The 114878-nt window shown below is 56.5% G+C and carries 105 protein-coding genes, 2 tRNA genes, 1 other RNA gene and 2 pseudogenes (1 of these 110 running past the window's edge); 56 read left to right on the top strand and 54 right to left on the bottom strand.

The features are described 5' to 3' along the window. The 6 genes from AUC60_RS10845 to AUC60_RS10820 all read left to right on the top strand — a co-directional run. A protein-coding gene (locus AUC60_RS10845) for an ABC transporter ATP-binding protein/permease (protein ID WP_087266586.1) crosses the window boundary here: on the top strand, positions 1 to 1091 show its 3' portion. The gene continues 646 nt to the left of window position 1, outside the view; 1091 of the gene's 1737 nt are visible here — the last part of the coding sequence; its start codon lies beyond the left edge, outside the window; it ends in the stop codon at positions 1089 to 1091. Between the two features lie 93 nt (positions 1092 to 1184). Next, complete coding sequence (locus tag AUC60_RS10840) at positions 1185 to 1934, top strand: FadR/GntR family transcriptional regulator (protein ID WP_087266583.1); 750 nt, start codon at positions 1185 to 1187, stop codon at positions 1932 to 1934. Positions 1935 to 2382: 448 nt separating this feature from the next. After that, positions 2383 to 3294: a 5-dehydro-4-deoxyglucarate dehydratase gene (gene kdgD, locus AUC60_RS10835; protein ID WP_087266581.1), complete on the top strand. Its 912-nt coding sequence runs from the start codon at positions 2383 to 2385 to the stop codon at positions 3292 to 3294. Positions 3295 to 3520: 226 nt separating this feature from the next. Next, complete coding sequence (locus tag AUC60_RS10830) at positions 3521 to 4897, top strand: MFS transporter (protein WP_087266578.1); 1377 nt, start codon at positions 3521 to 3523, stop codon at positions 4895 to 4897. Positions 4898 to 4907: 10 nt separating this feature from the next. Beyond that, entirely contained in the window at positions 4908 to 6461 is a 1554-nt protein-coding gene (gene garD / locus AUC60_RS10825; protein ID WP_087266576.1) for a galactarate dehydratase, read from the top strand. A 308-nt stretch (positions 6462 to 6769) separates the two neighbouring features. Next, a complete protein-coding gene (locus tag AUC60_RS10820; protein ID WP_087266574.1) occupies positions 6770 to 7960 on the top strand; it encodes a zinc-dependent alcohol dehydrogenase in 1191 nt (396 codons plus the stop codon). A 97-nt stretch (positions 7961 to 8057) separates the two neighbouring features. Here the strand turns inward: AUC60_RS10820 and AUC60_RS10815 are convergent, their stop codons facing one another. The 3 genes from AUC60_RS10815 to AUC60_RS10805 form a co-directional block, all read right to left on the bottom strand. After that, positions 8058 to 8828, bottom strand: coding sequence for an alpha/beta hydrolase family protein (locus AUC60_RS10815; RefSeq protein ID WP_087266572.1), 771 nt, complete (start codon positions 8826 to 8828; stop codon positions 8058 to 8060). Continuing rightward, positions 8812 to 9936 carry a DUF3182 family protein gene (locus AUC60_RS10810; RefSeq protein ID WP_087266570.1) on the bottom strand — a complete coding sequence of 375 codons (1125 nt, stop codon included), beginning with the start codon at positions 9934 to 9936 and terminating at the stop codon, positions 8812 to 8814. The genes AUC60_RS10815 and AUC60_RS10810 overlap by 17 nt, the downstream gene beginning before the upstream one ends. A 116-nt stretch (positions 9937 to 10052) precedes the next feature. After that, positions 10053 to 10433, bottom strand: coding sequence for a low affinity iron permease family protein (locus tag AUC60_RS10805; RefSeq protein ID WP_087266569.1), 381 nt, complete (start codon positions 10431 to 10433; stop codon positions 10053 to 10055). Between the two features lie 158 nt (positions 10434 to 10591). On the opposite strand from AUC60_RS10805, the gene AUC60_RS10800 reads away from it, so the two are divergent. Next, positions 10592 to 10786, top strand: coding sequence for a hypothetical protein (locus tag AUC60_RS10800; protein ID WP_087266567.1), 195 nt, complete (start codon positions 10592 to 10594; stop codon positions 10784 to 10786). 295 nt (positions 10787 to 11081) lie between these two features. Here AUC60_RS10800 and AUC60_RS28330 read toward each other — a convergent pair whose 3' ends face one another. From AUC60_RS28330 to AUC60_RS10785, 3 genes are all read right to left on the bottom strand, one after another. Beyond that, positions 11082 to 11279: a hypothetical protein gene (locus AUC60_RS28330; RefSeq protein ID WP_087266565.1), complete on the bottom strand. Its 198-nt coding sequence runs from the start codon at positions 11277 to 11279 to the stop codon at positions 11082 to 11084. A gap of 225 nt (positions 11280 to 11504) precedes the next feature. Then, positions 11505 to 12524, bottom strand: coding sequence for an alpha/beta hydrolase (locus tag AUC60_RS10790; RefSeq protein ID WP_087266563.1), 1020 nt, complete (start codon positions 12522 to 12524; stop codon positions 11505 to 11507). A 48-nt stretch (positions 12525 to 12572) separates the two neighbouring features. Further along, complete coding sequence (locus AUC60_RS10785; protein WP_087266560.1) at positions 12573 to 12986, bottom strand: DoxX family protein; 414 nt, start codon at positions 12984 to 12986, stop codon at positions 12573 to 12575. 380 nt (positions 12987 to 13366) lie between these two features. On the opposite strand from AUC60_RS10785, the gene amaA reads away from it, so the two are divergent. Together amaA and AUC60_RS10775 are read left to right on the top strand one after the other, a co-directional pair. Next, entirely contained in the window at positions 13367 to 14653 is a 1287-nt protein-coding gene (gene amaA, locus AUC60_RS10780) for an L-pipecolate oxidase (protein ID WP_087266783.1), read from the top strand. A gap of 124 nt (positions 14654 to 14777) precedes the next feature. Next, positions 14778 to 14984: a DUF6434 domain-containing protein gene (locus AUC60_RS10775; RefSeq protein WP_087266558.1), complete on the top strand. Its 207-nt coding sequence runs from the start codon at positions 14778 to 14780 to the stop codon at positions 14982 to 14984. Here AUC60_RS10775 and AUC60_RS10770 read toward each other — a convergent pair whose 3' ends face one another. The 7 genes from AUC60_RS10770 to AUC60_RS10745 all read right to left on the bottom strand — a co-directional run bounded on the left by AUC60_RS10770 (position 14985) and on the right by AUC60_RS10745 (position 20792). Then, positions 14985 to 15329 (bottom strand): hypothetical protein, encoded by a 345-nt coding sequence (locus AUC60_RS10770; protein WP_087266556.1) that lies wholly within the window; start codon positions 15327 to 15329, stop codon positions 14985 to 14987. A 265-nt stretch (positions 15330 to 15594) separates the two neighbouring features. Next, positions 15595 to 16995 (bottom strand): 2-oxoadipate dioxygenase/decarboxylase HglS, encoded by a 1401-nt coding sequence (gene hglS / locus AUC60_RS10765; RefSeq protein ID WP_087266554.1) that lies wholly within the window; start codon positions 16993 to 16995, stop codon positions 15595 to 15597. A 207-nt stretch (positions 16996 to 17202) separates the two neighbouring features. Next, positions 17203 to 18453 carry a 2-aminoadipate transaminase gene (locus tag AUC60_RS10760; protein WP_087266552.1) on the bottom strand — a complete coding sequence of 417 codons (1251 nt, stop codon included), beginning with the start codon at positions 18451 to 18453 and terminating at the stop codon, positions 17203 to 17205. Positions 18454 to 18752: 299 nt separating this feature from the next. Next, entirely contained in the window at positions 18753 to 19139 is a 387-nt protein-coding gene (locus tag AUC60_RS10755; protein WP_087266550.1) for a cupin domain-containing protein, read from the bottom strand. 90 nt (positions 19140 to 19229) lie between these two features. Next, positions 19230 to 20039, bottom strand: a complete 810-nt coding sequence (locus tag AUC60_RS10750; protein ID WP_087266548.1) for an AraC family transcriptional regulator — start codon at positions 20037 to 20039, stop codon at positions 19230 to 19232. 367 nt (positions 20040 to 20406) lie between these two features. Further along, positions 20407 to 20553: a hypothetical protein gene (locus AUC60_RS27845; RefSeq protein WP_158099109.1), complete on the bottom strand. Its 147-nt coding sequence runs from the start codon at positions 20551 to 20553 to the stop codon at positions 20407 to 20409. Then, on the bottom strand, positions 20541 to 20792 hold the full coding sequence (locus AUC60_RS10745; protein WP_087266546.1) for a DUF6124 family protein: 252 nt from the start codon (positions 20790 to 20792) through the stop codon (positions 20541 to 20543). The genes AUC60_RS27845 and AUC60_RS10745 overlap by 13 nt, the downstream gene beginning before the upstream one ends. A gap of 373 nt (positions 20793 to 21165) precedes the next feature. Here AUC60_RS10745 and AUC60_RS10740 point away from each other — a divergent pair, with 373 nt between their 5' ends. From AUC60_RS10740 to AUC60_RS10730, 3 genes are all read left to right on the top strand, one after another. Next, positions 21166 to 21525 (top strand): hypothetical protein, encoded by a 360-nt coding sequence (locus AUC60_RS10740; protein ID WP_087266544.1) that lies wholly within the window; start codon positions 21166 to 21168, stop codon positions 21523 to 21525. Between the two features lie 3 nt (positions 21526 to 21528). Then, positions 21529 to 21711 (top strand): DUF1289 domain-containing protein, encoded by a 183-nt coding sequence (locus tag AUC60_RS10735; protein WP_027901417.1) that lies wholly within the window; start codon positions 21529 to 21531, stop codon positions 21709 to 21711. 83 nt (positions 21712 to 21794) lie between these two features. After that, positions 21795 to 22343, top strand: coding sequence for a hypothetical protein (locus AUC60_RS10730; protein WP_087266542.1), 549 nt, complete (start codon positions 21795 to 21797; stop codon positions 22341 to 22343). A 190-nt stretch (positions 22344 to 22533) separates the two neighbouring features. Here the strand turns inward: AUC60_RS10730 and AUC60_RS10725 are convergent, their stop codons facing one another. The 3 genes from AUC60_RS10725 to AUC60_RS10715 form a co-directional block, all read right to left on the bottom strand. Further along, entirely contained in the window at positions 22534 to 22782 is a 249-nt protein-coding gene (locus tag AUC60_RS10725; RefSeq protein WP_087266540.1) for a hypothetical protein, read from the bottom strand. Between the two features lie 166 nt (positions 22783 to 22948). After that, the gene (locus AUC60_RS10720; RefSeq protein ID WP_087266781.1) at positions 22949 to 23437 is read right to left on the bottom strand and encodes a nuclear transport factor 2 family protein; all 489 of its coding nucleotides are present in this window, start codon (positions 23435 to 23437) and stop codon (positions 22949 to 22951) included. 137 nt (positions 23438 to 23574) lie between these two features. Then, positions 23575 to 24921, bottom strand: a complete 1347-nt coding sequence (locus AUC60_RS10715) for an LLM class flavin-dependent oxidoreductase (protein ID WP_202973070.1) — start codon at positions 24919 to 24921, stop codon at positions 23575 to 23577. 581 nt (positions 24922 to 25502) lie between these two features. Between AUC60_RS10715 and AUC60_RS10710 the strand changes: the two genes are divergently transcribed. After that, positions 25503 to 26702, top strand: coding sequence for an MFS transporter (locus tag AUC60_RS10710; RefSeq protein ID WP_087266539.1), 1200 nt, complete (start codon positions 25503 to 25505; stop codon positions 26700 to 26702). A gap of 196 nt (positions 26703 to 26898) precedes the next feature. On the opposite strand, the gene AUC60_RS10700 is transcribed toward AUC60_RS10710, so the two are convergent. Next, a complete protein-coding gene (locus tag AUC60_RS10700) occupies positions 26899 to 27189 on the bottom strand; it encodes a hypothetical protein (RefSeq protein ID WP_087266535.1) in 291 nt (96 codons plus the stop codon). A 321-nt stretch (positions 27190 to 27510) separates the two neighbouring features. Here AUC60_RS10700 and AUC60_RS10695 point away from each other — a divergent pair, with 321 nt between their 5' ends. Beyond that, positions 27511 to 27813 carry a hypothetical protein gene (locus AUC60_RS10695; RefSeq protein ID WP_087266774.1) on the top strand — a complete coding sequence of 101 codons (303 nt, stop codon included), beginning with the start codon at positions 27511 to 27513 and terminating at the stop codon, positions 27811 to 27813. A 105-nt stretch (positions 27814 to 27918) separates the two neighbouring features. Beyond that, positions 27919 to 28231, top strand: a pseudogene (locus AUC60_RS10690) (helix-turn-helix transcriptional regulator); the annotation flags it as partial. A 96-nt stretch (positions 28232 to 28327) separates the two neighbouring features. On the opposite strand, the gene AUC60_RS10685 reads toward AUC60_RS10690, so the two are convergent. The 12 genes and pseudogenes from AUC60_RS10685 to AUC60_RS10630 form a co-directional block, all read right to left on the bottom strand. After that, positions 28328 to 28714, bottom strand: a complete 387-nt coding sequence (locus tag AUC60_RS10685; protein WP_087266534.1) for a hypothetical protein — start codon at positions 28712 to 28714, stop codon at positions 28328 to 28330. Positions 28715 to 29205: 491 nt separating this feature from the next. Then, on the bottom strand, positions 29206 to 29532 hold the full coding sequence (locus AUC60_RS10680; RefSeq protein ID WP_087266532.1) for a hypothetical protein: 327 nt from the start codon (positions 29530 to 29532) through the stop codon (positions 29206 to 29208). A 590-nt stretch (positions 29533 to 30122) separates the two neighbouring features. Beyond that, positions 30123 to 31298: a M48 family metalloprotease gene (locus AUC60_RS10675; protein ID WP_087266530.1), complete on the bottom strand. Its 1176-nt coding sequence runs from the start codon at positions 31296 to 31298 to the stop codon at positions 30123 to 30125. Between the two features lie 28 nt (positions 31299 to 31326). Beyond that, positions 31327 to 31881: pseudogene (locus AUC60_RS10670) on the bottom strand (site-specific integrase); the annotation flags it as partial. A 253-nt stretch (positions 31882 to 32134) separates the two neighbouring features. Beyond that, positions 32135 to 32890, bottom strand: a complete 756-nt coding sequence (locus AUC60_RS10665; RefSeq protein ID WP_087266528.1) for a hypothetical protein — start codon at positions 32888 to 32890, stop codon at positions 32135 to 32137. Between the two features lie 401 nt (positions 32891 to 33291). After that, positions 33292 to 33699, bottom strand: a complete 408-nt coding sequence (locus tag AUC60_RS10660) for a hypothetical protein (RefSeq protein WP_087266526.1) — start codon at positions 33697 to 33699, stop codon at positions 33292 to 33294. Next, positions 33683 to 34489: a hypothetical protein gene (locus AUC60_RS10655; protein ID WP_087266524.1), complete on the bottom strand. Its 807-nt coding sequence runs from the start codon at positions 34487 to 34489 to the stop codon at positions 33683 to 33685. The genes AUC60_RS10660 and AUC60_RS10655 overlap by 17 nt, the downstream gene beginning before the upstream one ends. A 257-nt stretch (positions 34490 to 34746) precedes the next feature. After that, positions 34747 to 35135, bottom strand: a transfer-messenger RNA (tmRNA) gene (gene ssrA, locus AUC60_RS10650). A 110-nt stretch (positions 35136 to 35245) separates the two neighbouring features. Further along, complete coding sequence (locus AUC60_RS10645) at positions 35246 to 35530, bottom strand: hypothetical protein (RefSeq protein WP_087266522.1); 285 nt, start codon at positions 35528 to 35530, stop codon at positions 35246 to 35248. Between the two features lie 214 nt (positions 35531 to 35744). Continuing rightward, positions 35745 to 38555 carry an FAD-binding and (Fe-S)-binding domain-containing protein gene (locus AUC60_RS10640; RefSeq protein WP_087266520.1) on the bottom strand — a complete coding sequence of 937 codons (2811 nt, stop codon included), beginning with the start codon at positions 38553 to 38555 and terminating at the stop codon, positions 35745 to 35747. Positions 38556 to 38645: 90 nt separating this feature from the next. Then, positions 38646 to 39791, bottom strand: a complete 1146-nt coding sequence (gene lldD / locus AUC60_RS10635; RefSeq protein WP_087266518.1) for an FMN-dependent L-lactate dehydrogenase LldD — start codon at positions 39789 to 39791, stop codon at positions 38646 to 38648. 63 nt (positions 39792 to 39854) lie between these two features. Next, entirely contained in the window at positions 39855 to 41546 is a 1692-nt protein-coding gene (locus AUC60_RS10630) for a lactate permease LctP family transporter (RefSeq protein WP_087266516.1), read from the bottom strand. A gap of 408 nt (positions 41547 to 41954) precedes the next feature. On the opposite strand from AUC60_RS10630, the gene AUC60_RS10625 reads away from it, so the two are divergent. Continuing rightward, positions 41955 to 42722 carry a GntR family transcriptional regulator gene (locus AUC60_RS10625; protein WP_087266515.1) on the top strand — a complete coding sequence of 256 codons (768 nt, stop codon included), beginning with the start codon at positions 41955 to 41957 and terminating at the stop codon, positions 42720 to 42722. Between the two features lie 215 nt (positions 42723 to 42937). Here the strand turns inward: AUC60_RS10625 and smpB are convergent, their stop codons facing one another. Next, the gene (smpB, locus tag AUC60_RS10620; RefSeq protein WP_027901440.1) at positions 42938 to 43420 is read right to left on the bottom strand and encodes an SsrA-binding protein SmpB; all 483 of its coding nucleotides are present in this window, start codon (positions 43418 to 43420) and stop codon (positions 42938 to 42940) included. A 329-nt stretch (positions 43421 to 43749) separates the two neighbouring features. Here smpB and AUC60_RS10615 point away from each other — a divergent pair, with 329 nt between their 5' ends. Further along, positions 43750 to 44184: a type II toxin-antitoxin system RatA family toxin gene (locus AUC60_RS10615; protein ID WP_087266770.1), complete on the top strand. Its 435-nt coding sequence runs from the start codon at positions 43750 to 43752 to the stop codon at positions 44182 to 44184. Beyond that, entirely contained in the window at positions 44177 to 44488 is a 312-nt protein-coding gene (locus AUC60_RS10610; RefSeq protein ID WP_087266513.1) for an RnfH family protein, read from the top strand. Before AUC60_RS10615 ends, AUC60_RS10610 begins: the two co-directional genes overlap by 8 nt. A 69-nt stretch (positions 44489 to 44557) precedes the next feature. Here AUC60_RS10610 and AUC60_RS10605 read toward each other — a convergent pair whose 3' ends face one another. Beyond that, complete coding sequence (locus AUC60_RS10605; protein WP_087266511.1) at positions 44558 to 45067, bottom strand: outer membrane protein assembly factor BamE; 510 nt, start codon at positions 45065 to 45067, stop codon at positions 44558 to 44560. A 98-nt stretch (positions 45068 to 45165) separates the two neighbouring features. Between AUC60_RS10605 and fur the strand changes: the two genes are divergently transcribed. Continuing rightward, positions 45166 to 45573 (top strand): ferric iron uptake transcriptional regulator, encoded by a 408-nt coding sequence (fur, locus tag AUC60_RS10600; RefSeq protein WP_087266767.1) that lies wholly within the window; start codon positions 45166 to 45168, stop codon positions 45571 to 45573. 176 nt (positions 45574 to 45749) lie between these two features. On the opposite strand, the gene recN is transcribed toward fur, so the two are convergent. Next, positions 45750 to 47423, bottom strand: coding sequence for a DNA repair protein RecN (recN, locus tag AUC60_RS10595; RefSeq protein ID WP_087266509.1), 1674 nt, complete (start codon positions 47421 to 47423; stop codon positions 45750 to 45752). Positions 47424 to 47695: 272 nt separating this feature from the next. Here recN and grpE point away from each other — a divergent pair, with 272 nt between their 5' ends. From grpE to AUC60_RS10555, 8 genes are all read left to right on the top strand, one after another. Continuing rightward, positions 47696 to 48259, top strand: coding sequence for a nucleotide exchange factor GrpE (gene grpE, locus AUC60_RS10590; RefSeq protein ID WP_087266507.1), 564 nt, complete (start codon positions 47696 to 47698; stop codon positions 48257 to 48259). 103 nt (positions 48260 to 48362) lie between these two features. After that, positions 48363 to 50282: a molecular chaperone DnaK gene (gene dnaK / locus AUC60_RS10585; RefSeq protein WP_087266505.1), complete on the top strand. Its 1920-nt coding sequence runs from the start codon at positions 48363 to 48365 to the stop codon at positions 50280 to 50282. 324 nt (positions 50283 to 50606) lie between these two features. Beyond that, positions 50607 to 51743 carry a molecular chaperone DnaJ gene (gene dnaJ, locus AUC60_RS10580; protein ID WP_087266764.1) on the top strand — a complete coding sequence of 379 codons (1137 nt, stop codon included), beginning with the start codon at positions 50607 to 50609 and terminating at the stop codon, positions 51741 to 51743. Between the two features lie 12 nt (positions 51744 to 51755). After that, positions 51756 to 52559, top strand: a complete 804-nt coding sequence (dapB, locus tag AUC60_RS10575; protein ID WP_027900312.1) for a 4-hydroxy-tetrahydrodipicolinate reductase — start codon at positions 51756 to 51758, stop codon at positions 52557 to 52559. A gap of 266 nt (positions 52560 to 52825) precedes the next feature. Continuing rightward, entirely contained in the window at positions 52826 to 53962 is a 1137-nt protein-coding gene (gene carA / locus AUC60_RS10570; protein WP_087266503.1) for a glutamine-hydrolyzing carbamoyl-phosphate synthase small subunit, read from the top strand. Between the two features lie 130 nt (positions 53963 to 54092). After that, complete coding sequence (carB, locus tag AUC60_RS10565) at positions 54093 to 57314, top strand: carbamoyl-phosphate synthase large subunit (RefSeq protein WP_087266501.1); 3222 nt, start codon at positions 54093 to 54095, stop codon at positions 57312 to 57314. Then, positions 57311 to 57787: a transcription elongation factor GreA gene (gene greA, locus AUC60_RS10560; RefSeq protein ID WP_087266499.1), complete on the top strand. Its 477-nt coding sequence runs from the start codon at positions 57311 to 57313 to the stop codon at positions 57785 to 57787. Before carB ends, greA begins: the two co-directional genes overlap by 4 nt. After that, complete coding sequence (locus tag AUC60_RS10555) at positions 57765 to 58208, top strand: MFS transporter (RefSeq protein WP_238599554.1); 444 nt, start codon at positions 57765 to 57767, stop codon at positions 58206 to 58208. Before greA ends, AUC60_RS10555 begins: the two co-directional genes overlap by 23 nt. Before the next feature lie 21 nt (positions 58209 to 58229). Here the strand turns inward: AUC60_RS10555 and AUC60_RS10550 are convergent, their stop codons facing one another. Then, entirely contained in the window at positions 58230 to 58538 is a 309-nt protein-coding gene (locus AUC60_RS10550) for a YhbY family RNA-binding protein (RefSeq protein ID WP_027900317.1), read from the bottom strand. Between the two features lie 104 nt (positions 58539 to 58642). Between AUC60_RS10550 and rlmE the strand changes: the two genes are divergently transcribed. From rlmE to AUC60_RS10470, 16 genes are all read left to right on the top strand, one after another. After that, the gene (gene rlmE, locus AUC60_RS10545; protein ID WP_037015133.1) at positions 58643 to 59293 is read left to right on the top strand and encodes a 23S rRNA (uridine(2552)-2'-O)-methyltransferase RlmE; all 651 of its coding nucleotides are present in this window, start codon (positions 58643 to 58645) and stop codon (positions 59291 to 59293) included. A 199-nt stretch (positions 59294 to 59492) separates the two neighbouring features. Continuing rightward, a complete protein-coding gene (gene ftsH, locus AUC60_RS10540; protein ID WP_087266497.1) occupies positions 59493 to 61403 on the top strand; it encodes an ATP-dependent zinc metalloprotease FtsH in 1911 nt (636 codons plus the stop codon). Between the two features lie 8 nt (positions 61404 to 61411). Beyond that, on the top strand, positions 61412 to 62263 hold the full coding sequence (folP, locus tag AUC60_RS10535; RefSeq protein WP_087266495.1) for a dihydropteroate synthase: 852 nt from the start codon (positions 61412 to 61414) through the stop codon (positions 62261 to 62263). Between the two features lie 19 nt (positions 62264 to 62282). Beyond that, positions 62283 to 63620, top strand: coding sequence for a phosphoglucosamine mutase (gene glmM / locus AUC60_RS10530; protein ID WP_167384332.1), 1338 nt, complete (start codon positions 62283 to 62285; stop codon positions 63618 to 63620). Between the two features lie 66 nt (positions 63621 to 63686). Then, a complete protein-coding gene (gene tpiA, locus AUC60_RS10525; RefSeq protein ID WP_087266491.1) occupies positions 63687 to 64442 on the top strand; it encodes a triose-phosphate isomerase in 756 nt (251 codons plus the stop codon). A 4-nt stretch (positions 64443 to 64446) separates the two neighbouring features. Beyond that, entirely contained in the window at positions 64447 to 64827 is a 381-nt protein-coding gene (gene secG / locus AUC60_RS10520; RefSeq protein WP_087266489.1) for a preprotein translocase subunit SecG, read from the top strand. A gap of 43 nt (positions 64828 to 64870) precedes the next feature. Beyond that, positions 64871 to 64956: transfer RNA gene (locus AUC60_RS10515), tRNA-Leu, on the top strand. A gap of 96 nt (positions 64957 to 65052) precedes the next feature. Beyond that, positions 65053 to 65129 (top strand) — tRNA-Met (locus tag AUC60_RS10510). 138 nt (positions 65130 to 65267) lie between these two features. Next, on the top strand, positions 65268 to 65726 hold the full coding sequence (gene rimP, locus AUC60_RS10505) for a ribosome maturation factor RimP (protein ID WP_158099111.1): 459 nt from the start codon (positions 65268 to 65270) through the stop codon (positions 65724 to 65726). 59 nt (positions 65727 to 65785) lie between these two features. Then, the gene (gene nusA, locus AUC60_RS10500; RefSeq protein WP_087266486.1) at positions 65786 to 67267 is read left to right on the top strand and encodes a transcription termination factor NusA; all 1482 of its coding nucleotides are present in this window, start codon (positions 65786 to 65788) and stop codon (positions 67265 to 67267) included. A 27-nt stretch (positions 67268 to 67294) separates the two neighbouring features. Then, positions 67295 to 69811 carry a translation initiation factor IF-2 gene (infB, locus tag AUC60_RS10495; RefSeq protein WP_087266485.1) on the top strand — a complete coding sequence of 839 codons (2517 nt, stop codon included), beginning with the start codon at positions 67295 to 67297 and terminating at the stop codon, positions 69809 to 69811. A 161-nt stretch (positions 69812 to 69972) separates the two neighbouring features. Then, on the top strand, positions 69973 to 70386 hold the full coding sequence (rbfA, locus tag AUC60_RS10490) for a 30S ribosome-binding factor RbfA (RefSeq protein ID WP_087266483.1): 414 nt from the start codon (positions 69973 to 69975) through the stop codon (positions 70384 to 70386). 3 nt (positions 70387 to 70389) lie between these two features. Further along, the gene (truB, locus tag AUC60_RS10485; RefSeq protein ID WP_087266481.1) at positions 70390 to 71307 is read left to right on the top strand and encodes a tRNA pseudouridine(55) synthase TruB; all 918 of its coding nucleotides are present in this window, start codon (positions 70390 to 70392) and stop codon (positions 71305 to 71307) included. A gap of 142 nt (positions 71308 to 71449) precedes the next feature. Next, positions 71450 to 71719 carry a 30S ribosomal protein S15 gene (gene rpsO / locus AUC60_RS10480; protein ID WP_002555121.1) on the top strand — a complete coding sequence of 90 codons (270 nt, stop codon included), beginning with the start codon at positions 71450 to 71452 and terminating at the stop codon, positions 71717 to 71719. Between the two features lie 173 nt (positions 71720 to 71892). Further along, positions 71893 to 73998: a polyribonucleotide nucleotidyltransferase gene (pnp, locus tag AUC60_RS10475; protein ID WP_087266479.1), complete on the top strand. Its 2106-nt coding sequence runs from the start codon at positions 71893 to 71895 to the stop codon at positions 73996 to 73998. 289 nt (positions 73999 to 74287) lie between these two features. Next, positions 74288 to 74638: a BON domain-containing protein gene (locus AUC60_RS10470; protein ID WP_087266477.1), complete on the top strand. Its 351-nt coding sequence runs from the start codon at positions 74288 to 74290 to the stop codon at positions 74636 to 74638. A gap of 267 nt (positions 74639 to 74905) precedes the next feature. On the opposite strand, the gene AUC60_RS10465 is transcribed toward AUC60_RS10470, so the two are convergent. From AUC60_RS10465 to acs, 6 genes are all read right to left on the bottom strand, one after another. After that, positions 74906 to 75211: a DUF2845 domain-containing protein gene (locus AUC60_RS10465; protein ID WP_087266474.1), complete on the bottom strand. Its 306-nt coding sequence runs from the start codon at positions 75209 to 75211 to the stop codon at positions 74906 to 74908. Positions 75212 to 75213: 2 nt separating this feature from the next. Continuing rightward, a complete protein-coding gene (locus tag AUC60_RS10460) occupies positions 75214 to 78192 on the bottom strand; it encodes a DUF748 domain-containing protein (RefSeq protein WP_087266472.1) in 2979 nt (992 codons plus the stop codon). 122 nt (positions 78193 to 78314) lie between these two features. Beyond that, the gene (locus AUC60_RS10455; protein WP_087266470.1) at positions 78315 to 79331 is read right to left on the bottom strand and encodes a class I SAM-dependent rRNA methyltransferase; all 1017 of its coding nucleotides are present in this window, start codon (positions 79329 to 79331) and stop codon (positions 78315 to 78317) included. 201 nt (positions 79332 to 79532) lie between these two features. Then, entirely contained in the window at positions 79533 to 80711 is a 1179-nt protein-coding gene (locus AUC60_RS10450; RefSeq protein ID WP_087266468.1) for an acetyl-CoA C-acetyltransferase, read from the bottom strand. Between the two features lie 135 nt (positions 80712 to 80846). Next, positions 80847 to 81713, bottom strand: coding sequence for an oxygenase MpaB family protein (locus tag AUC60_RS10445; RefSeq protein WP_087266466.1), 867 nt, complete (start codon positions 81711 to 81713; stop codon positions 80847 to 80849). Positions 81714 to 81932: 219 nt separating this feature from the next. Further along, positions 81933 to 83870 carry an acetate--CoA ligase gene (acs, locus tag AUC60_RS10435; protein WP_087266462.1) on the bottom strand — a complete coding sequence of 646 codons (1938 nt, stop codon included), beginning with the start codon at positions 83868 to 83870 and terminating at the stop codon, positions 81933 to 81935. A 509-nt stretch (positions 83871 to 84379) separates the two neighbouring features. On the opposite strand from acs, the gene AUC60_RS10430 reads away from it, so the two are divergent. Then, positions 84380 to 84592 carry a DUF6124 family protein gene (locus AUC60_RS10430; protein ID WP_087266460.1) on the top strand — a complete coding sequence of 71 codons (213 nt, stop codon included), beginning with the start codon at positions 84380 to 84382 and terminating at the stop codon, positions 84590 to 84592. Between the two features lie 200 nt (positions 84593 to 84792). Here the strand turns inward: AUC60_RS10430 and pgi are convergent, their stop codons facing one another. The 10 genes from pgi to dksA form a co-directional block, all read right to left on the bottom strand. Further along, positions 84793 to 86457 (bottom strand): glucose-6-phosphate isomerase, encoded by a 1665-nt coding sequence (pgi, locus tag AUC60_RS10425; RefSeq protein ID WP_087266458.1) that lies wholly within the window; start codon positions 86455 to 86457, stop codon positions 84793 to 84795. Positions 86458 to 86983: 526 nt separating this feature from the next. Continuing rightward, positions 86984 to 87838: a pantoate--beta-alanine ligase gene (panC, locus tag AUC60_RS10420; RefSeq protein WP_087266456.1), complete on the bottom strand. Its 855-nt coding sequence runs from the start codon at positions 87836 to 87838 to the stop codon at positions 86984 to 86986. Beyond that, positions 87835 to 88635: a 3-methyl-2-oxobutanoate hydroxymethyltransferase gene (panB, locus tag AUC60_RS10415; protein WP_087266455.1), complete on the bottom strand. Its 801-nt coding sequence runs from the start codon at positions 88633 to 88635 to the stop codon at positions 87835 to 87837. Before panB ends, panC begins: the two co-directional genes overlap by 4 nt. A gap of 232 nt (positions 88636 to 88867) precedes the next feature. After that, positions 88868 to 89332 (bottom strand): 2-amino-4-hydroxy-6-hydroxymethyldihydropteridine diphosphokinase, encoded by a 465-nt coding sequence (gene folK, locus AUC60_RS10410; RefSeq protein ID WP_087266452.1) that lies wholly within the window; start codon positions 89330 to 89332, stop codon positions 88868 to 88870. A 27-nt stretch (positions 89333 to 89359) separates the two neighbouring features. Next, on the bottom strand, positions 89360 to 90760 hold the full coding sequence (locus AUC60_RS10405) for a polynucleotide adenylyltransferase PcnB (protein ID WP_087266451.1): 1401 nt from the start codon (positions 90758 to 90760) through the stop codon (positions 89360 to 89362). Positions 90761 to 91605: 845 nt separating this feature from the next. After that, positions 91606 to 93036 (bottom strand): sigma-54-dependent transcriptional regulator, encoded by a 1431-nt coding sequence (locus AUC60_RS10400; protein WP_087266449.1) that lies wholly within the window; start codon positions 93034 to 93036, stop codon positions 91606 to 91608. A 22-nt stretch (positions 93037 to 93058) separates the two neighbouring features. After that, positions 93059 to 96013, bottom strand: a complete 2955-nt coding sequence (locus AUC60_RS10395; RefSeq protein WP_087266447.1) for a sensor histidine kinase — start codon at positions 96011 to 96013, stop codon at positions 93059 to 93061. Next, positions 95997 to 96173, bottom strand: coding sequence for a hypothetical protein (locus AUC60_RS10390; RefSeq protein WP_003176118.1), 177 nt, complete (start codon positions 96171 to 96173; stop codon positions 95997 to 95999). The genes AUC60_RS10395 and AUC60_RS10390 overlap by 17 nt, the downstream gene beginning before the upstream one ends. 123 nt (positions 96174 to 96296) lie before the next feature. Continuing rightward, the gene (gene gluQRS / locus AUC60_RS10385) at positions 96297 to 97184 is read right to left on the bottom strand and encodes a tRNA glutamyl-Q(34) synthetase GluQRS (RefSeq protein WP_087266445.1); all 888 of its coding nucleotides are present in this window, start codon (positions 97182 to 97184) and stop codon (positions 96297 to 96299) included. 214 nt (positions 97185 to 97398) lie between these two features. After that, positions 97399 to 97842: an RNA polymerase-binding protein DksA gene (gene dksA / locus AUC60_RS10380; RefSeq protein ID WP_087266443.1), complete on the bottom strand. Its 444-nt coding sequence runs from the start codon at positions 97840 to 97842 to the stop codon at positions 97399 to 97401. A gap of 352 nt (positions 97843 to 98194) precedes the next feature. On the opposite strand from dksA, the gene AUC60_RS10375 reads away from it, so the two are divergent. Both AUC60_RS10375 and sfsA read left to right on the top strand, forming a co-directional pair. Further along, positions 98195 to 99367, top strand: coding sequence for a pyridoxal phosphate-dependent aminotransferase (locus AUC60_RS10375; RefSeq protein WP_087266441.1), 1173 nt, complete (start codon positions 98195 to 98197; stop codon positions 99365 to 99367). Continuing rightward, the gene (gene sfsA, locus AUC60_RS10370) at positions 99367 to 100122 is read left to right on the top strand and encodes a DNA/RNA nuclease SfsA (RefSeq protein WP_087266439.1); all 756 of its coding nucleotides are present in this window, start codon (positions 99367 to 99369) and stop codon (positions 100120 to 100122) included. The genes AUC60_RS10375 and sfsA overlap by 1 nt, the downstream gene beginning before the upstream one ends. Here sfsA and AUC60_RS10365 read toward each other — a convergent pair. Then, complete coding sequence (locus tag AUC60_RS10365; RefSeq protein ID WP_087266437.1) at positions 100086 to 100415, bottom strand: Rieske (2Fe-2S) protein; 330 nt, start codon at positions 100413 to 100415, stop codon at positions 100086 to 100088. The two genes, sfsA and AUC60_RS10365, sit on opposite strands and share 37 nt — an antisense overlap. 448 nt (positions 100416 to 100863) lie before the next feature. Here AUC60_RS10365 and deoC point away from each other — a divergent pair, with 448 nt between their 5' ends. Continuing rightward, positions 100864 to 101646, top strand: coding sequence for a deoxyribose-phosphate aldolase (deoC, locus tag AUC60_RS10360; RefSeq protein ID WP_087266435.1), 783 nt, complete (start codon positions 100864 to 100866; stop codon positions 101644 to 101646). Positions 101647 to 101892: 246 nt separating this feature from the next. Here deoC and AUC60_RS10355 read toward each other — a convergent pair whose 3' ends face one another. The 3 genes from AUC60_RS10355 to AUC60_RS10345 form a co-directional block, all read right to left on the bottom strand. Further along, positions 101893 to 102165 (bottom strand): TfoX/Sxy family protein, encoded by a 273-nt coding sequence (locus tag AUC60_RS10355; RefSeq protein WP_087266433.1) that lies wholly within the window; start codon positions 102163 to 102165, stop codon positions 101893 to 101895. A gap of 200 nt (positions 102166 to 102365) precedes the next feature. Beyond that, positions 102366 to 102710 (bottom strand): pentapeptide repeat-containing protein, encoded by a 345-nt coding sequence (locus tag AUC60_RS10350; RefSeq protein WP_087266431.1) that lies wholly within the window; start codon positions 102708 to 102710, stop codon positions 102366 to 102368. A 101-nt stretch (positions 102711 to 102811) separates the two neighbouring features. Further along, positions 102812 to 104350, bottom strand: a complete 1539-nt coding sequence (locus AUC60_RS10345) for a bifunctional aminoglycoside phosphotransferase/ATP-binding protein (RefSeq protein ID WP_087266430.1) — start codon at positions 104348 to 104350, stop codon at positions 102812 to 102814. Between the two features lie 129 nt (positions 104351 to 104479). On the opposite strand from AUC60_RS10345, the gene mrcB reads away from it, so the two are divergent. Genes mrcB through AUC60_RS10330 form a run of 3 tightly spaced genes read left to right on the top strand, consistent with a single transcriptional unit; the run spans position 104480 to position 107895 of the window. Further along, a complete protein-coding gene (gene mrcB, locus AUC60_RS10340; RefSeq protein WP_087266428.1) occupies positions 104480 to 106801 on the top strand; it encodes a penicillin-binding protein 1B in 2322 nt (773 codons plus the stop codon). A 30-nt stretch (positions 106802 to 106831) separates the two neighbouring features. After that, positions 106832 to 107566 carry a tetratricopeptide repeat protein gene (locus AUC60_RS10335; protein WP_087266426.1) on the top strand — a complete coding sequence of 245 codons (735 nt, stop codon included), beginning with the start codon at positions 106832 to 106834 and terminating at the stop codon, positions 107564 to 107566. Next, on the top strand, positions 107566 to 107895 hold the full coding sequence (locus AUC60_RS10330) for a YqcC family protein (RefSeq protein ID WP_087266424.1): 330 nt from the start codon (positions 107566 to 107568) through the stop codon (positions 107893 to 107895). Before AUC60_RS10335 ends, AUC60_RS10330 begins: the two co-directional genes overlap by 1 nt. A 139-nt stretch (positions 107896 to 108034) precedes the next feature. On the opposite strand, the gene AUC60_RS10325 is transcribed toward AUC60_RS10330, so the two are convergent. Then, positions 108035 to 108466 (bottom strand): DUF4124 domain-containing protein, encoded by a 432-nt coding sequence (locus tag AUC60_RS10325; RefSeq protein WP_087266422.1) that lies wholly within the window; start codon positions 108464 to 108466, stop codon positions 108035 to 108037. Between the two features lie 403 nt (positions 108467 to 108869). Here AUC60_RS10325 and AUC60_RS10320 point away from each other — a divergent pair, with 403 nt between their 5' ends. The 6 genes from AUC60_RS10320 to msrQ all read left to right on the top strand — a co-directional run bounded on the left by AUC60_RS10320 (position 108870) and on the right by msrQ (position 114864). Next, the gene (locus AUC60_RS10320) at positions 108870 to 110594 is read left to right on the top strand and encodes an acetolactate synthase 3 large subunit (protein ID WP_087266755.1); all 1725 of its coding nucleotides are present in this window, start codon (positions 108870 to 108872) and stop codon (positions 110592 to 110594) included. A gap of 2 nt (positions 110595 to 110596) precedes the next feature. Next, a complete protein-coding gene (gene ilvN, locus AUC60_RS10315) occupies positions 110597 to 111088 on the top strand; it encodes an acetolactate synthase small subunit (protein ID WP_020293234.1) in 492 nt (163 codons plus the stop codon). A gap of 47 nt (positions 111089 to 111135) precedes the next feature. Beyond that, on the top strand, positions 111136 to 112152 hold the full coding sequence (gene ilvC, locus AUC60_RS10310) for a ketol-acid reductoisomerase (RefSeq protein WP_087266420.1): 1017 nt from the start codon (positions 111136 to 111138) through the stop codon (positions 112150 to 112152). A gap of 157 nt (positions 112153 to 112309) precedes the next feature. Beyond that, a complete protein-coding gene (gene pssA / locus AUC60_RS10305) occupies positions 112310 to 113167 on the top strand; it encodes a CDP-diacylglycerol--serine O-phosphatidyltransferase (protein ID WP_087266418.1) in 858 nt (285 codons plus the stop codon). 63 nt (positions 113168 to 113230) lie between these two features. Beyond that, entirely contained in the window at positions 113231 to 114244 is a 1014-nt protein-coding gene (gene msrP / locus AUC60_RS10300) for a protein-methionine-sulfoxide reductase catalytic subunit MsrP (RefSeq protein WP_087266416.1), read from the top strand. Beyond that, entirely contained in the window at positions 114244 to 114864 is a 621-nt protein-coding gene (msrQ, locus tag AUC60_RS10295; protein ID WP_087266414.1) for a protein-methionine-sulfoxide reductase heme-binding subunit MsrQ, read from the top strand. Before msrP ends, msrQ begins: the two co-directional genes overlap by 1 nt. Positions 114865 to 114878: the final 14 nt, after the last annotated feature.

Below are 114878 nucleotides of genomic sequence, written 5' to 3'. Positions count from 1 at the left end.
TGATCCCATTGAGCAACCAGCAGGAACGTTATGAGGCTGACCTGCGTTTCTCGTTGGTTCGCGTGCGGGAAAACGCCGAAAGCATTGCGCTGTCCGACGGCGAACCTAATGAGAATGAGCGTCTGAGTGCGCGATTCGGCATGGTCTGGAGCAACTTCTGGTCAATGATGCGGGTGCAAAAGCGCCTGACGTTTTTTACCGCCGGTTACTCGCAGATTGCGATCATCTTCGCCTTTGTGGTGGCTGCGCCGCGCTACTTCGCGGGGAAGATCGAGCTAGGCGAGCTCATGCAGATCAACTCCGCCTTTGGCAGCGTGCAGGAAAACTTCAGTTGGTTCATCGACGCATACGCTACGTTGGCGTCTTGGCGAGCGACCTGTGATCGTCTGCTGAGCTTTCGTCAGGCGCTGGATCAGAACGAAGCCCATGTTTCAGCTATCGAAATCAGCCATGCCGGCAACGCGCTGAGCCTTGCCGGGCTGGCGTTGCAACTCGGCACCAGCCGCCAGTTGTTGAACAACACCAGCCTGAAGATCGCAGCGGGCGAGCGGGTCATGGTCGGAGGTCGTTCCGGCAGTGGCAAAAGTACCTTGCTGCGGGCTTTGGGTGGTTTGTGGCAGGACGGCAAAGGCCGTATTCAGTTGCCGGACGAGCGCTATTTGTTCCTGCCGCAGCGGCCTTATCTGCCCATCGGCACGTTGCGTGAGGCCATGAGTTATCCACAGGCCGTAGAAGCCTACCCGGCCGAGCGCTTCGCCGAAGTGCTGGAAACCTGTCGGCTGGAGCATCTGATACCGCGCCTTGATGAGAGCAACCACTGGCAGCGGATGCTATCTCCGGGTGAGCAGCAACGTGTGGCATTTGCCCGAGCGCTGCTGTTCCAGCCACGCTGGCTGTATATGGATGAAGCGACGTCTGCTATGGATGAAGAAGACGAGGCTTTGCTGTATCAGGCGCTGATTGATGAGTTACCGGATGTAACTTTAGTCAGCATTGGCCACCGCAGCAGTCTAAAGCGGTTTCACAGACGGCTACTGCGGATTGAGGCCGGAGATTTGCGCGAACAGCCGCATTCTCAGGCTGTCGTATGATCGGCTCGTACAATTCAGTCGATTTTACGAATGTGATCGTATAACCCGGTGAGCTATCATCACTTCTTTCATTGCTCGAGATTGACGTTGGATATGGAAAATCAAAGCGCACTGCCTCGCGCCCGCCGCAAGCACCGCAGCCTTGCGCAAGAGCTGGTTACTGAACTGTCCGAGCGTATTCGCAGCGGGCTGCTCAAGCGTGGCGACAAGTTGCCTACCGAATCAGCCATCATGGAAGAGCAGGGCGTCAGCCGCACGGTTGTGCGCGAAGCCATCTCACGGCTTCAGGCCTCCGGTCTGGTAGAAACCCGTCACGGTATTGGCACCTTCGTGCTGGATACACCCAGCCCTAGCGGTTTCCGTATCGACCCGGCGACCATCGTCACCTTGCGCGATGTGCTGGCGATCCTTGAGTTGCGTATCAGCCTGGAAGTCGAGTCGGCCGGGCTGGCGGCGCAACGCCGTACCGATGAGCAATTGCTGGCCATGCGTCAGGCGCTGGACGCACTCAACGAAAGTGCCTCTCACGCAACCGATGCGGTCGGTTCGGATTTCCAGTTCCACCTGCAGATTGCGTTGTCCACGGGCAACCGCTATTTCACCGACATCATGACGCACCTGGGCACGAGCATCATTCCGCGTACCCGGTTGAACTCGGCGCGCCTGGCCCATGACGATCAGCAGCACTACATGACCCGTCTGAGCCGTGAGCACGAAGAAATCTACGACGCCATCGCCCGCCAGGACTCCGATGCCGCCCGCGCCGCCATGCGTCTGCACCTGACCAACAGCCGCGAGCGATTGCGTCATGCGCACGAAGAGGCCGAGTCGCAGCGGGCTTGATCGGATGGGATAGGCCTCGCACACAGAATGGCATTCATCCTGGCAGGCATGCTGGCCGGGTGAAGGAATCTCAGGGTGGTCCGGCCCTGTGGGAGCCGAGCTTGCTCGCGATAAACGATAACGCGGTATACCTGCTTACAGCGCTAGCCTTATCGCGGGCAAGCCCAGCTCCCACAGAACCTGAGTAGTCCCATAGGACCGCGTCCAGAGAGACACCGCGCCGACAGCTACATCTGAGGGCGCTCGTTCCAGTGATCATACGACCTTAGTCTATTCAATTCCCCGTCAACCCCCGTTCCTGCGGGGGCTGCGCTACTATCGGCTACCGCTCACCGAAAAAACCAAAAATCCCTGTTGAGTGATTTTATTATCAGTTGTACGATGACTTACGACATCGGCAGACGACCGGTGATCCATTCACAATAAATGCTCCCAGGGTGTTCGAATAATGAATCCACAAGAACTGAAGTCCATCCTCTCCCACGGTCTGCTGTCCTTTCCGGTAACCGATTTCAATGCACAGGGCGACTTCAATCGCGCTGGCTACGTTAAACGTCTCGAGTGGCTGGCCCCGTACGGCGCAAGCGCTCTGTTCGCTGCCGGCGGTACAGGTGAGTTCTTCTCCCTGGCAGCCAGCGAATACTCCGAAGTCATCAAAACCGCGGTCGATACCTGCGCTACCAGCGTGCCGATCCTGGCTGGCGTTGGCGGTTCGACCCGTCAAGCCATCGAATATGCTCAAGAAGCAGAGCGTCTGGGCGCCAAAGGCCTGTTGCTGCTGCCGCACTACCTGACTGAAGCCAGCCAGGACGGCGTTGCTGCCCACGTTGAAGCCGTCTGTAAGTCCGTGAAAATCGGCGTGGTTGTTTACAACCGTAACGTTTGCCGCCTGACCGCTCCGCTGCTGGAGCAACTGGCTGAGCGCTGCCCTAACCTGATCGGCTACAAAGACGGTCTGGGCGACATTGAACTGATGGTTTCGATCCGCCGCCGTCTGGGCGACCGCTTCTCGTACCTGGGTGGTTTGCCAACCGCTGAAGTCTACGCTGCTGCCTATAAAGCGCTGGGCGTTCCGGTTTACTCCTCGGCAGTTTTCAACTTCGTACCCAAGCTGGCGATGGACTTCTACCACGCTATCGCCAAGGACGATCACGTTGCCGTTGGTAAATACATCGACGACTTCTTCCTGCCATACCTGGACATCCGTAACCGTAAATCCGGTTATGCCGTCAGCATCGTCAAGGCGGGCGCGAAAATCGCCGGTTACGACGCGGGTCCAGTGCGTACACCACTGACCGACCTGACTGCCGAAGAGTACGAAATGCTCGCCGCGCTGATGGACAAGCAAGGTAAGCAGTAACAAAAGCCTGACCCAAAGCCGCTGAGTGATCAGCGGCTTTGTGCCATAGGATGTTTGCCAGCGACACAAGGGCTGAGTGATGCCGTACAGCTCGTAGGGAAGCGCATTAACTGTGGGTGGGAAGCGTCGTTAACCACGACTATTACCAAGGGGCCGGCAGGCGCAAGCAACACCAAAAAAATAGATTTACCCGCGTAAAAAAAATAATTAGTGGGAGTTCACACACATGCAACAGTCCAAGCCGACTCACGTCCGCTATTTGATCCTGCTCATGCTTTTTCTGGTGACCACGATCAACTACGCCGACCGCGCCACCATCGCTATCGCGGGCTCCAGCCTGCAAAAAGACCTTGGTATCGACGCTGTCACTCTCGGGTACATCTTCTCTGCTTTCGGCTGGGCCTACGTGGCCGGTCAGATTCCGGGTGGCTGGCTGCTCGACCGTTTCGGTTCCAAGAAAATCTACGCATTAAGCATCTTCACCTGGTCGCTGTTCACCTTGCTGCAAGGCTATGTAGGTGAATTCGGCGTCGGCTCTGCCGTCGTTGTGCTGTTCATGCTGCGTTTCATGGTCGGTCTGGCCGAAGCGCCTTCCTTCCCGGGCAACGCGCGTATCGTGGCAGCCTGGTTCCCGACTGCTGAGCGCGGTACTGCCTCTGCGATCTTCAACTCCGCGCAATACTTCGCCACTGTACTGTTCGCTCCGCTGATGGGCTGGATCGTCTACAAGTTCGGCTGGCAGCACGTGTTCGTCGTGATGGGTGCCATCGGTATCGTGTTCTCGGCGATCTGGATGAAAGTCATCTACAGCCCACGCCAGCACCCGCGCATCAACAAGGAAGAGTTTGATCACATCGCCAACAACGGCGGCATGGTCGACATGGATCAGGACCAGGGCAAAGGTAAAGGCAAAAGCGGCGGTCCGAAATGGGACTACATCCGCCAACTGCTGACCAACCGCATGATGCTTGGTATCTATCTGAGCCAGTACTGCATCAACGGCATCACCTACTTCTTCCTGACCTGGTTCCCGGTGTACCTGGTTCAAGAACGTGGCATGACTATCCTCAAGGCGGGCATCATTGCCTCCCTGCCGGCGATCTGCGGTTTTATCGGGGGTGTACTGGGTGGTGTGATTTCCGACTACCTGCTGCGCAAAGGCCACTCGCTGACCTTCGCCCGTAAAGCGCCGATCATTGGTGGTTTGCTGCTTTCGACCACCATCGTCGCCTGTAACTACGTTGATATTGAATGGATGGTCGTTGGCTTCATGGCCCTGGCATTCTTCGGTAAAGGTGTCGGCGCACTGGGCTGGGCTGTTATGTCCGACGCTTCGCCGAAGCAGATCGCCGGTTTGAGCGGTGGCCTGTTCAACACCTTCGGTAACATTGCTTCAATCACCACGCCTATCGTGATTGGTTACATCATCAGCTCCACTGGCTCGTTCAAATGGGCGCTGGTGTTTGTAGGTGCCAACGCAGTGGTTGCGGTGTTCAGCTATATCTTCATCGTTGGCGAGATCAAACGCGTTGAACTGAAAGAGCCTCCAACCAAGGGGCCACTGACTGGCGAAGCCAGCGACCTTTCTCAAGCTAAATCCTGAGGAAACCGTGATGAACCTGATTCAACATGCCGACTCCCCACGCTACATCCGGCTCCATGAGCTGGATAACGTGGTGGTAGTAGTCAACGACCAGGGTGTGCCTGCCGGTACCGAATTCGATAATGGTCTGGTGACCGTCGATAACGTTCCACAGAGCCACAAGGTCAACACCGTCGATATCGCTGAAGGCGAGCCGATCATCCGTTACGGGCACACCATCGGTTATGCCCTTCAGCCGATTCCACGGGGTAGTTGGGTCAGGGAAGATCAGCTGCGTATGCCATCGGCACCGGCGCTGGATAGCCTGCCGATGTCAGACGCGGTGCCACAAAGAGGCGAACCGCTGGAAGGTTTTACCTTTGAAGGTTATCGCAACGCCGACGGTACCGTTGGCACGCGTAACATTCTGGGCATCACCACCACAGTGCAATGTGTGACCGGGGTGCTTGACCATGCGGTCAAGCGCATCCGTGAAGAGCTGTTGCCCAAGTACCCCCACGTCGATGACGTGGTGGCACTTACTCATACTTACGGTTGTGGTGTGGCTATTACCGCGACCGACGCTTACATCCCGATCCGCACGGTGCGTAACCTGGCGCGCAACCCGAATCTGGGTGGCGAAGCATTGGTGATCGGTCTGGGCTGCGAAAAGCTGCAGGCCGGACAGGTCATGCACGAAGACGACCTTTCGGTTGATCTCAGCGATCAGTGGATGTATCGCTTGCAGGACTCCAGTCACGGCTTCAACGAAATGATCGAGCAGATCATGGAGTTGGCTGAAGTGCGCTTGAAGAAGCTTGATCTGCGCCGTCGTGAAACCGTGCCGGCCTCGGAGTTGATTCTGGGCATGCAGTGCGGCGGCAGCGATGCGTTTTCGGGCATCACCGCCAACCCGGCATTGGGTTACGCTTCGGACTTGCTGCTGCGCGCAGGCGCCACCGTGATGTTCTCGGAAGTGACTGAAGTGCGCGACGCTATCTACTTGCTCACTTCTCGCGCCGAGACTCAGGAAGTGGCCGAGGAACTGGTTCGGGAAATGGACTGGTACGACCGTTATCTGGCAAAAGGCGAGGCTGATCGTAGCGCCAACACCACACCGGGTAACAAGAAGGGCGGGCTGTCGAACATTGTCGAGAAATCCCTGGGATCGATCGTCAAGTCCGGCAACAGCGCCATCAACGGCGTGCTTGGCCCTGGCGAGCGCTTCAAGCGCAAAGGTCTGATTTTCTGTGCAACACCGGCAAGCGATTTTGTCTGTGGCACCTTGCAACTGGCCGCCGGGATGAACCTGCATGTGTTCACCACCGGACGCGGCACGCCGTATGGCCTGGCGATGTCCCCGGTGGTCAAGGTATCGACCCGTACCGAGCTGGCGACGCGTTGGCCTGATCTCATCGACATTGATGCCGGTCGTATTGCCACGGGGCGTGCAACGATCGAGGACTTGGGCTGGGAGCTGTTCCACTTCTATCTGGACGTGGCCAGTGGCAAGAAAAAAACCTGGACCGAGCACTATCGTTTGCACAACGACATTACCTTGTTCAACCCGGCGCCGATTACCTGATATCAGCGCTTTGAGCTGCACGACCTGTGGGAGCTCACGAGCAACGCGAGGCAGCGATGGCGGTCTGCCTGATACACCGCGATCGCGGCCTCGCGGTGCTCGTGCGCTCCTACAGGGACTTTCAACTCAGTCTGCGCATTAGATAAAACCTTCCCTCTTGGTTCAGGCCATCGGCCCAACGGTGCCTGGATTCACCACTGGTCTTCTTTGCTTTCAAGTCCTCTGAACTTACGCTTTCTTCATGCTCTCCCTTGTTAGTTCCGGGCGCTTTTGCCCGCCTGGCTTTATCGCCTGCAAGGAGAGAAAAAATGCGCGCACTGACTTATCACGGGGCTAATGACGTTCGGGTCGATACCGTTCCTGATCCGGTTATTCAAGAAGTCGATGACATCCTTCTGAAGGTTACCGCCACAGCGATTTGCGGCTCTGACCTGCATCTGTATCGCGGCAAGATTCCAGCCACGGAGTCGGGCGATATCTTTGGCCATGAGTTCATGGGCATTGTTGAAGAGGTGGGTTCACAGGTCACTACGGTCAAGCCTGGCGACCGGGTTGTTATCCCTTTCGTTATCGCCTGCGGCAGTTGCTTCTTCTGCCAGCTGGACCAGTTCGCTGCATGCGAAACCACAAACACCGGACGTGGCGCGATTCTGAACAAGAAGTCCATTCCGCCTGGAGCTGCGCTGTTTGGTTTCAGCCATTTGTACGGCGGCATCCCGGGTGGTCAGGCTGAGTACGTGCGCGTGCCCAAAGGTAACACTGGCCCGTTCAAAGTGCCGGGCACACTGTCCGACGACAAAGTGCTGTTCCTTTCCGACATCCTGCCGACCGCGTGGCAAGCGGTGCTCAACAGTGGCGTAGGTCAGGGTTCGAGTCTGGCGATCTACGGTGCCGGGCCAGTGGGGTTGCTCAGCGCTGCCTGCGCAAGAATGCTGGGCGTCGAGAAAATCTTCATGGTCGACCACCACGCGTATCGTCTGGCCTACGCGCAAAGCACCTACGGCGTGATCCCGATCAACTTCGATGAAGACGATGATCCAGCTGACACCATCATCAAGCAGACCCGTGGCATGCGCGGCGTGGACGGCGTGATCGATGCGGTCGGGTTCGAAGCCAAGGGCAGCACGACTGAAACCATTCTCGCGACCCTGAAGCTTGAAGGCAGCAGCGGCAAGGCTCTACGCCAATGCATCGCCGCTGTACGACGCGGCGGTGTGGTAAGTGTGCCGGGTGTCTACGCCGGTTTCATCCATGGCTTCCTGTTCGGCGATGCGTTCGACAAAGGCCTGACCTTCAAAATGGGCCAGACCCATGTGCAGCGTTATCTGCCTGAGTTGCTCGAACACATCGAAAGCGGGGCGCTGGCGCCTGAGGCGATCATTACCCATCGCCTGTCGCTGGAAGATGCTGCCGAGGGTTACAAACTCTTCGACAAGAAACAGGAGGATTGCCGCAAGGTCATTCTGGTGCCGGGGATGGGTAGCGCTACATCGATCTAAAAACCAACTGTAGGAACTGTCGAAGGTTGCGAAAGCGGTGTGTGTGAATAATCGCTATCGCAGCCTTTGGCAGCGCCTACATAGGTTCGCAGATCTGTCAGGAGTACTTCGCCGAATGGTGTGGGAAATCGACCAGGCGAGCGCCGATGACCATTTCGCTGATCCAGTTGCTCAGCATTGAGCTGTAAATACTCTGACTCAGGTCGCTGCTCAATGCGTGGTCGGCGCCGTCCACCAGACGATACGTCAGCGAGTGAGCCAGCTCGAACGCCCCGCGATAACTCATCAACGTGGCATGGGGTACGTAATCATCCTGCTCTGATTCGATCAGCAGCACGTCTCCGTGGAATTCCTTGCATGCTGCCAGCGCACGATTGTCTGCAGCGGTTACGGCTGAGCGGCGATAGTGCGCGAGCTTGTCGCGATCCAGCTCTTGCTTGGGCATGTCCCAATCGGCATCCCAGTACAGTGCCGGTACTCGCAATGCCAGCCATTTGACCGGGCGCATAGAACTGAGAATGGTCGCCAGATAACCACCATAACTGCTGCCGATCACGGCAATGGCGTCGCGGTCTACGGCCGGATGGCTGACCAGTCGATCGTAGGCAGCGAGTAAATCCGCCAGGCTTTGCTCCCGGGAGACCTTGCTACGCATTTCATGAGTACGTTCATGCCCGCGCAAGTCGAACGTCAGACACACACAACCCAAACCGGTAATGTTCTTGGCGCGTGCCAGGTCCCGTTGTTGGCTACCGCCCCAGCCATGGACGAACAGAATGCCGGGGATTTTCGCGCCAGGGGTCAGGATGGTCCCTGAAATGGATTGGCCATCGACTGCAATCTCAATGCTTTCACTGCTCACACTCATAAGGATTGACCTTTGTAAATTTGCTGATGAAACCCACCTCCGGGTCGTCGCCTTCATAAAGGACGCTAGCGTCGGTCGGGAGTGTGGTTTCGCCGTAGATTTCGTGAGTGGACACGCGGATACGCTGCAGGGCCGGATCGGCAGCAAAGGCCAGCAATGCTTCGACCTCGGCCGGGCTGGCGCCGCCGATACGCCACGACTGTTCAAGTACCCCCGAACAGCGCTCGCCTTTGGCGTTGGTGCCCTGTGCAATGTCGTAGTTGCGCCGTGAGGCGATGAAGTCCGGAAAGTGCTTGAGGGCGGCGTTTTCGTAATGCATGGCCTGAGTCACGGCGCGCCTGACCGGCTCATCCAGCTCAAGCGCTAACAGCGCGTCATAACCGCCACGCACTATCCACAGCGTTGAGCCGCCATAGACCGTTTCACCGATGTTGTCCTCCGTCAGGCATTGGGTGCCGTGGTAACTGGCGGTGATCCCGGCCACCTGAACCAACCCGACACTCAGCGTGACGACGTCAGTGAGGTCTTCTTCAATCACCAGTCCCCACGTCGCGACCTCTTGCATGTCTTGCTCGGCGATCGCTGCTTGCAGTTGGGCTTTATCGGAAACGACGATTTGCCCGCGTCCCGCTGTTGCCAGCACGGGTTTGATGCGCGCCGCACCGTTGGCCAGAACCAACTCACCTGCGCGCAATGCGTCGGCTTCATTGAATACCGTAAAGCCCGCGAGCACAGAGTCCGCGGCTTCTTCATGAATCTGCCGTGACCAGCCTGGAGGCTGCGCCGTGGCGTCATCCAGCAGCGGATGGGAAATGGCCTTGGTGGCCATGAATGGCTGCGCAATCAACCCGCCAAACAGGTCGTCGGCGGACTGGATGTTCAAGGCGCTGTTTTCTTGTTTGCCAATCAACGTGTCAGACGGGATGAAGTAAAGGTTCATGCCCTTGTGAAGCGTGCTGTCGTACAAACCGAGAAACTCGCAACCCAGTAAGGTGGCGATTTTCTCCGCCAGTTTTTGATGAACAACCACTTCATGTGTGGCGAGTTTTTTGTGGGTGGGCAGAAGAACTACGGCAGCCTTTTGAGTGCTCGTTCCGGATCCGCTCATGGACGACTCCCTGTTTGGGCCAATGGCTCACTACGAGGTTTTTATACGTCGACTTCATGATTTATGAAGGGTGAGCCGGTCGAGAGTTCCCTGCCACTGACCACCGGGGCGCTGGATCAAGGGTCGCTTCTGGTTGGCGCCCCCAGTGTTTCGCTGGCACCAATCGCGCTGTATTCCTTACGCAGGGCGCGCAGCTCCTTATGGTCCAGCTTGTCCAGACTCAGCAACGCATTCTGCGCATCCTTGGTGACGCGCAGCAGTTCGTCGATCTTGATGTGCAGCACATCGTTGTCGCGGTTCTGGGTGTTTTGAATCAGAAACACCATCAGAAAGGTGATGATGGTGGTGGAGGTATTGATGATCAGCTGCCAGGTGTCGTTGTAATGAAACCATGGGCCGGTGATGGCCCACAGGCAGATCAAGCCGATAGCGGCGATGAACGTTCGTGCACTGCCAGCCCATTTCGACAGGCCTTGTGCAAACCGGGAAAACTTCATGCGGTATAGCCTTTTCGTAGAATCCGTTAATGACAGACCACACATAATTCCTGAAATTTCTTCTTACAAATAGTTTCATCTTCGATCCCGGTGAAACCCTTTTGCAATGCTTAGCTGTTTACATCAGCGCATCGAATTCTGGAAAAGGGAGAAGTGCTATGCCGATGATCGCAAGATGGGCCCTGCAAGGTGTGGCGCTGTTTTTGTTTGCCTGGATGGCAGCGATGACAGGGCATTGGAGCAGCGAAGTGATGGATGGCAGTCGATCAGACCGGCTGGCGCTGGTGGGTGATGCGGCGTTGGTCAACAGCAAGACCGTTGCCAGCAATGAGGCTGCGAGCACCGCGCAATAGGCAAATACATTTCTTGTAGGCGCTGCCGAAGGCATTCATCCAGACACACCGCCATCGTAACCTTCGGCAGCTCCTGCAAGTCCAGTGTTCGCCATGTATACCGGAATGACCGCAGCAGATGTTCCGTGCCAAATCGCAGGCAAAAAAAGACCCGCTACGAGGCGGGTCAGGAGATTCAACAGGAGTGACGCTAGGTTAAAAGCGATCCCGTGAAAATCATGTGAAAAGGATGTCGTAGAAACGGAAAGCCCGGCAAGTTAGCCGGGCTTTTTAGTTTCTGTTCAACGCATCATCTTTAACGAGCATGCGCTGCTGGCTGACTAACTGTTGTAGAACTAAACCTTCCTGGCAACGTATGAGGGGCATTAATTCGTGATGTCATTTTGTCAGCGAATTCGCGAGCCTCGTCCAGGCTGCGACATTTAACCGGGTAGTTGTCCAGCTTCACGACCCAATTGGCGCCGTGAGTCCCTTCTTCTATTTGGATTAGCATCGGTAAGCATCTCCATCAATGAGGTGAACGAAACGCCGGGTTAACGGCGGCTGAAAACGTCGGGAAAATCCTGCGCCGAAAATGTCCGGCGGGCTACACAAAAATGACCAATCCGATGAACGTAACTTTCCCGTATTCATTGGCCGAAACGGCCTCTATTCCTAACGGCAAAAACGCCGCTCTGCGTGTGCAGTAGCGGCGTTTTAGTATCGCGCTGACGGTCAGTTAGTTCAGATGGGCTTTCAACTCTGTACCTGCCTGACGCATTGCCGCCTGTACTTGTGGAATCTGGTTCAGTGGGTTGAGCAGACCGTAGTCGTGGATCATCCCGTTGTAACGGACGGTGGTGACAGCAACACCGGCCGCATCCAGTTTGCGGGCATACGCTTCGCCTTCGTCACGCAGTACATCGGCGCCTGCTGTTTGTACCAGTGCTGGCGGCAGGCCGCGCAATTGTTCAACCGTGGCTTTGAGCGGCGATGCGTGAATCTGGGCTCGCTCGGTAGCGCTGGTGGTGTAGTTGTCCCAGAACCACTTCATCATCCCTTTAGTGAGGAAGTGACCTTCGGCGAATTCGTTGTACGAACCGGTTTCGAAGTTCGAGTCGGTCACTGGCCACAGCAACAGCTGGAAGCGCAGTTTCGGGGTGTTCTGTTCCTTGGCCATCAAGCTGACCACGGCTGCCATGTTACCGCCGACGCTGTTACCGGCCACTGCCAGACGCGAGCCATCAACGCCTATCTCCTTGCCGTGCTCTGCTACCCATTTGGTTGCGGCGTAAGCCTGGTTGATCGCAGTCGGGTAGTGCGCCTCAGGAGACGGCGTGTAGTTGACGTACACCGCTACTGCACCTGAGTTGACCACCAGATCGTGGATCAGACGTTCGTGAGTCGCGAAGTCGCCCAGCACCCAGCCACCACCGTGGAAGAACATGAACACGGGCAGATCACCTTTGACGTTGGCCGGACGAACGATCTTCAGATCAATCGACTCACCTGCCACTTTGATGCTGCGATCGCTGACTTGCACGCCGGACAGATCAACCTTTACCGACTGCTGCGCTCCAGTGAGTACCGCGCGGGCATCTTTGGGGCTCAACTGCTCAAGGGGCTTGCCGCCGCCCGCTGCCAGAGCGTTAAGGAAGGCTTGAGTGTTGTGTTCGATGTACGGCGTCTCTGCAGCGAAAGCAGTGTTGATCGACAGGGCAAGTACAGTCAGTGCGGTCGCTTTTTTGAGCATGTTCATGAGGCTAATCCTTGAGTTCTTAATGGTCAGTAGTGAGTGAGGGAATGATCAAGCGACAGCGAGTGTTTTGCGGCTGCGGGCATCCAGGCTGAAAGCGCCTGCACCGTTGGCAGCGATTTGCAGCAGACCGCCTGCGATGGCGATGTTTTTCAGGAAGTTGATCAGTTGACCCTGGTCGGCGAAGTTGTTGTGGAAGACAACGGCGGTCACCACGGTGAAGCCAGCCATCAACAGTGCAATCGGGCGCGCCTTGTAGCCCAGTACCAGAGCAGTGGCGAAGCCGATTTCAACGATCAGCGCAGCGATGAAAGCCAGTTCCGGGAAAGGCATGCCGCTGGCAGCGATGTAGCCCTTGGTTGCTGCCGGTGCAGCCAGCTTGCCGAAGCCGCTGAACAGAAACAGAGAGGCGAGCAGTGCGCGGCCGGCCAGGGAAGTGAAAGCTGCTTGAGTGTTGGTGTTCATGGTTATTGCTCCAAAGTCGAATCAGTCATATTTGTGTGTTGTGGGTCTGTGTCAGCACCATGGAGCGAATATTAGAGATGCAGCGGAATGTGATAAACGGGCTGTAAACGGTTTTACTGTCAACTAAAAAGGGACAGTCATGGCGGCTCATTTCCATTGTGGGAGCCGAGCTTGCTCGCGATGCGGCTATATGCGATCTGAAGTGAACCGCATCCAGCCTCATCGCGAGCAAGCTCGGCTCCCACGGTTGCAAAACCTTCGAGATCATGCCGAAACCGACTGATATCCGGAGTAAAGGTCGTTTGGTATTGCCCTTGCATCGGATCAAGAATGAAGCAGGTTATTTTCGTGTGCAGTTCTGGCGTGGGGATCAGATCGAGATGGATCAGTTGCGTGAAAGGTGTCTGTGGGAACAAGTCACGACTCGTCAGATTCAACCTGTTGCCCTGAGCGAATCGCTCAAGGTCGATGTTTGCGTGATCGGCGGCGGTATCACCGGCCTGTCAGCGGCATTGCATCTGCTGGAAAGCGGCAAATCTGTCGCACTGCTGGAAGCTTCGCGCATCGGTACCGGTGGCTCCGGACGCAACGTCGGTCTGGTCAATGCGGGGAGCTGGATTGCTCCCGATGACGCTGCCGCGATTCTGGGCCCCGGCGTGGGCGAAAAATTCAACACGGTCATGGGCCTTGCGCCCGCACTGGTCTTCGACCTGATCAAAAAATACGGTATCGATTGCCAGGCACGTCACGACGGCACTTTGCACATGGCCCACAACGCCAATGGTGCCAAAGACATTGAGGCGCGCCACGATCAATGGAAGCGCCGCGGTGCCGACGTCGAACTGCTGACCGGTGCCAAGTGCCGTGAATACTGTGGCACCGATAAAATCCCCACTGCGTTGCTCGACCGGCGTGCGGGCACGATTAATCCGATGGCCTATACCGTTGGCCTGGCAGAGACCGTGCTCAAGCTCGGCGGGCAGATCTTCCAGAACTCGCCCGTGCAAGCCGTTACTCGCGAAGGCTCCGGCTGGCGGGTCAGCACGGCGGGCGGTTCGGTATCGGCTGACAAGGTCGTGGTCTCCACCGGCGCTTACACCGAGGGCGAGTGGGCGGGCATCAAGCAGAACTTCTTCAAGGGCTACTACTACAACGTTGCTTCCGAGCCTCTGACCTCCAGCGCTGCGGACGAAGTGCTCAAGCACGGCCAGGGCTCATGGGATACGCGCATGGTGCTGAGCAGCATTCGTCGTGACAACGAAGGACGGCTGATCCTGGGCAGCATGGGCAAAATGAACAACAAGCCCGACTGGTTTATCAGCAGTTGGGCCGATCGCATTCAGAGCCATTACTTCCCGCAACTGGGCAAAGTCCGCTGGGAGATGCACTGGACGGGCTGCATCGACTTCACTCCGGATCACATGGTCAAACTGTTCGAACCTGCACCGGGGCTGGTCGCTGCCAATGGCTATAACGGTCGAGGCAACACGACGGGCACGGTCATGGGCAAAGCCTTCGCGGACTTTCTGGTCAAGGACGACCCGAGCGTGCTGCCCATTCCGTTCGCGCCCGCACTTGAGCTGAAAAGCGCAGGCGTGCGGGCGTTGGCGTATGAAACCGGCCTTAACCTGTATCATGCGGGGCAGTGTTTGCGGGTGATTCTTTAAAGCCCGGCATGAGCACATTTTGTAGGAGCTGCCGAAGGCTGCGAAGGCAGTGTGCCTGACACCCCATAACTCGGAGCCTTAGGCAGCTCCTGCGAGTCAGCATTTCAATACAAGGATTTTTCCCATGCCCACCGACTGGCACAGCAACTCCATCACCCGCGCCACCCCTGTAGACGAGACCTACAAGAACACGCAGAACGTTCGACGCTTCATGCTTGAACAGTGCGGGGCGGGCTTCAAATTCGACCGTGATTTCATGGCCTGGATACGCAACGAAATCCCCAAGACCATGGGCGATGTCGCTGATGAGTGGCGACGTCGACAGGCTTGATCAGTCAGCCCGAAAGCTCCAAACGATTTCCACCACCCGTACTGCCACGATCAAATACAGCAGGCAAAAGAACACTTGCAACAGGGCGTGATAGCGCAGCTTGGCCAGCCGGTGCAGGCCGTCGCTGATGTTCATTAGCATGAGCACGGCGGAGACCACAATGAGCCCCAGCCCCGTCATCTGCGAACCCCACAACCCCATGAAAATCTGGTGATTGCCGTTCAAGGCGTTGCTGCCAGCGGCAAACAGCAGCGCACAGACCAGCAGGTTTTTGACATTGTCGAAAACCTTGGTATTCAGATCGTGGTCCAGCAGATCCAGATACCGCTTCCATAACTTGCTCATGTTTCGTCACCTTTGCTGACACAGCAGACGGGGGAACGCTTGAGCAAGGATAGGTCGTCAGACACCACATCACTCTCTGATCGGTAACGTTTCCCTCATCAAACAAACGGCATCTTCCAGATTGGCCCCCTATTTCTGTAGGAGCTGACGAGCAGCGCGAGGCTGCGATGGCGGAGTATCAGACAGATCGCTATCGCAGCCTCGCGCTGCTCGTCAGCTCCTACAGGGCAACGGGGAAACGGGGAAACAGGGTGACGTGTACGGATCAAGCCAGCGGCGCGATACCCAGCGCTTGCGAACATTCCAGCAGCGAGCGGCGTTGGGTGTCGGCGTAGAGCTTGAGTTCGTTGATGGTGCTGCGGCCCAGTGCGCGCTCGAAATCCTGTTGATTGGAGTTGGTGCCGTAATGGGACTGCGCGTCATCGCCCAGGTTGGACTGGAAAATCCCCGCCGCACTCACGGGCAAAAAGTCTTCATAGACCAGCGGTTCGAAGTGCACATAGCCCGCCTTGATCAACTGCTCAAGGTCCGCGCTCTGCTGAATGCCTGCGCCCGCCGCAATACCTTGCTCAGTGGCAAAGTAACGGAAGTAAGCCAGATCCTGATTGCGCATCTGCTCGTAGCTGTCCGGGAATGCGTTGAAGGTTTGCCCGAGCAATTCGGCGTAACGCACGGCATTGCCCTCGTTGGGGAATTCACCCAACGCGTCGCGTGCCTCGTTCAGCAACTGGTCGTACAGCTCGCGGCCTTTGGGCGTCAGTGCCGCGCCACGCTGTTCGATTTCACCGAAGCGCGCCGAGTGGCTGCCTGCTTCGTTGGCTGACTGGCCGATGAAAGTGATGGGTTCTTCCAGCGCTTTGAAACTGGTCTGACGCAACAGAATAGGGCAGTTGCGGCGCGGCGGCCCCTCGACCACAGCTTTGGGCGTGATGCCTTTTTTCGGCATGCCTTCCTGTACGGTATCGATGTCCAGCGTGCGCGGGGTCAGGTGATTGATGTGCGGGCCATGAAACGCCACCACGTCGGCGATCAGGCGATGCTGAGCGTTGAGTTGTTTGTATTGGTCCAGGCTCACCGTGGCGGTGCTGTGCCAGCGAAAGGTTTCCAGCGCTTGCGCGACGAAGTCCTGCGCGTCGGCTTCGGTCAGGCCGCCGTCCAGTTCGGATTTTTCAATCAGCTCAAGGGCTCGTGGGGTGAAGATTTTGCGTTTGCTTAACACCTGGCTGGCGAAGGCGCGCAGCTCGGGATTGTCGATGAGTTCCAGCCGCAGCAATGATGTGAACACCCGAAACGGGCTGACTTGCAGGGCGTGTTCATGCACGGCGCGAAAAGCCGTGGAATGCACCGGTACCCCCGCAGGCGTCAGGTCGTAATAACCCACTGGCTCCATGCCCATGACGGCAAATAACCGACTCAATGTTGCCAGCTCAGCGGCAGTACCGACCCGGATTGCGCCATGGCGCTCCATGTCCAGGCGCTGTATCTCACCGGTCTGTTTCAAGCTTTGCGCGACCTGCGAATTGTTCGCCAGCACGCCGTCGTTGGTTTCCGCGACCAGCTCCATCAGCGTGCCGTACAGCGGCACCTCGGTCTTGTACATGTCCGACATTGCCCGGGAAAAACGCGCGCGGATCTGGTCACGGTTTGCGAAGCTTGAAGCTGTCATTGCGGTGATTCTCCTGTTATTCGCATTAGGCGTCGTTCGCCTTCATCGACGACGTAATCCACGGCTGCCGGGGCTGTAATGCCATCTATGTGGGAGCTGAGCTTGCTCGCGATTCAGGCACCTCGGTTTACCTGACGCACCGGGTTGCCTGAATCGCGGGCAAGTTTCGCTCCCACAGCTGCTCATGCAGTCTGTAGAAATGGATGATTATTCCAACTCCGCCAGACACCGCTCAAAAATATCCAGCCCCTCGCGCAACACTTCTGGCTCAATCGTCAGCGGCGCCAGCAGGCGGATGATGTGCCGCGACTTGCCACTCGGCATCAGCAACAGTCCGGCATTGCGAGCAGCCTCCAGCAACTGCGCTAATTGCTGCGTACCGGGCGCGCCGTCAGCGGTGACCAGCTCGATCCCGCGCATGGCGCCGACACCTGTCAGCCGGCCCAGATAAGGCGACAGTTTGTTGGCCTGCCACGTGTCGTAACGGCTGACGATCATGCTTTCCTGCATCTCACCCCAAGCCGACAGGTTCGCATCATTCAACTGGTCGAGGCTGGCGATACCCGCCGCGCAGGCAATCGGGTTGCCGGAATACGTGCCGCCAAGGCCGCCTTTGGGCAGCGTGTCCATCAATGCTCTGCGACCCACCACGGCACCCATCGGAATGCCGCCCGCGATGCTCTTGCCCAGCAGGATCAGATCCGGCTCGATGCCCAGTCGGCTGAACGCGAAGCGCTGACCGGTGCGGCCAAAGCCTGACTGGATTTCATCGGCAATCAGCACAATGCCTTTGTCATCGCAGAACCTGCGCAGCGCCTGCGCGAAGTCAGGCTCCATGGCCAGAAAACCGCCTTCACCCTGAACCGCTTCAAAGATAAAACAGGCAACGTCGTTCACATCAATTTCGACGCTGAACAGCCGGTCCATGGCCTTGAGCGCTTGCTCGGTGGTCAAGCCGTTATCTTTGCTCGGGTACGGAATATGAAACACCGGCCCCGGCAACACCCCGACTTTCTGCTTGTACGGTGCGACTTTGCCATTGAGGTTCAAGGTGGCCAGCGTGCGGCCATGAAATCCGCCATCAAAGGCGATCACCGCTGTTTTACCCGTGGCACCTCGGACGATTTTCAGCGCATTTTCCGCTGCTTCTGCACCGCTATTAGTGAGCATGCCGCTGAGTGGATACGACACCGGGACGAACTGCTCCAGTTTGTCCATGAACTTGACGTAAGGTTCGTGAGGCACTGCGTTGAAGCAGTAATGCGTGAGTTTCGTGGCCTGATCCTGAATCGCTGCCACCACCTGGGGGTTGGTATGCCCCAGATTGAGCACACCAATACCACCGACAAAATCGATATAGCGCTTGTTGTCGGTGTCCCACACTTCGGCGTTTCTGCCGTGGGACAACGTCAGCGGATGAACATGAGGGATGGATTGACTGATGTTTTCGCGACTCATGATCCGTTTTTTCTGTCGAGAGAGATGGCCCCTATATAAGCGAGTAAGGCCAACCGCCCACAAGCGAAATAAACTCGCGGCGTCATTCCAATAATTCGGGACGTGCTGATGATTGACGCCCGCGTCTGTAGGAGTGAGCTTGCTCGCGATGCGTTTTTCCATTCAGAAAACTACTCCCAGGCAGGACGCTATCGCGAGCAAGCTCACTCCTACAGATGATCACCTTACCTGTTGGAGAGAGGCGGGGGCTGGGCCGCATCCGGACGATGGACGATTACGCGCTTTGTCAGCGATCTAAATCAAATCCACACATCATTAACCGCCGTCCGCTCACTCTCCTCGTGCCCGGTATTCAACACCCCGCGCGGCTCGATCAGCAGCAGCTTCACCTCATGTTCTGCGTAGGGTTTGTGTTCGACGCCCTTGCCGACGACATACATTTCACCGGCTGCGACGGTAACGAAACCATCGCGAAAATCGATGCGCAGTTCGCCTTCGAGAATGATGAAAGTCTCGTCAGTATCGATATGGGAGTGCCAGATGAAGTCGCCCTGGATCTTCACCACTTTGAACTGATAGTCGTTCATTTCGGCCACGACTTTTGGCGTCCATTGCTCATTGAACAGCGCATATTTGGCGGCGAAATTAATCGAGGAGTAAGGCGGGGCAGAACAGGTACTGGTCATGGTCAGTGCTCACGGTTGATCGAGATGGGTCAACCTTAGCGAGCAATAATTAACCGGTATTGCATGATCGTGCAGCTTCGGGGCGCGGTGTCAGATTCGGCCTTGCATCTTTAGCCAGCGTGCGGGCGAGATGCCGAATGCCTGACTGTGTTGGCGCGTCATGTGGCTCTGATCGAAGAAACCACACGCTAAGGCGGCATCACTGAGCGGCTGGCCCGCCACCAACAAACGCCTCACTTCGGCCAACCGACGTTGTGTGATGTAGCGGTAAGGGCTGGTGCCATACAGCGCACGAAAATCCCGGGACAAACTCCAGCGATCACGCCCGCTGGCCAGCACCAGATCGTCCAGGGTGATGACCTCATTCAGCGTGTCATGGATGTAAATTCGCGCCCGTTCTGCCGCCGCATAATCCAGCGCCCGCCGTCCGCGCTTATTACCCGCGGCGACATCCAGCGCCTGGGCCAGGTCGTAAATGGCGTCCTCTTCCTCAAACGGGTCGAGCGCGTTATCCATGCTTTGCAGCAAAGCACTGGTTGCCGCAAACAAACGCGGATCGCTGGACAAGCCGCCCACAACGAAAGGCAAAGATTTACCGCCCAGCACCTCTTGAATCAGCGATGGCTCGATGTAGAACATTCGGTAATGAAAGCCTGCATCGGTACCGGCTTGTCCGTCATGCACTTCATCCGGATGCAAGACCATGGTGCCGCCCGCCAGACTGTGACAGTAGTCGTTGCGGTAATGAAAACTCTGCACCCCTGCCAGCGTGCGCCCGATGGCGTAAGTGTCATGACGGTGCGGCGTGTAACCGTGCCCGCCGAAGTAAGCCTCGATCCGTTCCATCTTCCGCGACTGCGGCGCACGTACCAGCCAGTCGCGTTTGTTTTGTGTGGTCATGGAGGGTTGCACCCGTTCGTCACGATGGGCACACGATAGCTAAAAAACAGGGGAGAAGGTGCAGGTAAATGCTGGTCGTCGGGAGTTTGTAGGCGTGAGCTTGCTCGCGATAGCGTCAGCTCGGGCGATGATTTGTCGACGAAAAAGTCAAATCGCGAGCAAGCTCACTCCTATAGAAACAACACGTATCTGGAACGTAAGGTCTGTAGGAACTGACGAAGGCTGCAATCGCGGTATGCCAGAAGGACCGCTATCGACGCCGTCGTAACCTCCGACAACCCTACAGAAATAGCGCCAGCCAAGAGCTTGACCGCGAATAGAGTGCCTTCAGGGCTCTGGTGTTTAGATCAAAACGCCAGATCTGCCTTCACGCCAAATTCATCGCGCTTTCATCGAGCTTGTATTGCGCGCGGTTGTAATACACACCGGCCGTGAATGGCAGCGAACCCCTGCCGTTTAAAAATGCCGCTGCCCCCACATCATCCGTGGGCGTTTGTTGATTCAGTTCAAGCATTCAGCCTGCTTGCGATCCAGCAACCCATCCACCATGGCCTGTGCCATTTCCACCAGATGCATCACCGACATGGCGTGATCGCGTTGCGAACCGCGCAGGTTGTCGGCGGCTTCGTAGGCGGTACTGGTGGCGCAGCGCAGCAGGTCGGAGGTTTGGGCGAGGACGTCTTCAGGGCTGATGTCCGTGCGGACGGAGAAGAAGCGGTTGAGGGTGCAAAATTCGGGTTTGTTGTTATTCACCGTGTTGCTCTCCTTATGCGTATCCGGTAGCTGCGACCTTCATGGTTCATGAAGGGGTGGCAGCTGTATGAGGGTTAGTCGACCGATCACAGAAAATCGGCGCACTCGAAAGTGCCCCGCATACAGCCGCCATTACAAAGGCTAGTAGATGCCTGTAGCGGGATGCTTGAGATTTTCTGTGAATCAGGCGACTAAACCCGGTCACTGATGTGCAGCGACGGGCGGGAGGTTAGAGAACCGCTTTCCCGCAAACAACCCAGCGCACGGCGTTGGCGGAAATTGAGACCGATCCTACAAGGGCTAGGGTTTATGGATGACGCGTCTAGGTAACGTATGATTGCCGTCTTATCGCCAATCACCCAAGGACCCCGCCATGCCGCCGTTAAGCAAACGCGATCAGGCCCGCATCGAACGTCGTCTGGCGTCTACCCTGACCGAGGCGTGCGAAACCGCAAAAGCAGAAATCGTCGGCTTCTCCTGGTTGACCCATGAAGTGGATTACGCGCAATTCCCTGCCAGCCTGCGCGTGGTGTGGATCTTCGATACGCAAGCGCAAAAGGATCAGGCCCTCGCCAGCGGCCAGCGTGAACGCATGGTTGAGCTGACTGCCCACGCATTGGAAGACGCAGATATCGTGGTTGCCGATGTGAGCAAACGGGTGCAATTCGACAGCGAAGAGCAATGTCAGCGCGCCAACGGCGGTAACTGGCAACAACGCCTGGCCCGGGGCTGAGACATGGCCAAGGACATCGAAAATCCCTGTACCTCTGTTTGCCAGTTGAGCGGCGACTTATGCGTCAGTTGTGGCCGCAACAAAGAGGACATCCGCAAATGGCGTCGCATGAACCGACCCGAAAAAATGGCCGCCGTGCAGCGTGCCAGTCAACGCTTGAAAAGCCTGAACAAGAAGAAAGGCTAAGCGCCCGCAGTCAGGCTGTGTGAAAGCTGCTGCCTCTGCAATACTTCGTAAAATCTACACCCGACTCGTCGCCAGGAAAAATCATGAAAACAAAAAGCCTGATGTTCTTGTGTCTGTTCAGTGTGCTCGGAGCCTTTCAGGCGAACGCCGCTGATAAATCCTGCGCTGAAGCCATCGGCGACAAACGCTCGGCCTTACTCGTGAAGCAATGCATCAGCGTATCGCCCGCCACCCGGCCGCCTTGCAACGCCGCTAATAGCTGCGAAATGATCAACAGCGAAGTCGAGCGCGGCTGCGGCATGTTGAGCGACGACGCCAGCGCGCCGGACTTCTGCACATTCACCCTCACAAAACCTGAAACCTTCCAGGGCGCTTTGATTTCCGGCAGCGGGATCGAGGACCACACCGTCACCGTGCTGCTCAACGACGGCCGTCGGTTCACGGCTTATTGCGATGGCAAATGCGGTTCGTGGTTTATCGCGGAAGACGAAGGGGAGGCGACCTTGCTGCCCAATATCGTGGGCAGAAACGTCAAAGTTACCGTGGCGAGCGAACCTAACAAAGACCGCATCGCCGGGCCTGCGGAAGATGAGAAGTTGGTGTTTGTGAAGAAGATTGAGTTGGTGAAGTAACAGGCCGACTTCTGACGTGCAGGAGCGCGCTTGCCCGCGATGGCGTCGGCACAGGCGATGTATTTATCGACTGCCATACCGAATCGCGGGCAAGCGCGCTCCTACAGGGGAAAGCACTTCAATTCAGGGATAGAGGGTGTTGATTGCACGCTGCAGTGGGGCGCAGAAGCGACCTCGTTGTGGCCATCACCTACTTCTGTGGCTCAAACGCCTCAAGCCGTGCCTGCACCGCATCATCAAAAATCATGTACAACGCTTCAACATCACTCGGCCTCAGCCGCTTGGCCGTTTCCAGCCCAAGGATAAAAGCAATCTGCAGCTCGCCCTCGCTTTCAATATCCTCACGAGTACTGGCGGCCTCCAGAGAGCGAAGCAGCTTGTCAATTGGCCCACGAATAGGCTTTGGCAGCCTTAACAGGTCCAGCCTTTCTTGTGGCATTACGCGCTCCGAACCATCGACCGGGTCGAGGGTGGTTAGTAAGCCGACCATAGTGGGCCAAAACAGGCGGGAAGGGGATAGAAAAAGCGACGTAATGTTTGGGACGCATGAAGAGCAAGATCTGTAGGAGTGAGCTTGCTCGCGATAGCGTTCGATCAGTTGGCCTTCAAGCCTTCGGCTTCACCCGCTCTATCAAATCATTCAACACATACGTATCCAGAAAAGCCTTCGCCTCTGTGATCTGCCCATCTTTGAACGTCAGGTGCCACAGGTAACTATTGCGGTACGGCTGCTGATCCAGTGCCGTCGCTTCACCGTTCCACAGCACAACCACCACATCGCCTTCGCCAACAATACTCAGCACGGTCGGTTTGATAGGCGTGGCAAGTCGGGCGCTGATGGGTTTGACGGCCCGTTCCAGCAAGTCCTGTTTGCCTTTATAAATGCCAGAGACCGGGCTGGAGCCCGCGACCGTCCATTCAGCGTCTGGCGCCAAGAGGTCGAAGGTCGTGCCCTTACCCTGCTGCCAGTTAACAAACGATTGGCGCACCAACTCGGCGTTTGAATGCGCAGCGGCTTTGTCCGTCGCCCATGCTGCACTCGCCAAAAGCACAGTAAGTAGAGCAGCAATCTGAAATCGAAAAACCGTTTTCATCAATGCAACCATGATCATTCACCTCGTTGCGGTTATCAGCATTCTTGTTGAGAAGAACCTAACCCGCGGGTGAGCGGGCGACGTAGCCCGATACTGTCCAGACATTGCCTGATGCTGCCGGGACTCATGAAACCGGATCAGGCTGGGCTTTTGCCTGTGTGTTTCGACTGCGGCGTACGCAACCCAAGATGATCACGCAAGGTCGTGCCTTCGTACTCACGGCGAAACAGCCCGCGGCGTTGCAACTCGGGCACCACTTTGTTGAGGAAGTCTTCAGCACCGCCCGGCATATATGGCGGCATCACCACGAAGCCGTCGGCTGCGTCTTCAAGCAGCCATTGCTCCATTTGGTCGGCCACGGTTTTCGGCGAACCCACCATCTTGGCGAAGCCCAGACTGGAGGCGTACCAGCGGCCGAGTTGTTCCAGGCTCCAACCCGCTTCGATGGCGTTGCCAATCACCGTATCAAAACGGCCCTTGCTGCCACGAATGTGCTCGCGAATGTCCGGCACGGGCGCCTTTGGATCATGCTGCGCCAGATCGTAATTCATGCTTGCAGACATAAAGGCCAGCCCGGCGATGGGCAGAATCAACTCATCCAGCTCGGCCGCCAGGTCCCTGGCTTGCTCATCGCTGTCAGCAATCACCGGGTACAAGCCCGGAAGAATCTTGACGTCACCCGGCTGTCTGCCCAGCTCGACCACTTGCTGTTTAAACGTCGCGTAAAAAGCTTTGCCTTTTTCCAGCGTCGACTGGACCGGAAAGATCACCTCGGCATTGCGCGCCGCCAACGATTGAAACGCTGACGAGACCCCGGCCTGAATCAACACCGGATGGCCTTGTGGCGGACGCGGCAGGTTCAACGGGCCGCGCACCTTGAACCAGTCGCCCTGATGATCCGCGTAATGCAGGCGGGTGGCGTCGGCATATTGCCCGCTGGCCTTGTCGGCCAGTATCGCGTCGTCTTCCCAGGTGTCCCAAAGGCCGCGCACCACATCCAGAAACTCACTCGCCTTGGTGTAGCGCTCGGCATGGCCCAGATGCTGGTCCAGACCAAAATTACGCGCCTCGCCGTCGTTAACCGACGTCACCGCATTCCACGCCGCCCGACCGCCGCTGAAGTGGTCGAGCGTGGCGAACTGTCGGGCGACGTGGAACGGTTGCTGATAGGTCGTCGAAACCGTCGCACCGAGACCGATGCGCTGAGTCAGCACACTGAGCGCCGATAACAGCGCCAGTGGCTCCGGCGAGCCGTTAGCCCGCCAAGTGACCGCAGCCTCGAAAGACCCGCCATGAATGTCATCCAGCGCCAGCTTGTCGGCCACAAACAACAGGTCCAGTCTGGCGGCTTCGGCCTGTTCAGCCAGACGCTGGTAGTAGCGGATGTCCAGCGCATTGCCTGTTGCCGCCTGAGGCAGACGCCACCCGGCCAGGTGTGATCCGGCATGACTGACGAACAACGCCAGATGCATTTGACGACTCATAGTGACCTCAAGGGCTAGGGATTACCGACAGTTGAGTGACTTGACCCGAGCTGCTCGCTGCCTGCGGGATGTCCTCCACCAGAAATGGGGGGCGGTTTGTGGGTGACGGTAGCGAGATGGGGAAGGGGAGTGAAAGGTTTTTTTGGAATAAGCTAATTATGAATTATTGTTATTTATCATTGTTGATAAAATCACTATATTTTATTAAGTGGCGCTGCCGGACTCAACGCCGCAGCCTGAACCGAAACAATTCTGTAGAAGCGCACTAGCATCGCGATGCCGCGATGGCGGTGCTTCAGGCAGCACGCTATCGAACTCACAAGGAGCCTGTTGATGGTGCGGCGCGACGACCTCTCTCGACGCTTGATCGACCAAACATCCAGGCCGCCGACTCGGCCGCTGGCAAGATCGCAGCAGGATGGATAACATCGGTAGCCGCTGTAACAGTTTATTGCTCCTCTCTATATTCTTGCGATGCGACTTCTGCCATGTGGCGTCTGTTGCACCTCAAAAGCCATATTCTTCTTTCGCTCTCAAGCATTGGTTTGCTTGGAACGTGAGCCAGTGAAAAGAAGTCGTTCATGTCGCGAAAAGAATTATTGCAGCTGATATTTGCTCAGGTATTTCTACTGACGGCCATGAGTGCGCTGCGACTGGCGGCTCCCCTGTTTACCCTTTCGCTGGGTTACAGCGCGGGTGCAGTGGGTGCTCTTGTCGCACTGTTTGCGCTGAGCCAAGTGTTCATGGCCATTCCGGTCGGCAAATACTCAGACCGGCAAGGCTTCAAGCGGCCAATGACCTACGCGATATTTGCAGCAGTGCTAGCGTTGGCAGCGTTAACACTGTTCCCGAGTATCGCATTGCTGTGTGTGGCTGCCATGGTGGTCGGTGCAGCCTCCGGCGTGACGCAGATCGTGCTGCAACGCCACATAGGCCGTGCAGCGAACTCGATCATTCAAAGGCGACAATTCTTCAGCTGGTTAGCCATATCACCCTCGATTTCAAGCTTCATTGGCCCGTACTCGGCGGGTTTGATCATTGATCATGCCACCCAGGCGTCTGGCGATCTGTTGTCCTTTCGCATCTGTTTTGCCGTGCTGGGCTGCCTGCCTCTGGTGACGTGGGGGCTGCTCTTTTTTGTACGTGAGCTTCCCGTTGAGCCCCGCGACTCCAGCGCCATCCCTACACGAGCATGGGCGCTGCTGCGCTCGACCAACTTTCGCTACATCCTGTTCATTAACTGGCTGTTGTCGTGTATCTGGGACATTCACTCGTTTCTCGTCCCTGTGCTTGGCTTTGAGCGGGGGATTGACGCTTCAACCATCGGCGTCGTCCTCGGCGCGTTTGCCCTGGCGACCGGGCTGATACGTTTGGTGCTGCCCCTGATCGCGAGCCGCTTTAGCGAAAAGCAAATCATCACCACGTCGTTCGTCATCACCGTCAGCGTTTTTATCGCCTACCCATTTGCCGAGCTACCGTCTCAAATGATCGCCTGCTCCGTCGTGCTCGGCGCAGCGCTGGGCGGCGTGCAACCGATGATCATCAGCCTGCTGATGCAAGTGACACCCCCAGCCCGACATGGAGAAGCCTTGGGTATCCGAATGACCGCCATCAATGCCTCGGGCTTCCTGATACCGATGGTCGCGGGATCATTCGGCGCGCTCATCGGTGTAAGCGCCGTGTTCTGGTTCATCGCCCTGATCGTCGCCGCGGGCGCACCGGTTGTCAGGCGGATTCAGTTGCATGAAGAGGGGGCAAGCAACGACGGTGGACCGTCATAGCGCCGGGCACGAAATCGGATTGTTCCTGCCGTTGGAGGATCGCTCGTATTGGGTGGGCACAGAGGAGAGCGGCAATCGGCAGTTTGTGGTGGCTGATCCGGATGGGCATTTGCTGCGGTTTTTGTGAGCGGCCTGGGAGTCAGGTGTGTGAGGCGCAGGTAAGCCCAAGGGGCAATTAATAACCTGTTCTCGTGACCTAGCGCCCGCTGATCTCCAGGTGACCATCACAGCTCATTAACGCCTGAAGCCTCTTTTGCCCGATGTCGAACGGGACGATCCACCAGTTCGTTCTGGAGTCATACGATGCCCCTGGCTGTAGCTCATACGGTGTTGTCTTCACCATCTCAGGATGCCGCATAAAATAAGCATCAAGTGATTGCAGCCAGAACTGCTCACCGTTATCGGGGCAGGACATTTCAGGTCGCTCATCGCATCCGGCAAGCACGACCGACAGCAAGACGGCCAAAGTTTTAAAGCGGGATTTCATTCGCCATTCCTTGTGAAGTCGGGCTAAGCCTAACAGAGGTTACTCAAGGGTTGGCCACCCACGGCAGGTAGCCCGCGTAAGGAGGGCATTGTTTCCCGCCTGACGTTAAGGGAGCACTGTTCGGCGACACCGCAGTTCATCGATATCTACTGCACGTGCAGCAAACGGGAATCTGTAGGAGCGCGCTTGCCCGCGATTCGGTCTGTGCGTCGATGAGAATTGCTCGCATACCGCATTTTTCTGTGAGGTTGTAAGCAGTTGATTGATAAGCCATGCCGAATGATGGCACTGTCTGGTTTCACTAACGAAAGGATTCCCATCGTGTATCGCAAAGCGTCCCTGATCTTGTGCCTTAGCTGCTTGCCTTTTCTCTCTCAAGCGGCCGATTACGACATTAAAAAATACTGTGCAAAGGTGTCGGAGTCAGTCGGCGGCAGTGCCCAGATTGAGCTCGGCTGTCGTGATCTGGAAGCAGATGCCAAGGCGGAGATCCCCGCGAAGAACGCTTCGCCAAAGATACTGAAGTACTGTGACCAGGTAGCGAAATCGGTGGGCGGCAGCTACCAGATATTGGGCGGATGCATTGATCAAGAGCTCGAGGCTCAAGCGCAACTGGATAAGTGATTCTGCTCGGCTAATAAAACCCGCTCATGCGGGTTTTTTGGTTCTGGAGGACCAATGCCTGTCAGCCCGCAGGCTTCTGGGGTCAACGAAATGCCCGGCGGGACCCGCGATAACTACAACGTCCAACTTCGCATCGACGCGTGGTGCGATGCCAGCGGCATGAGCCGCGCAAGTCTGCATCGCAGGCTTCCTGTCCATGACCTGCCTCAGCCCCTGCGATACCAGAAACAACTCAGATTGCAGGAAGCCCGCCAGCTTCTGCTGGCCGGTGGGCACCGCGCGTCTGACGTGGCGTTTGCTGTGGGTTATGAAAGCGCATCGCAGTTTAGCCGCGGAGTATTCACGGCAATTCGGCACGTCGCCTGCGCGGGACGTAAGGGAGATACGACAGGCGATCGGCACTCCGACGAGGGCGTAAAGGGAGGTTGGCTATCAACAGCAAGACCTGCTTTGAAAACAGATTAGCGATTGGTTTTTCTCGGCAGCGCATTGAGTTGGCGCGGAGCGAGCGCAATTAAAGTGTCGGCTTGGGCACTGGGGTGTCAGGGATCGACTTGGCATCTTTAGGCCTTACCGGACAGCCGTCTGACAAGCCCCATCGAGTAATGACGCCACCCTCTACAAGAAACCTTTGAACGCACCAGACATACCTTGGGTTATATCCACCGGCGCCTGCAAGCCACAGATATTCATAAGACAGCATGCTGGAACCATCTGCCATCTTATAGCTGTTTTTGGGCGTTCCCCATGACATGACCAGGTCATCTGCCGAGGACCCCACCCATGAGGCCAGTACATCCTCGGTCGTCTGAAACCGCTGGTTGTACAGCAGATTCCCCAGCGGAGAGTTTGTACACCCGGAGAGCATGACGCCCATCAACACGACACCCAATAGCTTCATGCCCTGACTCCATTAACCATATTTATTAAAACGGCAGGCGTGTCGTTAGCGCCTCGTTATTCCGATTTTTCAAGTGTTAACCTGAATGAAAAATCCCTGTTTGTTTGGCGATTTTTAGAATGTGTCATCGCATTCAGATTTTTGGATCAATCATTTGGTAAAGGCGTTATACGCCCCGTCCACAGCCCAAAAAAATAGTACACGTGTACTATTTTGTGACGTGCAAAAACACTCTAAGTTGAAGAGGAACACTGTTTGCCATCCGCCTTGGTGATTTGATGTTCGGGCGGTGCTGATGGTTATTCCGGCGACCTCAAAACGCTGGAATAGCTGAGAGCTGCCCATAGCGTCCGTCGACCTGGACAGCCCTCTCTAGCGGAAGCTGTTTAGCCGGAATTTACGCAGCGCTCTGGCTGGGCGCGCTGAGTCTCGAAGCCTCGTCAATCTTGCCTCGCGCCATTTCAATCAGGTGCATTACTGTAAACGCATGATCACGCTGACTGCCGTTCAGGCTCACAACCGCTGAATGCCGCCTCGCCGGATGCCCAAAGACGTTTCTCAATCACCCGATGCACATCGCACGCTTCCAGCATCAACAGGTGAGCGGTACTGGCGATGGCCACCAGATCGTTCTCGTCCGCGTCGGTGGGCTTCATATTGATCAGCGTATCGAGGAAGCGCGTCACAAGACTGACCCGCAGCTCCGCGCAGGCTTGCAGATCTTTCAATGGCGCTTCCGAGTCCAGTAGAAAAACGGATTTGTCCTGGCCTGGTTGGGAGAGAGGAATGTAGCGGGGGAGTGGGGGGCTGTGGCTCATTGTGGAAGCTCCTATGTTATGTTCGGCCGCCGCGACCGTCGTCAAACGATCAGGGCGGTAGCTGTGCGTGGATTGACGAACCGGAACATAGGAACAACCCGGCAGGCCGTGAGGCCTTCCACGCACAGCCACCATAACAGTGGCAGCTGCTTCACCTATGTTGAACGGATCGTCAAATCCAGTCGTTGATTTGGCAACGACGGCGCGCAGATTAGAGTTCCGGCAAAAGGCGAAGGCGGTATTTATATATATTTATTCGTGAGGTTGAAGGCTGGATGTGTTGCCGGGCATGAGCGCCTGACAGTCGACCTTTAGGAGCACCAGTTTTGGGTGTTGGGATCGTTGTTGATGGGAGCGTGATCCGCTTGGACCTCGTGGCGTGGCTCGATACGGCAGGGCAGTTATCTGGTGATTTATGGGAAAGAACGCCGAAGGTAATGGCGACTCAACCAATCAACGGCCATAAAAAAACACCTAGGTCACCGCGAGTTACTTTTTTGTACTGCTGGATTTGGTGGGGGCGGGGGATTTGAACCCGCATCCAAGCTACGTAGGCCGGGGCTTACAGGGCTGGAGCTGTAATTTTGCTGTCAATTCGGTAAGTGGGTGCATCGGGAGTTCTCGGCGAGAAACGGTCTTAGGCTTTGGTACGCTCTTGTTGCCTCGTCCAAATGCTCACCCGCAGCCTTAGACCTAAGTGACTCGGCAAATGTGACTATGTCCTTATCACGTCCAGTGGCTCGCGCAAGATCTTGCTCCGCCTCTAAAACTATCGCCCACATAAACGTAATTAGCCCTTCTGAACTCATAGGGCGCTCAACTAGCCTAGGGATTATTTCGGATAGCTTTAAAACCAGAAGGCGTGCCCTTAAAAGTGGGTGAGGGTGGGACGATTTTTTGAAGTCTCGTTCGGTCCAAGGCCCTGGGTATTCAGACCTCATTAATATGTATATGGAGTATAGAACTGTCCTAATGGCCCGCTCAGTCGTCCCTAAGCACATCTCTTGTCCTTGATAGTAAACTTCACTAACTTCATTTCTCATTTGGTGAAGGTTAGCGGACGCGGAGGTTATCATCTCAGACAGAATGATTAACGCTCCTTGATCTGCGTCTAGCTCCAAAGCTTGATACAGCATTCCATCCGTATCTGAAACGGCCCGATTCGCTCCGAGGCCGTCAACTATAGCTGTTGATCCCTTGATTTCACGATGCCATTCAAGATGGCCGTGCATCAGATGCGTTATTTCGTGAAGGAGAACAAACTGTGTGGCAGTCATCGCGAAAGTCATTGCAGCTTCCCGCCTTAGCGCACATTTAGGTCTGGTGTAAGGCTCGCTGTTATCTTCTCGGGGCATGAGCAAAAGAGGGGGTAAATCGTCTCGTTCGAGGTCAGTATTCCCGTATCCAAAGAACGAGTCCTTGGAACTAAGTATTGTTGTGAATATATCTATAGTCCTGCTAATTTTTCCTTCGGATATTCCAATAAAGTCAAAGTGCTCCCCAAGGTTTTTGTCGGAGCTGTAGGAGAAAGCGTCTAAGCTATTACTACGTAGTACTGCATAAGCAATATTTATACGTCTTTTGTCGTACAGATATTTTTCGGTGGTGCCTACAATTTGATCTAGCAAGCTTTTTAAAAAAGGCGCATAACTATGCAGCTCTTCCTGTTTGTTTGGTGCGAGCCCTTGCATTGTTCGCTTTTCTATTTCGCGCTTTAATTCTTCAGTATAGTAGAGTGGAAGTCCATCCTCGCCTAGTTGCAACATGATCTTCTTCCATAGTAATTATCGGGCTTCAAGTCATCTGTTTCCGAGATGGATCTGAAATCCAGAGACTCTCAGCTTTTTCGCCTGCCAATGTATCCGCCGAAGGCATCCATCGTCCATATACCCTGGTGATCATTGTCCAGTCGCTATGGCCCATCTGCTTAGCGACCCACATTGGGTGCTCACCAGCGGATAGCATCATTGAGGCGTAGGTGTGTCGAGTCTGATACGGCCTACGATACCGGACGCCCGCCTTCTTCATCGCGGGAACCCACATCGTCTTCCGGATCGGACCATCGCCCGCCCACCGCTCGAGCGTGCGAGGGTTCTGGAACACCTCGGCATCCGCCATAAACGTATGCGCCTTCTGTGCTCTAAGGGCTTCCATCGCGGGCCATAGCAACTTCACTGCTCGGCGGCCCGCTGCGGTCTTTGTCGCCTCGGCCTGACCCTTCGCTGCCTGGGTCATAGCGCGGCTCACCATCACCTGTTCGCGCAGCCAGTCGATGTCGCCCCAGTCCAAGGCTACGAGCTCGCTGGTGCGCAAGCCTGTCCACAGTGCGAACTGCATCATGTTGCGCGCCTAGCCGGAGAGGGCGCCCAGATGGGTGCGGTTCATATGGTTATCAGTGATCACAGCATGACCAGTGAGAATTGCGCACATACTTGGCAGCAGGCGTGGCCCAAAACTCCACGGTAAAGGCTGCTCAGTTCGGGATTCGCAAAGTGTTACCATTGAGGCAAGCAGACGCTGAAGCTGGGTAATCACGTCTTTTTCAACGATGTGCTGTAGTGTCGAACAGATAGAGGGATACAACTCAGCGCAGCAAGGGTTGCTATTCACCTGTGATCTGCAGCGTTGGGCGGACCACGTAGGATCTTGGACAGTTTTCGCAATGGATCTCTGCTTCAAACTCCAGATCTGAATAAAAGACGCTCATATCAAGATTGCAGCCTGAGCAGGGGACGAGAATTCTCGCTCCAAATTTTACCCTTCCTGCCTCATGCTCTATGAAGTGTAGCGTATTGCAGTTCGTATCTTGACAGTGTATGCGGTCATGATTTTCGACGAATTTTTGGGTGTAGAGGATCGTTGCTCCGCATTTCTCACATTCAAAGTTTTCATATGCTGTTTTAATTATAATTAAATTACCATCCAGTAGCCTGCTCAGTGCGGTATGAATTTTAAGGATCTTAGCTTTGGCGATCGTAAAGTCTTTAATTTTCGCGGGCTGCGGTAAGTGCAAAAAACTTCCTAGTGTGTTGTAGTATCTACTTAGTTCTCGGTTTTTGATGTTGTTGTATTTAATATTTATAGGGTTGCTGCCATCCTGCTCCGAGATCGTGACTTGCAAATCCATATCTGAAAGCTCATCAAACATGGAAAGCATTTTCATTGCTTTGTTCGGCTCCCACCTCTGAAAGATAGATTTAGGAATTTCATCTGCGCCACTGAGTAGACGCTCGTAAACGTGAGCTTCAAGAAAGTATCTCATTTCGAGGCATGCATACCGCAGCGATGAAAGATCGTCGTTGAGAAGAAGGCTGGAAGCCCTAGATAGGTGTTCGGTTTTATCGTACGCGCGCGTCATCTGACATCCTTGCCATGTGCATGGGCCTGATAATTTTTTAGATACCGGTCACGGTGCAACCGACCGGCTTAGCGTCGAGACTGTGATCTTCACACATGCTTTACGCATTGCATAATCATCACTGATTGCCATTTAAACCGATGTTTAAACTATCTCAGCCTTCGTCAGATTCATTGGTCGAACCGGGCGTAAATGCTTGCAGAGTTTTAGACAGTGTTTGGGCCAGCTCTTTGCAGCCGTGGTTTTCAGACCTCTCAATCTCATACTGCTACATTAACGTAGGGAGGCCATAGCTACGAAGGTCAAGCAGGCGCTGAAGCCGGGACGTCGCATCTTCTCATGTGCCATGACTGCCCTCGCGCATATCTTGCAGAGGATTGACGAGCTTACAGTGCTTTTCCTTAAGCCGCGCTAACCTGGCCGAGCGAGGAAATTGATTCGATCATCTGCCCGGTATTTCTTACGATGGATTGAGCATCAATCTCCGAAATAGTATCGTCCAGAAGGTAATCGGCTCTGACTCTAAGTGTATGTAGAGCGCCGATACGTGCGCCTAGTCGGCGTACCCCCTTCTGCTTATCTTTATCGTCGCAAATAAAAGCAATCAGCATGTCAGCAAGCTTTTTGTGGGTTGAACCTTTGGTGCTGCTGATGGGGATGTTCAGCTCATCTTCAGCAAAACACAGCGTGGCATGATATGCGCTGTAGTAGGATCGACTAACAATGTTGCGACAATCAATTTCCGTCAATTCTGAAGACAAAATGGCAGCCAAGGACCAATCTTGGAAGCAATTATTGGAAATAGGCATGTTGAGATTCCATATCTACTAAACTCTCCTGATTCGCCGGAATGTAAACAAACGACATCATGCTAAGCAGATCTCCTTGCTCATCGTCTATAAGCTGGTCCGCCAGAGCGAAGTTCATGTCAGCAATAATCTCTGCTGTGCCTACAATCCCTGCGTAAAACGCAACCCTTGCTCCCCCGTAAGAGGACAAGCTCATAAATCTGCCGGAGTTTATTTTCTTGTCAAACGCTAGGCATACCTTCTCAGCCGACCTGTAAACAGATTTAGCAGCAGATGGGGAAACCTCAAGTTCTTCAAATAAACCATGGAGCTTAATAGCCTCTGATACAAACTCACTATTAAGTATCTTAGCAGTGTCAGATTTCTCTGCGCTATTATTCAAAGCGTCCATGAACTCATCAGTGCCGAAAGTAACTAAGGTGGTTGCAGCTAACTCCATAAGAATAGAGGTTGGCTCATTGGAATACTTTAACGCGTTCAAGTATGCATCATGAGCGTCTGCAACTCTTCCAAGTCGCGCCAGAGAGTTTCCAAAATTCTCATGCATATCTGCTTCTTCCGGAAGCATTTCAAATATTGTTTCAAAAGTAGAAACAACATCTTCGTATTTCTTTTCCAGAGTTAAAAGTATTGCTTCGCAAAGCAGCGATGCAGGAACGTCGACATTCTCGAGCTTGGCAATCTCACGTCTCAGCCGAGCTGTGGTGAAAGGATCAGGAACCATGTGACGCGACGAAAAACTGTTGAGTTCCCCGAGAACGGAATCCGCAATCGTTTTGGCAACCGCCATGTATTTGCTCCTGACTTAATCGCAGAGCGTCATCGCTCCGCATGCCATGTCCGCCTACTGGAGCATGACCTCCGTTGTGGCGAAGTTACTCACAATGATCGTCCAATGCAATGCTGGATATGCACCCACTGCGCCCATGCTGCCTCTAGGTACGGCGAGGCTGTCATAAAGCTGGAATTCCTGAGCCAAAACAGCTCCGAAAGGCACAAAAAAAGCACTCGCGGTAAACGCTAAGTGCTTGATTTGTAATGCTTGTTTGGTGGAGCCGGGGGGATTTGAACCCCCGTCCGCCAGTACTCCGCTGTCGGTCCTACATGCTTAGCCGTGTCTATTAAGTTAACCCTCAGCGACCCGACGGGCAGGGTGCTTTGGGCGAGCTGTGTAAGTTTTAGCCGATTCGTCCACAGCGTACTGCACGGCGATTCTGTTCTATATGACAATCACTTCGGGTTTACAGACATCCCCTGATGATTGCTGGAGCCGAAGCTACCAGAAGTGCGGGCTAGGCTGCTTACGCAGCTAGTTGAGCACCGTAGTTATCGTCATTGGCAACTATAGAAAGTTGCAACAGTGGATTTACGACTTCTGTTACCAAGTCGGCATGCACCTAAAGTTTCATCACCGGCGTCGAATCCTAATCGGCCCCAGGTGACTGCTTTCGCAGTCAGGTCGCGGAGTGTACTCCAATGAGTCTCTCGCGTCGACCTTCTGACGCATCCGGTTTTCGGCCAGCTGTGGGGCTGGCCGTAGCGCGGATTACTTGGCGCCTTCGCTGCCCGAGCCGGTATTTTTCAGCTTGGTGATGGTCTGAGTAGTCAGCTCGATGCAGGTTTTATCGTCGCCAGCTTTTTGGGCTTTCATGGCGGCTTCTTCGGTTTTTTCGATTTCAGCTTTAGTGTCAGCCGACAGGTTGGTAGCGGACGAAGTGTGCGCATCCTTCAGAGTCTGCAGGTTGGCACCGCAAAGGTCATCGGCGGCAAATGCCGGGGAACCCAACAGGGCGGCGGTGAGGAACAATCCAGTGAGTGCTGTGCGCTTCATTGTGTATCTCCTTTTAAGCCTGTGGACTCGGTGTGGCCGGTCGATGAGGCCTGTAGCCGAGGTCTGTGAGTAAGCCCGACTACAGAATTGGCGGGCTTACAGGAACTGACTGTTCACAAACGCAGGGGTTCTATTTTTTTTCATACTCATGTGAAAAAGCCATATTTCGCGATAAGGGCACCAAAATGGGGCGATTGCCGCTACCAGGTCGCGATCAGGCAATTTTGGCCTGTGTGACGCGATCTACCAGATAGACCAACCCGTGGTAGTCAATACCGCCATGTTGTGACAGTCCAATCTCGCAGGTTCGGCTGGTGGAGATGCCTTCGTTGCAGTGCTGGACCGCGTCTTTAAGCGTGCGCAGTGAGTGGGTGTTCAGCTCCGGGGTTGTGAAGCCTTTATCCCCCGCGAAGCCGCAGCAATGGATACCTTCCGGGATGACCACGTTGATGCTGCACAGGCGCGCCAGCTCGATCAGCGCCTGGCTTTCGCCCAGGTGCTGCGTGCTACAGGTGACGTGTACGGCGATCGGTTCTTGCTGGGGTGTGAAGGTTAGTTTGTCGAGCAGGTGCGTTCGGATGAAGCGCACGGGATCGTAGAGGTCCAAGCGGGTGTCTTTGAGGTTTTCCACAAGGCGCAAAGTGCAGGGGCTGGTGTCGCAATAGATCGGATCAAGCCCGCCACGGCTGGCTTTGCTTAGCGCCGCCAGTAGCTGCTCACGTTTGCTATCGGCCTGCTCGTTGTAACCTTTTGACGCAAAAGGCTGGCCACAGCACAGGTTGTCCTGATCTTCGGGGAACACTACTTGGTAGCCTGCTTTTTCGAGAAGGCCACGGGTTTTATCCAATAGCGACATCTGTTCTTTGTCACCCGCAGCCGGGCCCATGACCCGGGATACGCAGGCTGCGAGGTAAACCACTCGCGGGCGCTGATCTTCAACGGGCGGTGTGAAACGTATCGCTTGTTCGGGCTGCGGCATGGCCGGGAACCATTGCGGCACGCGCCCTGCGGAGGCTTTGCTCAGCGCGGCGGAAAATTTGGCGAGACGCGGCGCACCGAGCAGCATGCGTGCGCCATTGGCGGCATGCAGGGTGAAGCGTGCGCCCTGCAGCACGGTTTTGAAATGATTGGCCATCCAGCCCGCAGCCTGTGGCTGACTGGCCTCCTGGCTACGCAGCTTCTTGATCAGCTCGCCGGTATTGATGCCGACCGGGCAGCGTTTTGCGCACAGGCCGGTGGCGGCGCAGGTTTCGATGCCTTGATAGTGGTAGGCCTTTTCCAGTTCGTCGGTGTTGATGCCCGCACGTTTGCGCGCCTGAATGTCACGCCAGATCACGATGCGTTGGCGTGGGCTGAGGGTCAGGCCCTTGGAAGGGCAGACCGGTTCGCAGAAACCGCATTCGATGCATTTGTCGACGATTTCATCCGCAGCGGGCAGCGGTTTCAGGTGCTTGAGGTGGATCTGCGGATCGGTGCTCAGCACCACGTCGGGATTGAGAATGCCGTTGGGGTCGAGCAGCCGTTTGAGTTGCCACATCAATTGATAGGCGTCGTGGCCCCACTCCAATTCCACGAAGGGCGCCATGTTGCGGCCGGTGCCGTGTTCGGCCTTGAGCGAGCCGCCAAACTCGACCGCCACCAATTGCGCGACGTCTTCCATGAACGCCTGATAGCGGGCGACTTCCTCTGGGTTGTTGAAGCCCTGGGTGAACACGAAGTGCAGATTACCTTCCAGGGCGTGGCCGAACAGAATGGCTTCGTCGTACTGGTGTTTGTCGAACAGCGCGATCAGGCGGCGCACGCCGATGGCCAGTTGTTCGACGGGGAAGGTCACGTCTTCGATGATCACCGTGGTGCCGGTCTGGCGGACTGCACCGACGGCGGGGAAGGTGTCTTTGCGGATGGCCCACAGGCGGGCGTTTTCCAGCGGGTCTTCGGTGAAGTCGACCTGTTTCTCCACGGGAAAAGATGCCAGCGAGGCCATGATCTGCGCCAGTTGTTCGTGCAGCAACGGGCTGGACGCAGCGCGTGCTTCTATCAGCAGCGCGCAGGCGTTTGCCGACAGTTCACGGACGAAAGCGGGCATGCCGGGTTTGTCCTGTACCGAGCGCATGCTGCGTCGGTCGAGCAGTTCGACGGCGGCCACGGGCTGGCTTTTCAGGACGGTGACGGCGTTGCAGCAGGTTTCCACATCCGGGAAGACGATCAGTGCCGACGCCTTGTTGGGATGGTCGATGACGGTGTCGTAGGTCACTGCACTGATAAAGCCTAACGTGCCCTCGGAACCGACCAATAAGTGGCTGAGGATATCCAGCGGTTCATTGAAGTCCACGAGTGCGTTGAGTGACAGGCCGGTGGTGTTTTTCAGGCGGTATTTATGGCGGATCTTCGCGGCCAGTTCGGTGTTGGCGCGAGTTTCGCGGCTCAGTCTGGCGAGCTGTTCCAGCAGGTCGGCATGGCTGACGCGAAAGGCTGCAACGCTGTTTGGGTCTTCAGTATCGATGCGGGTGCCGTCGGCCAGTACCACGCGAATACCGGCCAGCGTGTGGTAAGTATTTTGCGCGGTGCCGCAGCACATGCCGCTGGCGTTGTTGGCGACGATGCCGCCGATCTTGCAGGCGTTGATGGACGCCGGGTCTGGGCCGATCTTGCGACCAAATGGCGCGAGCCAGACGTTGGCCTGTGCGCCGATTACACCCGGTTGCAGGCGGATTTGCGTGCCGTGCTCGCGCACTTCGCGGCCGTTCCAGTTGTCGCCCAGTATCAACAACACTGAATCGCTGATGGCTTGGCCGGAGAGGCTGGTGCCCGCGGCGCGAAAGGTCACCGGGACGTTTTCGCGCTGGGCCAGTTTGAGCAAGGCGACCACTTCATCTTCGGATTCAACGCGGATCACCAGCTTGGGAATCAGCCGGTAAAAACTCGCGTCGGTGCCAAAGGCCAGCGTTGAAAGTGGATCGTCGAAGCGGCGATCGGCAGGGATCAGGTGGTGGGCTTCGGTCAGGAAGGAGGCGGGCAGGCTCATGCGGTCTTCCTCAGGCAGTCAGGTGCTCAGGTTTTCTGGATTAGCGACGCCGCGGCATCTGGCGTGCCGCGTGCGTTTTGATACATGAGCTCAGGCGCCCAGTTCACGAACCAGCGAGTCGCGGGAAATCTCGCTGATGGATTTGGCCCCGGTCAGCACCATGGCCACGCGCATTTCCTTTTCGAACAGGTCGAGCAGGTTTTTCACGCCTGCCTCGCCGTGGGTGGCCAAGGCGTAAATGAACGCGCGGCCGATCAGTACGGCATCGGCACCCAGTGCGATCATGCGCACCACATCCAGCCCGCTGCGAATGCCGGAATCGGCGAGGATCTTCAAATCACCTTTCACGGCGTCAGCGATGGCGGGCAGGGCGCGAGCGCTGGACAGCACGCCGTCGAGCTGACGGCCGCCATGGTTGGACACGATGATGCCGTCGGCACCGAATTTCACCGCGTCGCGGGCGTCTTCCGGGTCCAGAATGCCTTTGATGAGCATCGGGCCGTCCCAAGTGTCGCGGATCCATTCCAGGTCCTTCCAAGAAATAGACGGATCAAAGTTGTTGCCCAGCCAGCCAATGTAGTCGGCAAGGCCGGTGGGGTTACCACGGTAGGTCGAGATGTTGCCCAAGTCGTGCGGGCGGCCGTTGATGCCCACGTCCCACGCCCATTGCGGGTGAGTCATGGCTTGCAGGACCCGGCGCATCGGGCCGTTGGCACCGCTCATACCGTGATGGGCGTCACGGTAGCGTGCTCCGGGCACCGGCATGTCGACGGTGAACACCAGCGTTTTGACTCCGGCAGCCTTGGCCCGCTCAAGGGCATTGCGCATGAAGCCGCGGTCCTTGAGCACGTAGAGCTGAAACCAGATGGGGCGGTCGATGGCCGGGGCGACTTCTTCTATCGGGCAGACGGACACGGTGGACAAGGTGAACGGAATGCCTTTGGCGGCTGCCGCGCGCGCTGCTTGTACTTCGCCGCGCCGGGCGTACATGCCGCACAGGCCGATGGGCGCGAGCGCCATGGGCATGCTCATGGATTCGCCGAACAGCGAGGTTTCCAGGCTCAGTTCGGACATGTTCTTCAGCACGCGTTGGCGCAGAGCAATGCCAGCCAGGTCCGAGACGTTGTGGCGCAACGTATGCTCGGCGTAGGCGCCGCCGTCAGCGTAGTGAAACAGGAATGGCGGCAGCTTGCGTTGCGCTGCGGCGCGGTAGTCAGTGGAAGCGGAAATAATCATGGGCTCTCACAACTTGAGTGGGTGGGCAGCCGGGCGCGCTCAGTGCGCCCGGCGCTTGTTTCATCAGTGCACCAGCATGCCGGTGAACCAGTACGCCTGGGCGTAGGTCATGCAGCCAATAATGGTGGCGAAGAAAATGCTGTGCTTGAGGGTGAAACGGAACAGGTCGGACTCCTTGCCCACCAACCCGGTCGCGGCGCAGGCAACGGCGATGGACTGCGGGGAAATCATCTTGCCCGTCACGCCGCCCGTGGAGTTGGCGGCGACCATCAGCACATCACTGACGCCCACCTGATGCGCGGTGGTCGCTTGCAACGAGCCGAAGAGCGCGTTGGACGAGGTGTCCGAACCGGTCAGGAACACGCCTAGCCAACCCAGGAATGGCGAGAAGAACGGGAAGGCCGCGCCGGTCCCGGCCAATACCAGGGCGAGAGTCGAGGACATGCCCGAGTAGTTCATGACGAAGGCAAAAGCCAACACCATGCCGATGGACACGATGGCCCAGCGCAGTTCTTTCAGGGTTTCCTTGAAAGTGGTCAGACCGGTGCTCGGAGTAATCCGCAACACGATCATCGCCAGGATGGCGGAGAACAGAATTGCCGTGCCCGATGCCGCGATCAGGTCGAACTTGTACACCGCAGGCATGGCTGTCGCCTTGGCGACGATAGGTGCGGTTTTCATCACCAGTTGGTCGAGGTACGGAATCGGGATGTTCATCGTCCACGCCTGCAAGGCACCACCGGCGAGGAACATTGCCTTGAAGGGCTTCAGTGTCCATATGGTGACCATCACGGTGAGAATCAGGAACGGCGACCAAGCCTTGATGATTTGGCCCATGGTGTAGGGCGATTTGACTGAGGTGGGTGGCTGACCGAATCCGCCAGGGCTGCCCATTACGGCTGCGCCGCCCAAACTGCTGACTACGGTTTCGCCCGCTTTTTTGGGCTGCCAGACTTTCAGGAAGAAGGTCAGGGCAACCATGCTCACCAGTGCCGAGGTGATGTCCGGCAGTTCCGGGCCAATGTAGTTGGAGGTCAGGTACTGGGTAACCCCGAAGCTCACGCCTGCGACCAGCGCAGCGGGCCAGGTTTCTTTAACGCCCTTGACGCCATCCATCATGAACATCAGCCAGAACGGCACGAACACCGACAGGAACGGTAATTGCCGCCCCGCCATGGCGCCAATCTTGAACGGGTCGATGCCCGATACCTGCCCCGCCACAATCACCGGAATGCCCAGTGCGCCGAAAGCCACCGGCGCGGTGTTGGCAATCAGGCACAGGCCCGCCGCATAAAGCGGGTTAAGGCCAAGGCCGACTAGCAACGCAGCGGTAATTGCCACCGGTGCGCCGAACCCTGCTGCGCCTTCCAGAAAGGCCCCAAAACAAAACGCGATCAACAGCACCTGGATGCGCTGGTCATCGGTGATGGACATGACGGAGCTGCGGATGATCTCGAACTGCCCGCTTTTGACGGTCAGTTTGTAGAGGAACACCGCAGCCACGATGATCCATGCGATGGGCCACAGCCCATAGGCAAACCCGTATCCAGCGGCCGCGAGCGCCATGCCAGCCGGCATCTGGAACACGAAGATCGCGACCAGCACCGATAACGCCAGCGTAATGCTGCCAGCGATGTGCCCTTTGAGCCTGAAGACGGCCAATGCCAGAAAGAAAAACACGATGGGTATGAGTGCAGCGGCGGCCGAAAGGCCAAGACTGCCCAAGGGGGTATAGAGCTGTTGCCAGGTTTGCATATGGGAGGCCCCTAATTGTTTTTGGATAGGCCCGGTATTCCGTGTCTTACGTGCGAGGCTTCGGTCTGACGCCCAGGGTACTGGACGTCCTGCCGACGCTGACGAACGAATCGCACAGCTCACCAGTTCAAGCCTTTCATCATCTTGAAAGGTTCTTGCAGCGCAGTAGAGAGTAGCTACTGATACTGGCATTGGATAATTGGTAATACCAATTTACAATGTCTAGTCGCTAGCGTAGAAGCCTTGCTATTGATGTGTCAATTTGCAGTGGTGCGACTTTCGTAGAAGACCCTGTTAAATGAGCCGCTGATATGGCTTTTCGGGCGCTATCTGGCGGGTGCTTGAAAGGCGGCAATCAGCCAGAATACGCGCGCCCGGTAACACGATCGGGGAAGTGGAGTGAGAGTGATGGGCTTTGATCAGGTGCGTCAGCGCCGTTTGTCCGACGATATTGTCGAGCAGCTTGAACGAATGATTCTTGAGGGCACGCTCAAGTCAGGCGGGCGCTTGCCCGCCGAGCGTACGCTTGCTGAGCAATTTGGTGTTTCCCGGCCTTCCTTGCGCGAAGCGATCCAGAAGCTGACCGCGAAAGGCCTGTTGATCAGCCGCCAGGGCGGCGGCAATTATGTAGTGGAGAACATTGGCTCGACGTTCAGCGATCCGCTGCTGCATCTGCTGGAAAGCAGCCCGGATGCGCAGCGCGACCTGCTGGAGTTCCGTCACACGCTTGAAGCGTCCTGCGCCTACTACGCGGCGATGCGCGCCACGGATGTGGATCGCGAGCGTCTGCGGTTAGCGTTCGACACTTTGCAGGATTGCTACACGCGGGTAGGCGAAGTTAGCCGGGCAGAGGAGGGCGCAGCAGATGCGAGCTTTCATATGGCTATCGCCGAAGCGAGTCATAACGCCATTTTGCTGCACACCATTCGCGGGTTGTTCGATCTGCTCAAACGCAACGTGGTGATCAACATTGGCGGGATGTACAAACAGCGCAGCGAAACCCGCGACATGCTGATCAGTCAGCACCGGGAGTTATACACAGCCATTATCGAAGGGCGCGCGGACGATGCGCGTGATATTTCCAGTCGTCATTTGCTGTACGTGCAGGAAGTGCTGGAAGAAGTGCGGCAGCAGGCGCAACGCACGGCTCGGGCGGAGCGGCGGAATGGGATGTGATCAGATAGACCAACAGGGCGTTGAGTCTGTGCTAACCCATCTGTCGTGGGACCGGCTTTAGCCGGGAAGAGGCCGTTACAGTCACTAAAAATGTGTCGTCAGAAATGCCGCCTTCCCGGCTAAAGCCGGTCCCACGTCGAGGGCCCTATTTGCAGGCAGACATGAGGTCGCGCCTGCAAATAGAGCCTCGCAGAGTAATGAATCAGGCGCTAAGCCTAATCATCCTTGCCCTTGGTCCGCACGGCACGTTGCAGCTCGCGATCGGAATCGCGCTCACGCTCGGTGTGGCGCTTGTCGTATTCCTTCTTGCCTTTACCCAGAGCAATTTCGCACTTGATCAAGTGCTGCTTCCAGTAAAGGGAAAGAGCCACGCAGGCATAGCCTTTCTGCTGAACCGATGACGTCAGCTTTTCAAGCTCGCGCTGGTTGAGCAACAGTTTGCGGGTACGTGTCGGGTCAGCGATGACGTGCGTGCTGGCAGTCGTCAACGGCGAAATGTGGCTACCCATCAGCCAGGCCTCACCATCTTTGAGCAGCACGTAACTGTCGACCAGCTGTACCTTGTTGGCACGCAGACTTTTTACTTCCCAGCCAGCCAGGACCAGACCGGCCTCGAACTTGTGTTCGATGAAGTAATCGTGACGCGCTTTTTTATTTTGCGCGATGGTCCCTGTAGGGTGTTTCTTGAGCTTAGCCATAGGCGACGCATTATAGGGACTCGCTTCAATGTCGGCTACGGGAAGCTGCATGCTTGAGCGCGTTGATTGAATCCCGGACAATGCGCGCTGCTTCGGGCGAGTATTTCTAGCCCTGAAGCACAGGTGACTAATATTTCATTCGAACCGATGCTGGCTCGCCAGGTCGATTTGTTCATCACGCTGTTCACCAAGGTGACGTGTGTTTGCAGTATCCGCAGGTTGGGTGACGGGCCTTGGCGCTCCTTGCTTTGACGTTTTTTTGATGCGCTATGTGGCGCCGTTCGGCATCCTTGATGTACTTGCCGCACAGCTTTGGAATTGACGCTGACATGACTACGCATATTCAACGTTCCGCTCTTTTGCCCTATCCGGCCAAGGCTCTCTATGACCTGGTCAATGATGTAGAGCGCTACTCCGAATTCTTGCCTTGGTGCTCTGACGCTAAAGTGCTGGAGGTGAGTGAGGAGCACATGCGCGCCAGCCTGGAAATCGCCAAGGGCGGTTTAAGCCAGCATTTTGTTACGAAAAACACGCTGGTGCCTGGGCAGTCCATCGTGATGGATCTGGTCGAAGGGCCATTCGAGCAGTTGCATGGCGTCTGGACGTTCAAGGCGCTGGGCGAAAAAGCCTGCAAGATCAGTCTCGACCTGTCGTTTGATTACGCTGGCCCCATTGTTCGCGCCACGCTTGGGCCATTGTTCAATCAGGCGGCTAATACGCTGGTGGACGCGTTCTGTCAGCGAGCGAAAGAGTTGCATGGTTGAAGCGATGCTAACGATCGAGGTGGTGCACGCTGGAGTAGATCGACAGCTGTTGCGTGCCGTTGAGATTCCAGCAGGCTCGACTGTTCAGCAGGCACTGCTGATTTCAGGGTTTGGCAATGAGTTTCCCGAGCTGGACCTGACGCAGTGCCCTGTGGGGATTTTCGGCAAGGCTGTAAGTCAGGAGCGCATAGTCGAGCAGGGCGACCGGATTGAGATATATCGCCCGCTTTTGGCTGACCCCAAGGAGATTCGTCGGTTGCGCGCTGCCAAAGCCGCGAAGGCCAGAAAAGAAAGCGGGCTTTAGCCTCTTTGGCGATACGCAGACAGCAAAAAGCCCGGCATGCCGGGCTTTTTTGTTGCTGCAGTAATGCTTTTACTGCGGCGAGACTTCCAGTGGTTCCTGGGTAGGAACAGGGACGGTCTCGACTTTGTCGACGTCTTGCTGGATCTGATCCAGCAGCGAGCCTGGCTTGGCAGGTTCTTCTTTAGGCTGCTCTGGCGTAGCAGTTGAGCTGCCGTCGTTGCCAAGAATGGCTTCATCGCGGCTCACGCCCGGCATGAAGTCGCCGGACAGGCTGACCAATTGGTCATTGCCATTGAAGATCAGCGATACGCGCTCTTGCTGACGTTCACCGCCACCAGGCTGCAGGCTGTACAGGTAATCCCAGCGATCAGCATGGAAAGTATCGGTCAGCAGGGGGTTGCCCATGATAAACCGTACTTGCCGTCGGGTCATTCCCGGCCTTAACTGGTCTATCATGTCCTGCGTGACGACATTGCCTTGCTGGATGTCGATTTTGTAAACCCCGGGGAATGAACAACCGGCGAGTGCGAGCAGTCCCACAAGGGTGAAACTGGTTAGCAGGAGCTTGGTGTTTTGCATCGGTGGGCGACTTCCACTATCTTGGCTGGGACAACGTAAACCCCGATCATACCTGCATTAAGAGAAGCTGCGAAGCAGCGTCTGCGAGAAAGCTGACCATGGTTGAAAATAGCGAACTACGAAAAGCCGGACTTAAAGTGACCCTGCCACGGGTCAAAATACTACAGATGCTCGATTCCGCCGAGCAGCGCCACATGAGTGCCGAGGATGTTTACAAGGCACTGATGGAAGCTAGCGAGGACGTCGGACTGGCCACGGTTTACCGTGTACTGACCCAATTCGAAGCGGCCGGATTAGTGGTTCGCCACAATTTCGACGGTGGACATGCGGTATTCGAACTGGCTGACGGCGGCCACCACGACCATATGGTCAACGTGGAATCCGGAGAAGTGATCGAGTTCTTCGACGAAGAAATCGAAAAGCTTCAGAAAGCGATTGTCGAGCGGCACGGCTTCGAGTTGGTGGATCACAACTTGGTGCTCTATGTGCGCATGAAAAAGGCCTAAGTCTTTTTTGATGCAATCAGCAAAGGCGACCCTAGGGTCGCCTTTGTGCGTTTTGGAGAACCTGACGACGTGGGACCGGCTTTAGCCGGGAAGGCGGTATTTCTGACGACGCACATGCAGCGGCTGGTCAGGCCTCTTCCCGGCTGAAGCCGGTCCCACGTCATGAATAAGCGTCATCAGCTCTTGGCTGTCACGACCATTTTCTTCGCATGGGCCAGCGATTCTTTGGTCAGGTCGATCCCGCCCAGCATCCTCGCGACTTCTTCGATACGCTCATTCTTGCTCAGTTTTGATACAGCAGTGCGGGTTGCTTCGCTGTCGCGGACTTTGTGCACAAACAGATGCTGGTGTCCCTGCGCTGCTACCTGCGGCAAGTGAGTCACCGTCATGACTTGCCCGCGATCACCCAGGCGTCGCAGCAATTGGCCGACGATTTCAGCCGTGGGGCCGCCGATCCCGACATCCACTTCGTCGAAGACCAATGTCGGTACTCGAGATGTCTGCGCAGTGATCACCTGAATCGCGAGGCTGATCCTTGAGAGCTCACCGCCCGACGCCACTTTGGCCAGCGCTTTGAGCGGCTGGCCAGGGTTGGCGCTAACCAGCAGTTCAACCTGTTCAAGGCCGTTGGGCAGCAATTCTTTCTCGGGGTTGGCCTTGAGCTCGATGCTGAACCGTCCGCCGGGCATGCCAAGGCGCTGGATTTCGTGCTCCACGGCAGCTGCCAGTTCCGGTGCTGCGCGATGGCGCAGGTCGCTCAGTTCCCGGGCCTTCTCTTTATAGTGACGTGCGAACGACGACAATTCATTTTCCAGTCGCTCGATCGCTTCGTCGTTGGCATTCAGTGTTTCGATCTCGTCCAGCAGCTTCTGTTGAAGCGTTGCGACCTCCGTCGGCTGGATGCGATGTTTGCGCGCCAGGGTATAGATGGCGTCGAGACGTTCTTCAAGCTGCTGCAGGCGAGCCGGATCAGCGTCGAAGTGATCAAGGAAGCGGTTGAGTTCGCCGACCGCTTCTTCTACCTGAATCTGTGCGCTGGACAGCAGATTGGTGGCTTCGCTCAAAGCGGTCGGCGAGTCATTGACGCTGCCAAGGCGATGCAGGCTGGCGGTCAGCGCGTTCAATACATTCCCGGAATCGTTCTCGCTGCACTGCTCGACCACCTGACGGCAAATACTCAGCAGGCTTTCGGCGTTGGTCAGGGTTTTCTGTTCCTGCTCAAGCTGCTCCAGCTCATTCTCGCCAAGGCTGAGGCTTTCCAGTTCTTCAAGCTGATAGCTCAGAAGCTGATGGCGCGCGCGTTGCTCGTCGCCGGAGTTGGAGAGTTTGTCCAGCTCCTGGCGGGTCTGCCGCCAGCGCTGGGCGGCAAGCTGTACCTGGCGGGCAAGATCAGTGGCGCCTGCGTACTCATCCAGCAGACGACGGTGAGTGTCAGTCTTGAGCAGCGATTGATGTTCGTGCTGGCTGTGAATGTCGATCAACAGCTCACCCAGTGCTTTCAAGTCACCTTGAGGGCAGGGCGTGCCATTGATGTAGGAGCGCGAGCGACCTTCGGCGGTGATGACCCTGCGCAGGATGCACGGGCCGTCGTTGTCCAGATCACGCTCTTGCAGCCAGGTTTGCGCTTCGGGAATGTCGACCAGATCGAAGGTCGCCAGAATGTCTGCCTTATCCGCGCCGGGCCGAACCACGCCGCTGTCGGCTCTGTCGCCCAGGGTCAGGCCGAGGGCGTCGAGCATGATCGATTTACCAGCCCCGGTTTCACCGGTGATCACGCTCATGCCGCGGTCCAGCTCAAGATCGAGATGTTCAACGATGGCGTAGTTATGTACGGAAAGGTGCACCAGCATGGAGTGGCTCCCAAGCGATAAGTCTGGTTATTTATACAGTGTTTTATTTGTCGGTGACAATGCCCTGATTTAGCTCGATTCGTTCGGGAGCAAGCTTTTTTTAGTCCATTTGGCGATTTGTTCAAGTGCGATAAGGACTTGGCTTTGGCCGGAGGTTTTGTGAGGACTTTTGTCGATCTGTTGAAATTTGCTCTTGAAGCTGAAAATTCCGCTCCCATATAGGGGGGCAGAAGCGCGATTTGAGGTCGCGGACGTATTGAAAGGAGAAATCTATGGCTGACGAACAGAATCTGGATGCGCAGACCCAGGACCAGGCTGCCGAAGCGGTTACCGGTGAAGAATTGGTCACCCGCGTGCAAGTGCTCGAAGAGCAGCTGGCTGCGGCACAGGACCAGTCCCTGCGTGTGGCTGCGGATTTGCAGAACGTCCGCCGCCGTGCAGAACAGGATGTAGAAAAGGCTCACAAGTTTGCACTTGAGAAGTTTGCGAGTGACTTGCTGCCGATCGTGGACAGCCTTGAGCGTGGTCTGGACCTGTCCAGCCCGGACGACGAAAGCATTCGTCCGATGCGTGAAGGTATCGAGCTGACGCTGAAAATGTTTGGCGACACGCTCAAGCGTTACAACCTTGAAGCGATTGATCCGCATGGCCAGCCATTCAATGCCGAGCACCATCAGGCAATGGCCATGCAGGAAAGCGCAGATGTTGAACCAAACAGCGTTTTGAAAGTGTTTCAGAAGGGCTACCAGCTTAATGGTCGCCTGCTGCGCCCGGCCATGGTCGTGGTCAGCAAGGCTCCATCGCCTGTTCAGCCATCAATTGATGAGCAGGCTTGAAATCAGCTGTCTGGCCCCCATTTATAGGCCAAGCGTTTAAGAGCTACCGCAATTTGTAAACGCAGTTGCGGCAACCAAATTCAAAATTTCGGGAGATTCAAAGATGGGCAGAATTATCGGTATTGACCTGGGGACCACCAACTCCTGCGTCTCCATTCTGGAAAACGGCACCGTCAAGGTTATCGAGAACGCCGAAGGCGCTCGTACCACACCTTCGATCATCGCTTATGCCAACGATGGCGAGATTCTGGTAGGCCAATCGGCCAAGCGTCAGGCGGTCACCAACCCGCACAACACCCTGTACGCGGTAAAGCGTCTGATCGGTCGTAAGTTCGAAGAAGAAGTCGTTCAGAAAGACATTCAGATGGTCCCGTACAAAATCGCCAAAGCTGACAATGGCGACGCATGGGTTGAAGTCAACGGCAAGAAAATGTCGCCTCCTCAGATTTCTGCGGAAATTCTGAAGAAGATGAAGAAAACCGCTGAAGACTACTTGGGCGAAGCAGTAACCGAAGCGGTGATCACCGTTCCGGCTTACTTCAACGACAGCCAGCGTCAGGCCACCAAAGACGCCGGTCGTATTGCCGGTCTGGACGTAAAACGTATCATCAACGAACCAACCGCAGCCGCTCTGGCTTACGGTATGGACAAAGCGAAGGGCGACCACACTGTCATCGTTTATGACCTGGGTGGCGGTACTTTCGACGTTTCGGTTATCGAAATCGCGGAAGTTGATGGCGAGCACCAGTTTGAAGTGTTGGCAACCAACGGTGACACGTTCCTGGGTGGTGAAGACTTCGACATCCGTCTGATCGACTACCTCGTTGACGAATTCAAGAAAGAAAGCGGCATGAACCTCAAGGGTGACCCGCTGGCGATGCAGCGCCTGAAAGAAGCCGCTGAGAAAGCCAAGATCGAGCTGTCCTCGAGCAATTCGACCGACGTTAACCTGCCGTACATCACTGCAGACGCAACCGGTCCAAAGCACTTGAACGTGAAGATCTCGCGCGCCAAGCTGGAATCGCTGGTTGAAGACCTGGTTCAGCGCACTATCGAGCCTTGCCGTCTCGCGTTGAAAGACTCCGGTATCGACATCAGCGCAATCAACGACGTGATCCTGGTCGGTGGCCAGACTCGCATGCCGTTGGTACAGCAGAAAGTGACCGAGTTCTTCGGTAAAGAAGCTCGTAAGGACGTTAACCCGGACGAAGCAGTTGCGATGGGTGCTGCTATTCAGGGCGCAGTATTGGCTGGCGACGTTAAAGACGTTCTGCTGCTGGACGTTAGCCCGCTGACCCTGGGTATCGAAACCATGGGCGGTGTGATGACTGCTCTGATCGACAAGAACACCACGATTCCTACCAAGAAATCGCAAGTGTTCTCCACTGCTGACGACAACCAGAACGCCGTGACCATCCACGTGCTGCAAGGTGAGCGTAAGCAGGCCGCTCAGAACAAGTCCCTGGGCAAGTTCGACCTGGCCGAGATTCCACCAGCACCGCGTGGCGTTCCACAGATCGAAGTAACGTTCGACATCGATGCCAACGGCATCCTGCACGTAGGCGCCAAAGACAAGGCGACCGGCAAGCAGCAGTCGATCGTGATCAAGGCTAACTCCGGTCTGTCGGACGAAGAAATTCAGCAAATGATCCGTGATGCTGAAGCCAACACTGAAGAAGACCGCAAGTTCGAAGAGCTGGCGACCGCGCGTAACCAGGGCGACGCACTGGTTCACTCGACTCGCAAAATGATCTCCGACGCGGGCGACAAAGTGACCGCAGAAGAAAAAACTGCGATCGAAGCTGCGCTGGTTGCTCTTGAAGCTGCTGTCAAAGGCGACGACAAGGCTGCCATCGACGCCAAAGTCGAAGAGCTGTCCAAGGTTTCCGCGCCAGTGGCTCAGAAGATGTACGCCGAGCAGGCAGAGCAACCGGAAGCGGGTGCCCAGGCTGCGAAGGAAGAAACCAAGCCTGCTGACGACGTTGTCGATGCAGAGTTTGAAGAAGTAAAAGAAAACAAGTAAGCGCAGGCTCACTTGCAAGCCAGTTGACCGTTTTCGGGCGGTCGCTGGTAGGATGTCGCCGCGCGGGAGCTTGCTCCCGCGTTGGCGTGTCTGGAACAGACGAATTTTTTGCGGCCTGCGGTATGTACCGCAAGCCGATGTGGCAAGGTCGTCATGCTCCTGCATACGGCTTGTTCTGCCGCTTTCCCGGTCAGTCTGGCCGGTGAAATGAAGACCAGGATCGTTGAATTGACGTGAGTTGGGTCCGGGCCTGTATGGGGCTCAACGAGTTTGGCAAGGCTCAGGAGGGTTTTGCCGGACGTCCTCAAGAGTGCGGAAGAATTTATGGCTAAGCGTGACTATTACGAAGTATTGGGGGTGGAGCGAGGCTCCAGCGAGGCTGATCTGAAGAAAGCTTATCGTCGTCTGGCGATGAAGCATCACCCTGATCGCAATCCTGATGACAAAGCGTCGGAAGAACTGTTCAAAGAGGCCAACGAGGCCTACGAAGTTCTGTCCGATGCCAGCAAGCGCGCAGCCTACGACCAGTATGGTCATGCTGGCGTCGACCCAAGCATGGGGGGCGGCGGTTTTGGCGGTGGCGCGGGCGGTGCGAACTTCTCCGACATTTTCGGCGATGTGTTCAGTGACTTCTTCGGCGGTGGCCGGGGCGGTGGCGGTGGTCGTGGCGGCGCTCAGCGTGGCAGCGATCTGCGCTACACCCTTGAGCTGAACCTCGAAGAGGCCGTGCGCGGCACCTCGGTCAATATCCGCGTTCCGACGCTGGTTAACTGCAAGCCTTGCGACGGTTCGGGTGCCAAGAAAGGCTCCTCGCCTGTTACGTGCCCGACCTGTGGTGGTATTGGCCAGGTTCGCATGCAGCAAGGTTTCTTCTCGGTGCAGCAAACTTGTCCGCGCTGCCACGGCAACGGCAAGATCATTTCCGATCCGTGCGATTCCTGCCATGGCGAAGGCCGCGTCGAAGAGTACAAGACCCTCGCTGTGAAAGTACCGCCTGGGGTTGATACCGGCGATCGTATTCGTCTTTCCGGCGAAGGCGAGGCGGGTACGCAAGGTGGGCCAACGGGTGACCTGTACGTGGTGATCAACGTGCGCGAGCACGCGATCTTCCAGCGTGACGGCAAGCATCTGTTCTGCGAAGTGCCGATCAGCTTCACTGACGCCGCCCTGGGTGGTGAGCTGGAAGTGCCAACACTGGATGGTCGCGTCAAACTGAAGATCCCTGAGGGTACCCAGACCGGCAAGCAGTTCCGTTTGCGTGGCAAGGGTGTCGCTCCGGTGCGTGGCGGTGGTGCGGGTGATTTGATGTGCCGCGTTGCTGTCGAGACTCCGGTTAATCTGGGCCGTCGTCAGCGTGAACTGCTTGAAGAGTTCCGCTCAACGCTGGAAGGCGACAGTTCTCACTCCCCGAAAGCCACTGGCTGGTTTGACGGTGTGAAGCGTTTCTTCGGCGATTTGTAACGGGAGCAGGACATGCGACGTATTGCTGTGATGGGCGCCGCCGGGCGCATGGGTAAGATTTTGATCGAGGCTGTTCAGCAGGCGCCGGGCGCTGGTCTGACAGCGGCGATCGATCGGCCTGACAGCACGCTGGTTGGCGCTGACGCTGGCGAATTGGCTGCGCTGGGTCGTATCGGCGTTCCGCTGTCGGGTGATCTGGCCAAAGTGGCTGATGAGTTCGATGTGCTGATCGACTTTACGCACCCTTCGGTGACGCTGAAAAATCTGGCGTTCTGCCGTAAGGCAGGCAAGGCCATGATCATTGGCACCACGGGTTTTACGGCTGAAGAAAAGCAGCGTATTGCCGAAGCGGGCAAAGAGATTCCGATCGTCTTCGCCGCCAACTTCAGCGTCGGTCTGAATCTTTGCCTGAAGTTGCTCGACACTGCTGCTCGCGTGCTGGGTGATGATGTCGATATCGAAATCATTGAGGCGCACCACCGTCACAAGGTCGACGCACCGTCCGGTACGGCGCTGCGATTGGGTGAGGTGGTTGCCAATGCGCTGGGTCGTGATCTGGAAAAGGTTGCTGTCTACGGTCGTGAAGGTCAGACCGGTGCCCGTGATCGTCAGACCATTGGTTTTGCGACTATTCGAGCCGGTGACGTTGTGGGTGATCACACCGTCTTGTTTGCCTCCGAAGGCGAGCGCGTCGAGATTACACACAAGGCGTCCAGCCGCATGACTTTCGCTAAGGGCGCAGTCAGGGCGGCAATGTGGCTTGAGGGTCGCGAGGCGGGTCTGTATGACATGCAGGACGTGCTTGATCTGCACTGATTGACGGCTGCAAAAGAGGCGCAACCCTAGAGTTAAGGGTGTTGCGCCTCTGTTTTATCCTTTCCAGGGAACTTCTGTCGCATTCCCTCGTCATTTCGCCTCATTGGCGGTAGACCAAAAAAGCCTTTTTCTGTAAGCTACAGCTTTAGTGTGTCCACTAAAAGCGCGCAGATGATTCTATAAGAAAGCGGGGTGACGTAACTACGTCATTCCGCTTTTTTGCAACCTGCGAATGCCCTTTCAGGCTTTACTTACGGGAGGTCTTCTTGACTAAGCCAGCCATACTCGCCCTTGCTGATGGCAGCATTTTTCGCGGCGAAGCCATTGGAGCCGACGGTCAAACCGTTGGTGAGGTAGTGTTTAACACTGCCATGACCGGCTATCAGGAAATCCTTACCGATCCTTCCTATGCCCAGCAAATCGTTACTCTGACTTACCCGCATATCGGTAACACCGGCACTACACCTGAAGACGCTGAGTCTGATCGCGTCTGGTCTGCTGGTCTGGTCATTCGTGATCTGCCGCTGGTTGCCAGCAACTGGCGTAACAAGATGTCGCTGGATGATTACCTGAAAGCCAACAATGTTGTGGCAATCGCTGGGATCGACACCCGTCGCCTGACCCGCATCCTGCGTGAGAAAGGCGCACAGAACGGCTGCATCATGGCCGGTGACAACATTTCCGAAGAAGCAGCCATCGCCGCAGCGCGCGGCTTCCCGGGCCTGAAAGGCATGGACCTGGCGAAAGTTGTCAGCGTCAAGGAATCCTACGAGTGGCGCTCCAGCGTCTGGTCCTTGAAGACCGACACCTGCCCTGAAATTGCCGCATCCGAATTGCCGTACCACGTCGTAGCCTATGATTACGGCGTCAAGGTCAACATCCTGCGCATGCTGGTCGAGCGCGGCTGCCGCGTAACCGTCGTTCCGGCTCAAACGCCAGCCAGTGAAGTACTCGCCTATAAGCCTGACGGTGTATTCCTGTCCAACGGCCCTGGCGACCCTGAGCCTTGCGACTATGCCATTCAGGCGATCAAGGAAGTGCTGGAAACCGACATTCCGGTATTCGGTATCTGCCTCGGCCACCAACTGTTGGCTCTGGCATCCGGTGCCAAGACGGTGAAAATGGGTCACGGTCACCACGGTGCCAACCACCCGGTACAGGACCTGGACACCGGCGTAGTGATGATCACTAGCCAGAACCACGGTTTTGCGGTGGATGAGGCAACACTGCCGGCCAACGTTCGTGCGATCCACAAGTCGCTGTTCGACGGCAGCCTCCAAGGCATCGAGCGTACCGATAAGGATGCGTTCAGCTTTCAGGGTCACCCTGAAGCAAGCCCGGGCCCGACTGACGTGGCTCCGCTGTTTGATCGCTTCATCGAAACCATGGCCAAGCGACGCTGAACGGTTGCCTTGAGAATGTAACGCGCAGCGCTGGGCTGGACCTGGGCAAACGTCCGGCGAAGACCGCCCAGCCGCTGCAAAGAAGTTCAAGACGGCTTGCCGACTGACCTACGGATTTGAGTGACAAACCATGCCAAAACGTACAGACATTAAAAGCATCCTGATTCTCGGCGCCGGTCCTATCGTGATCGGTCAGGCCTGTGAATTCGACTACTCTGGCGCTCAGGCTTGTAAAGCCCTGCGCGAAGAGGGTTATCGCGTCATTCTGGTGAACTCCAACCCAGCGACCATCATGACCGACCCGGCGATGGCCGACGCGACCTACATCGAACCGATCAAATGGCAGACCGTTGCCAAGATCATCGAAAAAGAGCGTCCAGACGCCGTGCTGCCAACCATGGGTGGTCAGACTGCTCTGAACTGCGCGCTGGATCTGGAGCGTGAAGGCGTTCTGGCCAAGTTTGGCGTTGAGATGATCGGCGCCAATGCCGACACCATCGACAAGGCTGAAGACCGCTCGCGTTTCGACAAAGCCATGAAATCCATCGGTCTGGACTGCCCGCGCTCGGGTATCGCCCACTCCATGGAAGAAGCCAATGCCGTGCTCGAGAAGCTGGGCTTCCCTTGCATCATCCGTCCGTCCTTCACCATGGGCGGCACCGGTGGCGGTATCGCTTACAACCGTGAAGAGTTCGAGGAAATCTGCACCCGTGGTCTGGACCTGTCGCCGACCAAGGAACTGCTGATCGACGAATCGCTGATCGGCTGGAAAGAATATGAAATGGAAGTTGTCCGTGACAAAAAGGACAACTGCATCATCGTCTGCTCCATCGAGAACTTTGACCCGATGGGTGTGCACACCGGTGACTCGATCACTGTTGCGCCAGCGCAGACGCTGACCGACAAGGAATACCAGATCATGCGTAACGCCTCGTTGGCGGTACTGCGTGAGATCGGTGTTGAAACCGGCGGCTCCAACGTTCAGTTCGGCATCTGCCCGAACACTGGCCGTATGGTTGTGATCGAGATGAACCCGCGTGTATCGCGTTCCTCGGCACTGGCTTCGAAAGCGACGGGTTTCCCGATTGCTCGCGTCGCCGCCAAACTGGCTATCGGTTACACCCTCGACGAACTGCAAAACGAAATCACCGGCGGCAAGACTCCAGCGTCTTTCGAGCCTTCGATCGACTACGTTGTTACCAAGCTGCCACGCTTTGCCTTCGAGAAGTTCTCCAAGGCTGACGCTCGCCTGACCACGCAGATGAAGTCGGTCGGTGAAGTCATGGCAATCGGCCGCACCTTCCAGGAATCCCTGCAGAAAGCTCTGCGTGGCCTGGAAGTCGGTGTCTGCGGTCTTGATCCAAAGCTGGACCTGAGCAATCCGGAAAGCATGAGCACCCTCAAGCGTGAGCTGACCGTTCCGGGTGCTGAGCGTATCTGGTACGTGGCTGATGCTTTCCGCGCGGGCATGACCGTCGAAGAAATCTTCGCCATGAACATGATCGATCCTTGGTTCCTGGTGCAGATCGAAGACCTGATCAAGGAAGAAGAGAAGGTCAAGACTCTGGGGCTGTCTGCCATTGATCACAGCCTGATGTTCCGCCTCAAGCGTAAAGGCTTCTCCGATGCGCGTCTGGCCAAACTGCTGGGTGTTACCGAGAAGAACCTGCGCACTCATCGCCACAAGCTGGAAGTGTTCCCGGTCTACAAGCGCGTCGACACCTGCGCAGCCGAGTTCGCGACCGACACTGCTTACCTGTACTCGACGTACGAAGAAGAGTGCGAAGCTGCACCGACGGGTCGCGACAAAATCATGATCCTGGGTGGCGGTCCTAACCGTATCGGCCAGGGTATCGAGTTCGACTACTGCTGTGTGCATGCGGCTCTGGCCCTGCGCGAAGACGGGTACGAGACCATCATGGTCAACTGCAACCCGGAAACCGTGTCTACCGACTACGACACTTCTGATCGCCTGTACTTCGAACCAGTGACCCTGGAAGACGTGCTGGAAATCGTCCGCGTCGAGAAGCCTAAAGGCGTCATCGTTCAGTACGGCGGCCAGACCCCTCTGAAACTGGCTCGCGCCCTTGAAGCGGCCGGCGTACCAATCATCGGCACCAGCCCTGACGCTATTGACCGTGCAGAAGATCGTGAGCGCTTCCAGCAAATGGTTGAGCGTCTGAACCTGCGTCAGCCGCCAAACGCCACCGTGCGTAGCGAAGACGAAGCGATTCGCGCTGCTGCCAAGATCGGTTATCCGCTGGTTGTTCGTCCGTCCTACGTATTGGGCGGCCGTGCGATGGAAATCGTTTATCAGGAAGACGAGCTCAAGCGCTACCTGCGCGAAGCGGTTCAAGTATCCAATGACAGCCCGGTGCTGCTGGACCACTTCCTGAATTGCGCCATTGAAATGGACGTCGATGCAGTATGCGACGGTACTGACGTGGTGATCGGCGCGATCATGCAGCACATTGAACAGGCGGGTGTTCACTCCGGTGACTCGGCTTGCTCCCTGCCTCCGTACTCGCTCCCGGCTCATATCCAGGACGAAATGCGCGAGCAGGTCAAGAAAATGGCTCTGGAGTTGGGCGTAGTCGGCCTGATGAACGTGCAGTTGGCGTTGCAGGGTGAAGACATCTACGTCATTGAAGTGAACCCGCGTGCCTCGCGTACCGTGCCGTTCGTTTCCAAATGCATCGGTGTTTCCCTGGCAATGATCGCTGCTCGCGTCATGGCTGGTAAGACCCTGAAAGAGCTGAACTTCACCAAAGAAATCATCCCGAACTTCTACAGCGTGAAAGAGGCGGTGTTCCCATTCGCCAAATTCCCTGGCGTTGACCCGATCCTTGGCCCAGAGATGAAGTCGACCGGTGAAGTGATGGGTGTGGGTGATACCTTCGGAGAAGCATTCGCCAAAGCCCAGATGGGTGCCAGCGAAGTACTGCCAACTGGCGGCACTGCGTTTATCAGTGTGCGTGACGACGACAAGCCTTTGGTGGCTGGCGTTGCGCGAGACCTGATCAACCTCGGTTTCGAGATCGTTGCCACGGCCGGCACTGCCAAACTTATTGAAGCCGCAGGCCTGAAGGTGCGTCGCGTCAACAAAGTTACCGAAGGTCGTCCGCACGTGGTCGACATGATCAAGAATGACGAAGTCACGCTGATCATCAACACGACCGAAGGTCGTCAGTCGATCGCTGATTCTTACTCCATTCGTCGCAATGCCCTACAGCACAAAATCTACTGCACCACTACGATTGCTGCGGGCGAGGCTATCTGCGAAGCGCTGAAATTCGGTCCGGAAAAGACCGTGCGTCGCTTGCAGGATCTACATGCAGGATTGAAGGCATGATCAAATACCCAATGACAGTCCAGGGCGCGAAAGCCCTGGAGGAAGAACTGACTCACCTGACCAAGGTCGTCCGTCCAAAGCTCAGCCAGGACATTGGCACCGCTCGCGAACTGGGTGACCTGAAGGAAAACGCCGAGTACCACGCTGCCCGTGAGCAGCAGGGTATGGTTGAGGCGCGGATTCGTGACATTGAAGGCCGGATTCAGAATCAGGTCGTCATTGATGTCACGACCATCCCTCACACCGGCAAAGTAATTTTCGGCACGACCGTGGAAATCGCCAACGTCGAGACGGATGAGCGCGTCACTTACCACATTGTGGGTGAGGATGAGGCTGACTTTAAACTCGGCAAGATTTCGGTAGGTTCACCATTGGCCCGTGCCTTGATTGCCAAGGAAGAGGGCGATGTAGTTGCCGTGAAGACGCCGGGTGGCGTTATCGAGTACGAGATTGTTGAAGTCCGCCACATTTGAATCAGGTCGCCCGTTTTCAGCGGGCACACTGATCTGGCAGCTGGCCCAGACGTTTTGGGTCGGCGGCATGGTTTTGCTGCATTTGGCTTTGCTGGCGGTGCTGGACCAAACCGGTCTGGCGCCGTTGTTGATCAATGAGCTCACCGGTCAGTCCGGTGCATTGCTGGTGGGGGTTGCGATGTCATGTGCAATCCTGCAACTGGCAGTATTGCTCGGTGTTGAAAGGTTTGCAGATATTTGGCGGGACTTGCGCGGACAATTGCTGTTCGTCGCAATACTGTCGGCAATCAGCTATTTCGGCATGCGGTTCTGGTTACCGGATGCGGTGAGCTGGCAGTTGCTGAGTTATCTGGCGTTGGGAATGTCCGGTTTGCTGCTGGTCTTGCAACCTGCGCCGGGGAGCAGCACCAGGGCGCGCTGAGGCGGCCCTGGTCTGTTTGTATCAAACTGCGCGGTGGACGTTGGAGAGCTGCTTGTTTACCTTTGGGTTCTTGCGGTAGATCAGCGCCATCTTGCCGATGACCTGCACAAGATCCGCAGATCCGGCCTTGCACAGTTCGGCAATGGCTTGAAGGCGGCTTTCGCGGTCCAGGATGTTGAGTTTGATCTTGATCAGCTCGTGATCGCTCAGTGCGCGCTCCAGTTCGGCGAGCACACCTTCGGTCAAACCATTGTCAGCCACGATCAATACCGGTTTCAGGTGGTGGCCAATGGATTTGTACTGTTTCTTCTGCTCTTGAGTGAGCGGCATAATCTGACCTCTGCGTCTGATCTTGTAAAAAGCGGCGGCCAGTTTACCCGAGCGAGTCCGGGACCGCCCACTTAATCACGACTCGATTATTTTTGAGGTGCCCTGTGGCCCGTTCCAAGACAAGTCATAACTGGCTTAAAGAACACTTCGACGACAAATACGTCAAAATGGCGCAAAAGGACGGCTATCGTTCACGAGCCAGCTACAAGCTGCTCGAGATTCAGGAAAAGGACAAAATCATCCGTCCTGGCATGACCGTAATCGACCTCGGTGCGGCACCCGGAGGTTGGTCTCAGGTGACCAGTCGTCTGATTGGTGGTCAAGGTCGTTTGATTGCATCCGACATTCTTGAAATGGACAGCATCCCTGATGTCACCTTTATTCAAGGGGATTTCACTGAGGATGCAGTGCTGGCACAAATTCTGGAAGCTGTCGGTAATACACAGGTAGACCTTGTGATTTCAGATATGGCCCCCAATATGAGTGGACTGAGCGCTGTCGACATGCCCCGCGCAATGTTCCTTTGCGAGTTGGCACTCGATCTTGCCGGGCGGGTTTTGCGTCCAGGTGGTGATTTTTTGATCAAGGTTTTCCAGGGTGAAGGCTTTGACGTGTACCACAAGGACATTCGCAAGCTGTTCGATAAGGTCCAGATGCGCAAGCCGTTGTCTTCGCGTGATCGCTCCCGTGAGCAGTATTTATTGGGGCGTGGCTTTCGCGGCATTGAAGGCTCGGCGAGTGATGAGCGTCTTTGATTCTTTGAGATGCGGCGATAGTTTTTTTTAAATGGCCATGTCGATGCAGCATCACCGAGCATCGTGTAGTCAAAGTTTCACAAAGGGTTACAGACGGCGCCTGCCACATCTGTAGGTTCTGTAGTAAGTTAGGCCGGTGAATATCATGCGAGGCACGCTCTGCGTGGAGCTTGCTTCAGAGGGTAGCTAATTGAACGATATGGCAAAGAATTTGATCCTGTGGTTGATCATCGCGGCTGTCCTTGTGACGGTGATGAACAACTTCTCCAGCCCTAACGAGCCGCAGACCCTCAACTATTCCGAGTTCATCCAGCAGGTCAAGGATGGCAAGGTCGAGAAAGTTGCAGTGGATGGCTACGTCATCACGGGCAAGCGCAGCGATGGCGATACCTTCAAAACCATTCGTCCGGCAATCCAGGACAATGGTCTGATTGGTGATCTGGTCAACAACAACGTGGTTGTTGAAGGCAAGCAGCCAGAGCAGCAAAGCATCTGGACCCAGTTGCTGGTAGCCAGCTTCCCGATTCTGGTTATTATTGCCGTGTTCATGTTCTTCATGCGCCAGATGCAAGGTGGCGCGGGAGGCAAAGGTGGCCCGATGAGCTTCGGCAAGAGCAAGGCACGCCTGCTCTCCGAAGATCAGGTCAAGACCACTTTGGCTGACGTTGCGGGTTGCGACGAAGCCAAGGAAGAAGTGGGTGAGCTGGTTGAGTTCCTTCGCGATCCGGGCAAGTTCCAGCGCCTGGGCGGTCGTATCCCTCGCGGTGTGCTGATGGTTGGTCCGCCAGGTACCGGTAAGACCTTGCTGGCGAAAGCGATTGCAGGCGAAGCGAAAGTACCGTTCTTCACGATTTCCGGCTCTGACTTCGTTGAAATGTTCGTGGGTGTCGGTGCAAGCCGTGTTCGCGACATGTTCGAGCAAGCCAAGAAACACGCTCCGTGCATCATCTTCATCGACGAAATCGACGCTGTAGGTCGCCATCGTGGTGCTGGCATGGGCGGTGGTCACGACGAGCGTGAGCAGACTCTCAACCAGTTGCTGGTAGAGATGGATGGTTTCGAAATGAATGACGGCATCATCGTCATTGCCGCCACCAACCGTCCTGACGTGCTTGACCCGGCTCTGTTGCGTCCTGGTCGTTTTGACCGCCAGGTTGTGGTCGGTTTGCCAGACATTCGTGGTCGTGAGCAGATCCTCAAGGTTCACATGCGTAAAGTACCAATGGGCGATGACGTAAATGCGGGTGTGATTGCTCGTGGTACGCCAGGCTTCTCCGGTGCCGATCTTGCCAACTTGGTCAACGAAGCATCGCTGTTCGCTGCCCGTACCGGTAAGCGCATCGTTGAGATGAAAGAGTTTGAGCTCGCCAAAGACAAAATCATGATGGGCGCTGAGCGCAAATCCATGGTCATGTCCGAGAAAGAGAAGCGCAATACGGCTTATCACGAAGCGGGTCACGCGATCGTGGGTCGTGTGGTGCCAGAGCATGATCCGGTTTACAAGGTTTCGATCATTCCACGTGGTCGTGCCCTGGGTGTGACCATGTTCCTCCCTGAGGAAGATCGTTACAGCCTGTCCAAGCGTGCTCTCATCAGCCAGATCTGCTCGTTGTACGGCGGTCGGATTGCTGAAGAAATGACCCTTGGCTTTGACGGTGTCACCACCGGCGCTTCCAACGACATCATGCGGGCCAGTCAGATTGCCCGGAACATGGTGACCAAGTGGGGCCTTTCGGAGAAACTGGGTCCTCTTCTGTACGGTGAAGACGAAGATCAAGGCTACCTGGGTCGTGGTGGCGGTGGTACCAGCAGCGGTTTGTCGGCTGATACCTCTCGTTTGATCGACTCCGAGGTGCGCAGCATCATTGATCAGTGCTACGGCACTGCCAAACAGATCCTCACCGACAATCGTGAAAAGCTAGACGCGATGGCAGATGCGTTGATGAAATACGAAACGATTGATGCCGAGCAGATCGACGATATTATGGCAGGCCGTACTCCGCGCGAGCCGCGCGATTGGGAAGGTGGCTCGGGTACCCCTGGTACTCCGGTGACACCTCCGGATGTTCGTCCGGAAGCCCCGATCGGTGGCCCTGCTGCTGAACACTAAGGCCTGACATGAACTCTGTGCTGTACCCAACCCGGTTGCCTTGCGGCAACCGGGTTCTTGATTTGTCCCGTACGCATGTTATGGGCATCCTCAACGCAACTCCCGATTCCTTCTCCGATGGTGGTCGCTACACCCATCTCGATGCTGCTCTGCGGCATGCCGAAGCGATGGTTGCTGCGGGGGCTACGCTGATTGATGTGGGTGGCGAGTCCACTCGTCCCGGGGCGCGCGCAGTTTCACCCATCGAAGAGCTCGAACGCGTGGCCCCTGTCGTAGAGGCTGTGAGTCGTGAGCTGGACGTCATCATCTCTGTGGATACCTCCACGCCGGCTGTCATTCGTGAAACTGCCCGACTGGGTGCAGGTTTGATCAATGACGTTCGCTCGTTGCGTCGTGATGGTGCCTTGGATGCAGCGGCTGCCACCGGGCTGCCAGTGTGCTTGATGCACATGCGTGGCGAGCCGGGTGATATGCAGGATGATCCTCGGTACGACGATCTGGTCCGGGAAGTTGGCGCCTTTTTGCGCGAGCAGATGGGGCGTTGCAGTGCTGCTGGCATTCCTGAAGAGCGCATTATCCTCGATCCGGGTTTTGGCTTTGCCAAGAGCCTTGATCACAACCTGAGCTTGTTCAAGCACATGCAGGAACTGCATGCGCTAGGCCGTCCACTCTTGGTTGGCGTATCGCGCAAGAGCATGATTGGTGGTGCGTTGGGGCGTCCGGTTGGCGAGCGTCTGTTTGGTGGTCTTGCTCTCGCTGCATTGGCGATGACCAAGGGCGCAAGAATTCTACGTGTGCATGACGTCGCCGAAACGGTTGATGTCGTGCGGATGATTGCCGCGGTCGAAGCGGCGCAATAAGAATATTGGAGCATCCATGATTACCAAGAAATACTTCGGAACCGACGGCATTCGTGGTCGAGTGGGGCAATTCCCTATCACTCCCGAATTCATGCTGAAACTCGGTTGGGCGGCGGGCATGGCGTTTCGGCGTCTTGGTGCGTGCCGCATTCTGGTAGGCAAGGACACGCGTATTTCTGGTTATATGTTCGAGTCTGCACTTGAGGCGGGTCTTTCTGCTGCCGGTGCCGACGTCATGCTGTTGGGGCCAATGCCTACGCCCGCAATTGCTTACCTGACCCGTACTTTCCATGCGGAGGCCGGCATCGTTATCAGCGCGTCGCATAATCCGCACTACGACAACGGCATCAAATTTTTCTCTGGTCAGGGGACGAAGCTGCCTGACGAGATCGAGTTGATGATCGAGGAGTTGCTCGACGCGCCAATGACAGTCGTCGAGTCGGAAAAGCTGGGCAAGGTTTCGCGTATCAATGACGCTGCCGGCCGTTATATCGAATTTTGTAAAAGCAGCGTGCCGACCAGTACTGATTTCGCTGGCCTGAAGGTGGTGATCGACTGTGCTCATGGCGCTACTTACAAGGTCGCGCCAAACGTTTTTCGCGAGCTTGGGGCGCAGGTCACCGTTTTGTCGGCCCAGCCTGACGGTCTGAATATCAATGAAAACTGCGGCTCCACTCATATGGGGGCGCTGCAGGCTGCGGTCCTGGCTGAGCATGCAGACCTCGGTATCGGTTTTGATGGCGATGGCGACCGGGTCTTGATGGTTGATCACACTGGCGCTGTTGTGGACGGTGATGAGCTGTTGTTTATCATTGCTCGTGATCTTCACGCGCGGGGTCGCCTGCAAGGTGGTGTCGTCGGAACCTTGATGAGCAATCTCGGGCTTGAGCTGGCGTTGGCTGATCTGAACATCCCGTTTGTGCGCGCCAATGTGGGTGACCGCTATGTGATCGCCGAGCTGCTGGAGCGTAATTGGCAGATTGGTGGCGAGAACTCGGGGCACGTGGTTTGCTTCCAGCACACCACCACGGGTGACGCGATCATTGCTGCTCTGCAAGTGATACTTGCTTTGCGCCGCAATGACGAGAGTCTTGCCCAGGCGCGCCAAGCGCTTCGCAAGTGTCCGCAGGTGTTGGTCAACGTCCGGTTTTCGGGTGGTGTCGACCCTGTCACGCATCCTGCCGTCAAAGAAGCTTGCGACCGTGTAACGGCCGCCATGGAGGGTCGCGGTCGGGTGTTGTTGCGCAAGTCCGGGACCGAGCCACTGGTTCGCGTGATGGTTGAAGGTGAGGACGAAGTGCAGGTTCGCGGTTACGCGGATGAGCTCGCAAAACTGGTTGCTGAAGTTTGCGCCTGATTTCGGCTTGCCAGTGTTGAAACTGTTGGGTAACATCTGCGCCCACTTTGACCGACGAGGTACAGCATGCGTCGCCCTATGGTAGCTGGTAACTGGAAGATGCACGGTACCCGCGCCAGCGTCGCTGAGCTGATCGAGGGCCTTGCAGAGCAGGTCCTCCCTGGCGGTGTTGATGTGGCGGTGTTTCCGTCGAGCCTGCACGTGAACCTTGTAGTCGAGGGTTTGCAAGGCAAGTCAATTTCTGTGGGTGCGCAGAACTGCGCGCACGAAGCAGGGCAGGGTGCTTTGACCGGTGAGGTGTCGCCGAGTCAATTGGCCGATGCAGGTTGCAAGCTGGTACTTGTGGGTCATTCGGAGCGCCGCCAGATTATGGGCGAGAGCGACGATGTTCTGATTCGCAAGTTCGCTGCAGCTCAGGCAAGCGGCCTTACGCCGGTGCTGTGTATCGGCGAAACTCTCGAAGAGCGTGAAGCTGGCAAAACGCTTGAAGTGGTCGGGCAACAGCTCGACAGCGTCATCGTAGCGCTGGGCATCAATGCTCTCGCGAATGCAGTAATCGCTTACGAGCCAGTCTGGGCCATTGGTACCGGGCTGACCGCTTCGCCTCAACAGGCGCAGGACGTGCACGCAGCTATTCGTGCGCAGTTGGCGAAAGAGAATGCTGAGGTCGCACAAGGCGTGCGACTTCTTTATGGCGGCAGCGTGAAGGCGGCCAATGCGGTCGAACTGTTCGGCATGCCGGATATCGATGGGGGGCTCATTGGTGGTGCCTCCCTGAATGCAGCTGAGTTCGGTGCGATTATTCGCGCCGCGGGAAACTGAAAAAATGCTGGAAACAGTCGTAGTCGTTTTTCATCTGCTGGCCGCTCTGGGCGTTGTTGTCCTGGTATTGCTGCAGCAGGGTAAGGGTGCGGACGCTGGCGCGTCTTTCGGAGCAGGTGCATCAAATACTGTCTTCGGAAGCCAAGGTTCCTCTACCTTTCTTAGTAAGTTTACTGGTATACTCGCCGCAGCTTTTTTCATAACCAGCTTGGGGTTAGGTTACTTTGCTAAAGAGAAAGCTCACGAGCTGACTCAGGAAGGTTTGCCAGATCCAGCAGTAATGGAAATGAAGCAAAAACCGGCAGCAGATGATGTTCCGGTGCTCGAAGGGCAAAAGCCAGCCGCTGTTCCAGCTGACGTACCTCAAGCTCCAGAGCAGAAGTAAGGTTTCAACAGGCAGTGAAGTTTGAGGCTGCCAAAGATGTATTGCCGAGGTGGTGGAATTGGTAGACACGCAACCTTGAGGTGGTTGTGCCCATAGGGTGTAGGGGTTCGAGTCCCCTTCTCGGTACCAATTATCAGGAGAGCCCGCTGTTGCGGGCTTTCTTGTAGGTGGAAGGTTACATTGACCCTGTAAGGGATCGGTCGTATACTTCCGCCCCAGCTTTGTCGCGGGGTGGAGCAGTCTGGTAGCTCGTCGGGCTCATAACCCGAAGGTCGTCGGTTCAAATCCGGCCCCCGCAACCAGTTTAAGGAGCCCCTTTTAAGGGGCTTTTTGTTAGCTGGACACTTTCAACGCCGCTGTTCGACGGCGTTTCAAGGATGGGCGTTTCGCCCATTTTTTTATTTTGCATAGCATGCACATACATGCACGAGGGGGTTCAGGTGTCGAGCAAGCTAGAAGAGTTGCAGGCCTTGCTGGCCCCGGTGGTCGTGGCCCTAGGCTATGAATGCTGGGGTATTGAGTTTTCGGCTCAAGGTCGCCACTCAATGTTGCGCGTTTATATTGATAAAGAGGGCGGTGTGCTGGTGGACGATTGCGCCATCGTGAGCCGTCAGATCAGCGGTGTTCTTGATGTTGAAGATCCCATCTCCGTTGAATACACCCTCGAAGTTTCCTCGCCTGGCATGGAACGCCCACTGTTCACTATTGATCAGTTTGCAAAATTTGCCGGTGAACAAGTGAAGATCAAGCTGCGCTCGCCTTTCGAAGGTCGACGCAATTTTCAGGGCCTTCTGCGCGGTGTAGAAGAGCAGGATGTTGTGGTGCAGGTAGAAGACCATGAGTTCCTGTTGCCGATCGATATGATCGACAAGGCCAACATTATTCCCACGTTTGACTGATACGTGCCAAATACTGCGGATCCCGCGGATCCAATGGCTTGCGAAAGGCGAGGCGTACGATGAGCAAAGAAGTACTGCTGGTTGTTGAGTCGGTGTCCAATGAAAAGGGCGTTCCGGCAGATGTGATTTTTGAAGCGCTAGAGTTGGCCTTGGCCACAGCTACAAAAAAACGCTTTGAAGATGAGGTTGAGCTGCGTGTAGAGATCAACCGTCACACGGGTAACTACGAGACTTTCCGTCGCTGGACAGTGGTCGAAGACGAAGATCTTGACGATCCGGCATACGAGCTGGCTGTCGATCAGGCTCAAGAAAAGAAGCCGGGCGCTGTAGCCGGTGACCTGATCGAAGAAAAAATCGAATCCATCGAGTTCGGTCGCATCGCGGCGCAGACTGCCAAGCAAGTCATTGTGCAGAAAGTTCGTGAAGCCGAGCGTGCGCAAGTGGTTGACGCCTATCGTGAACGATTGGGCGAAATCATCTCCGGCACTGTCAAGAAGGTCACGCGTGACAACGTCATCGTTGACCTGGGTAACAACGCCGAAGCGCTGTTGGCTCGTGAAGACATTATTTCCCGCGAAACCTTCCGTGTAGGTGTCCGTCTGCGGGCGCTGCTGAAGGAAATTCGCACAGAAAACCGTGGTCCGCAGCTGATCCTGTCGCGTACGGCGCCAGAGATGCTGATCGAGCTTTTCCGCATTGAAGTGCCGGAAATCGCTGAAGGTCTGATCGAGGTGATGGCTGCCTCTCGTGACCCGGGTTCGCGTGCAAAAATCGCTGTTCGCTCCAAGGACAAACGAATCGACCCGCAAGGCGCCTGTATCGGCATGCGTGGTTCGCGAGTTCAGGCTGTTTCGGGCGAACTGGGTGGCGAGCGAGTGGATATCGTCCTGTGGGACGACAATCCGGCTCAGTTCGTCATCAACGCGATGTCCCCTGCTGAAGTGGCGGCAATCATTGTTGATGAAGACGCCCATGCAATGGACATCGCGGTCGGTGCCGACAACCTGGCGCAGGCCATTGGTCGTGGCGGTCAGAACGTGCGTTTGGCTAGCCAGTTGACTGGCTGGACCCTGAACGTGATGACCGAATCGGACATCCAGGCCAAGCAGCAAGCAGAAACCGGCGACATCCTGCGCAACTTCATCGACGAGCTGGAAGTCGACGAAGATCTGGCGCAAGTGCTGGTAGATGAAGGCTTCACCAGCCTGGAAGAGATTGCCTATGTACCGGTGGAGGAGATGCTCAACATCGACGGCTTTGACGAGGAAACCGTCAACGAGCTTCGTGCTCGGGCCAAGGATCGTTTGTTGACCAAAGCCATCGCTACAGAGGAAAAGCTGGCAGACGCCCATCCGGCCGAAGACCTGCTCTCACTTGAGGGTATGGACAAGGATTTGGCGATGGAACTGGCGGTGCGCGGCGTAATTACCCGCGAAGACCTGGCCGAGCAGTCTATTGACGATCTGCTCGACATCGACGGCATTGATGATATTCGTGCCGGCAAGTTGATCATGGCCGCCCGAGCCCACTGGTTCGAGTAATTAGGCGCGGCCTGAGGAGAGAAGTGCATGACGCAAGTCACGGTGAAACAACTGGCCGATGAGGTCAAAACACCGGTAGAGCGCCTGTTGCAGCAGATGCGTGAGGCAGGTCTGCCGCACACCGCCGCCGAAGAAAAAGTGACTGAAAGTGAGAAGCAATCGTTGCTGACTCACTTGAAAAGCAGCCACAAGGCGAAAGTGGAAGAACCACGCAAGATCACGCTGCAGCGTAAAACCACCAGCACCCTGCGTGTTGCTGGCAGCAAAAGCATCAGCGTTGAAGTACGCAAGAAGAAAGTATTCGTGCAGCGCAGCCCGGAAGAAATCGAGGCCGAGCGCAAGCGCGAGCTTGATGAACGTCGCGCCGTAGAAAATGCTGCACGTCAAAAGGCTGAAGAAGAAGCCAAGCGCCGCGCCGAAGAAGAAGCGCGTAATCAGCCTTCAGCTCCTGCCGCCGTTGCTTCTGAAGCAGCAGCGCCAGCGCCGGTTGCCGAACCTGTTCAGGAAGCACCTGTTGCTGCCCCTGCTCCAGCTCCGGTTGCTGAAGTACGCAAACGTGACGAACAGCGTCGTCCGGACAAACCGCGTAGCGATGATCGCAACGCTCGTGGTGGTGATGGCGATCGCAAGAACGCTCCGCATCGCGCCTCTGTTAAAGAGAAAGCTCCAGCGCCACGCGTTGCTCCGCGTACCACTGATGAAGAAAGCGATGGCTTCCGTCGTGGTGGTCGTGGCAAGGCCAAGCTGAAGAAGCGTAATGCTCACGGTTTCCAGAGCCCTACCGGCCCTGTGGTTCGTGACGTGAAAATCGGTGAGACCATCACTGTCGGCGACCTGGCACAACAAATGTCGGTCAAGGCAGCTGAGATCATCAAGTTCATGTTCAAGCTGGGCACTCCTGCCACCATCAACCAGGTTCTGGATCAGGAAACTGCTCAACTGGTTGCTGAAGAGCTGGGCCACAAAGTGACCCTGGTCAGCGACACTGCCCTGGAAGACTCCCTGGCAGAATCGTTGAAGTTCGAAGGTGAAACGTTCTCCCGTGCTCCGGTTGTGACCGTAATGGGCCACGTTGACCACGGTAAGACTTCCCTGCTCGACTACATCCGCCGTGCCAAGGTTGCTGCTGGCGAAGCGGGTGGCATTACTCAGCACATCGGTGCTTACCACGTTGAAACCGAACGCGGCATGGTTACCTTCCTCGATACCCCGGGTCACGCCGCGTTTACCGCAATGCGTGCTCGTGGTGCCAAGGCGACTGACATCGTGATTCTGGTCGTTGCTGCTGATGACGGCGTGATGCCACAGACCATCGAAGCCGTGCAACACGCCAAGGCTGCCGGTGTTCCACTGGTTGTCGCAGTGAACAAGATCGACAAGCCGGGCGCTGACCTGGACCGCATCCGCAGTGAACTGTCGGTTCACGGCGTGACCTCCGAAGAGTGGGGCGGTGAAACGCCGTTCGTTTCGGTCTCCGCGAAGATGGGTACCGGTGTTGACGACCTGCTCGAAGCAGTTCTGTTGCAGGCTGAAGTCCTGGAACTGACTGCAACACCTTCGGCTCCTGGCCGTGGTGTTGTTGTTGAGTCGCGTCTCGACAAGGGCCGTGGTCCGGTCGCTACTGTTCTGGTTCAGGACGGTACGCTGCGTCAGGGCGACATGGTGCTGGTTGGTTCGAACTATGGCCGCGTTCGCGCCATGCTCGACGAGAACGGCAAGCCAATCAAGGAAGCAGGTCCAGCCATTCCGGTCGAGATTCTCGGCCTGGACGGTACACCGGACGCTGGTGACGAGATGAGCGTAGTTGCCGACGAGAAGAAAGCCCGTGAAGTGGCTCTGTTCCGTCAAGGCAAGTTCCGCGAAGTCAAACTCGCCCGTGCTCACGCTGGCAAGCTGGAGAACATCTTCGAGAACATGGGGCAGGAAGAGAAGAAGACGCTTAACATCGTCCTCAAATCCGACGTCCGTGGTTCTCTGGAAGCTCTGCAGGGCGCATTGAACGGCCTGGGTAACGACGAAGTGCAAGTGCGCGTAGTCGGCGGCGGTGTCGGTGGTATCACCGAGAGCGACGCTAACCTGGCGCTGGCTTCCAACGCTGTACTGTTCGGCTTCAACGTGCGTGCCGATGCTGGCGCTCGCAAGATCGTCGAGCAGGAAGGTCTGGATATGCGTTACTACAACGTGATCTACGACATCATCGAAGACGTCAAGAAAGCCCTCACCGGTATGCTTGGCAGCGACGTTCGGGAAAATATCCTCGGTGTTGCTGAAGTACGTGACGTGTTCCGTTCGCCGAAGTTTGGCGCGATCGCTGGTTGCATGGTTATCGAAGGCGTTGTCTTCCGTAACCGTCCGATTCGCGTACTGCGTGAAGACATCGTTATCTTCGAAGGCGAGCTGGAATCCCTGCGTCGCTTCAAGGATGACGCTTCCGAAGTTCGTGCCGGCATGGAATGCGGTATTGGCGTCAAGAGCTACAACGACGTCAAAGTCGGTGACAAGATCGAAGTCTTCGAGAAGGTCCAAGTGGCTCGCAGCCTCTAAGTCGCGAGATATAGGAGCCATGGCAGGTCTTCGCATGCAAATGCCGCAGACCCTGTCATGGGCTCAACACGCAACGCCCGGTCCGACATCTGTCAGGCCGGGCGTTTGCCGCTTTCAGACCGCGAGGGTTTCGCCCCCGGTCAGTATCAGGTAGCAAAACCATGGCAAAAGAATATAGCCGTACCCAACGCATTGGCGATCAGATGCAGCGTGAGCTGGCTCAACTGATCCGTCGCGAAATCAAGGACCCGCGTGTCGGTCTGGTCACCATCACCGCTGTTGATGTCAGTCGTGATGTGGGTCATGCCAAGATCTTCATGACCGTCATGGGTCAGGACAGTGCCGAAGAAATCTCGCAGACCATCAAAGTGCTGAACTCCGCTGCTGGCTTCCTGCGTATGCAACTGGCCCGTGAAATGAAGCTGCGCAGCGTGCCTCAGTTGCACTTCCACTATGACGAAAGCGTCGTCCGTGGTGCGCACCTGTCGGCACTGATCGAGCGCGCTGTCGCCGAAGACGGTCAGCATGCCGGTGACGCGCCGCAAAGCACCAAGCCAGAAAGCAACGAGGAATAAGGCGTGGCTCAGGTCAAGCGCATTCGTCGTAACGTCAGTGGGATCATCCTGCTCGACAAACCTTTGGGCTTCACTTCCAACGCCGCCTTGCAGAAGGTGCGTTGGTTGCTCAATGCCGAGAAAGCTGGTCACACTGGCAGCCTCGATCCGTTGGCCAGCGGCGTACTGCCGTTGTGCTTTGGTGAGGCCACCAAGTTCTCGCAATACCTGCTCGATTCAGACAAGTCCTACGAAACTTTGGCGCAGCTGGGTAAAACCACGACTACCGGCGATGCCGAAGGTGAGGTTTTACAGACGCGTCCTGTGACCGTTGGTCGTGCCGATATCGAGGCGGTTTTGCCTGAATTTCGCGGTGAAATCAGTCAGATACCTCCGATGTACTCCGCGCTCAAGCGTGACGGGCAGCCGCTCTACAAGCTCGCCCGTGCCGGGGAAGTAGTGGAGCGTGAACCGCGTTCTGTTACTATTGCGCGCCTGGAATTGCTCGAAAGTGATGCAGACACTGCGCGCTTCTCGGTCGATTGCAGCAAAGGTACATATATACGTACCTTGGTTGAAGACATTGGTGAGAAACTGGGATGCGGTGCTTATGTCGCGCAACTGCGTCGTACACAGGCCGGACCTTTCAGCTTGACCCAGACGGTCACCTTGGAAGAGTTGGAGCAGGTGCACGCCGACGGCGGTAATGAAGCGGTTGATCGCTTCCTGATGCCATCGGACAGCGGTTTGCAGGACTGGCCGTTATTGCAGTTTTCGGAACACAGTTCGTTTTACTGGTTGCATGGTCAGCCAGTAAGGGCACCGGATGCGCCGCAGTTCGGCATGGTTCGGGTGCAGGATCACAATGGTCGCTTCATCGGTATCGGTGAAGTGAGCGAAGACGGGCGGATCGCGCCACGTCGTTTGATTCGGTCAGAATGACCGAACCTCGGGTCATGTGAATGATCCGGGAGAGGATGGCTGTTAACAGGCACGGTCATTCCTCATCTTTTAATACAAGGGTTTGCCCTTGGCCTGTTGAAACCGCTCTTCGGAACGGTTTCCTGATAAAAGGATTGCCCACATGGCACTCAGCGTTGAAGAAAAAGCTCAGATCGTAACCGACTACCAGCAAGCTGTTGGTGACACTGGTTCGCCAGAAGTGCAAGTTGCACTGCTGACCGCCAACATCAACAAACTGCAAGGCCACTTCAAGGCCAACGGTAAAGATCACCACTCGCGTCGTGGTCTGATCCGTATGGTAAACCAGCGTCGCAAGCTGCTGGATTACCTGAAAGGTAAGGACGTTAGCCGTTACAGCGCCCTGATCGGTCGTCTGGGTCTGCGTCGCTAATAACGACTCAGATAGAGGTTGGTTGTCTGCCGTCGTCTTACCGGTTATTTCGGTAAGGCTGGCAGGCTCCCAGCCTCTAGTTGTATCTGGACAGTCGTGGGGCCGATTCCCCGCACCGCCCAAGAATTCGCAAGAAACCAGTTCCCCAAGAGCCACAAAGAAGGTAGGAAACCGTGAACCCGGTAATCAAGAAATTTCAATTCGGTCAATCGACCGTAACCCTCGAGACTGGCCGTATTGCCCGTCAAGCTTCTGGTGCTGTATTGGTCACCGTTGACGATGACGTCACCGTACTTGTGACTGTGGTCGGCGCCAAGACAGCAGACCCAAGCAAAGGCTTCTTCCCTCTTTCCGTGCACTACCAGGAAAAAACCTACGCTGCAGGTAAAATCCCTGGTGGCTTCTTCAAGCGTGAAGGCCGTCCTTCCGAAAAAGAAACCCTGACTTCGCGCCTGATCGACCGTCCGATCCGTCCGCTGTTCCCAGAAGGCTTCATGAACGAAGTGCAGGTTGTCTGCACCGTCGTTTCCACCAGCAAGAAAACCGATCCGGACATCGCTGCGATGATCGGTACTTCGGCTGCCCTGGCTATTTCCGGCATTCCTTTCGACGGCCCGATTGGCGCTGCTCGCGTTGCTTTCCACGAAAGCACCGGTTACCTGCTGAACCCGACTTATGAGCAACTGAAGGCTTCGAGCCTGGACATGGTCGTAGCCGGTACCGAAGAAGCCGTTCTGATGGTTGAATCGGAAGCCAAAGAGCTGACCGAAGACCAGATGCTGGGCGCTGTACTGTTTGCCCACGACGAATTCCAGTCGGTGATCAAGGCTGTCAAAGAACTCGCCGCCGAAGCTGCCAAGCCTACCTGGGCCTGGGAAGCCAAGCCAGAAGCCACTGCGCTGCTGGGCGCTATCCGTGCCGAATTCGGCGACGCGATCTCGCAGGCTTACACCATCACTGTCAAAGCTGACCGCTATGCGCGTCTGGGCGAGCTGAAAGATCAGATCGTTGCCAAACTGGCCGTTGAAGAAGGCAGCCCGTCTGCCAGCGAAGTCAAAGCGGCTTTCGGCGAAATCGAATACCGCACCGTTCGCGAAAACATCGTTAACGGCAAGCCACGTATCGATGGTCGCGACACTCGCACTGTGCGTCCGCTGAACATCGAAGTCGGCGTTCTGCCGAAGACTCACGGTTCGGCTCTGTTCACCCGTGGCGAAACCCAGGCACTGGTTGTTGCCACTCTGGGTACTGCACGTGATGCACAGTTGCTCGACACCCTCGAAGGCGAGAAAAAAGACCCGTTCATGCTGCACTACAACTTCCCTCCGTTCTCGGTGGGCGAGTGTGGTCGTATGGGCGGCGCTGGTCGTCGTGAAATCGGTCACGGCCGTCTGGCTCGTCGTTCGGTTCAGGCCATGCTGCCTGCTGCTGACGTGTTCCCGTACACCATCCGTATCGTTTCGGAAATCACCGAGTCCAACGGTTCCAGCTCCATGGCTTCCGTTTGCGGTGCTTCCCTGGCACTGATGGACGCTGGTGTACCGATGAAGGCTCCTGTTGCCGGTATCGCCATGGGTCTGGTTAAAGAAGGCGAGAAGTTCGCCATCCTGACCGACATCCTGGGTGACGAAGACCACCTGGGTGACATGGACTTCAAAGTAGCGGGTACCGCCAAAGGTGTTACCGCGCTGCAGATGGACATCAAGATCAAAGGCATCACCGAAGAAATCATGGAAATCGCTCTGGGCCAAGCCCTTGAAGCGCGCCTGAATATCCTCGGCCAGATGAACCAGATCATTGGTCAGTCGCGTACCGAACTGTCGGAAAACGCTCCGACCATGATCGCGATGAAAATCGACACCGACAAAATCCGTGATGTTATCGGTAAAGGCGGCGCGACCATCCGTGCGATCTGTGAAGAGACCAAAGCTTCGATCGACATCGAAGACGACGGCTCGATCAAGATCTTCGGCGAAACCAAGGAAGCAGCTGAGGCAGCACGTCAGCGCGTTCTGGGTATCACCGCTGAGGCTGAGATTGGCAAGATCTACGTCGGTAAGGTTGAGCGTATCGTCGACTTCGGCGCATTCGTCAACATCCTGCCTGGCAAGGACGGCCTGGTTCACATCTCCATGCTGAGCGATGCTCGCGTTGAGAAAGTGACTGACATCCTGAAAGAAGGCGAGGAAGTCGAAGTGCTGGTACTGGACGTCGACAACCGTGGCCGTATCAAGCTGTCGATCAAAGACGTTGCCGCTGCAAAAGCATCGGGCGTCTGATCTATCGATCAGTAAGCTGTGAAAAAAGGATCCTTCGGGATCCTTTTTTTATGTGTGTAATTAAGTAGTTACGGAACTTTGTTGCGATGTGGGTAAAGCATGCATCTTGCACGCGAAAGTATGGGCGAGCGGGCAATCTGCACGATTCCGGAAATTAGATAATTCAGTAACTTATTGATTTATATAGATATTATTCTTCGCGATAAACTGGCACACCGCTTGCGATATATACCAGTAACCCTGCTGCCACTTGCTGGCGCAGTTTCTGAGAAAAACAGGAGTTACTCGTATGAAGAAGTTCGCTATTGCTGCTGCCACCGCTACTGCACTGACTCTGACTATGGCCAACGCTGCCTTCGCTCAGACTTCCGCTACCCCAATGGTTGTAGCTGCTAACACCACTACTCAAGAAGTGAAACAAGACACTTCTGATACCTGGATCACCACCAAGGTTAAAGCTGATCTGCTGACCGAAAAAGGCATCCCAGGTTCGGACATCAAGGTAGAAACCAAGAACGGCGTGGTTTCCCTGTCCTCCGAGGTTAAAGTAACCGAAACTCAAAAAACTACAGCTGTTGCCATCGCCAAGAAAATCAAAGGCGTTAAAGGCGTTACCGCTGAAGCTCTGAAAGCTGAGTAATCAGACATTCATCGCTGAACGAGTAAAAGGATTGGCGGGTAACCTGGATGGGTAACCGCTGATTCTGGAAAGGTTCATGCGAAGGACCACAAGGATGTGGTCATTAAAAGCCCCGGCGGAAACGTCGGGGCTTTTTCTATTGGTGTGGCCCTACTCGACGTGGGACCGGCTTTAGCCGGGAAGGCAGCATTCAGAGTGATACAAATGCGACGGCTGTGCGGGCCTCTTCCCGGCTAAAGCCGGTCCCACGTCTGAACGCGGTATTCCCTAATTCCCCCGCTTGCTGTCGATCCTTACCAGTCGACCGCCCTCAAAGCGCAGGTATTGATACATGCCGTGGTCTGGTCCGTAGATCCACTCTTCTATTCTCACCTGCTCAGACTGGCGATAATTGCCGCTGAAGGTCTCCTTGGAGCCAATAACTTCCTGGCTCACCGGTGCGCCGCACTTTTGCTGTACTTCAAACGCACGATCACCGGCGCTGATGAGCTGACTGCCGCAGCGCAAGGTCGAAGCCTCAGCAGAAGAGCAAACCGCAAGCAAGGCGAAGCATGACATCAAATAGGTGCGCATAGTTACTCACTGTCCAGATGCAATGGGCTGATCACGCTGCCGTCTTTCTCTGCCTGACCCAGCCTGGCATCTACAAAGTAGACGCGCTCGTCTTCGAGCTTGCCCTTATCTACCAGATAATCCTTGATGCTGCTGGCTCGGTTCTGCCCCAGTTCGCGCAAGAGTACTTCGTTGCCGCTCCAGAACTGAATAATCTCGGCGCGCATCTTGTTCGAGCGTTCTTCCTTACCCAGATCCGCCCATTGTGCTGCCGGCTGTTTTTTCAGGCGAGCACGATATATACCTTCCAGCATTGGCGCTTTTTCGCTGTCAGGCACATCAACCATGGCCGCCCTGGCCGGGACCTTGTCGCCGCGTCGCTGGAGGATCTTGTAGTAGGTGTACTGGTATTCGCGTTCGAGCCGCTGCTGGGCGAGGAACGGGCCATCGCTGCTCGCTGCGCTGGTGCCTTCAATCTCAAGACGCAGGGTAGGGCGTTCCTTGAGGGCTGCTGCGAGTTTATCCAGTGCTTTCTGAGTGTCCGGGCTCAAGTCAGTGGCACCTGGCGCAAACCTGACGCTGCTCAGGTCCTCAGAGCCTCCACCGCTGACCAGTCCGCCAATGAACTTGAATGGCGCAGCGGCGGCACGGACCACCAGATTACGCAGGGTCTGCCAGACAATCGGCATGACGCTGAACTGCGGGTTGTTCAAATCCCCTGAGACCGGCAACTCAATGGATATCTTCCCGTTCGTGTCCTTGAGCAGGGCGACCGCCAGCTTGAGTGGCAGATCTACTGCGTCAGGGCTATCCACCTTCTCACCCAGTTCCAGCTGCTCAACCACAACCTTGTTTTCAGCCTGCAGTTGGCCTTTGGTGATCTTGTAATGCAGGTCCAGATTGAGGCGACCCTTACGTATGCGATATCCGGCAAACTTGCCCGAATATGGCGTGAGCGTGGTCAGCTCCACCCGTTTGAAGCTGGTGGCGATGTCCAGCGCCGACATCGGATCGAAAGGGTTCAAGCTGCCTTTGATGGTCACTGGTGCATAGCGATCGACCTTGCCGTCGACATTTACGGTGGCGGGATTGGACTGGCGATTATCCAGCGTGCCGATACGACCGTTGAGTTGCTGAATGGCTGTTGCGAAGTTCGGTGTCAGGCTGAAATCCGCGAAGTTGGCTGAGCCGTCATTAATATTCACTTCGCCGATCCGAATGCCCAGCGGCTTTTCCTTGCTGGCTGACGCGCTGGTCTTGGCGGCCGGTGTCTTATCCGCCGGTTGCGGGATCAGCAGGTCATCGATGTTGGTCGTCCGGTCATTGTTAATCATGAAGCGGGCGTAAGGCTGCTCCAGATTGACCTTGGCGATATTTAGCGCGTTGCCATGCTCATAGTTGAGGCCTTCCAGCGTCAGCTTTTGCCACTTGAGGAAGTCGCGTTTTTTCAGCGTATCCAGCGTGTGCAACTGCTCGACCTGCGCTTTGCCGTTGATGCTGAACGCCAGTGGCTCAGTGCTTTTGAGATCGACGGCCAGATCGCTGCCCAGCATGCCGCTGCGCAGTTCCAGTTGAATGAACGGGCTGATGTAGGCCTGAGCAACACGCAGGTCGATATCTTTGGTGGCGACCTGCAGTTTTGCGCTGACCGGATTCAGATTGACGTCACCTGCGGCGGTAATCTTGCCTTGCTTGCCTACGCCGGTATCGAGCTTCAGGGTAAACGGTGATTTGTTCAGGCTATCGAAGTTCTGCAGGTCCAGATTCAACGGGCCGAGATCCAGTGCTACCGGCTCTTTCTGGCTGCGGTCTGCAAGGTGAACCTGATAATCACGCAGTTGCACGTCTTTGAGCAGTACCTGCCATGGCTTGGAGGCTTCAGCAGGTTTAGCGGCTGGAGGTTGAACGTCCACTGTAGCGGGTGCAGGTGCGGCCTTGTCGTCCACCGCTGGTTTCGGTGCAGGCGTAGCGGCGGGTTTAGCCGCAGGTTTGGCAGGCTGACTGGCAAACAGCTTTTGCCAGTCCAGCTGACCATCAGCCTCCAGCGCTGCCCAGGTTTCCAGTTTGGTGCTGCGAATCTTGCCGACAGTGACCAGTTGTTTGGCCAGGTCGATTGAGCTGTCGGTGACATCGAGACGCTGCAAGCGTGCCAGCGGACGCCCATCGGGAGCGTCGATGGCGAACGGCGCAATGCTGAGCGCGGTGTTTGTCAGTTTGAGTTCGGTTTCTTTCGAAAGATTGAGCGAATAGGCGGTGCTGAAATTGAGCAGGCCGTCTTTCAACACCAATGGCACCGCATCACGCACATAAGGCCACCAGACTTTCATCTTGCCGTCGGTGACTTTCAGTGTGCCTTCAGAGGTAATCGGCACCAGACTGATGCGTCCGACCCAGTCGATCTGCCCACCTTCGGGGCCCGCAGCAACCAAGGTCATGTCCGCGTTGTCTTCGGGCAGTGTGCTGAGGTTTTTTAGCTCAAGGTTCAACTTGTCGTAAAGAAACTCGATCGGTTCGCTGGGCCGCAGGTCCTGAAAATGCACGTAGCCTTCAGCCAGCTTGATCTCATCGATACGCAGCGGGAAAGGCTTGCTGGCGGGTTCATCAGGGACTGCTGGTTCGCTCGGCGGCAAATTGAACAGTTGAGTCAGGTTCAGGGTGCCGTCCTTGCCGAACAACAGTTCTGTCTTGGGCTTGACCAGCTCAACGGCCTGCAAGTGCAGGGCTCGAGTCCACAGGCTGTCGATCTGCAAATTGGTGTAGAGCTTTTCGAAACCGACTTGCTCTTTGCCCGGGGCGCCGATATTCAGACCCCATAACGTCAGCTCGAGGCTATAAGGATTGAACTCAATACGCTCTAGACGTGCCGGGACTGTGGAATAGGTGGCCAGTTGTTGGTTGGCAATGCGCAAACCAACTCCGGGCAAAATCAGAAAGCCTAGGACGCTATAAAGTCCGAAGACGACCAGTAAGGTGCCAATCGTGCGTATCAATCCTTTGGACATGTGAGGCGTCGTCTCTCTTTATCGGACTTTATGGGAGCTCCTTGGAGTATGGCATGCCAATCTGGTTCCGAAGGCACTGCCTCGCCATGTCGTAGGATATTTCCCTAAACTCCGTAAGGTAATCAGAGTTGCAAGATCAGGGTCTTCAGCGGTGGCTGATTGTCCATTGAAGGGAAGTCAGCCGCTGGCTGCATGATCTGCCAATCGCGGACCGGGCGGCCACTCTTGGTGGCGCATCGCAATACCTGCTCGCGCCAATCCTCCATGCTGACTTTTGCCAGATTGTTGCAGCAAATCAGTACGCCATTCTCGGCGGTCGTCAGTAGCGCTGGCTTGAGCAGGCTTTGATAGTCGCGCAGCAGGTCTACTGTTCCGAAAGCGCTTTTCGCCCACGCGGGCGGGTCGAGCAGGACGAGGTCGTACTGGCGCTGTTCGAGTTTGACGTAATCGGGCAGTTTTTGACCGCGTCGCTGCGTGATGGGCAAGCCAGCCAATTGGCGTATCGCCGGAAAATAATCGGACTGAATGAAAGACATACCGGGTAGTTGCGGATTAAGTGCGCCGTTTTCGCGACCGACTGCCAGGTTGCCTTCGGCGAAGTCCAGGTTACATACCTCCCTGGCACCGCCCGCTGCTGCACTCAGACCCACCCCGCAGGTGTAAGCAAACAGGTTGAGCACGCTTTTGCCTTGGCTGTGTTGTTTGACCCAACCCCGTGTATTGCGAAGGTCCAGAAACAGCAGCGGATCCTGCCCGGCGTGTCGTCCACGCACGCGGTAATTGAGGCCCCATTCGTGGCCGATCAGGTCTTCAAGCGCTGCGGGTTCGGCTTTGTAGACCGTGTCTTCGCGGTCAATCCGTGAGTTGCCCTGGGAGCGATCGTTGTAAACCAGCAAAAAATCCAGACCCAGTCGGGTATTCACGGCAGTGTGCAGCTCAAGCAAAGTGTCGCGCTCAAGGCGAGTATGAAAGCTTTGCACCAGCAATTGTGGGCCGTAACGGTCGATGGTCAGGCCGCTGGCGCCTTCCTGGCTGCCGTGGAACAGCCGATAACAATCCGTGCCTTGCTGATGCAGCTCGGCAAGCAAAGGTTGACGGTTATCGAGGGCGACGCTGAGCGCCTGAATCAAGGAGGACATGCAAAGCGCCTTGGCTGGATGTAGGCGCGGCAGTTTATCAGGTAAGGCCTGATTTCAGGTTGTGAATACAATCCTTGTGAGCAGGGCTTGCCCGCGATGCATATGTCGCAATTCGAAGGCAGACCGACTTATCGTTTATCGTCGGAATGCCGCCCAGACCAAGCTCTGCTCCCACAATTTGTATTTCAATTCAGCTTTCGATTATCGCGCCAACGCCAGCGCTACGCCCTGTCCGCCACCGATACATAGCGTCGCGAGGCCTTTTTTGGCGTCGCGTTTGATCATCTCGTGGAGCAGAGTGACCAGTACACGGCAGCCTGATGCACCAATCGGATGACCCAACGCGATAGCGCCGCCGTTGACGTTGACGTTGGCCATGTCCCAACCCAGTTCCTTGCCGACTGACAGCGCTTGCGCGGCGAAGGCTTCGTTGGCTTCGATCAGCTCCAGTTGCTCAATCGACCAGCCGGCTTTGTCGAGACAGCGACGAGTCGCGCTGACCGGGCCAATGCCCATGATCGCCGGGTCTACACCCGCATTGGCGTAGGCGGCGATTCGCGCCAGTACTGGCAGGCCCAACGCTGCAGCCCTGGACGCACTCATCAGGATCACCGCAGCTGCGCCATCGTTGAGCGAAGACGCATTACCAGCCGTTACCGAGCCGTCTTTCTTGAAGGCAGGTTTGAGCTTGCCCAGGGTTTCGGCGGTGGTGCCTGCGCGTGGTTGCTCGTCTGTTGCAAAGGCAACCGGGTCGCCTTTGCGCTGGGGAATCAGAATCGGTGTGATCTCGTCGACGAAGCGCCCACCTTCAATTGCGGCCATAGCTTTCTGCTGAGAAGACGCGGCGAAAGCATCTTGGGCTTCGCGGCTGATTTCGTACTTGTCGGCCAGGTTCTCAGCAGTGATGCCCATGTGATAGTCATTGAATGCATCCCACAAACCATCGCTGATCATGGTGTCCACCAGCGTGCTGTGGCCCATGCGCAGACCGGTTCGAGCACCGGGCATGACGTAGTTGGACAAGCTCATGTTTTCCTGACCGCCGGCAATGATCACTTCGGCATCGCCGCAGCGGATCGCCTGGGTCGCCAGATGCAGTGCCTTGAGGCCCGAGCCGCAGACTTTATTAAGGGTCATTGCCGGGACGGCAAATGGCAGGCCCGCTTTGATCGCCGCCTGGCGCGCCGGGTTCTGCCCCGCGCCCGCAGTGAGCACCTGGCCCATGATGACTTCATCGACCTGTGCGCCATCCAGCCCGGTCTGCGTCAGAAGCTGGCGGATAACCGCTGCGCCCAGATCGACTGCGGATACATTCGCCAGTGAACCCTGGAAACTCCCGACAGCGGTACGAGTGGCGGCAACGATAACGACGTCTTGCATGGCGCGGATCCTCATTCTTATTGGGTTTTACGTCAGGCCAGAGCAGGTGGCCTGATTCGTTGTGATCAGGAAGGCATGTTGGCACAGAAGGCGGGCCAGCTTCCAACCGAGAACTGCCCGGTTCTGGTTCTGTGATTACAGCCCCATTCGCCGTCGTGCCCGATGAATGGAGGCATTGCGAACCGCCCAGCGCAACACCGGCGCGCTGCGTTTTACCCCTGCGCGGATCATGCGGCGCTTGAGTGCGGTTTGCTGCACCCCCAGCATGTCGCTCGCCCAGTGCGGTAACAGATCAATGCCCGCCTGCATCATCAGCGCGCCCATGGGCTTGGCCAATAAGCTCGGCGCGGGCGCATTCAGCAGAATTTGCAGCACTTCCCGGCTGCGCATGTCGCACAGCAACTGAGGCCGTATCTGTTCGAGATATTCAGTAATGGCCCGTACCGAGCGGGGCACGTTCCGGGCGCCTAAACGTTCTGCGATCACGGCAGTTTCGTCGTAGTACTTATCCTGATCTGCCAATGACAATTCCGGATTCAGGTAACGAAGATGCGCCGCGAGGAAGTTGCTGACTTCGGCCACGTGCACCCACGTCAGCAGATCCGGATCACTTGCAGCGTAAGGTCGGCCATCCGGCGCTGTACCGGTAACGTGTAAGTGGATGGTCCGGACTTTATCGATCAGCCAGTTGGCGTCGTGGGTAGAGCCGAACGTGGTGCCCGAAATGAACTGCCCGGTGCGCCGCAGCCGACCGAGCATGTCCTGGCGAAAGTTGGAGTGATCCCACACACCAGCCAACGCCAAGGGATGCAGGGCTTGCAGCATCAGCGCGCTGATGCCGCCGATCAACATGGAGGGGAAGTCGCCATGTACTTGCCAGCAAATGGCTTCTGGCCCGAACAGACCCGGATCGCCCTTGGGATTTTCCAGATCGAGTTGGCCAAGTGACAAGCCCGTAAGGCTCATCACCTGGGTTTCGATACGACTGCGGATGAATTCCATGGGGGCTCGTTAACACGCTTTCAGGAGTGGTAAAGGCGATAGCAGGACAAGCTCATACCCGTGAGAGCGAGGCTTGCCCGCGATTCCGGCGCTGCGGCTGTTCAGGCAGGTTGTGTAAACCTTCATCGCGAGCAAGCTCGGCTGCCACAGGGTATTTAATTTCAATTCGAGAGCATGGTCGTTGCCGCACTCCTTGGCAGCGACCATGCCCCGCTTCGCTCAACGATTCAAGCGTTTGTCGATCAGCCCCTCTACCACGCTGGGATCAGCCAGGGTCGAGGTGTCTCCCAGGGAGTCGAGTTCATTGCAGGCGATCTTGCGCAAAATGCGCCGCATGATCTTGCCCGAGCGGGTTTTCGGCAGGGCCGGAGCCCACTGAATCAGGTCCGGTTTGGCAAAGCTGCCGATTTCTGTGCTGACATGGGCCAGCAATTGTTTCTTCAACTCATCGTTGGCATCGACCCCGTCCATCGGCGTGACAAAGGCATAAATGCCCATGCCTTTAACGTTGTGCGGATAACCGACCACAGCGGCTTCGGCGATGCTGTCGTGCAGCACCAGCGCGCTCTCGACTTCTGCCGTGCCGATGCGGTGGCCAGACACGTTGATCACATCGTCAACACGGCCGGTGATCCAGTAATCGCCATCTTCATCGCGTCGCGCGCCGTCACCTGTGAAGTAGTAGCCGGGGAAGGGCTTGAAGTAGGTGTCGATCATGCGCTGATTATCACCATAAACACTGCGGATCTGCCCCGGCCAACTGGCTTTGATCACCAGCAGCCCGCTGGTCGGGCCCTCGATCACTTTGCCTTTTTCGTCCAGCAGAACGGGCTGCACGCCAAACATCGGTTGGGTCGCGCAACCCGGCTTGATTGGGCTGTTGCTGATCAGCGGGGTCATCATGATGCCGCCGGTTTCGGTCTGCCACCATGTATCGATAATGGGGCAGCGCTCTTTGCCTACCTCACGGAAATACCATTCCCACGCTTCCGGGTTAATCGGCTCGCCGACGCTGCCGAGCAGTCGCAGGCTTTCACGGGAAGTGGATTGCAGCGGTTTCGGACCTTCACGCATCAAGGCCCGCAAGGCGGTTGGCGCTGTGTAGAAGATATTGACCTGATGTTTGTCGATGACCTGCCAGAACCGCGAAGCGTCGGGATAGTTGGGCACGCCCTCGAACATCAACGTGGTCGCGCCGTTGGCCAGCGGTCCGTACGCGATGTAGCTGTGGCCAGTGACCCAGCCGACGTCGGCGGTACACCAGAACACCTCGCCATCACGGTAGTCAAAAGCGTACTTGAAGGTCATGGCGGCTTGTAGCAGGTAGCCGCCGGTGGTGTGCAGCACGCCCTTGGGTTTACCAGTGCTGCCGGAGGTATAGAGAATGAAGAGCGGATCTTCGGCGTCCATCTCTTCGGGTGGGCAGTCGTCGCTGACGCTGGCCAGGCTTTCGTGATACCAGATGTCCCGGTCGGCCACCCAGTCGACTTTGCCCTTGGTTCGCTGCACCACCAGGACGGTGCTGACGTTCGGGCAGCTTTGCAGCGCCTTGTCGACGTTTTGTTTCAGCGGGACTTGCTTGCCACCGCGTACGCCTTCGTCGGCGGTGATCACAGTGCGGCAGTCGGCGTCGAGAATTCGGTCGCGCAGGGCTTCAGGCGAGAAACCCCCGAACACCACAGAATGCACTGCGCCAATGCGCGTACAGGCCAGCATTGCGTAGGCGGCTTCGGGGATCATTGGCATGTAGATGCAAACCCGATCGCCTTTTTTAACGCCACGGCTTTTCAGCACGTTGGCCAGTCGGGCGACGTGGTGGTGGAGCTGTTTGTAGGTGATTTCAGCGGAGTCGGCGGGATTGTCGCCTTCCCAGATAATCGCAGTCTGGTCGCCGCGATTCTTCAGATGGCGGTCGATGCAGTTGTAGCTGACGTTGAGTCTGGCGTCTTTGAACCATTGGGCTGAGCCCGTTTTGATGTCGGTTTCCTGCACGGCGCTCCAGGGCGCAAACCAGTCGAGAAACTGTTTGGCCTGCTCGGTCCAGAATTGATCGGGCTGCTCAATGGATTGGCGGTACAAGCGCTGATAATCAGAATGGCTGAGTTGTGCAGCCTGGCGCACGGCTTCTGCCTTGGGGAACTTGCTGATGTCGAACATGACGGTTCCTTATTCTTGTGGAGTCATCAAAGAATAGGAGCTTGTTGGGGCGGGGTGGGTTCAATTGGGTAGGGATGACACGTGCCCGCTCTGTAGGAGCTGCCGAAGGCTGCGATTGGCTGTGTGTCAGGCAGGCCGCCTTCGCAGCCTTCGGCAGTTGCTACAGACGTTGCGTTATTGTTACGAACGCTAACGAAATGGGCGAAATATAGGCCGATTCCGACAGACTTCTCCCTTTCCTCTGAGTGAAGTTTCCTAGAAAATCCTGACCCCTTGCGTGGGTGGATTTTGCTCTCTAGGCTGCGCCGGTCACTGCTCATCAGTGATCGGGTTTAGCAGCCTGTTTCGCAATTTCTACGACGCGCTTTACCGCTTATGGCGGCTTTGCGTGGGGCACTTTCGAGTGCGCCGGTTTTGTAGGTTGCGCCGGTCTGCTAACCCGCGACAAAGTCGCCACCCTTGTTTGTTTAGCAGCGAATATCCGGTGGCCTTAACGTGAGGCAACCTATATGAAAAAAGTAACGCCGGATCCACCAGACATTTCCCTCGAAGAATCCCTGCTGCACGTCAGCGAACTCCTGCGTTGCGCCGCCGCAACGGCGTACGAGTCCGGTGACAGCCTCAACGGCCCGAAGCGCGACCTGGCGTTTTCGGTAGTGCATTTGATTGGCATGGCCAGAACTGAACTAGATCGCTCGTTGGCGCGGGTTGAGGCGCTCTGAACCCGGCGCAGGAAGCAAACTTACGACGTGGGACCGGCTTTAGCCGGGAAGAGGCCAGTACAGTTGACACATTTGTATTGTTAGAAAGACCGCTTTCCCGGCTAAAGCCGGTCCCACGTCGTACATCTGCTTGCAGGTGTAAAAAACAAAACCCGCCGTCTCTTGCGAGAGCAGCGGGTCTGGGTGTTGCTTGAGGCCAATCAGCCGCGGTGACGGCCGCGGAAGTAGTTGATCAGGCCTTGGGTCGATGCATCGTCGGCAGGTTCGTCGGTGCCGCCGGTCAGACGCTGGTAAACAGCTTTACCCATTTCCTTGCCCAGCTCCACGCCCCATTGGTCAAAGGCGTTGATGCCCCAGACCACACTCTGCACGAACACCTTGTGTTCATACATAGCCACCAGCGCACCCAGGCGGCGAGGGCTGATGCGCTCGACCACCAGGGTGTTGCTCGGACGGTTACCTGGAATGACCTTGTGCGGTGCAAGCTTCTGCACATCGTCTTCGCTCAGGCCTTTGTCACGCAGTTCGGCTTCGGCTTCGGCGCGGGTCTTGCCGATCATCAGGGCCTGGCTCTGGGACAGGCAGTTGGCGTACAGCCACTGATGGTGATCGGAAACCGGGTTGAAGCTGACAATCGGCACGATGAAATCAGCCGGGATCAGTTGGGTACCTTGGTGCAGCAGCTGGTGATAAGCATGCTGACCGTTGCAACCTACGCCGCCCCAGATCACCGGGCCAGTGTCAGTCAGCGCAGGCGTGCCATCCTGACGGACGCTTTTACCGTTGGATTCCATGTCCAGCTGTTGCAAGTGCTTGGTGATGTTACGCAGGTAGTGGTCGTAAGGCAGGATCGCGTGGCTCTGCGCGCCCCAGAAATTACCGTACCAGACGCCCAGCAAGCCCAACAGCACCGGCATGTTCTGCTCGAAAGGTGCAGTCAGGAAATGTTGGTCCATGGAATACGCACCGGACAACAGTTCCTTGAAATTGGACATGCCGATGGCCAGCGCAATCGGTAGGCCAATGGCCGACCACAGCGAGTAACGACCGCCAACCCAGTCCCACATCGGGAAGATGTTCTCTTCGCGGATCCCGAACGCCACCGCTGCAGCGTTGTTGCTCGACACGGCGATGAAGTGACGATACAGCTCTGCCTCGGAACCGCCTTGTGCCAGATACCAGGCACGCGCTGCGCTCGCGTTTTTGAGGGTTTCCAGCGTGGTAAAGGTTTTCGACGATACGATGAACAGCGTCGTCTCGGCGCGCAGCTTCATGGTCAGCTCGTGGAATTCACTGCCATCGATGTTCGCCAGATAATGGCAGCGCACGCCTTTTTGCGCGTAGGACAGCAGCGCTTCAGACACCAGCTCAGGACCGAGGAACGAACCACCAATGCCAATGTTCACCACGTCGGTGATCGGCTTTTCGGTGTAACCGCGCCACAGGCCATCGTGAATGCGCCCGACCAGATCAGTCATCTGGTTGAGTACTTTGTGCACTTCAGGCATCACGTTGACGCCGTTGACCTGCAGCTTGTCGCCCACCGGACGACGCAATGCGGTGTGCAGTGCCGGACGGCCTTCGGAGGAGTTGACCAGTTCGCCGTCGTACTGCGCCTTGATGGCGTCTTTGAGGCCCACTTCATTGGCCAGCTTGACCAGCAAGTCGCGTGTTTCGGTGTTGATCAGGTTTTTCGAGTAATCGAGAAACAGTCCGCAACTGCTCAGGGTGAATTGGCTGAAACGCTGCGGGTCAGCATTGAACGCTTCGCGCATGCTGAAATCCTGCATGGCTTGGCGGTGTTGGTTCAGCGCCTGCCATGCGGGCAGGGCGGTCACGTCAGAAGGGGTGCGGTAGTACGCCATCGCTGCGGGTTTCCTTGTACTTGGAACTGGCTAAACACTGAAAGCGAAGATAAGCAGACTTTTTAATCGTGGCACCAAGACTAAACATAATGTGCGGCTGTGTCTGCGCCTGAACTGCTTGGTGCCCGGTACTATTTCACACGTTGCTGTCTGTTGGATGAACAGCAACCATATTTGGTGCGTCAGGCAACCGGTACGAATAGGGCATTGCGGGTGTGGCTAAGTTCATTGCTGTAGGACCACCTTCAGCCGGGAGAGGGCCGATACTTCGCTGCACATACTTCGTGGGAGCAATGTCCTCGCGGCTAAAACCACTCCTGTCAAAAAAATATAACTGCCTGATTTGGAATGCTTTTTACTGTAGGAGCTCACGAGCGCCGCGAGGCAGCGACAGCGATCTGCCTGATACACCGCCATCGCGGCCTCGCGGTGCTCGTGCGCTCCTACAGGTCATGTGTATACCCCGAGACAGCGCGGTGCCATGGACACCGGGGCCGCTCCTACGAGGATGGTGTCAGTTAAGGCCTCAATGCTCCCGGTTCAAATGCAGGTTGTCGATCAGCCGGGTCTTGCCCATAAACGCCGCCGCCAGAATCACCAGATCGCCATCTTGCTCAGTCGCAGGACGCAGGCTGGTGGCTTCGCGGATTTCCAGATAGTCGGGCCGAAATCCTGCAGCTTCGAGCTGGCGCTTGCCCGCATCCAGCAAGGTAGCGAAGTCTTTGTCGCCGCCATCAACCGCTGCGCCGATCTGCTGGATGACCTTGTAAAGCACAGGCGCGGTCGCGCGCTGTTCTTCATTGAGATAACCGTTGCGCGATGACAGCGCCAGGCCGTCGTCGGCGCGAACGGTAGGTTCACCAATGATCTGGATCGGCATGTTCAGGTCGCGAACCAGCGCGCGGATGACGGCCAGTTGCTGAAAGTCTTTTTCGCCGAACACGGCCAGATCAGGCTGGACCATGTTGAACAGCTTGCTGACAACCGTCGACACACCGTCGAAATGGCCGGGGCGACTGGCACCGCACAGACCTTCGGAAATAACCGGCACGCTGACCACGGTCTGATCCGTCATGCCATGCGGGTACATTTCTTCTACGTTAGGCGTGAACAGCAAATGACAGCCCGCTTCGATCAGTTTTTCCTGATCGGCTGCCAGTGTGCGAGGGTAGGTCGCGAGGTCTTCGTTGGGGCCGAACTGCATCGGGTTGACGAAAATGGTCGCCACGACGAAGTCAGCGCGTTGTGCTGCTTTGGTCACCAGGGCCGCATGGCCGCTGTGCAGATTGCCCATGGTAGGCACCAGGCCGATCCGTTTGCCTTCACTGCGCGCACGAGCGATAGCAGCGCGCAATTCGCGTACGGTTTTTACTGTGTTCATGCCGAGAATCCGTGTTCAGTGCCGGGGAAGCTAACGTCTTTGACTGCGCTGACATAGGCGCGCAACGCTGCCTGGATGTCAGGCTGGCCGACCATGAAGTTCTTCACGAACTTGGGCACGCGCCCGGTAATTGAAAGGCCAAGCATGTCATGCATGACCAGCACCTGGCCGTCAGTAGCGCTGCCCGCGCCAATGCCGATGACCGGTATTTTCACCGCATGGCTGATTTCCTGAGCCAGCTCGCTCGGCACGCACTCCAGTAGAATCATCGCCGCACCTGACTGTTCCAGGGTGATCGCGTCAGCACGCATTTGCCGCGCCTGGATTTCCAGACGGCCCTGAACCTTGTAACCGCCCAGTACATTGACCGATTGCGGGGTCAGACCCATGTGCGCGCAGACAGGAATGCCGCGATCGGCCAGCAGCCGAATCGACTCAGCCAGCCACGCTGCACCTTCAATCTTGACCATGTGCGCACCGGCCTGCATTAGCGCAGCGCTGTTGGCGTAGGTCTGCTCAAGGGTCGCGTAGGACATGAAGGGCAAGTCAGCCATGATCAGCGCGCCCTGATTGCCGCGTTTGACGCTGGCAACGTGATACGCCATGTCGGCGGTGGTCACGGGCAGTGTGCTGTCATGTCCTTGCAGGACCATCCCCAACGAGTCGCCGACCAGCAGGATTTCGACGCCGGCCTCGTTGGCGGCATGGGCAAAGGTCGCGTCATAGCAGGTCAGCATGGTGATCTTTTCACCTTTTTGCTTAAGTGCCTGCAACGACGTTACGGTGATATCTGGCATGGAAAAGTCCTCTGTCAGGCGCGGTGAACACTACGGCGAGCAGCGCGTGAGATTCATCCTGGATAAGCAGGTACACCGTCGTGTGCGGTGTTTGAAAGCTGCCTGCTTGCGCCCATAAGCCAGCGAACGGGCTGGCGGGACGCCTATCTTCGTGACGAGGGGGGATTAAGTCAATTGCCTGCATTACTGGTTGAGCTACCGGATCAGCGCTGTGTTACCGGGCGCCTGGCTATTACGCCTTAGGCACCAAACGCTCAATGCCTTCAAACGGGCATCGGGTCAGTAATTTGCTCAGGGAGCGGCCGTCGGCCAGTTGCAAATCGGGCGCAAGTTCAGCCAGCGGGTAAAGCACGAAAGCCCGGGCCTGCATGTGGTAATGCGGCACTTTGAGGCGTGGTTCGTCGATCAGGCGCTCGCCGAATACCAGAATATCGAGGTCCAGTGTTCGCGGGCCCCAGCGCTCGGTGCGTTCACGGCCCTGGTCCAGTTCGATGGCCTGGAGCGCGTCGAGCAGGGCAAGAGGTTCCAGGGTGGTGTCAAGCGCAGCAACGGCGTTGGTGTAACGCGGCTGGTTGGGCAACAGCGAGTCACTTAAATAAAAGGACGAAACGCCGACCCACTTGCTCTGCGGCAGCCTTGCCAATGCCCTGATGGCATGGCGCAGTTGCTCGGCGGGGGCAGCCAGATTGCTGCCCATACCTATATAGACGCGTTCCAAGCTGTGTTACTCGCCTGATGCAGCCGGTTCGCCACCGGCACGCTTGCGTTTGGCGCCGCTGCTGCGACGACGTTTACGCGGGGCACCCGCTTCGGGTTTGCTGCCCAGCTCGCTGATCATAGTCCGACGTTCGCTGTCGTTGGCGTCCTGATAGTCAGTCCACCAATCGCCCAGGCCGTCGGTTTCTTCGCCGGCGCTTTCACGCAGCAGCAAGAAGTCGTAACCGGCCCGGAAGCGCGGGTTGTCGAGCAGCAGGTCAGCACGCTTGCCGGAGCGGCGCGGCAGACGTTCCTGCATGTCCCAGATTTCCCGGATCGGCATGGTGAAGCGCTTCGGAATCGCGATACGCTGGCACTGCTCGAGGATCAGCTCGTTGGCCGCTTCCTGCATGGCAGGGATTGGCGGCATGCCGCGTTCTTGCAGGCGCAACACTTTGGCTGGCAGCGCAGGCCACAGCAGGGCCGCGAACAGGAAGGCCGGGGTCACCGGTTTGTTCTGCTTGATCCGCAGGTCAGTGTTGGCCAACGCCTGGCTGATCAGTGTGTGGGTATAAGTCGGACGGTATTCCAGAGCCTTGGCGCTGGCCGGGAATAGCGGGTCGAACAGTTCCAGATCCACCAGCATTTCAAAGGTGGGTTCGGCGTAACCGGACAGGAACAGCTTGAGCACTTCTTCGAACAAGCGTGCCGACGGAATATCGCGCAGCATCGGTGCCAGGGGACGAATCGGCGTGGCGCTGTGCTTTTCGATACCGAAGTCCAGCTTGGCGGCGAAACGCACGGCGCGCAGCATGCGGACCGGGTCTTCCTTGTAACGCTGTTCTGGATCGCCAATCAGGCGGATCAGGCGGTTGCGGATGTCGTGTACGCCGTTAGCGTAGTCGAGGATGCGCTCGCTGACCGGATCGTAATACAGGGCGTTGATCGTGAAGTCGCGGCGTTGGGCATCGTCTTCAAGGGTGCCGTAAACGTTGTCGCGCAGAATCCGGCCGCTTTCGTTACGCGAGGACTGGTTGCTGTCCTCTTCTTCGTCGTCTTGCGGATGATTGGCGCGGAATGTGGCGACTTCGATGATTTCACGACCGAAATGGATGTGAACCAGCTTGAAGCGACGGCCAATGATGCGGGCGTTACGGAATTCGGCACGGACCTGTTCAGGCGTGGCGCTGGTGGCGACGTCGAAATCCTTGGGCGTGATGTTCAGCATCAGGTCACGAACGCAGCCGCCGACCAGATAGGCCTGATAGCCGGCATTTTGCAGGCGCTCAACGATATTCACCGCATAACGGCTGAATTGACCGCGTTGCAGCGAGTGTTGGCTGCTGTTGAGCACTTCAGGCGTGCTGCGGATATGTTGCTGCGGTTTACGCAGTGGAGTACGGAATGACTGGAACAGCTTCTTCAGCATGGGATGCACTGTTTGAAGGAATATTCGGCCATAAACGAAGAATGACCGCATGATGGGCGGGGATTCTAGCATTTAGTCAGGGGATGGTGTAGGAAGCTGCGCGATGGCGTTAAACCCAATAGAGCTATGTGATTGTCTGTAGGAGCGCACGAGCACCGCGAGGCAGCGATGGCGGTGTTTCAGACAGAACGCTATCGCTGCCTCGCGGTGCTCGTGAGCTCCTACGGGGGATCGCATCAGTTCTGGGGGATTGGCTGTATCAGGAGGGAATAATCTTCAGAAGCTACTGGGGGAGCCGAAGCTCCCCAAAGTGTGTGCTCTTATTTTTATTTTGTCTGTGGGCTTCTTGTTTTTGTTGAGTGCCCATTCACGAGACTTTCGTCTGTGAAACCTCCCAATCGGGAGTCAAGAGCAAACGGATTGCTTTGGTCGCTGTGTTGCAATGATCATTCGATCCAACCAGTTCAGGCGCTACCTATGGGTAGTTTTTGTTGTTCTCGGCCTGGTTGCGGGGCAAGCCCCAAATACAACGCCTCTCCAAAAGAATCAGTTAGCTGCGCCTCCGCCGTGTTGTTCTTGTTATGCGTGAGTCGATTCGTATTGTTTTTATTATGGTGTGTTGCACTGCGTGTTTTTGTTGTTCTTGTACTAGAGATATAGCAGGACCTGTGCCAACTTTTGAAAACCCTTTAAAACCGGGGGCTGTAGCCATTCAGGTTTTTTGCAGGCCTAAAAAAGCCGGGGTTTTCGTTACCGTAAACCCCGGCTTTTGTTACGTACCTCGTGTGAGGTAACAGTTTCCGGATTGCCCGGAACGTGCAGGCCAGAGCCTATGCACCATCAAATCAGGTTTCGCTGGCGACGCCTTTGCGACGTGGAATGCCCAGACGTTGACGACGTTCCCACAGGCATTTACGGCTGACGCCCAGTTTGCGCGCCAGCTCTGTCTCGGTCATGTGGTCCTGATGTTCCAGAACGAAATGCTGGAAGTAGTCTTCAAGGGACAGATCTTCCGTAGGCTCATGGCTGGTGGAACTGGCAGAACCTTGTTGCGGTGCCAGGCCAATGAAATCTTCATCGTCCAGGTCGCTCAGCTCGACGTCGATGCCCAGCAGCTCAGCGCAAATCTCCGGGCTTTCACACAGAATGACTGCTCGCTCCACTGCGTTTTCAAGCTCACGCACGTTACCGGGCCAAGTGTATTGGCGGATGGCGAGCTCGGCGTCGGGCGCAAACCTCAGGTCGTTACGACCGGCTTTCAGGCTTTGACGAGCCAAAAAGGCACGGGCGATATCCAGCACATCGTTACCGCGTTCGCGCAATGCCGGGAGCTTCAAGGCAATGACGTGCAGACGGTAATAAAGGTCTTCGCGGAACTGGCCGACTTTCGCCAGGCTTTTCAGGTCCCGGTGGGTAGCCGCGATCAGGCGCACGTCCACTTTCTGTGATTGCACGGAACCCACGCGACGAATCTCGCCTTCCTGCAGAACGCGTAATAACCGCGCCTGGGCTTCCAGTGGCAACTCGCCGATTTCGTCGAGGAACAGGGTGCCGCCATCGGCCGCCTCTACCAGCCCCGCTCGACCCGCGCTGGCCCCCGTAAAGGCGCCTTTTTCATGACCAAACAGTTCGGACTCGATCAGCGTTTCCGGGATCGCCGCGCAGTTGACCGAGATCATGGGTGCTTTTGCGCGACGCGACAGGTTGTGCAGGGCGCGGGCCACCAACTCTTTACCTGTTCCGGATTCACCCTGAATCAGTACGTTGGAGTCGGTTGGGGCCACTTTGCGGATCTTGCTGTAGAGATCCTGCATGGGCGCGCAGGAACCAATGATGCCGATCTCGCCATTACTGTTATCAACACCGGCTTTATCCGGGTTGGCAGCTTTGGCGGCATTACGGTCAGCCTGCATGCTTTGCACGGTTTGGCGATCACGCAGGATGCGGGCAACCGCTTGCAGCATTTCGTCGTGATCGAATGGCTTGGCGATGTAATCGACGGCACCCATTTTCATGGAGTCTACTGCCGAGCGCAGGCTCGCATAGCTGGTCATGATCAGCACCGGTTTGCCCTCGCCGAGCTTTATCAGCTCAGTGCCGGGAGCTCCGGGCAAGCGCAAATCGCTGACGATCAGATCAAACGAGGGAATGCTGAAACGTTCCTGGGCTTCCTGCACCGAACCTGCTTCGCTGACCTGATACTGGTTACGTTCCAGCAGGCGACGCAGGGCGGAGCGGATGATGGTTTCGTCTTCGACGATCAGAATATGGGGCATTTATTCAATTCTCTCGACGGGCTCAGTTCACGGCGGACGTCGCGTCGACATGTCGCGGCAGAGTTACCCTGATACGGGTCCCGCGCTCGTGCTCGGTATCAACCGGGCTGTCGATAGTGATCTGTCCATAATGCTCTTCAACGATGGAATAGACCAGTGCAAGGCCTAGTCCGGTCCCTTCACCCGGGTCCTTGGTAGTGAAGAACGGTTCGAACAATCGATCCATGATTGCTTTGGAGATTCCACTGCCTTCGTCTTCTACGATCAGATCGACAGTGTGTTCGGATGCTTCGCTTCTGACCCGGACTGCACTGCCTGCGGGCGAGGCATCACGCGCGTTGGAAAGCAGATTGATCAAGACCTGTGCAAGCCTTTGCGGATCGCCGTCGACCCAATGCTCCGGATTGCACAGGTTATAAAACTGGACTTCGAAGTTACGACGGTTCAAGGCCAACAGACCAATGGCATCCTGCGCCACTTCGGCCAGGCAAACGGCTTCATCGCTGTGTTGGTGACTGCCCGCATGGGCAAAGCTCATCAGCGATTGCACAATCCGCGAAACACGTTTGGTCTGTTCGAGTATCTGGCTGCTGATTTCAGTCAGCTCACCATCGTCCTCACGTTCTTCGCGCAGGTTTTGCGCAAGACAGGCAATGCCGGTGATCGGGTTGCCGATTTCGTGAGCGACCCCGGCGGCCAGGCGGCCGATGCTCGCCAGACGTTCGGAGTGCACCAGCTTGTCTTCGAGCATTTGTGTGTCGGTCAGGTCTTCTACCAGCAGCACCAACCCGCTGTTACCGGGTGCGAGCGGCTCATCAATGGCTGCTTTGTGCAGGTTCAGCCAGCGTATTTGGCCGTCCAGTGCCAGGCGTTGTTTGTGCAAGTGTTCGTCGGGCAGGTGGATAAAGCCGCTGAGCAGTTCTTTCCAGGGTTCTGCAATCGTCTCAAGCCGTGAGCCCACTACACGTTGGGCCGCAATGCCGGTGAGTTCTTCCATGGCTTTGTTCCACATCAGGATCTCCTGATCCTTGGCCAGCGAGCACACACCCATTGGTAATTCCTGAAGCGTCTGGCGGTGGTAGCGACGCAGGGCATCAAGTTCAGCCGCCAGCCCGGTGAGGCGCGAGTGGTAATCCTCAAGCCGGCTTTCAATGAAGTGAATGTCTTCGGTGACGTAGTTTTCGCCGCTGGACTTGTAGGGCAGGAACGTTTCGACCATGTCCTGTGCCACGCTGGGGCCCATCAAGCCAGAAAGGTTGGCCTCGATTCTGTCCCTTAAGCGACGCAGTGCGTAAGGCCGACGTTCGTCGAATGGCAGGTAGAGATCACGCAACGCCTGTTCGACTTCTTTCTGCGCAGCCTTGGCTCCCAGCGGTTTGGCCAGTTGGGTGGCAAATTCCTGAGGGGAGACAGCGTGCAGTTCACGGCGCTGTGGGCGACGAACGTTGTCCACCGCACACGCCTCGGCGGCACTGGCTTCTTCGGGGCTCGGGTTGCTGAACAGCGAAATCAGCGTGAAGACCAGCACGTTGACGGCCAGCGAAGCAATCGCTGCCATGTGCCAACTGGTCTCGGTCAGTTTGTAGATCTTGTCGAGGAGCGGTAGATAGACGCTTTGGAGGTCGCCAATCAACGGCAACAACATGCTGAAGATCCAGACCGTGATACCCGCCAATAACCCCGCGATGAAACCCCTGCGATTGGCGGCGGGCCAATACAGCACGGAGAGTACGCCCGGCAGGAATTGCAGCGTGGCGACAAACGCGACGATGCCCAGATTGGCGAGATTCTGCTGGGCACCCAGCAGCAGGTAGAAACCGTAGCCAGCCATGATGATCGCGACGATCAAAGCGCGGCGGGTCCATTTCAGCCAGCGGTAGATATTGCCCTCTGCCGGAGGCTGATAAAGCGGCAACACCAGATGGTTCAGCGCCATGCCGGAGAGTGCAAGGGTGGTGACGATGATCAGACCGCTGGCCGCCGACAAACCGCCGACATAGGCCAGCAACGCCAGGGACTTGCTGTTCACCGCGATGCCAATGCCCAAAGTGAAGAACTCGGGACTGGTGGTGGCGCCAAGTTTGAGCCCTGCCCACAAAATCAGCGGCACAGCCAGGCTCATCAACAACAGGAACAGCGGCAGGCCCCAGCTCGCGCTGACCAGCGCCCGCGGGTTTAGATTCTCGGTAAACGTCATGTGGTACATGTGCGGCATGACGATGGCTGAGGCGAAAAACACCAGTAACAGTGTGCGCCATGGGCCTTCCTGCAGCGGGGTGTGGAGGGCTGCGAGAGTGGTCTGATTTTGCAGCAGCCACAGTTCAAGTTGTTGCGGGCCGTCAAACACCCCATACAAGGCATAGAGGCCGATACCGCCAATGGCCACAAGTTTGATGACCGACTCGAAGGCGATCGCGAACACCAGGCCTTCGTGTTTCTCGCGGGTGGCGATATGGCGCGAACCGAAGAAAATCGTGAACAGGGTAATCAACGCGCAGAACGCTATGGCGACGCGATCCTGTACGGGCTCGCGGGTCAGGATGCCAATCGAATCGGCCACTGCCTGGATCTGTAACGCTAACAGCGGCAGCACGCCAATCAGCATGAAAATGGTGGTCAGCGCCCCGGCCCAGGTACTGCGGAAGCGAAAGGCGAACAAGTCCGCCAGGGACGACAGTTGATAGGTACGGGTAATGCGCAGGATCGGATAGAGCAGCACCGGCGCGAGCAGAAAAGCGCCGGACACGCCGAGATAGCTGGACAGGAAGCCGTAACCGTACTGATACGCGAGACCGACCGTGCCATAGAACGCCCAGGCACTGGCGTAAACACCGAGCGACAGCGTGTAAGTCAGCGGGTGGCGGATGATCCAGCGCGGTATGACCCCGCGTTCGCTGATCCAGGCCACGCCAAACAGCATCAGCAGATAGGCGGCGCTGACCAGAATCATCTGGGTCAGGCTAAAGCTCATCGGCATCTTTTTGGCTCTGGAGAATGAAGGTCACCACGATCAGAATCAGCCACAGCAAATAAGGCCGATACCACGCACCCGTAGCGTCGATCCACCAGTCCATGATGGCCGGTGAAAACAGGTAAATGCCGACTACCAGCAACAGGACCAAGCGGTAAATATACATTTGGCCTCCTTCACGATTCATTCGTGTTGCGGCAGTTGAGGAGCGGCATGGTAACGGATGGCGAGTAACCTGCAAGCGTCGCGTAAGCCGCTGTCCGTATCAGTTTGCAGCGACCGCTCTATCTCAGTCTATCCGGGCCTCTTCAAGGTTCCGTACGCGAGGGATAGCGGAAACGTTCCAGCGCCCGATTGCCCATTTCAGAACTTCCTGAGGCGTGCCGTAAGCGAGCCCTGATTCTGGTTCCTGACCGAGTGCGCGCAGGGCTCGTAATAGCAGTGGAGTTGCCTGATCCGCTTCCAGTGGCGGTGAGCGGTAGCTTTTCCCGAGCTTGTGGCCATCGGGCTGGGTAATGAGCGGTACATGCAGATAATGCGGCTGTGGTACTCCAAGCAACTCCTGGAGGTATAGCTGGCGTGGGGTAGAGTCGAGCAGGTCGGCACCGCGCACGATATCGGTTATGCCCTGCATGGCGTCATCGATGACAACGGCCAGTTGATAGGCGTACAGCCCGTCGCGGCGACGGATCACAAAGTCACCGACTTCTCGGCCAAGGTGTTGCTGGAACGGGCCTTGCACCCGGTCTTCGAACCGGTACAGCAGTTCAGGGACGCGAATTCGGATCGCTGCGTTATCTGGCGAATGCCCGGCATTTCTACAGGTGCCCGGGTAAATACCCTGAAATGGTTCGAGTTGTTTGCGCGAGCAGGTGCAGGCGTAAGCAAGACCATGACTGAACCAGCGATTGATGACTTCCTGATAGACCTCGTGGCGATGGCTCTGGGTGACCAGTTGCCCGTCCCATTCGAAGCCATAGCGTTCAAGCGTCTCAAGGATGGCCGCCTGGGCACCGGCTACTTCACGCGGCGGATCGAGGTCCTCCATGCGCATCAACCATTGCCCGCCGACTGAGCGCGCGTCGAGATAAGACGCCAATGCTGCGACCAGTGAGCCGAAGTGCAGGTAACCGCTGGGCGTCGGCGCAAAGCGCCCGATGTAGGAGGGGGATTTCATGAGGCGGGATATTACTGGAGATTGTTGGATATCTGTAGGAGATCGGCCTGTGCCACCGACCTGTAGGGGCGCACGAGCACCGCGAGGCCGCGATGGCAGTGTTTTTCAGGCAGAACGCCGCGCTCCTACAGGGAGAGCATTGGGCAATTGGTTGAGCTCAAAAACAATAAAGGACGCCGAAGCGTCCTTTATGTGTGCAAGGTTGCGGGTCGTGTTACTTGCCGACCTGCTTTTCCTTGATTTCAGCCAAAGTCTTGCAGTCGATGCAAAGGTCAGCAGTCGGGCGGGCTTCGAGACGGCGGATGCCGATTTCTACACCGCACGATTCGCACCAGCCGTATTCTTCGTCTTCGATCAATTGCAGCGTCTTGTCGATCTTCTTGATCAACTTGCGTTCGCGATCACGAGCACGCAGTTCGAGACTGAATTCTTCTTCCTGGCTGGCACGGTCGGCCGGGTCAGGAAAATTGGCAGCTTCGTCCTTCATGTGAGTCATGGTGCGATCGACTTCATTCATCAGATCCTGCTTCCAGCGATTCAGGATTTTAGTGAAGTGACCGCGCATTTCAGCGCTCATATACTCTTCACCCTTACCGAGTTCGTAAGGCTTGAAGTCACCGTTCAGCTGGTTGTTCTGCTGCTTTTCTTGGGTGGGCATGAATGGACCGCCTCTCACTCTTTAATCCATTGCGCAGGAAAATATCCATCACCGGCACCTGCCGGCCCTGCGGCTGCAAGCGGGCGAACTTACCAGATCGAATCGGAGCGCGCTACTCCCGGTTGTCGAGCGTGCATTCGACCTGGGCGGTTAATGGCCGTTGCAACAGACGCGGGCTTGAGGAAAACGTTCAACGACTGAAACTCGTTACACTCATTTGGATGGATTTAGGTCCATTCTCTGCTGTTTGCCGGGGCGTGATTAACTTTCCTTTGCAGGTGAGTGCTTGGGTAGAATCGCTCCTCATTTTGCATGCCCACAGGCATCCGGCCCGATTAATTAAGGAAGGCTAATGGCTCAGCCCTACAGTGCGCGCAGTCGCGCCATCGAACCCTTTCATGTCATGGCATTGCTGGCGCGGGCCAATGAGCTGCAGGCCGCAGGGCACGACGTGATCCATCTTGAGATCGGCGAACCTGACTTCACAACCGCTCAACCCATCATTGAAGCTGGTCAGGCGGCGCTGGCGGCGGGCAAAACCCGATACACCGCGGCGCGAGGCTTGCCTGAGTTACGTGAAGCCATCGCGGGTTTTTACGACCAGCGCTACGGCGTGAACGTCGATCCCGGCCGTATTCTCGTGACGCCAGGTGGTTCGGGCGCGCTTTTGCTGGCCAGCAGTTTATTGGTCGATCCGGGCAAGCATTGGTTGTTGGCTGACCCTGGTTACCCCTGTAACCGTCACTTTCTGCGCCTCGTTGAAGGCGCGGCGCAGTTGGTTCCGGTCGGTCCACAGGAGCGTTACCAGCTGACCCCGGATCTCGTGGCGCGGCATTGGGACAGTGACAGTGTCGGCGCGTTGGTCGCATCGCCTGCAAACCCAACGGGTACGCTGTTGAGTCGCGATGAACTGGCGGGGCTTTCCGCATCGCTTAAAGCGCGCAACGGTCATTTGGTGGTGGACGAGATCTATCATGGCCTGACCTACGGCACCGATGCTGCCAGCGTGCTGGAAGTCGATGACAATGCCTTCGTCTTGAATAGTTTTTCGAAATATTTCGGCATGACGGGCTGGCGTCTTGGCTGGCTTGTTGCGCCTCAGGAAGCCGTCGCTGATCTGGAAAAACTGGCCCAGAATCTCTACATCAGTGCGCCGAGCATGGCCCAATACGCGGCACTGGCCTGCTTCAAGCCACAGACGCTGGAAATTCTCGAACAGCGCCGTACGGAGTTCGGATTGCGTCGGGACTTCCTGTTACCCGCCCTGCGCGAGCTGGGCTTCGGGATTGCCGTTGAGCCGGAAGGCGCGTTTTACCTGTATGCCGATATCAGCACGTTCGGGGGCGATGCTTACTCCTTTTGCCAGCACTTCCTTGAAACCGAGCATGTTGCGATCACTCCGGGGCTGGATTTTGGTCGCTTTCAGGCGGGGCATCATGTGCGTTTCGCTTACACCCAAAGCCTGCCGCGTTTGCAGGAAGCGGTTGAGCGGATTGCTCGCGGGCTAAGGAGCTGGCAAGGCTGATGCGTTTTTCTCCAGAGCTTGAACAAGGTTTGCTGTTGGTGCGCTACAAGCGTTTTCTGGCCGATATTCAAACCGACACTGGCGAGTTATTGACCATTCACTGCCCTAACACCGGCTCAATGTTCAATTGCATGATGCCGGGCGGACGGGTGTGGTTCAGCCGCTCCAATGATCCGAAACGCAAATTGCCGGGCACCTGGGAGATCAGCGAAACCCCTCAAGGTCGCCTTGCCTGTGTCAACACCGGGCGGGCCAATACGTTGGTCGAAGAGGCGTTGCGCGGCGGAGTAATTACCGAACTGAACGGATTTACCGCTCTTAAGCGGGAAGTGGCCTACGGGCAGGAAAAAAGCCGGGTGGATTTTCGTCTGGACTACCCGCAAGGGCCCGCTTATGTGGAGGTAAAAAGTGTCACGCTGGGCTTTGATGGCAGTTCGGTAGCGGCTTTTCCGGATGCGGTCACTCAGCGTGGTGCGCGCCATTTGCGGGAGTTGGCGAGTCTGGCTCGTGAAGGTGTGCGGGCAGTGCTGCTGTATTGCGTGAACCTCACCGGTATCGAAGCGGTAAGACCTGCGCAGGAAATTGACCCAGGCTATGCCGCGGCATTGCGCGAAGCCGTTGCTGCAGGCGTAGAGGTGCTGGCGTATGGCGTGCAGTTGACGCCCGAGGAGGTCTTCATCGACAGGCCGCTGCAGCTTCGCTGGGCGAGTGATTTGGATCAGTCAGTGCCAGGTGTGTCGATCCAGATACCTTGATGATCTTCGTGACTGGTAATCCCGGTCAGGGATCGTCCTTCACAGGGGCCAGCGACGCATTCGCCGCTTTCAATGAGGAACAACGCGCCGTGGGTCGCGCAGTGGATAAGGCTCGCGCTGTCGTCCAGGAACTGGTCGGGTTGCCATTCCAGCGGGACGCCACGGTGCGGGCAGCGATTGTGGTAGACGAATACCTGCCCGTTGCGCCGTGTAGCGAACAGTTTGCGGCCATTGATTTCAAACCCTCGGCTTTGGGCTTCCGGCAGTTGATCGCCAGTGCAGAGCAATTTCAACAGGGCCTCCGTGGGGCTTGTGACGTTAGAGTGTTCTCAGGCAGGTAGTGTGGCAGTTCTCTTCGGGGTTGGGGATGTCGCGTTGAGGTGCCAGCGGCCGGGATCTGTGAAAAAACGCATGACTCACTAAAAAGCGTTTTTTGCGGACCGGCTTTAACTGAAGGTGGGCCGGTACATTCGCCACGTCCTTCGCCAGAAATAAAGTCCTCCCGGCCAAAGCCATTCCTGCGGACTTGCGTTTGCCGCGAAACAGAAAGCTGCCGTAAATAGCGGGATGGAGCAGCAGATATCCATCGGTTCCGTTCCCCAAGCACCGACTGCTAATTCGGACATTTCCGGTTATCACGTAGTCCACCTCTCTCTTCACCTTGGCGGCGATTCTTTGGCTGCTGGCTCCTATATGTTCTCGCTTTCATTTGTTTGAAGCAGTCGAGGACGATACGTGAACATGGAAATTTCCCCTGAAGATGAGCAATTAGCCCGTCAGGCCATCAGTCTGTTCGACTTGGTGGCGTTGGATGTTGACGACACCGAATCGCGAATTATTGGTTTGTGTCAGAGAGCGATGACGCCGCTGGGGCCTATCGCTTCCATCTGCGTTTATCCGCGCTTCGTGTTGCTGGCGCGAACGACGCTGGACCGGCTCCAGCACCGCGACATACACGTGGTGGCGGTGGTGAACTTTCCTTACGGCTCACCGAACAAAGAGACGGTCATGTCTGAAACCCGTGCGGCTGTTATGTCAGGTGCTGACGAGATCGACATGGTTTACCCATTTCGTTCGCTGCTCTCGGGCGATCAGCAGACGGGGAGCGAGATGGTTGCGGCGTGCCGTGCTGCATGCGGGCCTGACACGCTGCTGACGGTGACTCTTGAGGTGGGTGATTTGCGCGACCCCCAGATCATTCGAAATGCCTGCCAGGGCGCGATTGTTGCGGGCGCAAACTTCATCAAGACCAGCACCGGCAAATTGGTGACTACGCCCACGCCACAGGCCGTGCGGGTCATGCTTGAAAGTCTTGTGGATGTCGGCGGGCAGGTCGGGATCAAGCTGTGCGGTGGCTTACGTACATTGGCTGACGCGAGAATGTTCATGGAGATGGCGCGCACGCGCTTTGGTCCGCAGTGGGTCAGTGCCCAGCGGGTGAGGCTGGTAGGCTCAAGCCTGCTGGATGATATCTTGTCGCAGCTCGGGATTCTGGGGCCGGGTTCGCAGGGCCCTGGCTACTAAAGGGCGTGATGTCTAATGGGATGCTGCTAACGGCTGACTCCGTTTTGGCCAAGAAATTACAGGCAAAAAAAGACCCGGCAAAGAGCCGGGTCAAAAACCGTGATTAGCCTGATGAGGAGATAATCTGAAAGTCCGAACCAAGGTCTTTCAGGTATCGGCCAGTCTCGCGACCGGTTGTGATAATCATATCGATTCTCATTTACATGTCAATCACTTCTTCTGAACTATTTTCTTTGTCTGCTTCAATCAGATCTTTCTGAGACTCATTCGATGGTTAACCTGCTCGTTCAAAGCGTCCTTGCGATCATTGGGCAGGTCATTCCAGTGGATGTCCATAAGGGCTGCCTCGATCGCATACAACAAAACTTTGGTGGCTCGAAAGCCTCGCTTTTTAACCGCCTGATAAGCTTCTACGGCACCCATACGGCGTAAATCAGAAACATTGTGGATGCCTACCGCGTGTAACCACTGAGCTGACGTCTTGCCTACATTTTTCAGATGTTGCAGTTCATCGTTCATCATGCCTCCGTGCGATGCTGAGCTATGACTGTGGGTGAAACAGGCAAGTCTGGGGGATTGTAGCTTTCGGGAGGGGAGACGCAGGGTTGGTTATCGGATAAATAGCTAGAGGTGATCAGCGGAGGGAAAGGGCTGCAGGGGATCAGCCCGACATGCATTGCGCAGACGGGCGTGATCTAAACGGACGGTGGGTGAGGCAATCAGTGCGTGCGGTAGCGCAAGCGGGTACCGAAGTTGACCGACATCAGAATCTCATCCGCTGTCAGTTCGCGCGGGAAGAACGTTCCCGAGATTTGTGCGTGGGCAATGCTTGCCCCTTCCAGTGGTGTGCTGCTCAGGTCAAGGCCGCGCAAGTCGGCGGAACGGAAATAGGCATCGGTAAAGTCGATACCGGCAGTGTCCAGGTTGCGCAAGTCCAATCCACGGAAGTCACCCCCCTGAAAGTCGATGGTGCCTGACTTGGGTTTCTCTTGGTTGAACCCGGCAACATCGTCGTTGCGCAACATCGCATACAGCGGCGAATCCAGTACTTTGGGCTGACTCATAGCGCCTCGCTTTTTCCGTTCCGTTAGAATTATGACGCCAGTATATCGCCACTATTTTCAAGCCGTGAAGCACTAACTGCCAAACGGCTCAAAACATTGTTTTAGAGCGCAGGAAGCCGCTGACGAAGATTTTCGATCAGGCTGTCGAGGTCATCGCTTTTATTGGTTTCGACGCGCTTTCTGTGCAGGGTTTCCTCAGTGGTCAGTGGTTCCCGGCTGGCTTGCTGAGCCTCGATAACTTCCATTGTTGCGTCAGAAGGGTCGGTGTTTTCTGCCTGACGCTGCGCCAGCCACCCAGCGATGACGGCTTGCGGAGCGTCACAATCCAGAATCAGGAACGGTACGCCAGTGGTTTCGGCGACCTTGGAGGCCGCTTTGCGTTGTGCCTGCTTGAGGTACGTCGCATCAATAACCACCGGGAAGCCCGCGCGCAGCACGACTCCAGCCAATTCATGCAGGCGCTCGTAGGTTGCGTTACTGGCGTCGGCTTCATAGAGGTTGGCGTCCTGACCGGCAAACAGGCGTTTGCGTTCTACGTCCGAACGCAGGCGCACAGCCCCGAGCGACTCCACCAGGCGCTTGGCTACATGGCTCTTGCCCACTGCGGATACACCATGGGTGATTACCAGGAATCGTGACGGGATGGCGCTGTAGCTTTCCGCCAGATTGGCGTAGTTGCGATACTGGCGCAGAGTGGCACCGCGCTGAACGGCATCAGCATCGGCCGGAAGGCTGAACAATGCGACCTTCGCACGTACGAGCGCGCGATAGGCTTTGTAGAAGTTCAGCAGTTCGAGGCCCTGATAGTCGCCGGTCAGTTCCAGATACTGGCTGATGAGGCGGCGTGCCAGAGACTTCAGGCCGCGATCTTCAAGGTCCATGGCCAGGAAGCCGATGTCGGCATAGACGTCAGTCATGCGGAACGGCTCGTTGAATTCAATGCAGTCGAAAATCACGACCTTGCCATCGATCAGGGTGATGTTACCCAGATGGATGTCGCCATGGCACTCGCGGATAAAGCCATCGGTCTTGCGCTGGGCAAGCAACGGCTTAAGTCTCTCAAAGCTGGATTCAGCCCATGCCTGTAGGGCGTCGAGTTGCAGAAGATCGGTTTTTTCGCTGATTAGCGGGCGAATCTGCTCAAAGTTTTGCAAGACAGGCGCCATGACGCTGTCAGGCGAGCCTAGCTCATTCTCTGCACCAACTTTTGGCGCTTCAATGTGGAATTGGCCGATTTGCGTCGCGATGGTGTCGATGTGTGCCGGAGTCAGTTCACCGTTTGCTTGCAAGGTGCTCAGCAAACCGTCCTGCGAGAACTGGCGCATCTTCAGTGCATACTCGATAACTTCGCCTTCGCCACCCAGTTGCGGGTTCTCGGCGGTTCCGGTGACCGGGATGACTTCCAGATAGAGGTCCTCGGTCAGGCGTTGGTTAAGGCGCAGCTCTTCCTGGCAGAAGTGTTCACGAGCCGACAAGGTCGTGAAGTCCAGGAAGCCGAAATTGACCGGTTTCTTGAATTTGTAAACGAATGGGCCGGTGAGCAGCACCCACGAAATGTGCGTTTCGATGAGCTGGAAGCCCTCGACCGGATGCGGAAACAGGGCGGGGTTCTGCAGGGCTGCAATCAGTGACTGGCTCACGGACGATCCTTCAAGAGTGATGTTTCATTAAATGCGTCAAGGCGGCCATTATGGCCGCTTGGCGCGAGGCTGCAAACCTCCGGTAAGGGTGTCTGTCGAACCCCGGCAAAGTGCGTATAATCCGCCGCCATGACTCGTACTCGATCCTCTCGCAAAGCAAAAAAACCTGCCTCTGGCGGCCTTCGTACCTGGTTAGGCTGGGGGTTGAAGCTCGGCATTGTCGGGCTCGTCGTGCTGGCCGGCTTCGCTATCTACCTTGATGCCATCGTCCAGGAGAAGTTTTCCGGCAAGCGCTGGATGATTCCGGCCAAGGTGTATGCGCGTCCGCTTGAGCTGTTCGTCGGGCAGAAACTCAGCAAGGACGATTTCCTGATTGAACTCGATGCGCTGGGTTATCGACGCGAAAGCGTTGCCAATGGTCCCGGCGCAGCGGCCGTCAGTGGCAATACCGTAGACCTTAATACCCGTGGTTTTCAGTTCTATGAAGGCACTGATCCTGCCCAGCAGATCCGTGTGCGCTTCTCTGGCGACTATGTTGCCGATCTGTCCTCGGCCAATGGTGCCAAGTTGGCAGTTGCCCGACTGGAGCCATTGATGATCGGTGGCCTGTACCCGAAAAACCTTGAAGACCGGATTCTGATCAAGCTCGATCAGGCTCCGCCGTATCTGTTGGATACACTTGTAACTGTTGAAGACCGGGATTTCTATCATCACTTTGGTGTTTCGCCCAAGTCGATTGCCCGTGCATTCTGGGTCAACGCTTCTGCCGGGCAGATGCGTCAGGGCGGTAGTACGCTCACGCAACAGTTGGTCAAGAACTTCTACCTGACCAACGAACGCAGCCTGACTCGCAAACTGACCGAAGCCATGATGGCTGTTCTGCTAGAGATTCATTACAGCAAACAGGAAATTCTTGAGGCTTACCTCAACGAGGTGTTCGTCGGTCAGGATGGCCAGCGTGCGGTACACGGCTTTGGTCTCGCCAGTCAGTACTTCTTCAGCCAGCCTTTGTCCGAGCTGAAGTTGCATCAGGTCGCGTTGCTGGTCGGTCTGGTCAAGGGGCCGTCTTATTACAACCCGCGTCGTAATCCGGAGCGTGCGCTTGAGCGACGCAATCTGGTGCTCGACCTGCTTGAGCAACAAGGCGTGGCCACCGCTGAGGCAGTGGCCGCAGCCAAGAAAATGCCATTGGGTGTGACCAAGACCGGTAGTCTGGCTGACAGCTCGTTCCCGGGTTTCCTCGATTTGGTCAAACGTCAGTTGCGGGAAGATTATCGCGACGAAGACTTGACCGAAGAAGGTCTGCGCATCTTCACCAGCTTTGATCCGATCCTGCAGATGAAGTCCGAATCGGCCATGAGCGAGACGTTCAAGCGCCTGTCGGGTCGTAAAGGTGTGGATGACGTCGAAGCCGCGATGGTCGTGACCAATCCGGAAACGGGTGAAGTCCAGGCCCTGATCGGTAGTCGCAAGGCGGGGTATGCCGGTTTCAACCGTGCCATCGATGCAGTGCGACCGATTGGCTCGTTGGTTAAACCTTCTATTTATCTCACTGCCCTTGAGCGTCCGAGCAAGTACACGTTGACCAGTTGGGTTGCGGACGAGCCGTTCCAGGTCAAAGGGGCGGATGGTCAGGTCTGGAAGCCGCAGAACTTTGATCACAAAGCACACGGCAATATTTTCCTGTACCAGGGCCTGGCGCATTCCTACAACCTGTCCAGCGCCAAAATCGGCCTGGAAGTCGGTGTGCCAAACGTATTCAAAACCATTGGCAAGCTGGGCGTTGACGTGGATTGGCCCGCCTATCCGTCAATGTTGCTGGGCGCGGGTGCGTTGAGTCCGATCCAGGTCGCGACCATGTTCCAGACCATCGCCAATGGCGGTTTCAACACGCCAATGCGCGGCATTCGAAGCGTGCTGACGGCCGAAGGTGAACCGCTAAAGCGTTATCCGTTCCAGATTCAGCAGCGCTTTGATCCGGGCTCGATCTATCTCCTGCAAAATGCGATGCAGCGGGTGATGCGTGAAGGTACCGGTCGGTCGGTTTATAACGTGTTGCCTAGCTCGTTGAATCTTGCCGGTAAGTCCGGGACAACCAACGACTCCCGTGATAGCTGGTTCGCAGGTTTCAGTCAGGATTTGCTGGCGGTCGTGTGGCTTGGCAGGGATGACAACGGTAAAACGCCGTTCACCGGCGCTACCGGGGCGTTGCAGGTCTGGACAAGCTTCATGAGCAAGGCTGATCCGCTGCCGCTGGATATGGCGCAGCCTGATAACGTCGTGCAAGTCTGGGTCAATGCCGCTACAGGCGAGGGCTCGGACGCCGGTTGCCCGAACGCCGTGCAGATGCCGTATATTCGCGGCAGTGAACCTGCCCCCGGCGCTGCTTGTGGTGGGCCTGCGGCTCCGGCCCAGGAAGTGATGGATTGGGTCAAGGGTTGGCTGAACTAGATTAATTGAGCGCCCCAAAGAGGATCTAAAGTGAACAAGTGGTTAATACCAGCGTTGACAGCTGTGGCTTTGCTCAATGGTTGTGCCAGCGTAGAGCGTGGCTCGATTCCGGTGGTGGATTCGGGTTCGAAGGTTTCCAACAGCGAGCGTGTCTCGCGTAATGGTGCATCCAGGGCTGGCGTTGCTCAGGCGCCTGCTCAGGCTCAATCTGTGCCTCAGGATTCTGGCGTCGTGGTCATGATTCCAGGCGGCGGTGCGGGCAGTTCTGCGCCAATCAGTACGTATGCCGCGCCGGTAGGCCAGGCTCCGATCAGTGTTGATGCTCCGATTGATACCTCACCGGTCAACGCGCCGATCAGTACCAATACCTACAACATGCCTGCATCCACTTCGCCAAGTGGTATCCCGTCTTCGGGTAGCGGGCTGTCCGCCGATGAGCAACTGGATGGTCCCGTTCTGGCGCTGCTGACCACCGCGCAGCAACAACAGAATGGCGGTGACCTCAATGGTGCGTCTTCCAGCCTTGAGCGTGCGCAGCGCGTCGCTCCTCGGGAGCCGCAAGTTATCTACCGATTGGCACAAGTGCGTCTGGCTCAGGGTGATTCAGCTCAGGCCGAGCAACTGGCACGTCGTGGTTTGACCTATGCCAATGGCCGTCCAAGTCTGCAGGCCAGCCTGTGGGAAATCATTGCTCAGGCCCGTGAGAAACAAGGCGATGCCGCTGGCGCTGCTCTGGCGCGTCAGAAAGCCAAGGTTGGCGCTTGATGGATAAGCGTTTTCCTGAGGTGGCGGAACATTTGCTGCTGATTGAACGCGAGTTGCGCTCGCTGGGGTGGTGGAGTGATCTGCCGCCCAGTGAGCAGGCGCTCTCCAGTGGCGAACCATTCTGCGTTGACACGCTGGAATTCGAACAGTGGCTGCAGTGGATTTTCCTGCCACGCATGAAGCTCATTCTTGAAAATGATCTACCGCTGCCAAATGCCTCCGGCATCCTCGAAATGGCCGAGATGGTCTACGCCACGCGCTCACGTGAAACCCAGCCGTTGCAGCAGTTGCTTGCGCAGTTTGATCGGTTGATCACTCAGGCCCGCTAATCGCGGCGGCTCAGGGATGTGGTGCTGTTCCTGCAGGGGCTGCCGAAGGCTGCGGAAGCATGCTTCCAGACGTAGCTTCATTCGCAGCCTTCGGCAGCTCCTGCAAAAGCGCGGCGTTGGTAAGACAAGTCAGCCAATATCAGAGGCAATAATCGTTAATTGCCTTTTGAGTCTCGGCAATACGCCCCTGTCGTTCATCTTCCGTAAGACGTCTTAGCCCCCCCTCGACCTGCTCGCGTACGCGAGGGTTGTTCTGCAGTTGGGCGAGATTGGTGCGCAGGATTTTGCAGTCCTCGTCGCGTCGAGCGTCTTGCTGGGCAACTTTCTTTTTGACGGCATTATCAATTTCACGCTGCTCTGCCTGAGCCTCGATTGATGCTTTCGAGGCGTCTGACGCTGCAGGCGCGGCGGGCGGTTTCTGGATTTCGATCTGCTGGGTTTGCCGCCCGGCCGGGGGCTGTGCGTCGAAATGAGTAACACCCTGGTCATCGACCCATTTGTAAATTTGAGCTGCATGGGCCGGGACGCTGAGCGCCGCCGCCACCATGGCCGCGAAAATCATGCACCGCATGCTGCTTCCTTCCAGATACGTTTGTCCGGAAACCTATCACAAGGCGGTCCTCATGACCTTATCCGGCACACTTTGGTGCGGTTAATTGGAAGAAAGCTCAAGGATGACTTGACTTGGGGCAGGCGAATCACAACAATCCAAAGTTCGCTGTGAAGGGACTGCCAGAAGCAGACCATCTCGGTAGATCATGAGGCGCACACCCGCGCCGACCTGTTACACCCGCAACGCGTTACCTCGCGCTGGGTGGGAACGCCCCGAAACACTCAGGGGTCATCCCAATACTTGCTCAGTCAGTGCTGACGTAGTCGGCGACCACCGTCGCTCATGCTCTGCTTGGCAGTAAAACCTATTAAGACCCGTCCTCGTTTGTGGACGGTATTCTGGCGTTTTAGAGGTGAACAACGTGGAGCTCTTATCCGGCGCTGAAATGGTCGTCCGCTTTTTGCGTGACGAAGGCGTTAAGCATATCTACGGGTACCCAGGCGGTGCCCTCCTGCACATTTACGACGCCCTGTTCAAAGAGCCTGCTGTTAACCACATCCTTGTTCGTCATGAACAGGCGGCGACGCACATGGCTGACGGCTATGCGCGCGCTACCGGCAAGGCCGGTGTGGTATTGGTGACTTCAGGTCCAGGTGCTACCAACGCAATCACCGGTATTGCCACGGCTTACATGGACTCGATTCCAATGGTCGTGCTTTCGGGTCAGGTCGCGAGCACGCTGGTCGGCACCGATGCATTCCAGGAAACCGACATGATCGGTATTTCCCGGCCTATCGTGAAGCACAGCTTCATGATCAAGCATCCGTCGGAAATCCCTGAGGTCCTGAAAAAAGCTTTCTATCTGGCGCAGTCCGGTCGTCCCGGCCCTGTGGTTGTCGATATCCCGAAGGATATGACCAACCCGGCCGAGAAGTTCGAATACGTGTTCCCCAAGAAAGCCAAGCTGCGCTCCTACAGCCCGGCCGTTCGTGGCCACTCGGGCCAGATCCGCAAGGCAGTCGAAATGCTGCTGGCCGCCAAGCGCCCAATCATCTATGCCGGTGGCGGCGTGATCATGGGCAATGGTTCGGAACAACTGACCGAATTGGCGCAAAAGCTGAACGCTCCCGTAACCAATACGCTGATGGGCCTGGGTAGTTATCCGGGCATGGATCGTCAGTTCGTCGGCATGCTGGGTATGCATGGCAGCTATACCGCTAACCTGGCGATGCACCATGCGGACGTGATTCTGGCTGTTGGCGCGCGTTTCGATGACCGAGTCATTAACGGCGCCGCCAAGTTCTGCCCGAACGCCAAAGTAATCCACATCGATATCGATCCGGCTTCGATCTCCAAAACCATCAAGGCTGATGTGCCTATCGTGGGGCCGGTTGAGAGCGTTCTGACTGAAATGGTCGCTACCCTCAAGGAAATCGGCGAGCTGCCAGACAAGGCGCTGGTTGCCAGTTGGTGGAAGCAGATTGACGAATGGCGTGGCGATCGTGACCTGTTCCCCTACAACCCGGGTGACGGCAGCGTCATCAAGCCGCAGAAAGTCATCGAGACCCTGTGCGAAGTCACCAACGGCGATGCGTTTGTTACGTCTGACGTTGGTCAGCACCAGATGTTTGCTGCGCAGTACTACCGCTTTAATAAGCCGAATCGCTGGATCAACTCTGGTGGTCTGGGCACCATGGGCTTTGGCTTCCCGGCTGCGATGGGCGTCAAACTGAGCTTCCCTGAGGCGCATGTTGCTTGCGTAACCGGCGAAGGCAGTATCCAGATGAATATCCAGGAGCTGTCGACCTGCCTGCAGTACGGTCTGCCTGTAAAAATCATCCTGCTCAACAACGGCGTGCTCGGCATGGTCCGTCAGTGGCAGGACATGAGCTACAGCGGCCGTCACTCGCACTCCTATATGGAGTCGCTGCCTGACTTCGTGAAACTGGTCGAAGCTTATGGCCATGTCGGCATGAAGATCACTGATCTGAAAGATCTGAAGCCGAAGATGGAAGAAGCCTTCGCCATGACGGATCGTCTGGTGTTCATCGATATTCAGGTCGACGTCACCGAGCACGTTTACCCGATGCAGATCAAAGACGGCTCCATGCGCGATATGTGGCTCAGCAAGACGGAGCGGACTTAATCATGCGGCACATCATTTCCCTTTTGCTGGAAAACGAACCGGGTGCACTGTCTCGTGTTGTCGGCCTGTTTTCGCAGCGTAACTACAACATCGAAAGCCTGACCGTGGCACCCACCGAAGACCCGACGTTGTCGCGTCTGACGCTGACCACTGTTGGCCAGGATGAGGTGATCGAGCAGATCACCAAAAACCTCAACAAGCTGGTCGAGGTAGTCAAACTGGTTGATCTGTCGGAGAGCGCTCACATCGAGCGTGAACTGATGCTCATCAAGGTCAAGGCTACGGGCGCCCAGCGCGCCGAGATCAAGCGCACCACGGATATTTTCCGCGGGCAAATCGTTGACGTTTCAGCCAGCGTTTATACCGTGCAGCTGACCGGTACGAGCGACAAGCTGGACAGCTTCATTCAGGCCATCGGCACTGCCGCTATCCTGGAAACAGTACGCAGCGGCGTGACGGGCATTGCCCGTGGCGACAAAGTGCTGAGCATCTAATCTCATTTTGCAAAATGGCCTGAAGGCCACGATAACAGGGGAATTCCATGAAAGTTTATTACGACAAAGACTGCGACCTTTCGATCATCCAGGGCAAAAAAGTTGCCATCATCGGTTACGGTTCCCAAGGCCACGCTCAAGCGTGCAACCTGAAAGATTCAGGCGTTGATGTCACTGTTGGCCTGCGTAAAGGTTCGGCCACTGTCGCCAAGGCTGAAGCCCATGGCCTGAAAGTGACTGACGTTGCTTCGGCTGTTGCTGCTGCTGATCTGGTCATGATCCTGACCCCGGACGAGTTCCAGTCCACGCTGTACAAGAACGAAGTTGAGCCGAACATCAAGAAGGGCGCTACCCTGGCCTTCTCCCATGGCTTCGCGATTCACTACAACCAGGTTGTGCCACGCGCTGACCTGGACGTGATCATGATCGCGCCAAAAGCGCCGGGTCACACCGTTCGTACCGAATTCGTCAAAGGCGGCGGTATCCCTGACCTGATCGCTGTTTACCAGGACGCTTCGGGCAACGCCAAAAACGTCGCACTGTCTTACGCTTCGGGCGTGGGCGGCGGCCGTACCGGTATCATCGAAACCACCTTCAAAGACGAGACTGAAACCGACCTGTTCGGCGAGCAGGCTGTTCTGTGTGGCGGTACCGTTGAGCTGGTTAAAGCCGGTTTCGAGACGCTGGTTGAAGCTGGCTACGCTCCGGAAATGGCTTACTTCGAATGCCTGCACGAACTGAAGCTGATCGTTGACCTCATGTACGAAGGCGGTATCGCCAACATGAACTACTCGATCTCCAACAACGCCGAATACGGCGAGTACGTGACCGGTCCTGAGGTGATCAACGCTGAATCCCGTCAAGCCATGCGTAACGCTCTGAAGCGCATTCAGGACGGCGAATACGCGAAGATGTTCATCAGCGAAGGCGCTACCGGCTACCCTTCGATGACCGCCAAGCGCCGTAACAACGCCGCTCACGGTATCGAAATCATTGGTGAGCAACTGCGCTCCATGATGCCGTGGATCGGTGCCAACAAAATCGTCGACAAAGCCAAGAACTAAGTCCTCGCGACGCTGTTCTGCGCTAGAAAAACGCGGCCAATCGGCCGCGTTTTTTCGTTATGCGCGAGTGCTTCTGGTATAAAGCTGCATCGTTTGCAGACGAACCCTCGTCGCAAGCATCTGTCGAAACTTTCCACACCGTTGCAAGGTAAAGTCTATGAGCGAACGTCCTGAAGAGCCAAACAAGGCCTCTGACGCCGAAAGCCTGCTACCGATCGATGAGCATATTGAAGAAGGGCATGACGCCGAAGGGCGCAAGGTCCGGCATCGCGGCATCTATCTGCTGCCTAATCTGTTTACCACTGCGAACCTGTTCGCCGGCTTTTATTCCATCATCAGCTCCATGAGCGCCCAGAGCGCTTTGGCTGCGGGAGATACCGCAGGGGCGAGCAAGTATTTTGCTTTTGCCGCTATCGCTATCTTTGTGGCGATGGTGCTTGATGGCCTGGATGGCCGTGTGGCACGCATGACCAATACTCAGAGCGCATTTGGCGCTGAGTACGACTCTCTGTCCGACATGGTCGCTTTCGGTGTTGCCCCGGCGTTGCTGGCCTTTGGTTGGGCATTGGGTGACATGGGCAAGGTCGGCTGGATGGTCGCCTTCATCTATGTTGCGGGTGCAGCGCTGCGTCTGGCGCGTTTCAACACGATGGTCGGCAAGGCTGACAAGCGCTACTTCATCGGTCTGGCCAGCCCCGCTGCGGCAGGCGTTGTTGCGGGTACTGTGTGGGCCTTCAGCGACTACGGAATCCAGGGGTCCAAGCTGTCCTTCCTGGTTGCGCTGCTGGTTGCTGCCGCGGGTATGCTCATGGTCAGCAATATCAAGTACAACAGCTTTAAGGAGCTGGACCTCAAGGGGCGTGTGCCGTTTGTCGCGATTCTTGCAGTAGTCCTGGTGTTTGCTGTCGTGTTTAGCGATCCACCACGCATTTTGCTGCTGATTTTCCTCGCTTATGCAGCATCTGGCCCGATTCAGTATTTGTTACGTCTTCGTCGCCACAAGTCGGCCGATTGATGTAATTTCCCCCATACTCCACAGTCTATTGGTGCATCAGTTCCTCTGGATTGTGGAGTCATCATGCTAATCAAAATTCCGTCAGCGTCCGCTTGCAAAGAGTCGGACGTCACCCCCGAATCTATCTATCTCTCTCGCCGTAGCCTTTTAGGCGGTTCGCTCGCCGGGTTGGCTGTCAGTGCCATGCCACGTTGGGCGAGCGCTGCTGATCCTTCTCTTTATCCGGATGTTGAGCCTGGCAAGGCTCCCGGCTGGTTTGCCGAGAAGCTTCCCGACACCAAGTGGCAGGCGGTCAACGTCAAGGGGGAGGCGATCACTCCGTTCAAGGATGCTACGCACTACAACAACTTCTATGAGTTCGGTACGGGCAAGGGCGATCCGGCGCAAAACGCAGGCTCACTGAAGACCGAACCTTGGACTGTCGTCATTGATGGCGAGGTCGGCAAGCCGGGTCGCTATGCACTCGAAGACTTCATGAAGCCTTATCAGTTGGAAGAGCGCATTTACCGACTGCGCTGTGTAGAGGCTTGGTCCATGGTCATTCCGTGGATCGGTTTTCCTATTTCTGCATTGCTCAAGCAGGTCGAGCCTACGGCCAAGGCGAAGTACATCCGTTTTGAAACACTGCAGGACCCGAAAACCATGTCTGGGCAACGCTCGGGTTTCGCCCTGATCGACTGGCCCTATGTCGAAGGCCTGAGGCTGGACGAAGCGATGAATCCTTTGGCGATTCTCGCCGTGGGTATGTATGGCCGTGAGCTGCCTAATCAGAACGGCGCGCCGTTACGTTTGGTGGTGCCGTGGAAGTACGGTTTCAAAAGCGTGAAATCCATCGTGCGCATCAGTCTGGTGAGCGAGCAACCCAAGACGACTTGGCAAAGTATCGCGGCTAACGAGTATGGCTTTTATGCCAACGTGAACCCGACTGTCGACCACCCCCGCTGGACTCAGGCGCGTGAGCGCAGATTGCCGAGCGGACTGTTCAGCCCGAATGTGCGACCAACCGAAATGTTTAACGGGTACGGGGAGGAGGTTGCCTCCTTATATACAGGTCTGGATTTGCGGAAGAATTATTGATGCGTTACCCGTTCTGGCGCTTCGGCGTTTTTTTGGCTGCGTGTGTTGCTCCGGTGCTCTGGTTGTATCAGGCGTGGATCTTTGCGCTAGGGCCTGATCCCGGGAAGGTGCTTGTCGACAGGCTCGGTCTTGGGACTCTGATACTGCTACTGATTACGCTGGCAATGACACCACTGCAGAAACTGACGGGGTGGGCAGGCTGGATCGTCGTCAGGCGTCAGTTGGGTCTGTGGTGCTTCGCTTATGTGTTCATGCACATGAGCGCATACGCTGTCTTCGTACTGGGGCTTGATTGGTCGCAGTTAGGTGTTGAACTGGTGAAGCGGCCTTACATCATAGTCGGCAGCCTGGCTTTTATAGGTCTGCTGGTGCTGGCGGTGACATCCAATCGATACAGTCAGCGTCGTTTGGGGGGTCGTTGGAAGAAGCTTCACCGGCTTATATATGTAATTCTGGGGTTGGGGTTGCTCCATATGTTCTGGATAGTCCGCGCGGATTTGAAGGAGTGGTCCCTTTATGCTGCGATAGGTGCGTTATTACTTGGGCTTCGAATCCCTGTAATTGCTGGGCGAATCCCGCGTCTTATTGGTAGAAAGCCAAAAGTTCCCACAAAAGCTTAAATAAGGGGTTGACT

This window comes from Pseudomonas caspiana (assembly GCF_002158995.1).
GTDB lineage: Bacteria > Pseudomonadota > Gammaproteobacteria > Pseudomonadales > Pseudomonadaceae > Aquipseudomonas > Aquipseudomonas caspiana.
Note: the sequence above shows the minus strand (reverse complement) of the source record. Positions and strands in the feature narration are given on the sequence as shown.

Coding starts and splice junctions, on each gene's coding strand:
- AUC60_RS10840 (WP_087266583.1), top strand. CDS start 1,185: ATGGAAAATCAAAGCGCACTGCCTCGCGCCCGCCGCAAGCACCGCAGC.
- kdgD (WP_087266581.1), top strand. CDS start 2,383: ATGAATCCACAAGAACTGAAGTCCATCCTCTCCCACGGTCTGCTGTCC.
- AUC60_RS10830 (WP_087266578.1), top strand. CDS start 3,521: ATGCAACAGTCCAAGCCGACTCACGTCCGCTATTTGATCCTGCTCATG.
- garD (WP_087266576.1), top strand. CDS start 4,908: ATGAACCTGATTCAACATGCCGACTCCCCACGCTACATCCGGCTCCAT.
- AUC60_RS10820 (WP_087266574.1), top strand. CDS start 6,770: ATGCGCGCACTGACTTATCACGGGGCTAATGACGTTCGGGTCGATACC.
- AUC60_RS10815 (WP_087266572.1), bottom strand. CDS start 8,828: ATGAGTGTGAGCAGTGAAAGCATTGAGATTGCAGTCGATGGCCAATCC.
- AUC60_RS10810 (WP_087266570.1), bottom strand. CDS start 9,936: ATGAGCGGATCCGGAACGAGCACTCAAAAGGCTGCCGTAGTTCTTCTG.
- AUC60_RS10805 (WP_087266569.1), bottom strand. CDS start 10,433: ATGAAGTTTTCCCGGTTTGCACAAGGCCTGTCGAAATGGGCTGGCAGT.
- AUC60_RS10800 (WP_087266567.1), top strand. CDS start 10,592: ATGCCGATGATCGCAAGATGGGCCCTGCAAGGTGTGGCGCTGTTTTTG.
- AUC60_RS28330 (WP_087266565.1), bottom strand. CDS start 11,279: ATGCTAATCCAAATAGAAGAAGGGACTCACGGCGCCAATTGGGTCGTG.
- AUC60_RS10790 (WP_087266563.1), bottom strand. CDS start 12,524: ATGAACATGCTCAAAAAAGCGACCGCACTGACTGTACTTGCCCTGTCG.
- AUC60_RS10785 (WP_087266560.1), bottom strand. CDS start 12,986: ATGAACACCAACACTCAAGCAGCTTTCACTTCCCTGGCCGGCCGCGCA.
- amaA (WP_087266783.1), top strand. CDS start 13,367: ATGGATCAGTTGCGTGAAAGGTGTCTGTGGGAACAAGTCACGACTCGT.
- AUC60_RS10775 (WP_087266558.1), top strand. CDS start 14,778: ATGCCCACCGACTGGCACAGCAACTCCATCACCCGCGCCACCCCTGTA.
- AUC60_RS10770 (WP_087266556.1), bottom strand. CDS start 15,329: ATGAGCAAGTTATGGAAGCGGTATCTGGATCTGCTGGACCACGATCTG.
- hglS (WP_087266554.1), bottom strand. CDS start 16,995: ATGACAGCTTCAAGCTTCGCAAACCGTGACCAGATCCGCGCGCGTTTT.
- AUC60_RS10760 (WP_087266552.1), bottom strand. CDS start 18,453: ATGAGTCGCGAAAACATCAGTCAATCCATCCCTCATGTTCATCCGCTG.
- AUC60_RS10755 (WP_087266550.1), bottom strand. CDS start 19,139: ATGACCAGTACCTGTTCTGCCCCGCCTTACTCCTCGATTAATTTCGCC.
- AUC60_RS10750 (WP_087266548.1), bottom strand. CDS start 20,039: ATGACCACACAAAACAAACGCGACTGGCTGGTACGTGCGCCGCAGTCG.
- AUC60_RS27845 (WP_158099109.1), bottom strand. CDS start 20,553: ATGCTTGAACTGAATCAACAAACGCCCACGGATGATGTGGGGGCAGCG.
- AUC60_RS10740 (WP_087266544.1), top strand. CDS start 21,166: ATGCCGCCGTTAAGCAAACGCGATCAGGCCCGCATCGAACGTCGTCTG.
- AUC60_RS10735 (WP_027901417.1), top strand. CDS start 21,529: ATGGCCAAGGACATCGAAAATCCCTGTACCTCTGTTTGCCAGTTGAGC.
- AUC60_RS10730 (WP_087266542.1), top strand. CDS start 21,795: ATGAAAACAAAAAGCCTGATGTTCTTGTGTCTGTTCAGTGTGCTCGGA.
- AUC60_RS10725 (WP_087266540.1), bottom strand. CDS start 22,782: ATGCCACAAGAAAGGCTGGACCTGTTAAGGCTGCCAAAGCCTATTCGT.
- AUC60_RS10720 (WP_087266781.1), bottom strand. CDS start 23,437: ATGAAAACGGTTTTTCGATTTCAGATTGCTGCTCTACTTACTGTGCTT.
- AUC60_RS10715 (WP_202973070.1), bottom strand. CDS start 24,921: ATGAGTCGTCAAATGCATCTGGCGTTGTTCGTCAGTCATGCCGGATCA.
- AUC60_RS10710 (WP_087266539.1), top strand. CDS start 25,503: ATGTCGCGAAAAGAATTATTGCAGCTGATATTTGCTCAGGTATTTCTA.
- AUC60_RS10700 (WP_087266535.1), bottom strand. CDS start 27,189: ATGAAATCCCGCTTTAAAACTTTGGCCGTCTTGCTGTCGGTCGTGCTT.
- AUC60_RS10685 (WP_087266534.1), bottom strand. CDS start 28,714: ATGAAGCTATTGGGTGTCGTGTTGATGGGCGTCATGCTCTCCGGGTGT.
- AUC60_RS10680 (WP_087266532.1), bottom strand. CDS start 29,532: ATGAGCCACAGCCCCCCACTCCCCCGCTACATTCCTCTCTCCCAACCA.
- AUC60_RS10675 (WP_087266530.1), bottom strand. CDS start 31,298: ATGTTGCAACTAGGCGAGGATGGACTTCCACTCTACTATACTGAAGAA.
- AUC60_RS10665 (WP_087266528.1), bottom strand. CDS start 32,890: ATGACGCGCGCGTACGATAAAACCGAACACCTATCTAGGGCTTCCAGC.
- AUC60_RS10660 (WP_087266526.1), bottom strand. CDS start 33,699: ATGCCTATTTCCAATAATTGCTTCCAAGATTGGTCCTTGGCTGCCATT.
- AUC60_RS10655 (WP_087266524.1), bottom strand. CDS start 34,489: ATGGCGGTTGCCAAAACGATTGCGGATTCCGTTCTCGGGGAACTCAAC.
- AUC60_RS10645 (WP_087266522.1), bottom strand. CDS start 35,530: ATGAAGCGCACAGCACTCACTGGATTGTTCCTCACCGCCGCCCTGTTG.
- AUC60_RS10640 (WP_087266520.1), bottom strand. CDS start 38,555: ATGAGCCTGCCCGCCTCCTTCCTGACCGAAGCCCACCACCTGATCCCT.
- lldD (WP_087266518.1), bottom strand. CDS start 39,791: ATGATTATTTCCGCTTCCACTGACTACCGCGCCGCAGCGCAACGCAAG.
- AUC60_RS10630 (WP_087266516.1), bottom strand. CDS start 41,546: ATGCAAACCTGGCAACAGCTCTATACCCCCTTGGGCAGTCTTGGCCTT.
- AUC60_RS10625 (WP_087266515.1), top strand. CDS start 41,955: ATGGGCTTTGATCAGGTGCGTCAGCGCCGTTTGTCCGACGATATTGTC.
- smpB (WP_027901440.1), bottom strand. CDS start 43,420: ATGGCTAAGCTCAAGAAACACCCTACAGGGACCATCGCGCAAAATAAA.
- AUC60_RS10615 (WP_087266770.1), top strand. CDS start 43,750: ATGACTACGCATATTCAACGTTCCGCTCTTTTGCCCTATCCGGCCAAG.
- AUC60_RS10610 (WP_087266513.1), top strand. CDS start 44,177: ATGGTTGAAGCGATGCTAACGATCGAGGTGGTGCACGCTGGAGTAGAT.
- AUC60_RS10605 (WP_087266511.1), bottom strand. CDS start 45,067: ATGCAAAACACCAAGCTCCTGCTAACCAGTTTCACCCTTGTGGGACTG.
- fur (WP_087266767.1), top strand. CDS start 45,166: ATGGTTGAAAATAGCGAACTACGAAAAGCCGGACTTAAAGTGACCCTG.
- recN (WP_087266509.1), bottom strand. CDS start 47,423: ATGCTGGTGCACCTTTCCGTACATAACTACGCCATCGTTGAACATCTC.
- grpE (WP_087266507.1), top strand. CDS start 47,696: ATGGCTGACGAACAGAATCTGGATGCGCAGACCCAGGACCAGGCTGCC.
- dnaK (WP_087266505.1), top strand. CDS start 48,363: ATGGGCAGAATTATCGGTATTGACCTGGGGACCACCAACTCCTGCGTC.
- dnaJ (WP_087266764.1), top strand. CDS start 50,607: ATGGCTAAGCGTGACTATTACGAAGTATTGGGGGTGGAGCGAGGCTCC.
- dapB (WP_027900312.1), top strand. CDS start 51,756: ATGCGACGTATTGCTGTGATGGGCGCCGCCGGGCGCATGGGTAAGATT.
- carB (WP_087266501.1), top strand. CDS start 54,093: ATGCCAAAACGTACAGACATTAAAAGCATCCTGATTCTCGGCGCCGGT.
- greA (WP_087266499.1), top strand. CDS start 57,311: ATGATCAAATACCCAATGACAGTCCAGGGCGCGAAAGCCCTGGAGGAA.
- AUC60_RS10550 (WP_027900317.1), bottom strand. CDS start 58,538: ATGCCGCTCACTCAAGAGCAGAAGAAACAGTACAAATCCATTGGCCAC.
- ftsH (WP_087266497.1), top strand. CDS start 59,493: ATGGCAAAGAATTTGATCCTGTGGTTGATCATCGCGGCTGTCCTTGTG.
- folP (WP_087266495.1), top strand. CDS start 61,412: ATGAACTCTGTGCTGTACCCAACCCGGTTGCCTTGCGGCAACCGGGTT.
- tpiA (WP_087266491.1), top strand. CDS start 63,687: ATGCGTCGCCCTATGGTAGCTGGTAACTGGAAGATGCACGGTACCCGC.
- secG (WP_087266489.1), top strand. CDS start 64,447: ATGCTGGAAACAGTCGTAGTCGTTTTTCATCTGCTGGCCGCTCTGGGC.
- nusA (WP_087266486.1), top strand. CDS start 65,786: ATGAGCAAAGAAGTACTGCTGGTTGTTGAGTCGGTGTCCAATGAAAAG.
- infB (WP_087266485.1), top strand. CDS start 67,295: ATGACGCAAGTCACGGTGAAACAACTGGCCGATGAGGTCAAAACACCG.
- rbfA (WP_087266483.1), top strand. CDS start 69,973: ATGGCAAAAGAATATAGCCGTACCCAACGCATTGGCGATCAGATGCAG.
- rpsO (WP_002555121.1), top strand. CDS start 71,450: ATGGCACTCAGCGTTGAAGAAAAAGCTCAGATCGTAACCGACTACCAG.
- AUC60_RS10470 (WP_087266477.1), top strand. CDS start 74,288: ATGAAGAAGTTCGCTATTGCTGCTGCCACCGCTACTGCACTGACTCTG.
- AUC60_RS10465 (WP_087266474.1), bottom strand. CDS start 75,211: ATGCGCACCTATTTGATGTCATGCTTCGCCTTGCTTGCGGTTTGCTCT.
- AUC60_RS10460 (WP_087266472.1), bottom strand. CDS start 78,192: ATGTCCAAAGGATTGATACGCACGATTGGCACCTTACTGGTCGTCTTC.
- AUC60_RS10455 (WP_087266470.1), bottom strand. CDS start 79,331: ATGTCCTCCTTGATTCAGGCGCTCAGCGTCGCCCTCGATAACCGTCAA.
- AUC60_RS10450 (WP_087266468.1), bottom strand. CDS start 80,711: ATGCAAGACGTCGTTATCGTTGCCGCCACTCGTACCGCTGTCGGGAGT.
- AUC60_RS10445 (WP_087266466.1), bottom strand. CDS start 81,713: ATGGAATTCATCCGCAGTCGTATCGAAACCCAGGTGATGAGCCTTACG.
- acs (WP_087266462.1), bottom strand. CDS start 83,870: ATGTTCGACATCAGCAAGTTCCCCAAGGCAGAAGCCGTGCGCCAGGCT.
- AUC60_RS10430 (WP_087266460.1), top strand. CDS start 84,380: ATGAAAAAAGTAACGCCGGATCCACCAGACATTTCCCTCGAAGAATCC.
- pgi (WP_087266458.1), bottom strand. CDS start 86,457: ATGGCGTACTACCGCACCCCTTCTGACGTGACCGCCCTGCCCGCATGG.
- panC (WP_087266456.1), bottom strand. CDS start 87,838: ATGAACACAGTAAAAACCGTACGCGAATTGCGCGCTGCTATCGCTCGT.
- panB (WP_087266455.1), bottom strand. CDS start 88,635: ATGCCAGATATCACCGTAACGTCGTTGCAGGCACTTAAGCAAAAAGGT.
- folK (WP_087266452.1), bottom strand. CDS start 89,332: ATGGGCAGCAATCTGGCTGCCCCCGCCGAGCAACTGCGCCATGCCATC.
- AUC60_RS10405 (WP_087266451.1), bottom strand. CDS start 90,760: ATGCTGAAGAAGCTGTTCCAGTCATTCCGTACTCCACTGCGTAAACCG.
- AUC60_RS10400 (WP_087266449.1), bottom strand. CDS start 93,036: ATGCCCCATATTCTGATCGTCGAAGACGAAACCATCATCCGCTCCGCC.
- AUC60_RS10395 (WP_087266447.1), bottom strand. CDS start 96,013: ATGCCGATGAGCTTTAGCCTGACCCAGATGATTCTGGTCAGCGCCGCC.
- AUC60_RS10390 (WP_003176118.1), bottom strand. CDS start 96,173: ATGTATATTTACCGCTTGGTCCTGTTGCTGGTAGTCGGCATTTACCTG.
- gluQRS (WP_087266445.1), bottom strand. CDS start 97,184: ATGAAATCCCCCTCCTACATCGGGCGCTTTGCGCCGACGCCCAGCGGT.
- dksA (WP_087266443.1), bottom strand. CDS start 97,842: ATGCCCACCCAAGAAAAGCAGCAGAACAACCAGCTGAACGGTGACTTC.
- AUC60_RS10375 (WP_087266441.1), top strand. CDS start 98,195: ATGGCTCAGCCCTACAGTGCGCGCAGTCGCGCCATCGAACCCTTTCAT.
- sfsA (WP_087266439.1), top strand. CDS start 99,367: ATGCGTTTTTCTCCAGAGCTTGAACAAGGTTTGCTGTTGGTGCGCTAC.
- deoC (WP_087266435.1), top strand. CDS start 100,864: ATGGAAATTTCCCCTGAAGATGAGCAATTAGCCCGTCAGGCCATCAGT.
- AUC60_RS10355 (WP_087266433.1), bottom strand. CDS start 102,165: ATGAACGATGAACTGCAACATCTGAAAAATGTAGGCAAGACGTCAGCT.
- AUC60_RS10350 (WP_087266431.1), bottom strand. CDS start 102,710: ATGAGTCAGCCCAAAGTACTGGATTCGCCGCTGTATGCGATGTTGCGC.
- mrcB (WP_087266428.1), top strand. CDS start 104,480: ATGACTCGTACTCGATCCTCTCGCAAAGCAAAAAAACCTGCCTCTGGC.
- AUC60_RS10330 (WP_087266424.1), top strand. CDS start 107,566: ATGGATAAGCGTTTTCCTGAGGTGGCGGAACATTTGCTGCTGATTGAA.
- AUC60_RS10325 (WP_087266422.1), bottom strand. CDS start 108,466: ATGCGGTGCATGATTTTCGCGGCCATGGTGGCGGCGGCGCTCAGCGTC.
- ilvN (WP_020293234.1), top strand. CDS start 110,597: ATGCGGCACATCATTTCCCTTTTGCTGGAAAACGAACCGGGTGCACTG.
- ilvC (WP_087266420.1), top strand. CDS start 111,136: ATGAAAGTTTATTACGACAAAGACTGCGACCTTTCGATCATCCAGGGC.
- pssA (WP_087266418.1), top strand. CDS start 112,310: ATGAGCGAACGTCCTGAAGAGCCAAACAAGGCCTCTGACGCCGAAAGC.
- msrP (WP_087266416.1), top strand. CDS start 113,231: ATGCTAATCAAAATTCCGTCAGCGTCCGCTTGCAAAGAGTCGGACGTC.
- msrQ (WP_087266414.1), top strand. CDS start 114,244: ATGCGTTACCCGTTCTGGCGCTTCGGCGTTTTTTTGGCTGCGTGTGTT.